Origin of the sequence: Rhizobium sp. LCM 4573 (assembly GCF_001854865.1) — a bacterium.
GTDB lineage: Bacteria > Pseudomonadota > Alphaproteobacteria > Rhizobiales > Rhizobiaceae > Neorhizobium.
In genome coordinates, this window is sequence record NZ_MDDW01000004.1 from 56,267 (window position 1) to 171,609 (window position 115,343).

The 115,343-nt window shown below is 61.1% G+C and carries 107 protein-coding genes, 1 tRNA gene and 2 pseudogenes (1 of these 110 cut by a window edge); 39 read left to right on the forward strand and 71 right to left on the reverse strand.

Translation table 11 applies throughout. The annotated features are described in order from the left end of the window. Together LCM4573_RS09325 and LCM4573_RS09330 are read right to left on the reverse strand one after the other, a co-directional pair. Nucleotides 1-883, reverse strand: partial view of a prephenate/arogenate dehydrogenase family protein gene (locus tag LCM4573_RS09325; protein WP_071006009.1) — the 5' portion only. It extends 47 nt beyond the left edge of the window; only the first 883 of its 930 coding nucleotides appear in the window; its start codon is at nucleotides 881-883; its stop codon lies off the left edge, out of view. Beyond that, nucleotides 880-1,989: a histidinol-phosphate transaminase gene (locus tag LCM4573_RS09330; protein ID WP_071006010.1), complete on the reverse strand. Its 1,110-nt coding sequence runs from the start codon at nucleotides 1,987-1,989 to the stop codon at nucleotides 880-882. The genes LCM4573_RS09325 and LCM4573_RS09330 overlap by 4 nt, the downstream gene beginning before the upstream one ends. 156 nt (nucleotides 1,990-2,145) lie before the next feature. Here LCM4573_RS09330 and LCM4573_RS09335 point away from each other — a divergent pair, with 156 nt between their 5' ends. After that, entirely contained in the window at nucleotides 2,146-2,574 is a 429-nt protein-coding gene (locus LCM4573_RS09335; RefSeq protein ID WP_071006011.1) for a nuclear transport factor 2 family protein, read from the forward strand. Here LCM4573_RS09335 and LCM4573_RS09340 read toward each other — a convergent pair whose 3' ends face one another. Further along, on the reverse strand, nucleotides 2,575-3,363 hold the full coding sequence (locus LCM4573_RS09340) for a class I SAM-dependent methyltransferase (protein ID WP_407071722.1): 789 nt from the start codon (nucleotides 3,361-3,363) through the stop codon (nucleotides 2,575-2,577). A gap of 55 nt (nucleotides 3,364-3,418) precedes the next feature. Here LCM4573_RS09340 and gloB point away from each other — a divergent pair, with 55 nt between their 5' ends. Beyond that, nucleotides 3,419-4,189 (forward strand): hydroxyacylglutathione hydrolase, encoded by a 771-nt coding sequence (gene gloB / locus LCM4573_RS09345; RefSeq protein ID WP_071006013.1) that lies wholly within the window; start codon nucleotides 3,419-3,421, stop codon nucleotides 4,187-4,189. A gap of 26 nt (nucleotides 4,190-4,215) precedes the next feature. Further along, nucleotides 4,216-4,656, forward strand: coding sequence for a cupin domain-containing protein (locus LCM4573_RS09350; RefSeq protein ID WP_071006014.1), 441 nt, complete (start codon nucleotides 4,216-4,218; stop codon nucleotides 4,654-4,656). Here LCM4573_RS09350 and LCM4573_RS09355 read toward each other — a convergent pair. The 3 genes from LCM4573_RS09355 to LCM4573_RS09365 are packed head-to-tail and all read right to left on the reverse strand — an operon-like array spanning nucleotide 4,645 to nucleotide 7,025. Continuing rightward, nucleotides 4,645-5,304 carry a lysoplasmalogenase family protein gene (locus tag LCM4573_RS09355; protein ID WP_157895498.1) on the reverse strand — a complete coding sequence of 220 codons (660 nt, stop codon included), beginning with the start codon at nucleotides 5,302-5,304 and terminating at the stop codon, nucleotides 4,645-4,647. The genes LCM4573_RS09350 and LCM4573_RS09355 overlap by 12 nt on opposite strands. A 34-nt stretch (nucleotides 5,305-5,338) precedes the next feature. Continuing rightward, nucleotides 5,339-6,226: a DMT family transporter gene (locus LCM4573_RS09360; protein WP_071006016.1), complete on the reverse strand. Its 888-nt coding sequence runs from the start codon at nucleotides 6,224-6,226 to the stop codon at nucleotides 5,339-5,341. 28 nt (nucleotides 6,227-6,254) lie between these two features. Beyond that, the gene (locus LCM4573_RS09365) at nucleotides 6,255-7,025 is read right to left on the reverse strand and encodes a DUF3108 domain-containing protein (RefSeq protein ID WP_071006017.1); all 771 of its coding nucleotides are present in this window, start codon (nucleotides 7,023-7,025) and stop codon (nucleotides 6,255-6,257) included. 251 nt (nucleotides 7,026-7,276) lie between these two features. On the opposite strand from LCM4573_RS09365, the gene rpmB reads away from it, so the two are divergent. Then, nucleotides 7,277-7,567, forward strand: coding sequence for a 50S ribosomal protein L28 (gene rpmB, locus LCM4573_RS09370; RefSeq protein WP_071006018.1), 291 nt, complete (start codon nucleotides 7,277-7,279; stop codon nucleotides 7,565-7,567). A 112-nt stretch (nucleotides 7,568-7,679) separates the two neighbouring features. Then, nucleotides 7,680-8,315: a queuosine precursor transporter gene (locus LCM4573_RS09375; RefSeq protein ID WP_071006019.1), complete on the forward strand. Its 636-nt coding sequence runs from the start codon at nucleotides 7,680-7,682 to the stop codon at nucleotides 8,313-8,315. A 20-nt stretch (nucleotides 8,316-8,335) separates the two neighbouring features. Here the strand turns inward: LCM4573_RS09375 and LCM4573_RS09380 are convergent, their stop codons facing one another. The 4 genes from LCM4573_RS09380 to LCM4573_RS09395 form a co-directional block, all read right to left on the reverse strand. Further along, entirely contained in the window at nucleotides 8,336-9,346 is a 1,011-nt protein-coding gene (locus LCM4573_RS09380) for an esterase-like activity of phytase family protein (RefSeq protein ID WP_071006020.1), read from the reverse strand. Further along, nucleotides 9,346-11,241 (reverse strand): cobaltochelatase subunit CobT, encoded by a 1,896-nt coding sequence (gene cobT, locus LCM4573_RS09385; RefSeq protein ID WP_071006021.1) that lies wholly within the window; start codon nucleotides 11,239-11,241, stop codon nucleotides 9,346-9,348. The genes LCM4573_RS09380 and cobT overlap by 1 nt, the downstream gene beginning before the upstream one ends. Nucleotides 11,242-11,258: 17 nt before the next feature. Beyond that, entirely contained in the window at nucleotides 11,259-12,251 is a 993-nt protein-coding gene (gene cobS / locus LCM4573_RS09390) for a cobaltochelatase subunit CobS (RefSeq protein WP_071006273.1), read from the reverse strand. Nucleotides 12,252-12,313: 62 nt separating this feature from the next. After that, entirely contained in the window at nucleotides 12,314-12,943 is a 630-nt protein-coding gene (locus tag LCM4573_RS09395) for a J domain-containing protein (protein ID WP_071006022.1), read from the reverse strand. Between the two features lie 103 nt (nucleotides 12,944-13,046). On the opposite strand from LCM4573_RS09395, the gene LCM4573_RS09400 reads away from it, so the two are divergent. Then, nucleotides 13,047-13,328, forward strand: coding sequence for a BolA family transcriptional regulator (locus LCM4573_RS09400; protein ID WP_071006023.1), 282 nt, complete (start codon nucleotides 13,047-13,049; stop codon nucleotides 13,326-13,328). Nucleotides 13,329-13,400: 72 nt separating this feature from the next. Here the strand turns inward: LCM4573_RS09400 and LCM4573_RS09405 are convergent. The 3 genes and pseudogenes from LCM4573_RS09405 to LCM4573_RS09415 all read right to left on the reverse strand — a co-directional run. Further along, nucleotides 13,401-14,276, reverse strand: a pseudogene (locus LCM4573_RS09405) (HlyC/CorC family transporter); the annotation flags it as partial. A gap of 11 nt (nucleotides 14,277-14,287) precedes the next feature. Continuing rightward, complete coding sequence (gene aroB, locus LCM4573_RS09410) at nucleotides 14,288-15,418, reverse strand: 3-dehydroquinate synthase (RefSeq protein WP_071006025.1); 1,131 nt, start codon at nucleotides 15,416-15,418, stop codon at nucleotides 14,288-14,290. Then, the gene (locus LCM4573_RS09415) at nucleotides 15,415-16,005 is read right to left on the reverse strand and encodes a shikimate kinase (protein WP_071006026.1); all 591 of its coding nucleotides are present in this window, start codon (nucleotides 16,003-16,005) and stop codon (nucleotides 15,415-15,417) included. Before LCM4573_RS09415 ends, aroB begins: the two co-directional genes overlap by 4 nt. A 167-nt stretch (nucleotides 16,006-16,172) precedes the next feature. Here LCM4573_RS09415 and LCM4573_RS28260 point away from each other — a divergent pair, with 167 nt between their 5' ends. The 5 genes from LCM4573_RS28260 to LCM4573_RS09435 all read left to right on the forward strand — a co-directional run bounded on the left by LCM4573_RS28260 (nucleotide 16,173) and on the right by LCM4573_RS09435 (nucleotide 19,989). Further along, nucleotides 16,173-16,328, forward strand: coding sequence for a hypothetical protein (locus LCM4573_RS28260; RefSeq protein ID WP_170986323.1), 156 nt, complete (start codon nucleotides 16,173-16,175; stop codon nucleotides 16,326-16,328). A gap of 7 nt (nucleotides 16,329-16,335) precedes the next feature. Next, nucleotides 16,336-17,280 (forward strand): site-specific tyrosine recombinase XerD, encoded by a 945-nt coding sequence (gene xerD / locus LCM4573_RS09420; protein ID WP_071006027.1) that lies wholly within the window; start codon nucleotides 16,336-16,338, stop codon nucleotides 17,278-17,280. 64 nt (nucleotides 17,281-17,344) lie between these two features. Next, nucleotides 17,345-18,298 (forward strand): acetyl-CoA carboxylase carboxyltransferase subunit alpha, encoded by a 954-nt coding sequence (locus LCM4573_RS09425; RefSeq protein WP_071006028.1) that lies wholly within the window; start codon nucleotides 17,345-17,347, stop codon nucleotides 18,296-18,298. 171 nt (nucleotides 18,299-18,469) lie between these two features. Continuing rightward, entirely contained in the window at nucleotides 18,470-19,759 is a 1,290-nt protein-coding gene (locus LCM4573_RS09430) for a murein L,D-transpeptidase family protein (RefSeq protein ID WP_071006274.1), read from the forward strand. Then, the gene (locus LCM4573_RS09435; RefSeq protein WP_071006029.1) at nucleotides 19,756-19,989 is read left to right on the forward strand and encodes a sulfurtransferase TusA family protein; all 234 of its coding nucleotides are present in this window, start codon (nucleotides 19,756-19,758) and stop codon (nucleotides 19,987-19,989) included. The genes LCM4573_RS09430 and LCM4573_RS09435 overlap by 4 nt, the downstream gene beginning before the upstream one ends. A 6-nt stretch (nucleotides 19,990-19,995) precedes the next feature. Here the strand turns inward: LCM4573_RS09435 and LCM4573_RS09440 are convergent, their stop codons facing one another. After that, nucleotides 19,996-21,168, reverse strand: a complete 1,173-nt coding sequence (locus LCM4573_RS09440) for a GTP-binding protein (RefSeq protein WP_071006030.1) — start codon at nucleotides 21,166-21,168, stop codon at nucleotides 19,996-19,998. A gap of 14 nt (nucleotides 21,169-21,182) precedes the next feature. Beyond that, nucleotides 21,183-22,280: a D-alanyl-D-alanine carboxypeptidase family protein gene (locus LCM4573_RS09445; RefSeq protein WP_407071723.1), complete on the reverse strand. Its 1,098-nt coding sequence runs from the start codon at nucleotides 22,278-22,280 to the stop codon at nucleotides 21,183-21,185. 155 nt (nucleotides 22,281-22,435) lie between these two features. Between LCM4573_RS09445 and LCM4573_RS09450 the strand changes: the two genes are divergently transcribed. Then, on the forward strand, nucleotides 22,436-23,596 hold the full coding sequence (locus LCM4573_RS09450; protein WP_071006031.1) for a M20 aminoacylase family protein: 1,161 nt from the start codon (nucleotides 22,436-22,438) through the stop codon (nucleotides 23,594-23,596). Nucleotides 23,597-23,661: 65 nt separating this feature from the next. Then, nucleotides 23,662-23,738 (forward strand) — tRNA-Arg (locus LCM4573_RS09455). Between the two features lie 8 nt (nucleotides 23,739-23,746). On the opposite strand, the gene LCM4573_RS09460 is transcribed toward LCM4573_RS09455, so the two are convergent. Beyond that, on the reverse strand, nucleotides 23,747-24,310 hold the full coding sequence (locus LCM4573_RS09460) for a putative glycolipid-binding domain-containing protein (RefSeq protein WP_071006032.1): 564 nt from the start codon (nucleotides 24,308-24,310) through the stop codon (nucleotides 23,747-23,749). Between the two features lie 356 nt (nucleotides 24,311-24,666). On the opposite strand from LCM4573_RS09460, the gene LCM4573_RS09465 reads away from it, so the two are divergent. Then, nucleotides 24,667-25,557: a cell wall hydrolase gene (locus tag LCM4573_RS09465; RefSeq protein ID WP_083347381.1), complete on the forward strand. Its 891-nt coding sequence runs from the start codon at nucleotides 24,667-24,669 to the stop codon at nucleotides 25,555-25,557. 26 nt (nucleotides 25,558-25,583) lie between these two features. Here LCM4573_RS09465 and LCM4573_RS09470 read toward each other — a convergent pair whose 3' ends face one another. After that, complete coding sequence (locus tag LCM4573_RS09470) at nucleotides 25,584-26,801, reverse strand: FAD-dependent oxidoreductase (protein WP_071006033.1); 1,218 nt, start codon at nucleotides 26,799-26,801, stop codon at nucleotides 25,584-25,586. A 132-nt stretch (nucleotides 26,802-26,933) separates the two neighbouring features. On the opposite strand from LCM4573_RS09470, the gene dxr reads away from it, so the two are divergent. Next, a complete protein-coding gene (gene dxr / locus LCM4573_RS09475; RefSeq protein ID WP_071006034.1) occupies nucleotides 26,934-28,118 on the forward strand; it encodes a 1-deoxy-D-xylulose-5-phosphate reductoisomerase in 1,185 nt (394 codons plus the stop codon). 34 nt (nucleotides 28,119-28,152) lie between these two features. Here the strand turns inward: dxr and hemA are convergent, their stop codons facing one another. From hemA to LCM4573_RS09495, 4 genes are all read right to left on the reverse strand, one after another. Beyond that, nucleotides 28,153-29,367, reverse strand: a complete 1,215-nt coding sequence (hemA, locus tag LCM4573_RS09480; RefSeq protein ID WP_071006035.1) for a 5-aminolevulinate synthase — start codon at nucleotides 29,365-29,367, stop codon at nucleotides 28,153-28,155. A 223-nt stretch (nucleotides 29,368-29,590) separates the two neighbouring features. Further along, the gene (locus LCM4573_RS09485) at nucleotides 29,591-30,388 is read right to left on the reverse strand and encodes a xanthine dehydrogenase family protein subunit M (protein WP_071006036.1); all 798 of its coding nucleotides are present in this window, start codon (nucleotides 30,386-30,388) and stop codon (nucleotides 29,591-29,593) included. 11 nt (nucleotides 30,389-30,399) lie between these two features. Continuing rightward, nucleotides 30,400-32,748, reverse strand: coding sequence for a xanthine dehydrogenase family protein molybdopterin-binding subunit (locus tag LCM4573_RS09490; RefSeq protein WP_071006037.1), 2,349 nt, complete (start codon nucleotides 32,746-32,748; stop codon nucleotides 30,400-30,402). Nucleotides 32,749-32,869: 121 nt separating this feature from the next. Then, nucleotides 32,870-33,364: a (2Fe-2S)-binding protein gene (locus tag LCM4573_RS09495; protein ID WP_071006038.1), complete on the reverse strand. Its 495-nt coding sequence runs from the start codon at nucleotides 33,362-33,364 to the stop codon at nucleotides 32,870-32,872. 333 nt (nucleotides 33,365-33,697) lie between these two features. Here LCM4573_RS09495 and LCM4573_RS09500 point away from each other — a divergent pair, with 333 nt between their 5' ends. From LCM4573_RS09500 to LCM4573_RS09525, 6 genes and pseudogenes are all read left to right on the forward strand, one after another. After that, the gene (locus LCM4573_RS09500; RefSeq protein WP_046796317.1) at nucleotides 33,698-33,961 is read left to right on the forward strand and encodes a YMGG-like glycine zipper-containing protein; all 264 of its coding nucleotides are present in this window, start codon (nucleotides 33,698-33,700) and stop codon (nucleotides 33,959-33,961) included. Nucleotides 33,962-34,138: 177 nt separating this feature from the next. After that, nucleotides 34,139-36,064 (forward strand): autotransporter assembly complex family protein, encoded by a 1,926-nt coding sequence (locus tag LCM4573_RS09505; RefSeq protein ID WP_071006039.1) that lies wholly within the window; start codon nucleotides 34,139-34,141, stop codon nucleotides 36,062-36,064. Nucleotides 36,065-36,103: 39 nt separating this feature from the next. After that, the gene (locus LCM4573_RS09510) at nucleotides 36,104-40,597 is read left to right on the forward strand and encodes a translocation/assembly module TamB domain-containing protein (RefSeq protein WP_083347394.1); all 4,494 of its coding nucleotides are present in this window, start codon (nucleotides 36,104-36,106) and stop codon (nucleotides 40,595-40,597) included. Nucleotides 40,598-40,618: 21 nt separating this feature from the next. After that, nucleotides 40,619-41,548: an arginase gene (gene rocF, locus LCM4573_RS09515; RefSeq protein ID WP_071006041.1), complete on the forward strand. Its 930-nt coding sequence runs from the start codon at nucleotides 40,619-40,621 to the stop codon at nucleotides 41,546-41,548. A gap of 187 nt (nucleotides 41,549-41,735) precedes the next feature. Beyond that, nucleotides 41,736-42,212: a chemotaxis protein CheW gene (locus LCM4573_RS09520; protein ID WP_071006042.1), complete on the forward strand. Its 477-nt coding sequence runs from the start codon at nucleotides 41,736-41,738 to the stop codon at nucleotides 42,210-42,212. A gap of 239 nt (nucleotides 42,213-42,451) precedes the next feature. After that, nucleotides 42,452-44,089, forward strand: a pseudogene (locus tag LCM4573_RS09525) (methyl-accepting chemotaxis protein); the annotation flags it as partial. A 122-nt stretch (nucleotides 44,090-44,211) separates the two neighbouring features. On the opposite strand, the gene LCM4573_RS09530 reads toward LCM4573_RS09525, so the two are convergent. The 16 genes from LCM4573_RS09530 to LCM4573_RS09605 form a co-directional block, all read right to left on the reverse strand. Then, nucleotides 44,212-45,873 carry an OFA family MFS transporter gene (locus tag LCM4573_RS09530; RefSeq protein WP_071006043.1) on the reverse strand — a complete coding sequence of 554 codons (1,662 nt, stop codon included), beginning with the start codon at nucleotides 45,871-45,873 and terminating at the stop codon, nucleotides 44,212-44,214. Between the two features lie 123 nt (nucleotides 45,874-45,996). After that, nucleotides 45,997-46,293: a formate dehydrogenase subunit delta gene (locus tag LCM4573_RS09535; RefSeq protein WP_116285409.1), complete on the reverse strand. Its 297-nt coding sequence runs from the start codon at nucleotides 46,291-46,293 to the stop codon at nucleotides 45,997-45,999. Beyond that, nucleotides 46,283-47,107, reverse strand: coding sequence for a formate dehydrogenase accessory sulfurtransferase FdhD (gene fdhD / locus LCM4573_RS09540; protein WP_071006044.1), 825 nt, complete (start codon nucleotides 47,105-47,107; stop codon nucleotides 46,283-46,285). Before fdhD ends, LCM4573_RS09535 begins: the two co-directional genes overlap by 11 nt. Beyond that, nucleotides 47,104-49,983, reverse strand: coding sequence for a formate dehydrogenase subunit alpha (gene fdhF, locus LCM4573_RS09545; protein WP_071006045.1), 2,880 nt, complete (start codon nucleotides 49,981-49,983; stop codon nucleotides 47,104-47,106). Before fdhF ends, fdhD begins: the two co-directional genes overlap by 4 nt. A gap of 4 nt (nucleotides 49,984-49,987) precedes the next feature. Continuing rightward, nucleotides 49,988-51,556, reverse strand: a complete 1,569-nt coding sequence (locus tag LCM4573_RS09550) for an NADH-quinone oxidoreductase subunit NuoF (RefSeq protein WP_071006046.1) — start codon at nucleotides 51,554-51,556, stop codon at nucleotides 49,988-49,990. Beyond that, nucleotides 51,553-52,032 carry a formate dehydrogenase subunit gamma gene (locus LCM4573_RS09555; protein WP_071006047.1) on the reverse strand — a complete coding sequence of 160 codons (480 nt, stop codon included), beginning with the start codon at nucleotides 52,030-52,032 and terminating at the stop codon, nucleotides 51,553-51,555. The genes LCM4573_RS09550 and LCM4573_RS09555 overlap by 4 nt, the downstream gene beginning before the upstream one ends. 170 nt (nucleotides 52,033-52,202) lie before the next feature. Continuing rightward, nucleotides 52,203-53,096, reverse strand: coding sequence for a LysR family transcriptional regulator (locus LCM4573_RS09560; RefSeq protein ID WP_071006048.1), 894 nt, complete (start codon nucleotides 53,094-53,096; stop codon nucleotides 52,203-52,205). Between the two features lie 166 nt (nucleotides 53,097-53,262). After that, nucleotides 53,263-53,670 (reverse strand): F0F1 ATP synthase subunit epsilon, encoded by a 408-nt coding sequence (locus LCM4573_RS09565; RefSeq protein WP_071006049.1) that lies wholly within the window; start codon nucleotides 53,668-53,670, stop codon nucleotides 53,263-53,265. Nucleotides 53,671-53,738: 68 nt separating this feature from the next. Continuing rightward, on the reverse strand, nucleotides 53,739-55,181 hold the full coding sequence (gene atpD / locus LCM4573_RS09570) for a F0F1 ATP synthase subunit beta (RefSeq protein WP_071006050.1): 1,443 nt from the start codon (nucleotides 55,179-55,181) through the stop codon (nucleotides 53,739-53,741). Between the two features lie 23 nt (nucleotides 55,182-55,204). After that, nucleotides 55,205-56,083 (reverse strand): F0F1 ATP synthase subunit gamma, encoded by an 879-nt coding sequence (locus tag LCM4573_RS09575; protein WP_071006051.1) that lies wholly within the window; start codon nucleotides 56,081-56,083, stop codon nucleotides 55,205-55,207. 42 nt (nucleotides 56,084-56,125) lie between these two features. Then, on the reverse strand, nucleotides 56,126-57,655 hold the full coding sequence (atpA, locus tag LCM4573_RS09580; RefSeq protein WP_071006052.1) for a F0F1 ATP synthase subunit alpha: 1,530 nt from the start codon (nucleotides 57,653-57,655) through the stop codon (nucleotides 56,126-56,128). Further along, nucleotides 57,655-58,221, reverse strand: coding sequence for a F0F1 ATP synthase subunit delta (locus tag LCM4573_RS09585; protein WP_116285411.1), 567 nt, complete (start codon nucleotides 58,219-58,221; stop codon nucleotides 57,655-57,657). Before LCM4573_RS09585 ends, atpA begins: the two co-directional genes overlap by 1 nt. Nucleotides 58,222-58,482: 261 nt before the next feature. Then, entirely contained in the window at nucleotides 58,483-58,866 is a 384-nt protein-coding gene (locus tag LCM4573_RS09590; protein ID WP_071006054.1) for a DUF4345 family protein, read from the reverse strand. 65 nt (nucleotides 58,867-58,931) lie between these two features. Beyond that, nucleotides 58,932-61,154 carry a primosomal protein N' gene (locus tag LCM4573_RS09595; RefSeq protein WP_071006055.1) on the reverse strand — a complete coding sequence of 741 codons (2,223 nt, stop codon included), beginning with the start codon at nucleotides 61,152-61,154 and terminating at the stop codon, nucleotides 58,932-58,934. A 57-nt stretch (nucleotides 61,155-61,211) separates the two neighbouring features. Further along, a complete protein-coding gene (locus tag LCM4573_RS09600) occupies nucleotides 61,212-62,345 on the reverse strand; it encodes an AAA family ATPase (protein WP_071006056.1) in 1,134 nt (377 codons plus the stop codon). Nucleotides 62,346-62,387: 42 nt separating this feature from the next. Continuing rightward, the gene (locus tag LCM4573_RS09605; protein WP_071006057.1) at nucleotides 62,388-63,299 is read right to left on the reverse strand and encodes a GNAT family N-acetyltransferase; all 912 of its coding nucleotides are present in this window, start codon (nucleotides 63,297-63,299) and stop codon (nucleotides 62,388-62,390) included. A 141-nt stretch (nucleotides 63,300-63,440) separates the two neighbouring features. On the opposite strand from LCM4573_RS09605, the gene LCM4573_RS09610 reads away from it, so the two are divergent. Both LCM4573_RS09610 and LCM4573_RS09615 read left to right on the forward strand, forming a co-directional pair. Continuing rightward, nucleotides 63,441-64,376 carry a tyrosine recombinase XerC gene (locus LCM4573_RS09610; RefSeq protein WP_071006058.1) on the forward strand — a complete coding sequence of 312 codons (936 nt, stop codon included), beginning with the start codon at nucleotides 63,441-63,443 and terminating at the stop codon, nucleotides 64,374-64,376. A 79-nt stretch (nucleotides 64,377-64,455) separates the two neighbouring features. After that, nucleotides 64,456-65,538, forward strand: a complete 1,083-nt coding sequence (locus LCM4573_RS09615; RefSeq protein WP_071006059.1) for a TraB/GumN family protein — start codon at nucleotides 64,456-64,458, stop codon at nucleotides 65,536-65,538. An 82-nt stretch (nucleotides 65,539-65,620) separates the two neighbouring features. Here LCM4573_RS09615 and lpdA read toward each other — a convergent pair whose 3' ends face one another. The 13 genes from lpdA to sdhC form a co-directional block, all read right to left on the reverse strand. Further along, on the reverse strand, nucleotides 65,621-67,027 hold the full coding sequence (lpdA, locus tag LCM4573_RS09620) for a dihydrolipoyl dehydrogenase (RefSeq protein ID WP_071006060.1): 1,407 nt from the start codon (nucleotides 67,025-67,027) through the stop codon (nucleotides 65,621-65,623). Nucleotides 67,028-67,060: 33 nt separating this feature from the next. Next, on the reverse strand, nucleotides 67,061-67,474 hold the full coding sequence (locus tag LCM4573_RS09625; RefSeq protein ID WP_071006061.1) for an MAPEG family protein: 414 nt from the start codon (nucleotides 67,472-67,474) through the stop codon (nucleotides 67,061-67,063). Between the two features lie 15 nt (nucleotides 67,475-67,489). Next, a complete protein-coding gene (gene odhB, locus LCM4573_RS09630; RefSeq protein WP_071006062.1) occupies nucleotides 67,490-68,740 on the reverse strand; it encodes a 2-oxoglutarate dehydrogenase complex dihydrolipoyllysine-residue succinyltransferase in 1,251 nt (416 codons plus the stop codon). A 60-nt stretch (nucleotides 68,741-68,800) separates the two neighbouring features. Next, nucleotides 68,801-71,797, reverse strand: a complete 2,997-nt coding sequence (locus tag LCM4573_RS09635) for a 2-oxoglutarate dehydrogenase E1 component (RefSeq protein WP_071006063.1) — start codon at nucleotides 71,795-71,797, stop codon at nucleotides 68,801-68,803. A 182-nt stretch (nucleotides 71,798-71,979) separates the two neighbouring features. Then, nucleotides 71,980-72,885, reverse strand: coding sequence for a succinate--CoA ligase subunit alpha (gene sucD / locus LCM4573_RS09640; RefSeq protein ID WP_071006064.1), 906 nt, complete (start codon nucleotides 72,883-72,885; stop codon nucleotides 71,980-71,982). A gap of 19 nt (nucleotides 72,886-72,904) precedes the next feature. After that, a complete protein-coding gene (gene sucC, locus LCM4573_RS09645) occupies nucleotides 72,905-74,098 on the reverse strand; it encodes an ADP-forming succinate--CoA ligase subunit beta (RefSeq protein ID WP_071006065.1) in 1,194 nt (397 codons plus the stop codon). 21 nt (nucleotides 74,099-74,119) lie between these two features. After that, a complete protein-coding gene (mdh, locus tag LCM4573_RS09650; RefSeq protein WP_046796291.1) occupies nucleotides 74,120-75,082 on the reverse strand; it encodes a malate dehydrogenase in 963 nt (320 codons plus the stop codon). Between the two features lie 177 nt (nucleotides 75,083-75,259). Beyond that, a complete protein-coding gene (zapE, locus tag LCM4573_RS09655; RefSeq protein ID WP_071006066.1) occupies nucleotides 75,260-76,423 on the reverse strand; it encodes a cell division protein ZapE in 1,164 nt (387 codons plus the stop codon). A 22-nt stretch (nucleotides 76,424-76,445) separates the two neighbouring features. Next, nucleotides 76,446-76,976, reverse strand: a complete 531-nt coding sequence (locus LCM4573_RS09660; protein WP_071006067.1) for a protease inhibitor Inh/omp19 family protein — start codon at nucleotides 76,974-76,976, stop codon at nucleotides 76,446-76,448. A gap of 215 nt (nucleotides 76,977-77,191) precedes the next feature. Further along, nucleotides 77,192-77,971 (reverse strand): succinate dehydrogenase iron-sulfur subunit, encoded by a 780-nt coding sequence (locus LCM4573_RS09665; RefSeq protein WP_046796288.1) that lies wholly within the window; start codon nucleotides 77,969-77,971, stop codon nucleotides 77,192-77,194. 17 nt (nucleotides 77,972-77,988) lie between these two features. Further along, entirely contained in the window at nucleotides 77,989-79,830 is a 1,842-nt protein-coding gene (sdhA, locus tag LCM4573_RS09670; protein WP_071006068.1) for a succinate dehydrogenase flavoprotein subunit, read from the reverse strand. A gap of 7 nt (nucleotides 79,831-79,837) precedes the next feature. Beyond that, on the reverse strand, nucleotides 79,838-80,218 hold the full coding sequence (gene sdhD / locus LCM4573_RS09675; RefSeq protein ID WP_071006069.1) for a succinate dehydrogenase, hydrophobic membrane anchor protein: 381 nt from the start codon (nucleotides 80,216-80,218) through the stop codon (nucleotides 79,838-79,840). Between the two features lie 12 nt (nucleotides 80,219-80,230). Beyond that, entirely contained in the window at nucleotides 80,231-80,623 is a 393-nt protein-coding gene (sdhC, locus tag LCM4573_RS09680) for a succinate dehydrogenase, cytochrome b556 subunit (protein ID WP_071006070.1), read from the reverse strand. 298 nt (nucleotides 80,624-80,921) lie between these two features. Between sdhC and LCM4573_RS09685 the strand changes: the two genes are divergently transcribed. Continuing rightward, the gene (locus LCM4573_RS09685) at nucleotides 80,922-81,293 is read left to right on the forward strand and encodes a hypothetical protein (protein ID WP_071006071.1); all 372 of its coding nucleotides are present in this window, start codon (nucleotides 80,922-80,924) and stop codon (nucleotides 81,291-81,293) included. A 3-nt stretch (nucleotides 81,294-81,296) separates the two neighbouring features. Here LCM4573_RS09685 and LCM4573_RS09690 read toward each other — a convergent pair whose 3' ends face one another. From LCM4573_RS09690 to tsaD, 5 genes are read right to left on the reverse strand one after another with little or no spacing between them, the layout of a single operon-like run. Next, complete coding sequence (locus LCM4573_RS09690; RefSeq protein WP_071006072.1) at nucleotides 81,297-81,941, reverse strand: methyltransferase; 645 nt, start codon at nucleotides 81,939-81,941, stop codon at nucleotides 81,297-81,299. A 7-nt stretch (nucleotides 81,942-81,948) separates the two neighbouring features. Then, on the reverse strand, nucleotides 81,949-82,389 hold the full coding sequence (locus LCM4573_RS09695) for an EVE domain-containing protein (protein ID WP_071006073.1): 441 nt from the start codon (nucleotides 82,387-82,389) through the stop codon (nucleotides 81,949-81,951). A gap of 6 nt (nucleotides 82,390-82,395) precedes the next feature. Continuing rightward, the gene (locus tag LCM4573_RS09700) at nucleotides 82,396-82,689 is read right to left on the reverse strand and encodes a YciI-like protein (RefSeq protein WP_071006074.1); all 294 of its coding nucleotides are present in this window, start codon (nucleotides 82,687-82,689) and stop codon (nucleotides 82,396-82,398) included. A gap of 21 nt (nucleotides 82,690-82,710) precedes the next feature. Then, nucleotides 82,711-83,700 carry an NAD(P)H-dependent glycerol-3-phosphate dehydrogenase gene (locus LCM4573_RS09705; RefSeq protein ID WP_071006075.1) on the reverse strand — a complete coding sequence of 330 codons (990 nt, stop codon included), beginning with the start codon at nucleotides 83,698-83,700 and terminating at the stop codon, nucleotides 82,711-82,713. Continuing rightward, nucleotides 83,697-84,794: a tRNA (adenosine(37)-N6)-threonylcarbamoyltransferase complex transferase subunit TsaD gene (gene tsaD / locus LCM4573_RS09710; RefSeq protein WP_071006076.1), complete on the reverse strand. Its 1,098-nt coding sequence runs from the start codon at nucleotides 84,792-84,794 to the stop codon at nucleotides 83,697-83,699. Before tsaD ends, LCM4573_RS09705 begins: the two co-directional genes overlap by 4 nt. A gap of 69 nt (nucleotides 84,795-84,863) precedes the next feature. Between tsaD and hemC the strand changes: the two genes are divergently transcribed. The 6 genes from hemC to LCM4573_RS09740 all read left to right on the forward strand — a co-directional run bounded on the left by hemC (nucleotide 84,864) and on the right by LCM4573_RS09740 (nucleotide 90,773). Further along, nucleotides 84,864-85,793: a hydroxymethylbilane synthase gene (gene hemC / locus LCM4573_RS09715; RefSeq protein ID WP_071006077.1), complete on the forward strand. Its 930-nt coding sequence runs from the start codon at nucleotides 84,864-84,866 to the stop codon at nucleotides 85,791-85,793. Between the two features lie 3 nt (nucleotides 85,794-85,796). Continuing rightward, nucleotides 85,797-86,510, forward strand: a complete 714-nt coding sequence (locus LCM4573_RS09720) for a uroporphyrinogen-III synthase (protein ID WP_071006078.1) — start codon at nucleotides 85,797-85,799, stop codon at nucleotides 86,508-86,510. Nucleotides 86,511-86,599: 89 nt separating this feature from the next. Beyond that, nucleotides 86,600-87,868 (forward strand): COG4223 family protein, encoded by a 1,269-nt coding sequence (locus LCM4573_RS09725; RefSeq protein WP_071006079.1) that lies wholly within the window; start codon nucleotides 86,600-86,602, stop codon nucleotides 87,866-87,868. A gap of 11 nt (nucleotides 87,869-87,879) precedes the next feature. Continuing rightward, on the forward strand, nucleotides 87,880-89,490 hold the full coding sequence (locus LCM4573_RS09730) for a heme biosynthesis protein HemY (protein WP_071006080.1): 1,611 nt from the start codon (nucleotides 87,880-87,882) through the stop codon (nucleotides 89,488-89,490). Nucleotides 89,491-89,509: 19 nt separating this feature from the next. After that, the gene (locus LCM4573_RS09735; RefSeq protein ID WP_071006081.1) at nucleotides 89,510-89,989 is read left to right on the forward strand and encodes a TerB family tellurite resistance protein; all 480 of its coding nucleotides are present in this window, start codon (nucleotides 89,510-89,512) and stop codon (nucleotides 89,987-89,989) included. A gap of 10 nt (nucleotides 89,990-89,999) precedes the next feature. Further along, on the forward strand, nucleotides 90,000-90,773 hold the full coding sequence (locus LCM4573_RS09740; protein ID WP_071006082.1) for a glutamine amidotransferase: 774 nt from the start codon (nucleotides 90,000-90,002) through the stop codon (nucleotides 90,771-90,773). On the opposite strand, the gene LCM4573_RS09745 is transcribed toward LCM4573_RS09740, so the two are convergent. Continuing rightward, nucleotides 90,761-92,020, reverse strand: coding sequence for an MFS transporter (locus LCM4573_RS09745; protein WP_071006083.1), 1,260 nt, complete (start codon nucleotides 92,018-92,020; stop codon nucleotides 90,761-90,763). The two genes, LCM4573_RS09740 and LCM4573_RS09745, sit on opposite strands and share 13 nt — an antisense overlap. Nucleotides 92,021-92,155: 135 nt before the next feature. Here LCM4573_RS09745 and LCM4573_RS09750 point away from each other — a divergent pair, with 135 nt between their 5' ends. Further along, nucleotides 92,156-92,446: a YggT family protein gene (locus LCM4573_RS09750; protein WP_071006084.1), complete on the forward strand. Its 291-nt coding sequence runs from the start codon at nucleotides 92,156-92,158 to the stop codon at nucleotides 92,444-92,446. Continuing rightward, the gene (locus LCM4573_RS09755) at nucleotides 92,443-92,757 is read left to right on the forward strand and encodes a DUF167 domain-containing protein (protein ID WP_071006085.1); all 315 of its coding nucleotides are present in this window, start codon (nucleotides 92,443-92,445) and stop codon (nucleotides 92,755-92,757) included. Before LCM4573_RS09750 ends, LCM4573_RS09755 begins: the two co-directional genes overlap by 4 nt. A gap of 2 nt (nucleotides 92,758-92,759) precedes the next feature. Here the strand turns inward: LCM4573_RS09755 and ppa are convergent, their stop codons facing one another. The 4 genes from ppa to LCM4573_RS09775 all read right to left on the reverse strand — a co-directional run bounded on the left by ppa (nucleotide 92,760) and on the right by LCM4573_RS09775 (nucleotide 98,191). Further along, nucleotides 92,760-93,296, reverse strand: coding sequence for an inorganic diphosphatase (gene ppa, locus LCM4573_RS09760; protein WP_071006086.1), 537 nt, complete (start codon nucleotides 93,294-93,296; stop codon nucleotides 92,760-92,762). Nucleotides 93,297-93,440: 144 nt separating this feature from the next. Further along, nucleotides 93,441-93,947, reverse strand: coding sequence for a GNAT family N-acetyltransferase (locus tag LCM4573_RS09765; protein ID WP_071006087.1), 507 nt, complete (start codon nucleotides 93,945-93,947; stop codon nucleotides 93,441-93,443). Nucleotides 93,948-94,146: 199 nt separating this feature from the next. Further along, nucleotides 94,147-95,970 carry a translational GTPase TypA gene (gene typA / locus LCM4573_RS09770; RefSeq protein WP_071006088.1) on the reverse strand — a complete coding sequence of 608 codons (1,824 nt, stop codon included), beginning with the start codon at nucleotides 95,968-95,970 and terminating at the stop codon, nucleotides 94,147-94,149. 136 nt (nucleotides 95,971-96,106) lie between these two features. After that, nucleotides 96,107-98,191 (reverse strand): M3 family metallopeptidase, encoded by a 2,085-nt coding sequence (locus LCM4573_RS09775; protein ID WP_071006089.1) that lies wholly within the window; start codon nucleotides 98,189-98,191, stop codon nucleotides 96,107-96,109. A 224-nt stretch (nucleotides 98,192-98,415) separates the two neighbouring features. Between LCM4573_RS09775 and LCM4573_RS09780 the strand changes: the two genes are divergently transcribed. Continuing rightward, nucleotides 98,416-98,895 (forward strand): MarR family winged helix-turn-helix transcriptional regulator, encoded by a 480-nt coding sequence (locus LCM4573_RS09780; protein ID WP_071006090.1) that lies wholly within the window; start codon nucleotides 98,416-98,418, stop codon nucleotides 98,893-98,895. 22 nt (nucleotides 98,896-98,917) lie between these two features. Further along, nucleotides 98,918-100,090: a multidrug effflux MFS transporter gene (locus tag LCM4573_RS09785; protein WP_071006091.1), complete on the forward strand. Its 1,173-nt coding sequence runs from the start codon at nucleotides 98,918-98,920 to the stop codon at nucleotides 100,088-100,090. Between the two features lie 50 nt (nucleotides 100,091-100,140). Here the strand turns inward: LCM4573_RS09785 and LCM4573_RS09790 are convergent, their stop codons facing one another. After that, nucleotides 100,141-101,364: an argininosuccinate synthase gene (locus tag LCM4573_RS09790; RefSeq protein ID WP_071006092.1), complete on the reverse strand. Its 1,224-nt coding sequence runs from the start codon at nucleotides 101,362-101,364 to the stop codon at nucleotides 100,141-100,143. Between the two features lie 193 nt (nucleotides 101,365-101,557). On the opposite strand from LCM4573_RS09790, the gene LCM4573_RS09795 reads away from it, so the two are divergent. Together LCM4573_RS09795 and LCM4573_RS09800 are read left to right on the forward strand one after the other, a co-directional pair. Continuing rightward, nucleotides 101,558-102,418, forward strand: a complete 861-nt coding sequence (locus LCM4573_RS09795) for an SDR family NAD(P)-dependent oxidoreductase (RefSeq protein WP_071006093.1) — start codon at nucleotides 101,558-101,560, stop codon at nucleotides 102,416-102,418. 62 nt (nucleotides 102,419-102,480) lie between these two features. Further along, nucleotides 102,481-103,122, forward strand: a complete 642-nt coding sequence (locus tag LCM4573_RS09800; RefSeq protein ID WP_071006094.1) for a LysE family translocator — start codon at nucleotides 102,481-102,483, stop codon at nucleotides 103,120-103,122. Nucleotides 103,123-103,127: 5 nt separating this feature from the next. Here LCM4573_RS09800 and LCM4573_RS09805 read toward each other — a convergent pair whose 3' ends face one another. The 9 genes from LCM4573_RS09805 to LCM4573_RS09845 form a co-directional block, all read right to left on the reverse strand. Then, nucleotides 103,128-103,922: an ABC transporter ATP-binding protein gene (locus LCM4573_RS09805; protein WP_071006095.1), complete on the reverse strand. Its 795-nt coding sequence runs from the start codon at nucleotides 103,920-103,922 to the stop codon at nucleotides 103,128-103,130. Beyond that, entirely contained in the window at nucleotides 103,919-104,800 is an 882-nt protein-coding gene (locus LCM4573_RS09810) for an ABC transporter permease (protein WP_071006096.1), read from the reverse strand. Before LCM4573_RS09810 ends, LCM4573_RS09805 begins: the two co-directional genes overlap by 4 nt. 129 nt (nucleotides 104,801-104,929) lie before the next feature. Beyond that, complete coding sequence (locus tag LCM4573_RS09815; RefSeq protein ID WP_071006097.1) at nucleotides 104,930-105,883, reverse strand: ABC transporter substrate-binding protein; 954 nt, start codon at nucleotides 105,881-105,883, stop codon at nucleotides 104,930-104,932. A 99-nt stretch (nucleotides 105,884-105,982) separates the two neighbouring features. Next, the gene (gene rlmN, locus LCM4573_RS09820; RefSeq protein ID WP_071006098.1) at nucleotides 105,983-107,224 is read right to left on the reverse strand and encodes a 23S rRNA (adenine(2503)-C(2))-methyltransferase RlmN; all 1,242 of its coding nucleotides are present in this window, start codon (nucleotides 107,222-107,224) and stop codon (nucleotides 105,983-105,985) included. Nucleotides 107,225-107,472: 248 nt separating this feature from the next. Further along, entirely contained in the window at nucleotides 107,473-107,976 is a 504-nt protein-coding gene (locus tag LCM4573_RS09825; protein WP_071006099.1) for an invasion associated locus B family protein, read from the reverse strand. Nucleotides 107,977-108,313: 337 nt separating this feature from the next. After that, a complete protein-coding gene (locus LCM4573_RS09830; protein ID WP_071006277.1) occupies nucleotides 108,314-108,709 on the reverse strand; it encodes a YkvA family protein in 396 nt (131 codons plus the stop codon). 67 nt (nucleotides 108,710-108,776) lie between these two features. Then, nucleotides 108,777-109,079, reverse strand: a complete 303-nt coding sequence (locus LCM4573_RS09835) for a 4a-hydroxytetrahydrobiopterin dehydratase (RefSeq protein ID WP_071006100.1) — start codon at nucleotides 109,077-109,079, stop codon at nucleotides 108,777-108,779. A 28-nt stretch (nucleotides 109,080-109,107) separates the two neighbouring features. Further along, nucleotides 109,108-109,701: an RNA 2',3'-cyclic phosphodiesterase gene (gene thpR, locus LCM4573_RS09840; RefSeq protein WP_071006101.1), complete on the reverse strand. Its 594-nt coding sequence runs from the start codon at nucleotides 109,699-109,701 to the stop codon at nucleotides 109,108-109,110. Between the two features lie 65 nt (nucleotides 109,702-109,766). Beyond that, on the reverse strand, nucleotides 109,767-110,417 hold the full coding sequence (locus LCM4573_RS09845) for an arylesterase (RefSeq protein ID WP_071006102.1): 651 nt from the start codon (nucleotides 110,415-110,417) through the stop codon (nucleotides 109,767-109,769). Nucleotides 110,418-110,500: 83 nt separating this feature from the next. Here LCM4573_RS09845 and LCM4573_RS09850 point away from each other — a divergent pair, with 83 nt between their 5' ends. From LCM4573_RS09850 to LCM4573_RS09860, 3 genes are all read left to right on the forward strand, one after another. Next, entirely contained in the window at nucleotides 110,501-111,211 is a 711-nt protein-coding gene (locus LCM4573_RS09850; RefSeq protein WP_071006103.1) for an ABC transporter ATP-binding protein, read from the forward strand. Beyond that, on the forward strand, nucleotides 111,208-113,751 hold the full coding sequence (locus LCM4573_RS09855) for an ABC transporter permease (protein WP_071006104.1): 2,544 nt from the start codon (nucleotides 111,208-111,210) through the stop codon (nucleotides 113,749-113,751). The genes LCM4573_RS09850 and LCM4573_RS09855 overlap by 4 nt, the downstream gene beginning before the upstream one ends. 230 nt (nucleotides 113,752-113,981) lie before the next feature. After that, nucleotides 113,982-114,728, forward strand: coding sequence for a Bax inhibitor-1/YccA family protein (locus LCM4573_RS09860; RefSeq protein ID WP_071006105.1), 747 nt, complete (start codon nucleotides 113,982-113,984; stop codon nucleotides 114,726-114,728). Nucleotides 114,729-114,779: 51 nt separating this feature from the next. Here the strand turns inward: LCM4573_RS09860 and LCM4573_RS09865 are convergent, their stop codons facing one another. After that, entirely contained in the window at nucleotides 114,780-115,169 is a 390-nt protein-coding gene (locus LCM4573_RS09865; protein ID WP_071006106.1) for a DUF2794 domain-containing protein, read from the reverse strand. Between the last annotated feature and the right edge of the window lie 174 nt (nucleotides 115,170-115,343).

Below are 115,343 nucleotides of genomic sequence, written 5' to 3' on the forward strand. Positions count from 1 at the left end.
CATCCTGGCCCGCCTGGACGATCGACCGACGGATCGCGCGGGTGCGGGTGAAGAGTTCAAACAGCTTGTCGCCCTCCCCCCAACGGATCGCCCGCTGCAGATAGGCGAGATCCTCCGAGAAGCGCGCCAGCATTTCCAGGATCGCATCCTTGTTGTGCAGGCAGACATCGCGCCACATAGTGGGATCGGATGCCGCAAGACGAGTGAAATCGCGGAAGCCGGAAGCGGAATATTTGATGACTTCCGATTCCGTCACCGTCTCCAGATCGTCGGCGGTGCCGACGATATTGTAGGCGATGATATGCGGCAGGTGCGAGACGATCGCCAGCACCTTGTCGTGATGCTCGGCATCCATCTCGTCGATCCGGGAACCGAGTGCGATCCAGAAATCTTTCAACCGCTGGAGAGCGTTCGCATCCGTGCCCGGCAAAGGCGTGAAGATGCACCAGCGATCGCGGAAAAGCCCCGCAAACCCCGCATCGGGGCCGGATTTTTCCGTTCCCGCCAGCGGATGGCCGGGGATGAAATGCACACCCTTCGGCATATGCGGCGCCATCTGCGCGATGACCGAAGCCTTTGTGGAGCCGACGTCGGTGACGATGGCGCCGGCCTTGAGCGCCGGAGCGATCTGCCTGGCAACGTCCTCGGAAGCGCCGACCGGCACCGAAACGATGACGAGGTCGGCATCCTTCACCGCGTCCTCGGCGGATGCGACGTAATGCGTGCCGAGCTTGAGTTCTTCCGCGCGCTTTAGGGTCTCGGCGCTGCGCGTGGAGATAACCACCTCGCGGGCCAGTCCCAGTTCCTTCACGTCGCGGGCGATGGAAGAGCCGATAAGGCCGATGCCGATCAGCGCGATCCGCTGGAAGTGCGGTTCACTCATGCCGTTTTTCCCATGAATTCACCGAGCGCCTCGATGACGCCGCGATTGGCCTCTTCCGGACCGACCGACATGCGCAGCGAATTGGCGAAACCGTAGCCCTTTACGGCGCGCAGGATATAGCCGCGGCTAGTGAGGAAGGCATCAGCATCCGCCGCACGCTTTCCCTCGACATCCGGGAAGTGGATCAGCACGAAATTGGTGACCGACGGCGTGACCTTCAGGCCGATCGCCTCGAAGGCTTGCGTGAGTTTGCCGATCCAGAGATTGTTGTACTCCACCGCCTTCTCGATGAAGGCCTGGTCCCGTATTCCGGCGGCGCCGGCGGCTATCGCAGGCGCGTTCATGTTGAAGGGCCCGCGCACGCGGTTCAGCGCGTCCAGTATGCCGGCGGGGCCGTACATCCAGCCGATGCGGAGCGCGGCAAGTCCATAGACCTTCGAAAAGGTGCGGGTCATGACGACGTTGCGGTTACCGGAAACGAGCTCGAGACCGGCTTCGTAATCATTGCGGCGGACATATTCCGCATAGGCCGCATCCAGCACGAGGATGACGTGCTTCGGCAGTCCGGCATGCAGGCGACGGATTTCCGAGACCGGCACATAGGTGCCCGTCGGGTTACCCGGATTGGCGATGAAGACCATCTTGGTCCTGGGCGTGACCGCGGCGAGGATCGCATCGACATCGACCGTGCAATCCTTCTCCTTCACCGTGACCGGAGTGGCGCCGGCGGYCATGATCTGGATCTTGTAGACGAGAAAGCCGTRTTCGGTGATGATTGCCTCGTCGCCGGCACCGAGATAGWCATGGCACAGCAGTCCAAGCAGTTCGTCGGAACCGTTGCCGCACATGATGTTGGCCGGATTGAGCCCATGAACGGCGCCGATCGCCTCGCGCAGCTCCTTCGCCTGCCCGTCCGGATAAAGCTCCAGGTGCTCGGCCGCATGCTTGAATGCCTCGATAGCCTTGGGGCTCGGGCCGAGCGGCGTTTCATTGGAGGAGAGCTTGAAGACGCGCGCCACGCCCGGCGCATGATCCTTGCCCGGGACATAAGCGGCAATATCCAGGACACCCGGACGCGGAGCGGGCTCATTCAACACGATGCTCATCGATCGACCTTTTGAATACCAGGACGGCAATTGATCCTGTGGCATTAAAGCCGAAAGAACCCTTTGTCGAGGGCGGTGCGTTTGTGGATGCGATCAGTTTGTTTGATGCGTAATGGTCGGAGCGCTAAGCTGTTCGAAACATCAAGGGAGCGAACCATGAGCAAGGGTGACTACGACGACGTCAGGGCATTGCTGGAAAGCTGGGCACAGGCGCTGCGCACGAAAAATRCCGATGCGATCATCCAATGCCAGTCAGCGACGATCAGGCAATTCACCCTTGCTCCTCCCCTGGAGGAAAGCGGAAACGATAGGGCCGGCCTGCAGGCTTGGCTGGATACCTGGGAAGGCGATCTCGACTTCGAGATCAGGAATACAGACCTGCGTGTTGGCGGCGACATCGGTTGGTGCAGCGCCTTGATGAGACTCGGCGGCCAGAAAATCGGCCAGGGGAAGCTGGGCTCCTGGTTTCGCCTGACCGTGACCTTTGCCCGCGAAAATGGCCGCTGGCTGATTGTCCATACGCATGAGTCGGTACCCTTTGCCATGGACGGTCCGCCGCTCGGGATCTTCGACCTAGAACCGTAATCAGCGGCTTCGGGTAGTCGGCACGCCCTGCGGCGCCAGCACCGGCACGAAGACCCGGCGCGAGGCGCGGGAGGCGACAGGCAGGCCTTGATAGAGCCGCTTCTGAGCCTCGAGCACGATCACACCGGAAAAGACGGGCCAGAACCTCCGCCCCATCCGCTCGAAACCATGCCGGAGCTTCAGCACAGTGCGGAGCTTCGATGGAGGGAAGAACAGCGCCTCGGCGCTGGCGCCCGGCGTGAAGTTCGCTTCCCTGAGCAGCGATGTGAGCTGCCCGCGCGAATAGGGTCGGCCGGAACCGAAGGGCGTGTGCTCCATGCGGGCCCATACCCCACGGCGGTTCGGCACGACGATGACCAGCCGCCCGCCGGGCGCCAGCACCCGCCAGACCTCTTTCAGCGTCTCACGAGGATTTTCGGCAAATTCCAGCGAATGCACCATCAGCACGCGGTCGATAGACGAGTCCGGCAGCGGCAACTCCTCGTCGAAGACGAGGGCCGTAGAAGAAAGCTCGCCGACGGGCCAGTTCACCGCACCCTGGCCTGCCGGCATGAAGGCGAAGCTGCGCTCCGTATCCGCACGGAACCGGTCGAGATAGGGGACCGCATAGCCGAGCCCCACCAGCCGCTCCTCCGGCAACCTGGCCCAGAGGGAGGAAAGCGCCATCACGATCGACTGCTCGGCAAAACGTCCGAGCGGCGAGTGGTAGAATTCACGGAGATCGACGATATCGGTGTGCATGGACGGGGTCTCTGTCTTCAATGCTATCAGAGAGTGGTTGGACTTCAAAGCGCAACCCCCTACATTGTTTCCAAACACATTTTCGGAAAATACGGGGCCTCTGATGAAACCTTTGGAAATCGAAGTCTTTTCATGTCGAAGCGATAACTATGGCGTCCTGGTGCATGACCCGGAAAGCGGGCTGACCGCCTCCATCGACGCTCCCGAGGAGAAACCCATTGTGGAGGCCGCGAACCGACGCGGCTGGAAGATCACTCATATCTTCACCACCCATCACCACACGGATCATGTCGAGGCCAATCTGGCGCTGAAGGAAAGGTTCCATCTCGAAATTATCGGCCCGTTCAACGAGGCGGTCGCCATCCCCGGCCTGGACAAGACCATGGCCGACGGAGACGAGTTCCAATTCGGCGAGCATCTCGTGAGGGTCATCGAGACGCCTGGCCATACCGCCGGCCATATCTGCTACCATTTTCCCGACGACAAGCTCCTGTTTGCCGCCGATACGCTCTTTGCACTCGGCTGCGGACGGCTGTTCGAGCGCCCCGCCGCCGACATGTGGCATTCGCTGCAGAAACTCGCCGTGCTGCCCGATGAAACCGCCATTTATTTCGGCCATGAATACACGCTTTCCAATGCCAGGTTCGCGCTCACCATCGATCCGGGCAACGAACGCCTGAAGGTGCGGGCGGCAGAGATCGAGGCTCAGCGCGCCGAAGGAAAATTCACCATCCCGACCATGATGGGGCTGGAGAAGGAAACCAATCCCTTCCTGCGGGCAAACGACCCTGCCATTCGCCGCAACCTTGTGATGGAATCGAAGACCAATGAGGAGGTCTTCGCCGAGATCCGCAAGCGCAAGGATAATTTCTAGGCCGTCTGCCAATATCGGGAAACACCATGTCTCTTTCGAATTCGAAGGCCGAGGAGATCATCCGCACACTCGGCTTGCAGCCCCATCCGGAAGGCGGCTGGTACGTGCAGACGTTTCGCGACGGGAACGGTACCGACCGAGGCCTCTCGACCGCCATCTATTATCTGCTGCAGGCCGGCGAGCGATCTCACTGGCATCGCGTCCGGGACGCGGCGGAGGTCTGGCACTTCTATGCGGGCGATCCGTTGCTCCTGCGCATCTCCGGAGACGGGCGGAATATCGAAACGGTGACGCTCGGTATCGACCTGACGAAGGGCGAGCGCCCGCAGGCGATCGTTCCGGCGGATGCCTGGCAATCGGCGGAACCGGCAGGCAGTTTCACGCTGGTCGGCTGCACGGTGGCGCCCGGCTTCGAATTCTCAAGCTTCGAAATGGCCCCGCCCGGTTGGGAGCCGTCAGCTGGCTAGGAAAGGAAGTCCGGCGATCGAGAGCGTCAGGATCAGCTGTGCGGCGTAATAGCTGCCCCAGATGAATGGCCGCAGCTTTCTCGCAGCAGGTGATTTCGGGCCGGCAAGGAAGGTCTGGATCGCCAATGCCAGATCCGACACGGTAAAAAGCGCCGCTCCCGCAAAGAGCGGGATCCCGCCCACCGCAAGCGCCGAGAGCGCCATGGCGATGATCGCCAGCGCGTAGGCCGCGACCGGCGGAGCAAGCGTGCCTGCCGGCTTCCACAGCACGAAGAGCATCATGGAAGACGCAATGACGAGCGTCCAGGCGGCCGCATAGCGCCAGGCCTCGGTAACGATGAGTTCGGGTTCGAGCGCCGGCCAAAAAAGCCCGACATAGGCGAGATGGGCCAGAAGAAAGGCTGCAAGGCCACGGATGAAGGCAGGCTTGCCATCATAGGCGAGAAAAGCGTCTCCAATGGCGCCGAGCAGCAGCGCGACGGTCAGCAGCGGCGGCGCGCCGGAAAGTGCCGCATAGCCAGCGAGCAGGAGAACAGGAAGCGTCTTGAATACTGCGCGGTAAAGGCTCGCCGGCCTTTCCAGCCAACGGAAATAGCCGAGCGCGAACGCAATCGAGGCGGCAAGCACCGCCAAAGCCAGAAAATCCACGATGTCCCCCCAACACATCCACCCCCGGATGCGCCTACTCCGCCAAGACCGTCTCCGCCCGCTTCGCCCGCAGCATGTCCCGCGCCGCCAGTACCGCGCCGCCGGTAATCAGCAGGCACGCGACCAGGATGCGCCAATCTGCGTCCGCAAACCCCGAAGCAACGAGGATGAGCGTCGAGAGAAGCGGTGCCGCATAGCTTGCCGCGCCGATGATCTGGATATCTCCGTTCTTCACGCCGTAGTCCCAGGCATAGAAGGCCGCTCCGACCGGCAGGAGGCCGAGCCCGACGACCGCCAGCCACTCACCGCCATTCTGCGGCCAGACGGTTGTTTCCAGCGCCAGATGGCAGACGAGCGAGAGAGCCGAGGTCGCCAGGCAAAAACCGGTGACAACATCCGTCGAAACACGCTCGAACCGGCGCGTCAGCAGAGAATAGCCTGACCAGGTAAAGGCGCAGAGGAAAGCTGCACCATATCCGACGGCATAGGCATCATCGAGGGACAGGCCGTTTCGCGAGACGATCGTCACCGTCCCGGCAAGGCCCGCCAGCGCACCGGCGACGTGATACCAGCGCAGCCTCTCGCCCGGCAGCAGCGCCGAGCCGACGACGATGAAGAGCGGCCAGAGATAGGCGATGAGCCCGGCTTCGACGGCCGGCGCGTTCCTGAGCGCGGTGAAATAGAGAAAATGATAGCCGAACAATCCGCCGATGCCGGTGAGCCAGACCTTCGGCGACTGGCGAAGGAAGGCGATACGCTGCGGCTTCAGGATGAAGAGGATGATGCCGGGCAGGCTGCCGATTGCGAAAGTAACGGCCGAAAGCTGGAACGGCGGCATCTTGCCGGAGGCAGCCGTCATCAATGCCAGCAGCGACCACATGAGGATCGCCGTGAAGCCGATCAGGGTTCCCCGGATTTTCAATTCTGCCCCCTCGAGATCGCGAAAGACGTCAGTTCCCGTATCTGACGGCCGTCACGTAAACCTGCCCCATCCTCGTCGGAATACGGGCGTATACGGGAGCATATACATTCACTGGCTGGGCCTTGGCAAACCAGACTTCCATCGACGTCTTGCGCAGAAACTCGATATCGCTCCGGCCTTGCCTGTAACCGGACTTCGGCACGTAGCGGATATCGCAGACGATGGCCTCTCCCTTGAAGCCCTTGGTGGAGAACTGCCTGGTTCCCTTCGGCGTGAGGACGAGATCCATGCGGGATTCGCCGTCATAGATGGGCAGCCGGCTCGGGCAGACTTTCGCATCCGCCGGGAAGACGAGGCCGCTGAGAGGATCGAGCACCGCCTGCAGGTCCCTTTCCGTCACCGGAACCCAATTCTCCGGACGCCTCGCCTCGGGCTTCACCGTCGTCTCCGTGACATTGCCGTTGCGGTAGGTAACATCGTAGATGCGGGTGCGCTTGCCGTTGCGATAGACGAGATTGTAACGCTGCGCCTCCAGCCGGTCTCCGCGCTTTCTGCCGCTCACGGTCGTCTGCGCCGAGATCCTCGTGATGATGTCAACGAGGCCGGACGATCTGAAAGTGCCGGAAATCTTGTAGTCGCTGCTGCCGAATTCGCTGGCGAAGGAAGCCTTCGCGATCGGCAGGACACCAAGCGAGATATCGTATTCGCTCACATGGCGGATTTCGGCCGTGCCGGCTGAAACGGGCGCGAGAGCCACGGCCGCGACGAGGGCAAGAACGGAACGAACGCGAAGAACCATGATGCCACCTGCCTGACTTCAAGCGGAGGAACCGCCCTTTGCAATCATATAGAGCCTGCACTATGGCAAGAAAATAGCGGCTTATCCGGGGATGAAGGGAAGGCTCGCCAGACCCGAAGGCGGATTTTGGCTTGACGCGGGGGACCTCACTGACTATAGGGAGCCCAACTTTCCAATCAGGACCAATTGGATCGGCGCACCGGGCATTGTCCGGAAGTACCATTCGATTGAATAAGAACAAAGGTGTATCCATGTCCCGTGTGTGCGAACTGACCGGCAAGGGCGTTCAGACCGGCAACAATGTAAGCCACGCCAACAACAAGACCCGCCGCCGGTTCCTGCCGAACCTGTGCCAGGTTACGCTGATTTCCGACGTTCTCGGCCAGCGCTACCGCCTGCGCGTATCCGCCCATGCCCTGCGCTCGGTGGAGCATCGCGGCGGTCTCGACGCTTTCCTGCTGAAGTCCGATGAAAACGAACTGTCGATGCGCGCTCGCCTGCTGCGCCGCCAGATCGTCAAGAAGACTGCGGAAGCCGCCTGAGCTTCACGTCTCACATCCGGCTCTTGAAGAAGGCTTGAACGGATATCCGGGCAAGCCTTTTCTCTTGAGGCTTCATAGAACTCCAACTGGTGGCATCTCCCAGGATAAAAAAATGCGATACACCCGCTATACCGCGATCTACGCAGCACTGATGACGGCCGTCGTCGTCGCCTCGAACTTCCTGGTGCAGTTCCCGCTTTCGGGCTCGTTCTTCGGCATCCAGCTCGGCGACCTCCTGACCTGGGGTGCCTTCACCTATCCGGTCGCCTTTCTCGTCACCGATCTCACCAATCGTCAGTTCGGCCCGGCCATTGCCCGCCGCGTCGTGTTCGTTGGTTTCGTGGCCGGTGTGATTCTGTCTTTCTGGACGGCCATGCCGCGTATCGCGGTCGCCTCGGGAACTGCATTCCTGATCGGCCAGCTTCTCGACATCTCGGTTTTCAACAGGCTGCGCCGRCAGACCTGGTGGCACGCGCCGCTCGCCGGCTCCGTCCTCGGCTCGATCACGGACACGGCGCTGTTCTTCTCGCTCGCCTTCGCATCTTTCTTCGCTTTCATCGGCCCGAACGACACTTTCGCGATCGAATGGGCGCCAGTCCTCGGCGTATTCGCCACGGAAGCACCGCGCTGGATTTCCTGGGCGCTGGGCGACCTCGGCGTAAAGATCCTGGCGGGTGTCGTGCTGCTGATGCCCTATGGCGCGCTGATGAGCGTGCTGAAACCTATGCCGCCGACTAAGACGGCCTGATCTTTCCGCCTGCTGGCCGATCAGTCCGTCAGGCGGAATTCCAGTATCAGATTGCGCTGCAGGAAGGACGTATTGTCGTCCGAGACAAGGACGATGCGCGTCGATCCGTCCGGGCCTTCGATGATATCGAGCCCTTCCATATTGTCGATCGTGTAACCCATATCCGCCTGGAGAAGTACCTCGCCGTCCACCAGCGCGCCGGGGCGGATGCTGTCGCCCTTGATCCTGCGCAGCCGCATGCCGACGCCGCTCGTAAAGGTGAAGCTTCGTTCCAAGAGGAGAAGGTCTCCATTCGGCAGGAATGCGCCGTCCGTCACGTCGAAGGGATCGTGCCTCGCCACCTTGAATATGCCCTTGAGCGGGCCTTCGAGGACGGCCGCAAACAGGTTGCCGTCGGTATCGATGCTTCTCTCCGCGATCGTCACCACGGCCCCCGCAAGCGGGCCCTCGACGGGTGCCACGACCACAGTTTCCAGCCCGCCATTGCCCCTGAGCTCCTCCCGAGGGATGACGAAATCCATTGATTTGGATGGCCTAGAGGCCTGAAAGCCTGGATCGGGATAGACGTCGATCCGGTGACGGCCCTCGTAGCTGACGATCGCCTCGTCTTGCCGAAGAGCAAGCCCTTCTGCATCCATTTCGGATTTGGAGATCTTCCTGTAGCCTCGCGCGTCGATCATCGGGGTCGCGCGAACCTCGCTGAGACCGGCAAGCCTGCCATCGGCATTTCTGACGATCGAACCGGTAATCCAATCGCCATTGTCCGAGACGGCGACAAAGGAGTGCCCATCCGCACGAAACCGTATGCCGGAGATACCGCCGACCCTCGAGTCGGATGAGCGGAAATCGATACCGCCCAGGAATTCGAGCTTGCCGAACTCCCGCTGGTCGGAACCTGATTTGAAGGCTGTGACAGGCGTCGCCGTGACAGGCGAAAACTCCATCGCGGGAGCCAAGGGCGACGCCGCGCCGCAGAACAACAGCGCGGCGTAGAGCGCAAACCGCAAGGGAACGGCCTTGGATGCGGCCATTATCCTGCCCGGCGCGCGCGGCCCCGCCCGGCGGCGTTTTCCTCGAACAGCGCGGCCAGTTGCTCGGTCATGGCGCCGGCAAGCTCATCCGCATCGACGATCGTAACCGCCTTGCGATAGTAGCGGGTCACGTCATGACCGATGCCGATCGCCAGCAACTCCACCGGAGACCGCGTCTCGATCTGCTCGATCACCGCGCGCAGGTGCCGCTCCAGATAGTTGCCGGGATTGACCGACAATGTCGAGTCATCCACCGGCGCGCCATCCGAGATCATCATGAGGATCTTGCGCTGCTCCCGCCGATGAATGAGACGCTGATGCGCCCACATCAATGCCTCGCCGTCGATATTTTCCTTGAGCAGCCCTTCGCGCATCATCAGGCCGAGATTGCGCCGCGAGCGCCGCCAGGGCGCATCGGCCGACTTGTAGACAATGTGCCGCAGATCGTTGAGACGACCGGGAGTTCCCGGCTTGCCGCCGGCAAGCCACTTCTCGCGCGATTGCCCGCCCTTCCACGCCTTGGTGGTGAAGCCGAGGATTTCGACCTTGACGCCGCAACGCTCAAGCGTGCGGGCAAGAATATCGGCGCAGGTGGCCGCGACCGTGATCGGCCGTCCGCGCATCGAGCCCGAATTGTCGATGACGAGCGAAACCACGGTGTCGCGGAACTGCGTATCGCGCTCCTTCTTGAAGGAGAGCGGTTGCATCGGATCGATGATGAGGCGGGAAAGCCGGGCCGGGTCGAGATAGCCTTCTTCCAGATCGAAATCCCAGGAGCGGTTCTGTTGCGCCATCAGGCGGCGCTGCAGGCGGTTCGCAAGCCGTCCCACCGCGCCTTGCAGGTGGGCGAGTTGCTTGTCGAGGAAGGCCCGCAGCCGGTCGAGTTCCGTCTCGTCGCAAAGCTCCTCGGCGAGAACCTCCTCGTCGAATTCCTGGGTAAAGATCTTGTAATCGACCTTCTCGTTGAAATCGTCGAAAGGGCTGTTCGGGCGGCGGGTCTCACCAGGCGTTTCGGAATGATCGGCATCGTCGTCCGACATGTCGTCGTCCGACATTTCGGCGCCATCCATCTCACCTTCATCGAGTTCCTCGTCGGCGGCTTCGCTCTGCTCGGCCGGCGCGGCGTCGGAACCCGCTTCCTCCTCGACTTCCTCGTTCTCGGTCTCTCCGCTGCGAGGCTGGTCCTCCTCGCTCGGGTTTTCCATCTCCTCGGGCTCGGTATCCTCGCCGTCGAGGTCCTCGGCCATCTGCATCGAGGAAAGCATGTGCCGGACCAGACGGGCGAACGCCTGCTGGTCGTCGATGACGTTCTTCAGGTTATCGAGATCGCCGGCCGCCTTTTCCTCGATGAAGGGCCGCCACAGATCGAGCACCTTGCCCGCACTTTCGGGTGGCCTGACGCCGGTCAGCTTCTCGCGCACCAGCATGGCGACAGCCTCGCCGATCGGCGCATCCTCCTGACGCTCGATGCCGGAGAAATTCGCCTTGGCATATTTCTCCGTATGCATGGAGTTGAGGTTGGCGGCAACGCCGGCCATCCGGTTGGCGCCGATCGATTCCACGCGCGCCTGCTCCACCGCGTCAAAGATGACGCGGGCGTCTGTTCCCTGAGGCGAAAGGCTCGCATGCAGGTTGGTATCGTGGCAGGCGAGACGCAGCGCCATCGAGTCGCCGAGGCCACGCGTTACCGCGAGCTCATGAGCCGTCGGCTTCTTGGAGATTTCCGGCAGGCGGATGCGCTCGCCCGCAAGCCCTGGACGCTCGTTGGCGAAGGTGACCTCCACCTCGCTGCTGCCGGCAATCGACCGAACACAGCCGGTTATCGCCTGACGCAGCGGCTCGGTATCGACCGGCCCGCCGGCCCTAGTTCTCGAATTGTCTCCGCGGCCTGCCATTTGCGATGCCGTATTCCTTATGCGCTCAGTACGATACTGGCGGCGCTTTCCTTCAGTTCGACACCGAAGGCGCGCTGGTACTGTTCGGCAACCAGCGTGCGCTCCAGTTCGTCGCACTTGTTGAGGAAGGTGATGCGGAAGGCAAAGGCGACATCACCGAAGATCTCCGCGTTCTCTGCCCAGGTGATCACGGTACGCGGGCTCATGACGGTCGAGAGATCGCCGTTGATGAAGGCCGAACGGGTCAGATCGGCAACGCGCACCATCTTGGAGACGGTTTCGCGGCCTTCCGCCGTCGCGCCGAAGCTCTTTACCTTGGCGGCGACGATATCGACTTCCTTCTCGTGCGGCAGATAGTTCAGCGTGGTCACGATCGACCAGCGGTCCATCTGTGCTTGGTTGATCTGCTGCGTGCCGTGATAAAGGCCGGTCGTATCGCCGAGGCCCACAGTGTTGGCGGTCGCGAAAAGCCGGAAAGCCGGATGCGGACGGATGACACGGCTCTGATCAAGAAGCGTCAGGCGGCCGGAGGATTCCAGCACCCGCTGGATGACGAACATGACGTCAGGGCGGCCGGCGTCGTACTCGTCGAATACGAGCGCGACATTGTGCTGGTAAGCCCAGGGCAGGATGCCGTCCTTGAACTCGGTGACCTGCTTGCCGTCCTTCAGAACGATCGCGTCCTTGCCGACGAGATCGATACGGCTGACATGGCTGTCGAGGTTGACGCGCACGCAGGGCCAGTTGAGCCGCGCGGCGACCTGCTCGATATGCGTGGATTTGYCGGTGCCGTGGAAGCCCGACACCATGACGCGACGGTTATGAGCAAAGCCCGCCAGGATCGCCAGCGTGGTATCACGGTCGAAAAGGTAATCGGGATCGAGATCCGGCACATAGGGATCGCCGTTGCTGTAGGCCGGTACCCTGAGGTCGGTATCGATGCCGAAGACTTCCCGTACTGAAACGGTGGTGTCGGGAAGGTTGGAAATATCAAGATCAATCTTACTCATCATCTCTCCAAGGCGCGGGACCGCCGCCCGGCCGCAAATCCATTCCGCTTTCATTCTATCGCTTAGCAGAAACCGGCTTGCTTCAACAACTGATATGCTTGGATCACCGCGCGAAAACGTTCCTCCGATCCGCGATCCCCGCCATTGGCATCAGGGTGGTGCTTCTTGACCAGTTCCTTGTAGCGGCTCTTGATTTCGGCCGATGTCGCGGTCGCGGCAAGCTCCATCGTATCGAAAGCCTTCGCCTCCAGCGTCTTCAGCTTGCGGCCTTGCGTCTGGAAGCGCCCGCCGCCACCGGCCCGCGCCTGCGAAACGAAGCCGAACGGATCCTTGTAGCGCTGCTGGGTATAGGCAGATCCGGAGCGTGCCGTGGAATGGAGCGGCGCATCCTTGGCGGCCTTGTTGACGCCGACGGTCCAGGTGGGCCGATGACCGGTGATCGCTTCCTTCTGGTAGCGGGCGATCTCGTTATCGGAAAGGCCTGAAAAGTAATTGTAGCCCTTGTTGTATTCCTTGACATGCTCGAAGCAGAACAGGAAGAACTGGCCTTCCGCATTGCGGCCGACGGGCGCACGATGGGCACCGGGCTTGTCGCAGCCATCCCACTGGCATGTGGGGGCCTGGGCCGCAGTTTCCTGCTCCCTTTTCCGGCGGGTCCGGATGCGGTCGAAATATTTGGRGTCGAGCTTCATAAGGCCCTCATTATGGGTTGCCGGCATGGGCACGACAAGAATTGACAAAGCGCTTTCTTACTGGTTTTTGGGTTGCCCCTTTCGCGACGCAACGGAGACCGAAATGTCCGTCAAAGCACGCATCGAAGCCCGGCTGGCCGAAGAACTCGAACCCGAGCGCCTGATCGTCATCGACGAGAGCAGCCAGCATGCCGGCCATCAGCCGAGCATGACGGGAGACGGCGAGACGCATATGCGGGTGCGCGTCGTTTCGAAGAAGTTCGAAGGCCTGAGCCGCCTTGAACGGCACCGGACGGTGAATGCGCTCCTGAAGGAAGAATTCGACGCCGGCCTTCATGCGCTCGCGGTCGAGGCGGCGGCACCCGGCGAAGCGACGCGGTGGTAGCACCAGGACATATATGGGATTTCTTCCTCGGCAGCCAAGCCTTGCGCGTGCTGCCGAGGAAGAAAAAAGCGGCTATTCCCCAGGCAGCGAAACCTCTTCGGCCGGCCGGATGCGCAATCGGGTGATGCGGTTCTTCTCCCGCTTCATGACGATGAAGCGCTTGCCGTAGAAGGTGAAGGCCTGACGCTCTTCCGGGATCAGTTTCGATTCGTGGATGACGAGGCCGGCGATCGTGGTTGCCTCTTCGTCCGGCAATGACCAGTCGAGAGCGCGGTTGAGGTCGCGGATCGGCACAGAGCCATCGACCACGATCGATCCATCTGCCTCCTGGCGAACGCCCTGAATATCGATATCGTGTTCGTCGGCGATGTCGCCCACGATCTCCTCCAGGATATCCTCCAGCGTGAGGATGCCCTGCACCTCGCCATACTCGTCGACCACGACGGCGAAATGCACCTTGCGCCGGAGGAAGGCGTTGAGCTGATCCTTCAGGCTGGTGCTGTCGGGCACGAACCAGGGCTTCTGTGCCAGCTTCACGATGTCCAATGTCTGAGGCTCGATGCCGGGCTCCGCAAGCGCGCGCAGAAGGTCCTTGGCATGGATCACGCCGATGATGTTTTCGGTCGAGTTCCGCCAGAGCGGCATGCGCGTATAGGGGCTTTCCAGGATGGTGCGGACCGCCACTTCGGGCGGATCGTCGGCATTGACCGCCCGCATGGCGGTGCGGTGACGCATGACGTCGGAGACTTCCAACTCCTCCAGATCGAAAAGGCCGCTCAAGCGGTCGCGGTCGGCGGACTTGTCGAAATTGCCTTCCCGATGAATGAGGTCGAGCGCCTCGTGCAGATCGTCATGGCTTGAATGCACCAGGGTTTCCGCGGAAAGGCGAGTGCCCGACGAACGCAGGAGACCGCGGATCAGCGCGTTGACGAAGCGCGAAAGGAAACCTCCTGCAGATGTCATTTCGGCCGCTTTTCCTCCAGGAAACTCATGACTTCGGAAGCAGGAACGTCGTCGGCGACGAAGGACTGCCCGATGCCGCGAGTGAGAATGAAGGTGAGCTTGCCGCCCTTGACCTTCTTGTCCTGTGCGATCGCGTCGAGCAGCTTTTCCGTCGGCGGCAGCTTGCCGGGAATGTCGCTCATCGAGGTCGGCAGGCCGACCGCTTTCAGGTGAGCCGCAACCCTCCCAGCATCGTCCGGGCTTGCAAGGTTCAGCCGCGCGGAGAACTGGTGAGCGAGCACCATGCCGATCGCGACCCCTTCCCCATGGACCAGACGGCGGCTGTCATATTCGGTCGCCGCTTCCAGCGCATGGCCGAAGGTATGGCCGAGATTGAGGAGCGCGCGTCTTCCGGTCTCCCGCTCATCCTCCACCACCACATCCGCCTTGGCTTGGCAGCTTACCGCGATCGCCTCGATCCGCTCCGGCCCGCCGGCAAAGACCTGACCCCAGTTCTTCTCGAGCCAGGCGAAGAAATCCGGCTTGTCGATCAGCCCGTATTTCGCCACTTCAGCATAGCCGGCGCGGAATTCGCGCTCGGAAAGGCTGTCGAGCGCGGCCGTATCGGCAAGCACGAGATCGGGCTGATGGAAGACGCCGAGCAGGTTCTTGCCGTGGCGGCTATTGATGCCGGTCTTGCCGCCGACGGAGGAATCGACCTGCGCCAGGAGCGAGGTGGGAATCTGCACGAAGCGGACGCCGCGGCGCACGATGCCGGCCGCAAAACCGGCGAGATCGCCGATCACGCCGCCGCCGAGCGCGATCACCGCATCGTTGCGCTCTATGCGGGCCGACAGCACCATGTCGGTCACGGTTGCCAGATGCTCCAGGCTCTTCGTCTTCTCGCCTGCCGGCAGGGTCAGCGAAACCGCCTCGATACCATCCGTCTGAAGGCTATCCATCAGGGCTTCGAGATAAAGCGGCGCCACATGCTCATCGGTGACGATGGCCGCGCGGCGGCCTTTCAGCCGCGCGGTGATTTCTCCGCCGGCCCGCGAAATCAGCCCAGGGCCGATGAGGATATCATAGGCGCGCTCGCCAAGCGGCACATGCACCAGACGTTCCGGATACCGGGAGGAAATGTTCATCGTCTCTCACCTTCGCCGGCAAGACCCACGACAGCCGCCAGCACATTCTTGACCATCACGTCCTTGCGGACGTCTTCCGACTCGACCGTGAGATCCGCCTGCGCGTAGATCGGATAGCGCTGGATCATCAGGTTCTCGAGCGTCTGCTTCGGGTTATCGGTCTTCAGCAGCGGCCGATGGTCGCGCCTGCTCACCCGATCCCAGAGAATATCGAGATCGGCCTTCAGCCAGATCGAGACGCCGCCGAGCTTGATCTGCCGCCGGGTATTCTCGTTGATGAAGGCGCCCCCACCGGTGGAGACGACCCGCGGTCCGCCCTTCAGCAGCCGTCCGATCACCCGGGTCTCCAGCGCCCTGAATTCCTGCTCCCCATAGGCGGCGAACAGCTCGCTGATCGTCATGCGCGAGACGCGCTCGATTTCGGCATCCGTATCGATGAAGGGTATCGAAAGCGCCTGGGCGACGAGCCTGCCGATCACCGATTTGCCGGCACCCATGAGACCGACGAAGACGAGGTTGCGCTTGCCGAGCGCGGCGCGCGCCTGTTCGCTCAGGTTTTGGGCGACGGATGTTGCAGCTTCGTTCATTGTCCGGTGTCCGTTTCAAAAAACGGTATCGACAAATGCACCGGCAGCGTCAAGCCATCGTGGGCTAAACGGCAGGTTCGGTGAGCTTCTTGCGCACCGGCGAGGCTTTCCGCATATAGTCGGCGGTCGACGATCCGGAAACGCTGAAAAAAGCCCTAGGACGCAGTATGCCCACTCTCTTTCGCTTCCTGTTCGTGCTCGCGGCGATTGCCGGTTTGATCTATGGAAGCATGCAGGCGCTGGTGATGCTCGTCGAGCCGCGCGAGCGGGACGTGACCGTGCGGGTGCCCTCGGAGCGGCTGAACCCGCCGGCAAAGGAGTGAGTGGCTCATGGCCGATCTTTCCCGCGCCCATATCGAAGCTTTTCTGGAAATGATGAGCGCCGAGCGCGGCGCGGCGGGCAATACGCTCGTCTCCTATGAGCGCGACCTGGAGGACATGCATTCCTTTCTCGTCAGTCGCAAGGCCACACCGCTCAATGCGGAAAGTGCCGATCTCACCGCCTATCTCGCTCATCTGGGAAGACAGGGCTTTGCCGCGTCATCGCAGGCGCGGCGGCTTTCGGCTATGCGGCAATTCTACAAGTTCCTCTATGCAGAGGGGCTGCGTGGGGACGATCCGACGGCCATTCTCGATGCACCGAAGAAAGGCAAGGCGCTGCCGAAAATCATGAGCGAAGCCGATGTGACCCGCCTTCTCGAACAGGCGGCACGGGAAGCGGCCGAGCCGGGACCGGATCAGCTTTCGCATCTCAGGATGCTCGCCCTCCTCGAATTGCTGTATGCCACGGGAATGCGTGTCAGCGAGCTGGTTTCCCTTCCCGCGAAAGTGYTCGATCAGGAAAGCCGCTTCCTGATGATCCGGGGCAAGGGCAATAAGGACAGGCTGGTGCCGCTTTCCCGCTCTGCAATCGAGGCGATGCGGAACTACGGCGCAGCGAGGGAGAGGACCTCGGAACATATCGCCGACAGCCCATGGCTCTTTCCTTCGACGGGCAAGGAAGGCTATCTGCCGCGGCAGGTCTTTGCCCGAGACCTGAAGGGACTTGCCGCACGAGCTGGACTTAGAGCCGCCGCAATCTCCCCGCATGTGATGCGCCATGCATTCGCAAGTCATCTTCTGCGCCATGGAGCGGACCTTCGCGTGGTTCAGGAACTGCTCGGACATTCGGACATTTCCACAACCCAAATCTACACGCATGTGCAGGAAGAAAGGCTCCATGAGCTGGTGCAAACGCACCACCCTCTTGCAAAACAGGCCAAAAACCGGGATTAGAGGCCGCAAACAAAGAATGGGAACACCGCGTCCCTGAGATAATAAAGATCGGAAGCCGGATCTCATGCAGACTTATCTTGATTTCGAAAAGCCAATTTCTGACCTCGAAGGCAAGATCCACGAGTTGAAGAAACTCGCGGCCGAGGACGAAAGCATCGACACTTCCGACGAGATCAACCGGCTCGAAACGCGCGTTCGCGAGGCGACGAAGGAAATCTACGCCAAGCTCGGCGCGTGGGAGAAGACGCAGGTCGCGCGCCATCCGCAGCGTCCGCACTTCGTCCACTATGCCGCACAGCTCTTCACCGATTTCACGCCGCTTGCCGGCGACCGGAATTTTGGCGAGGACGCCGCGATCCAGGCGGGTCTCGCGCGCTTCAACGGCACCGCAGTCGCCGTGATCGGGCAGGAAAAAGGCCATGACACCAAATCGCGGCTGAAGCACAATTTCGGCAGCCCGCGCCCGGAAGGATACCGCAAGGCAATCCGCATCATGGAAATGGCCGACCGTTTCGGTCTGCCCATCATCTCGCTGATCGACACCGCCGGCGCCTATCCCGGCGTCGGAGCGGAAGAGCGCGGACAGGCGGAAGCGATTGCCCGTTCGACCGAGACCTGCCTTTCCGTGCGGGTCCCGATGGTGTCCGTCGTGATCGGCGAAGGCGGCTCGGGCGGAGCGATTGCGATCGCCACCGGCAACCGGGTCTACATGCTCGAGCATGCGATCTATTCCGTCATTTCGCCGGAAGGCGCCGCTTCCATTCTCTGGCGCGATTCGACCCGCGCCCGCGAGGCCGCCACCAACATGAAGATCACCTCCGATGATCTGAAGGCACTCGGCGTCATCGACGACATCATTCCCGAACCGCTCGGCGGAGCGCATCGCGATCCGCAGACCGTGATCGCCGCCACCGGCAAGGTAATTGCCTCCGCGTTGCAGGATCTTTCGAAGCTTTCAGGAGACCAGGTGCGCGCCGCGCGGCGRCAGAAATTCCTCGATATCGGCCGGAATCTCTGATTCGGACAGCCACGCCTGAAAATAGCCAATTTTGGCCACATTGCTGATAAGAGTGAGTCGCGGTCGCGATTTGCTGGACAGACGGGGACCAGCGGTTAAGAAGATATAAAGATTACCGCTTTATTATCGAGTTTCGTGCCGACCTATTCGCAGTCCAACTGGTTTGTACCGATGCGCTTGAAAAATATCGCTTTCATCCTGCTCATGGCCACAACTCTTGCGGGCTGCAACGACACCTTGGATTCGGTCGATATCTCCACCGTCAAGAACAAGGTCGAGCACCCTCTGCCTGCCCGCCGGGTTGCGGAAATGCAGAAGAAGAACATGCCGCGCACCTCGCCGATCATGATCCGCATCTTCAAGGAAGAGGGCGTTCTCGAGGTCTGGAAGGCGAAGACCGATAACCGGTTCGACGTGATCGCAAGCTACCAGATCTGCGCCTGGTCCGGCAAGCTGGGCCCCAAGGTGAAGGAAGGCGACCGCCAGGCGCCAGAGGGCTTCTACAACCTCACGCCCGCGCATCTCAACCCGAATTCGAAATACTATCTCGCCATCAATACCGGCTTTCCGAACCGCTTCGATCAGGCGATGGGTCGCACCGGCTCGAACCTGATGATTCATGGCGCGTGTTCTTCATCCGGCTGCTATTCGATGACGGACGAGCAGGTTCTGGAAATCTATGCCTTCGCGCGGGACGCCTTCAAGGGCGGCCAGACTTCCGTGCAGTTGCAGGCCTTCCCCTTCCGCATGACGGCGGACAACATGGCTCGTCATCGCAACAGCGAACACTACGATTTCTGGAAGATGCTGAAGGTCGGCTACGATAACTTCGAAGTCACCAAGCGCCCGCCGGAGGTGAATGTCTGCGACAAGAAATATGTCTTCAACCAGCAGATGGACGCCAGCGGCAAGCTGGGATCCGCTCAAGCCTGCCCGCCCATGTCGACGCCGCCGGCTCTCGCCATGGCCCTCGCTTCTTATGAAAAGACCTATGAAGTCGCCTATGAAAAGGCGGTGAAGAAGCTTGACGGCATGGTCTGGTACGAACCGAGTGAAGCCGAGCGCAAGGCAATCGTCGCCGACAAGCGGAAGGGCCGAGATCTCGCCTATGCGCCGACCGGCACCTCGCTTGCCGCCGGCAAGCTGATGAAGGAAGAAGAGTTCGCCGCCCTGATGCAGAAGCGCACGGCAACTCCGAACAAGTCCGCTCAAACCGCCGTCGCCGCCGTATCCTCGCGCCCCAGCACCGCCGCCGAACGCATGAAGCAGGACCGCCTGCCCCAGGCAGCGGGCGACCAGGCGCCGGCACAGGTTCCGGCTCCCGCCGAAACGCAGGTGGCAAACACCGAAGGAACGGCAACCACGGTGCCGATCCCGGCGCAAAACCCGCTCGCCTATGCCGCGCCGCAGATTCCGGACGACAAGAAGAAGCCTTTCTGGAAGTTCTGGGCCAAGGAATGACCTTTCCCGCTGACAGCCTCTATGATCTCAGAGGCTTGAAGTGCCCGCTGCCGGTGCTGAAAACCCGCAAACGGCTGACGGCTCTGCCAAGCGGAACGGAGATCGCAATCGAAACCAGCGATCCCATGGCAGTGATCGACATTCCGCACTTCTGCCGGCAGGAAGGGCACGAGCTTTTGCATTCTGAAAAGACCGAAACCGGCCACCTTTTCCTGATCCGAAAAGGCTGATCTCAGTCACATCTTCATGCCCGGCACGGCGAGCGGATTATCCTCCAGCGCCGCCCGGTCGGGGCGGTCCACCTGCGGCTGACCGGTGAAGGCAGCAAAGAGGTCCGCAACGAAGCTTTCCGGCAGGTCCTGCGTGATGAGCACCATGCGCGTGCGCCGGTCGGAACCCTCCGGCCACTTCGGCAGGCGCTGCGGCGGATGAAAAATGCTCTGGACCCCATGCAGGATGAGCGGCCGCTCCGGATTGTCGGCRAGCGCCACCACCGCCTTCATGCGCAGCAGCTTCTCTCCATGGGCCGAGCGCAGGAGATCCACGAACATTTCCAACGCCATAGGATCGATCGGTTCGTCGTGGACGATCGAGAAGGAGCGGATGTTCTCGCCGTGACGATTGATGTCATGATGATGGTGAGCGTGGTGATGATGGTGATGGCCGTGAGCATGCTCATGATGGTGGTCATGGTGATGCCCCTCATCATGATGATGATGCTCGTGATCGTACGCGATCTCGTCGCGCAGCCAGCGATCGACATCCGCGATTTTCGTGGCCGGATCATAAAGGCCGTTCTCGAGGATCATGGCGGTTCCCGCCTCCGCGCTGTCGCCATCCACCATTGGTGCGCGGGGATTGAGCACGGCAAGGCGCGATTTCAGGGCGGCAACCTCCGCGGCCTCCGCCATCGACTGCTTCGAGATTATCAGCCGGTCGGCGACTGCGGCCTGCTTCACGGCTTCCTGATGCCGGTCGAGTGTGGCAAGTCCGTTGACCGCATCGACGAGGGTGATGACGCCGTCCAGCTCGAAATTCTGCGCGATGACAGGATTACCCATGACCGACTGCATGACAGGCGCGGGATCGGCAAGACCGGTCGTTTCGATCACCACGCGGCGGACCGGTTTCAGCCGGCCGGTCTGGATGYCGTCCATAAGCCCTGCGAGCGTTTCCACCAGTTCGCCGCGCACCGTGCAGCAAAGGCATCCGTTCGAAAGCTCCACCAGCGTATCGCCTGAGGTTTCGACCAGGAAGTTATCGATGCCGACCTCGCCGAACTCATTGATGATGACGGCGGTGTCGCTCGTTTCCGGATCCCTGAGAATGCGGTTGAGCAGGGTCGACTTCCCCGCGCCGAGAAACCCGGTGAGAATGGAGACCGGAATGCGGGCGCGCGGATGTGACATGGGGATTTTCCCGTTCAGAACGTGGGACGCGGCAAGGGGATCGGCACGTTGGCGATCTCTTCCCCGCCCTTGCTGGCTGCAACAGCCTCGGAACCCGGAATGAGGCCGGCGAAACTATAGACCGGCGGGCGGGTCATTTCCTTGATATAGGGCGAATGCACGACCATGCGACCGGCATCGTCCCGCCCTTCACTGCGAACCTTGGCAGCTTCACGATTGCAGATCTGGTCGCTGAGGTCGTTGACCGTGGCGGTATCGCCATAGGAAGCGAGCGAGGCAAGCGGCACGCCACGATTTGGCGGGATCGTCAGCCCCTTCTGGAGCAGATTGGCGGAATCGTCAGCGCGGCCGGCAAGGCTGTCGGAGCCGAGCACGACCGAAATAACCGTGCGCCCGTTGCGAGTGGCCGAAGAAACCTGGTTGAAGCCGGCTGCGCAGATGAAGCCGGTCTTCATTCCGTCCGCGCCCTCGAAACGGCCGATCAGCATGTTGAAATTGGGATAGTTCTTCTTGCCGGTATTGATGCCTTCGAGCGAGAAATAGCCCGCGAATTCCGGGAATTCGCGCTTCAACTGCAGCGCCAGGATGGCAAGGTCGCGCGCCGTCGTATACTGCCCCTGCCCCGGCAATCCGTGCGGATTGATGAAATGCGTGGACGTCATGCCGAGACGCTGCGCTTCAGAATTCATCATCGCCACGAACTGGTCGAGCGAGCCGCCCACGGTTTCGCCGATGGCGACCGCGACGTCATTCGCCGACTTGACGAGCAGGATCTTCAACGCGCTGTCCATCGTGAGTCTGGAGCCGGGCTTGAAGTACATCTTGCTCGGCGGCTGGTCGGCCGCCTTCTTGCTCATCACCACTTCGCTATCGAGCGAAAGCCGGCCGCTCTTCAGCGCCTTGAAGGTTACATAAGCCGTCATCAGCTTGGTGAGCGAAGCTGGGTACCATTTCCGGAAGGCATCCTCGTGCTCAAGAACACGGCCTGTCCTGACATCGATCACGATCTTCGGATTGGCGGCTGCATGGCCGGCGGAGCCAAGGAGTGCCAGAGCCGTCAGGGCTGAAATCAGCCGGGTGGCGGACGGCAGGCGGTGCTTCGATAGAGGCAAGATAGTTCCTCGTTGTTCTTCAATTAACGAGTAGGGCGGATAGTTGGCCTATGTGGCCAAGCAATGGCAAAGAAGATTGATTGCGTCAATCGTGAGGGGCAGTATCGTCTGGGGAGGACGAGTCATAACCGCGTGAGCGAAAACAAGGGAACACTATGCCGATTTTGAACCGGGCCGCCGAATTGCAGGACGAAGTCAGCGGCTGGCGACGATATCTTCATGAAAACCCTGAAATTCTTTACGACGTCGAAAATACTGCAGCCTTCGTGGCCGCCAAACTGAAGGAATTCGGTGTCGACGAAATCGTGACGGGCATCGGCCGCACCGGCGTCGTGGGGATCATCCGCGGACAGGGGGCCGGCCGCACCATCGGCCTGCGTGCCGATATGGATGCCCTGCCGCTCACCGAGATAACCGGCAAGCCCTGGGCTTCCAAAACGGCCGGCAGGATGCATGCCTGCGGCCATGACGGGCACACGGCCATGCTCCTGGGCGCGGCCAGATATCTTTCCGAAACACGCAGGTTCAACGGCGCCATCGCCCTGATCTTCCAGCCCGCCGAAGAAGGCGGCGCCGGCGCGCTGGCGATGATCGAGGACGGCATGATGGAACGCTTCGGTATCGAGGAAGTCTACGGCATGCACAACATGCCCGGAATCCCGCTCGGCCGCTTCGCGATCCGCAAGGGCGGCATCATGGCAGCCCCCGATCGTTTCACGATCACCGTCAAGGGACGCGGCGGCCATGCCGCTCAGCCGCACCGGACGATCGACCCTATCTTCATCGGATCACAGATCGTCGGCAGCCTTCAAGCGATCGCCGCCCGCAATGCCGATCCGCTGCGCTCCGTCGTCATTTCGGTCACGCGATTCGACGCCGGTACCACCCACAATATCATTCCGGACGAGGCGATGCTCGGAGGCACGGTGCGCACGCTCAGCGAAGAAATCCGTGACCTTGCCGAAAGCCGCATCCGTCAGATCGTCGCAGGCATCGCTGATGCGCACGGTGCTGAGGCAGCAATCGCGTATGAGCGGAACGTTCCGGTAACCGTCAACCATGACCGGGAAGCCCTGCATGCCGCGGGCGCCGCGAAAGATGTAGCGGGAGACGCAAATGTCGATACGGATGTCGACCCGAGCATGGCAGGCGAAGATTTCGCCTATATGCTGAAAGCCCGACCCGGCGCCTTCATCTTCATCGGCAATGGCGATAGCGCGCCTCTTCACAATCCCGGCTACGACTTCAACGACGAAGCGATCGCGTTTGGCATTTCCTATTGGGTGAGGCTGGCCGAACAGCGGCTGAGCGAGTGATCCCGGCATCCGCCGAGGAAAAGACTTGGCTTCGGCAGATGCCTTTTGTATGGATGTGCGGCAGTGGTCCCGTAGCTCAGCAGGATAGAGCATCAGATTCCTAATCTGGGGGTCGCGCGTTCGAATCGCGCCGGGATCACCATAAAGCTCTCAGGCAGATGCCGGCACCCGCTCGAAGAGATGTTCGTATCGCACTATCAACCCCTCTTCATCGACCACAAGATCCGCCTCGAAACCCGCAGACAGCCCCAGGTCGACATAGCGGAGTTTCTTGGGACCTTTCCGGTCGTAGCGCTGCCTTGAACGCGCGACGGTCAGCGTCGGCCCATCGATGAAGGCGACGTCGAGTGTGAAGCTCTCGCTTCCGGCCTTCGCCATTTCACGGATCGGTAAAGTGTTGCAGAACGGGGTAATCGACAGATCCGGCTCTGCAGCGCCTTCGAGATCGGCGCGCAGCTCGCCGTCTACCTTCCAGCCGGATTCAGCGCGCTCCAGCTTCAGCGATCCTCGGCCCGCCATGTTCCAGCGCTCCACGACAACGGACTGCGCGCGCCAATCGGAGCCGAGTCTCCAATGGTGATCGATGCGGAACCCACCGGATTCCAAGCAGATGACGGTCGATGTGACCTTTACTCCCTCGGGCTCCACAAGAAGCTCCAAACGCTCCAGGCCCTCGGTATCCGTGCGACGCCAGAAAATGACCGATGTGCGCATGATGGCTCCCTGAGCTCAACCAGGATGCAAGCTGTCTTTATATCCCACCGAACGGTGGTTGCATCGACCAAAGACCTCGCATTGGCATTCGTGCGGGGTGGATAGTCTCCGGCCACCTCTTCGTCCGATCAGAATACCTGTGAATCATTGAGCCGCAAGGCCTCTCAATGCTTGCCAGTGACACCCCTTCAACTGACTCGCCTCTTCCGCTTTTTTGCCATTTTAGAAACGATTTTCCGCCGCAATTCAGACCGCCCGCCGATTCACGGGATGCAGGGTTGATCTAAGTTCCACGGTAGAGTAATTATTTCCCCGCCGAAGTGATTTGTGAAATTTTTATCGCGGGGACGAGACTCATGACGGCGATTCGCTGCGCCCGGATTCGCGGGCTGACCTTGTTGGCTGGCCTGCTGCTTCTTGCAGGCTGCACGTCATCTCAGACCACATCTTCCATCAAGTCAGGGGCTGCAAAAACCGTAGCCGTCCAGACGGGCGACGGTTCCAAGCGACAGGTTTACCACTATACCGCCGCCGACCGCGAATGCCTGAAAAGGGCAATGTATTTCGAATCCGAGCGGTCGAGCAAAAACGGCTTCATGGCCGTCGGCAGCGTGGTGATGAACAGGTTGACCTCCGGCGCCTATCCCGGCACGATTTGCGGCGTTGTTTCCCAGGAAAAACAGTTTGCCCCCGGGGTAATGACGCGCAAGATGGAAGAGGACACGGCTCCCGAACTTGAGGACGCGGCAAATGCGATCCTGCGAGGCGAACGCCACCCGCAGGTGAAGAACGCCATGTTCTTCCATCAGAACGGGCTGAAGTTCCCCTATCGGAACATGCACTATGTAACTGTCGCGGGCGGCAATGCCTTCTACGAAAAACGGGACCGTGACGGCGATCTGCAAACCCCCGCCCCGAAACAGTCCGGCGAATATGTTCTGAGCTTTGCTCAGCCGGGATCGACCAATGAGGGCCTGACAAAGATAACCGATATGGCGCAGGCGCCCGCGCCGCAACCAACGGCAGCCTCCGTCACAGCGGCGGCGATCACACCGACGACCGCCGCGGTGGCCGCATCGGCGCCTTCCTCTCAGGCAGAAACGACGGAGATTTTGGCTTCGGAGGATGAACTGCTGCTGCCTGCCATCGTTCCCGTCCCGATCCGCCGGCCGGAGACCTCGGCGCAGATGGCTGCGGTGAGCCACGGCGACTGGTCTTCTCATACCCAGGGCAATGTCGTGCAGTAGAGGCATTCTCTACGGAGAGGGAACACCTAGCGCGTTCTGACATGCTCCATGCGAAAGCCTAGACCAATAAGACGGCCGGCAAGATGCGCAAGGATCGGCCAGCGGGCAATACCGCGGACGAAGGCTGGCGGCCCCTGGCGCTTCCGTTCATCCGCCTGATCGGTACGGCGGCTGCTCCGCATCATCAACTGCAGCTTCTGCGTGGCTTTGGTGGGAAAGTCGCGGCGCTTCTCGACGGCGGCAAGGTCCGCATCGGAAAGCCGCCTTTCGCGAAGCGGCCGCGACAGGATGTTGGCGGCCGCGACTGCATCCTGAATTGCGAGATTCACCCCGACGCCGCCGATCGGCGACATGGCATGCGCGGCATCGCCTATGCAGATAAGGCCCGGCCGCCACCATTGCTTCAACCGATCAATGCGCACCGTCAGAAGGCTCGTATCGTCGAAGCTACGGATTTCCTGCACACGATCCGCCGGCAAAGGCGAAACCTCTATCACCATCTGCCGAAACGCTTCGATCCCCTTCTGGCGAATTTCGGCGAAGGTGCTTCGACGGATGACATAACCGCATTGCCAGTAATCGCCGCGATCGATCAGCACGAAACCCTGGCGCGGACCGGCATGGCCCATCACCTCCTGCGGATCACCTGGCTGTTTCGACAGGCGCATCCAGACGACTTCGCTCGGAGTTCCGAAACTTTCAACCTTCAGCCCGGCCTTCTCGCGCACGATCGAATTGCGGCCATCGGCGCCGACGACCAGCTTTGAGCGGATGGAAAGCGGTCCATCAGGGGACTCTAGGACAAGGCCGACGACTCTCCCTTCTTCCTCCAGGAGCCCATCCACCCTCGCCTGCATCAGCAGCCGGAAATTCGGATAGAGCTTCGCCTGCCCGGCAAGGAAGCTCAGGAAATCCCATTGCGGCATGAAGGCGATGAAGCGGTTGCGGACCGGAAGCCGGGAGAAATCGGCGATCGTCACAGTTCGGCCACCCATTTCGGCCGAGAGTTTCGGCGCGCGCGTATGCGGCAGCTTCAGGAATTCCTCGATCAGTCCAAGTTCGCGCATCACCTCCAGAGTTGAAGGGTGGATCGTATCGCCACGAAAATCCCTCAGGAAGTCACCATGCTTTTCCACGACCACGACATCCACGCCGGCACGCGCCAGCAATAGACCGAGCATCAGCCCAGCCGGCCCGGCTCCCGCGATGGCGCAAGTAGCGCTGATTTCAGTTTTTTTGCTCATGATTCTATTTGGCTTCGATCCCGATCGCCGATCAAGCAGCACATGGTCGCAGCCGAATCGAATTCAAGGCTGCTCTTGTGAGCCGCCGCTTTCGCTTGTAGACCAGCGGCAGTTTCATGAACGAGGAATTTCATGGCCGCTGGCAAACGTCGTATCAGCATTCTCGGCTCCACGGGCTCGATCGGCGTCAACACTCTCGACGTCGTCAACCAGCTCGGTGGACGTGATGTCTACGACGTTGTCGCGATCACCGGCAGCAGCAACATCACGCTATTGGCCGAGCAGGCACGCAGCTCAGGCGCCCGGCTGGCAGTGACGGCGGACGAAAGCCGCTATGCCGAATTGAAGGAGGCGCTTGCCGGCAGCGGAACGGAGGTTGCGGCAGGGCGCGAAGCACTAATCGAGGCAGCCTCCATGGAGGCCGATTGGGTGATGGCCGCGATCGTCGGCACGGCCGGCCTTGCGCCAACGCTCGCCGCGGCAAGCCGCGGCACGGATATCGCACTCGCCAACAAGGAATGCCTCGTCTCGGCCGGCGAACTCTTCGTGAAGGCAGTGGCCGAGGGCGGCGGACGGCTGATCCCGGTGGACAGCGAACATAGCGCAATCTTCCAATCGCTCGAGGACGACCAGCACCATGCGGTGGAGCGCATCGTCCTGACCGCCTCTGGCGGCCCGTTCCGTACCTGGACGCGGGAGCAGATGGCAGGCGTGACAGCCGACATCGCCCGCGCGCACCCCAACTGGTCGATGGGATTGAAGATTTCGATCGGCAGCGCCTCCATGTTCAACAAGGCGCTGGAGATGATCGAGGCGAAACATCTCTTCGATCTCCGTCCCGAGCAGATCGAGGTGATTGTCCATCCTCAATCGATCATCCATTCCATGGTCGGCTACACGGACGGTTCGGTGCTGGCCCAGCTCGGCTGTCCCGACATGCGTACTGCGATCGGCTATGCGCTGACCTATCCGAACCGGCCAAGGCTTGACGTGGAGCGGCTTGATTTCGCCAAGCTCGCCCGGCTGGACTTCGAGGCGCCCGACGAGGTCCGCTTCCCGGCGCTCCGACTTGCACGGACGGCGCTCGAACGCGGCGGGGTACAGGGTGCCGTTATGAACGCAGCCGAGGAAACTGCGTTCCACGCCTTCTGTGCGGGGCGTATCGGCTTTCTCTCGATGGCGGATGTCGTCGAACGGGTGATGGAAGACATGGTGCAGCTCGACGCCGCCTCCACCATGGATAAGGTCTTTGCCGCCGATGCCGAAGCGCGCCGGCGAGCTGCCGAAGTGATCACCAACATGGAAATGGCCGCATAGGCGGCCATTGTTTTTCTTCCAGATTTCAGAGCAATCACGCCACGTGGCGTGCCAACGCACAGCGCGACCAGAGCTGATGCAACGAGCCGACGAGATGTTGGAGATCGGCATCCGAATGCAGCGGGGTCGGCGTGATGCGCAGGCGCTCCGTCTTGCGCGGCACGGTCGGATAGTTGATCGGCTGGACATAGATGTCGCAGGTATCGAGCAGGATATCCGAGATCCACTTGCACTTCGCAGCATCGCCGACCATGACCGGAACGATATGGCTCGGATTGTTCATGTGCGGAATGCCGCGCTGGTCGAGCATGGCGCGCAGCTTGCGCACTCGGTCCTGATGGCGGACACGCTCGAAGGGGCTTGCCTTCAGATGCTGGATCGAGGCGACCGCGCCCGCAGCAAGCGCYGGCGGCAGCGCCGTGGTGAAGATGAAACCGGAAGCGAAGGAGCGAATGAAATCACAGAGCGCGGTCGAGGCGGCGATATAGCCGCCCATGACGCCGAATGCCTTGCCGAGCGTGCCTTCGATGACCGTCAAGCGATCCATCAGGCCTTCGCGCTCGGCGATGCCGCCGCCACGCGGCCCGTACATGCCAACCGCATGGACTTCGTCCAGATAGGTCATCGCGCCATATTTGTCGGCGAGATCGCAGATCTCCTTGATAGGCGCGATATCGCCATCCATGGAATAGACGGATTCGAAAGCGATCAGCTTCGGTGCGCTGGGATCGGCGGCTGCGAGCTTGGCTTCGAGATCAGCGAGATCGTTGTGCTTCCAGATCACCCGCTCGCACTTGGCGTAGCGGATGCCTTCGATCATCGAAGCGTGGTTCAGCGCGTCGGAGAAGATGATCAGGCCGGGGATCTTGGCGCCAAGCGTGCCGAGCGTCGCCCAGTTTGAAATGTAGCCGGAGGTGAAGACGAGCGCGGCCTCCTTACCGTGCAGATCGGCAAGCTCACGCTCGAGCAGAACATGGTGGTGGGTGGTGCCAGAGATATTCCGGGTGCCTCCCGCACCCGCGCCACAGTGATCTATGGCTTCCTTCATGGCAGCGATCACGGCCGGATGCTGGCCCATGCCGAGATAGTCGTTGGAACACCAGACAGTCACTTCCTTCGGACCATCGGGGGTGTGACGCGTGGCGCGCGGAAAATTGCCGCGATGCCGCTCAAGGTCGGCGAACACCCGATAACGGCCTTCCTGATGAAGTCCGTCCAGCTCGCTCTTGAAAAACGCCTCGAAATCCATGTCACACTCCAGAACCTGCTTGGTTTTGGTTTGTAGGCCGCTTCTCGTCAACCCCGCGAGAAGAGAATAAAAGCCGCCTGCGGCATTTGGCCCGACTTTTTTGAATTATTCCAATGAATAGCTACCGAAATTCTGAAACTGATTATTTGATTTGCGTCAAGCCCGCGCAAAAAAGGCGGCCCTGAAGCCGCCCTGTTCAGAAGGATTGCAGCGTAACGTGGGCTCATCCCGCAGCGGCCACAGCTCGCTTTGCCATCACCTTCACTAGGTTGGCCCGGTATTCGGCATCGGCGTGCAGGTCGGACAACATGCCGGCGGAATCGACAACTACCTTTGTCAGAGCGTCCCCGGACCAGGACGATGCAAGCGCATCTTCCATACCGCGGTGACGAAAAACGCCGTCGGCGCCGGCTCCGGTCACCGCAGCGCGCACCCCATCCGCACCGCGAGAGACGAAAACGCCGGCCAGGGCGAACCGCGAGGCCGGGTTGTCGAACTTGGCGTATCCCGCCTTCTCGGGCGCCTCGAAGGTCACCGCCGTGACGATTTCACCCTCTTCCAATGCCGTCTCGAAGAGACCAACAAAGAAGTCGTCCGCCGGGATCGAACGGCGATCGGTAACGACGGTCGCACCAAGACCAAGGACCGCTGCCGGATAATCCGCCGCAGGATCGTTGTTGGCGATGGATCCCCCGATCGTGCCCATGTGCCGCACATGGGGATCACCGATCCGGTCGGCGAGGTAGCATATTGCCGGACAGACCGCGCGAAGCGCAGCGCTCCCCGCGACATCCGAATGCGGGGTTGCCGCACCGATCCTCACTTTACGGCCCTCGACCGCAATCCCCTTGAGATCGGGAATATGACGAAGATCGACGAGGTCGCTCGGGGCGGCCAGCCGCTGCTTCATGGTGGCGATCAGCGTCATGCCGCCGGCAAGATATTTTCCCTCGGGCCGGGAGGAGAGAAGATTGACGGCTTCCTGCACGGAGGAAGCACGATGATAATCGGTTGCGTACATGATCTCCCTCCTCAATGAGCCGTCTGCAGCGCGTGCCAGACCTTCATCGGCGTCGCAGGCATGGCGAGCCGATCATGGCCGATCGCATCGGTTATCGCATTGATCAGCGCCGGCGGAGAGCCGATCGCCCCCGCCTCCCCGCAGCCCTTGACGCCGAGCGGATTGTTGGGACACGGCGTGTTTTGATGCGAGAGCTTGAACGAGGGCAGGTCGTCGGCGCGCGGCATGGTGTAATCCATGTAGCTTGCCGTCAGAAGCTGGCCGGTCTCAGGATCGTAGTGCACGCCTTCCAGCAGCGCCTGACCGATGCCTTGCGCAAGGCCGCCATGCACCTGGCCCTCGACGATCATGGGATTGATGATGTTCCCGAAATCGTCGGCCGCGACGAACTGAACGATATCGGTTTTGCCGGTCTCCGGGTCCACCTCGACCTCTGCGATGTAGCAGCCAGCCGGAAAGGTGAAGTTGGAGGGATCGTAAAAGGCGCTCTCCTTCAGGCCGGGCTCCATGCCGGACGGCAGGTTGTGAGCGGTATAGGCGGCAAGCGCGACCTGAGGCCAGGGCAGGGTCTTGTCCGTGCCGGCAACCTTCAGTTCGCCGTTTTCGACGACGATATCGCTCTCGTCCGCCTCCATCAGATGGGCGGCAATCTTCTTCGCCTTGGCCTCGACCTTGTCGAGCGCCTTGACGACCGCCGACATGCCAACCGCGCCGGATCGGGAGCCATAGGTACCCATTCCCATCTGCACCTTGTCGGTATCGCCGTGCACGATATTGACGCTGTCGATCGGAATACCGAGACGATCGGCAACGACTTGGGCGAACGTGGTTTCGTGCCCTTGGCCATGACTGTGCGAGCCGGTGAAGACCTCAATGGTGCCCACGGCGTTCACCCGCACTTCCGCCGACTCCCAAAGACCGACACCGGCGCCGAGCGAGCCGACCGCCGAGGAGGGAGCAAGGCCGCAGGCTTCGATATAGCAGCTCATGCCAATGCCGCGTTTTCTGCCACGCGCCTCCGATTGCGCCCGCCGTTCGGCAAACCCGCTCCAATCGGCGGCTTGCATTGCGGCATTCAGCGAGGCTTCGTAATCGCCCGCGTCATAATTCATGATGACCGGCGTCTGGTGCGGGAAGGACCGGATGAAATTCTTTCGCCGGAGTTCCGCTGGCGAGATGCCGAGTTCCCGCGCGGCGATTTCCATCGTCCGCTCCAGCAGGTAGGTCGCCTCCGGACGCCCCGCACCGCGATAGGCGTCGACCGGCGCGGTATTGGTGTAAACGGTGCGGACGTTCGCGTGGATCGCCGGAATGTCGTATTGGCCCGAGAGCAGCGTGGCATAGAGATAAGTCGGCACGCAGGACGAGAACAACGACATGTAAGCGCCGAGATTGGCGATCGTATCCACCTTGAGTCCGATGATGCAGTGATCGGCATCGAAGGCCATCTTCACCTTAGAGACATGATCGCGCCCGTGCGCATCCGTGAGGAAGGCCTCCGTGCGGTCGCTCGTCCACTTGACCGGCACGCCGGTCTTCCTGGAAGCCCAGAGACAGACGATCTCTTCCGGATAGATGAAAATCTTGGAGCCGAACCCGCCTCCCACATCCGGCGCGATGACACGCAGCTTGTTTTCCGGCGCGACATTATAGAAGGCGCTCATGACGAGGCGGGCCACATGCGGATTCTGGCTCGTGGTGTAGCAGGTATAATGGTCTTCAGCCGCATCGTAGATGCCAAGCGTCGCCCGCGGCTCCATCGCGTTCGGGGACAGGCGGTTGTTGGCGATCTCGACCTCGGTCACATGAGCGGCCGACGCGATCGCCCGATCGGTTGCTTCGGGATCGCCCAGCTGCCAATCGAAGATCAGGTTTCCGGGCGCTTCCGGATGGATCTGCGGGGCGCCCGGCTCCATCGTTGCAAGCACCTCCGTAACAGCCGGCAATTCCTCGTAGTCCACTTCGACGGCCTCGGCCGCATCCCGCGCCTCGCCTGCGGAATCGGCAACCACGATCGCAACGGCATCGCCGACATACCGCACCGTATCGCCCGCCAGCGGACGCCAGGCTCCCATCTTCATCGGGGAACCGTCCTTGGAATGGATCATCCAGCCGCAGATCAGATTGCCGATGCCATCCGCCTGGAGCTGCTTGCCGTCCAGCACGTCGATGACGCCGGGCATGGCCTTGGCGGYGGAAGCGTCGATGCCCCTGATTTTCGCATGCGCATGCGGGCTTCGCACGAAGCAGGCATATTTCATGCCCGGAACGACCATATCGTCCGTATAGCGGCCTTTGCCGGTCAGAAAACGCTTATCTTCCTTGCGGGCAACGCGGGCACCGATTCCTTCAACACCCATTTTCGATCTCCTCCAGAAATGAGCGAATAGTGAGTAGGAATTAGTCGGTAGTGAGCAGTTCAGAAGCTGGGATACGAAGCCCGCCTGAGGCACCAATTGCTAACGACTGCTCACTACTCGCTTATTCAGCCGCCTGCCTCTTGCCGGCGCCAGCCAWTTCGGCATCGGCGGCAAGAACGGCTTTGACTATGTTGTGATAGCCGGTGCATCGACAGATATTGCCTTCCAGCCCGGCGCGAACGGTTTCTTCGTCGAGACTTCCGCCATGATGGTTGATCATGTCGACAGCAGTCATCACCATGCCCGGCGTGCAGAAACCGCACTGGAGGCCGTGATGCTCCTTGAAAGCCGCTTGCACGGGGTGCAGCTCGCCTTGCGGTGCCAGGCCTTCTATGGTCGTGACGGTCGAGCCCGAGGCCTGGACCGCTAGGATGGAACAGCTCTTTACCGAACGTCCGTCCATATGGATGACACAGGCACCGCATTGTGTCGTATCGCAGCCGACATGCGTGCCCGTCAGGCCGAGCTTCTCGCGAATGAAATGCACGAGCAGCATGCGGTCTTCGCATTCGCTGCTCACCTTCCGGCCATTCACCGTAAGCGTCACTTTCGCCATCTTATTCCTCCCAGTGCCTCCTCAAGCACTCGGGTATCATTTGCTTTTTTGCCGAGGGGATCAACAGCTAGTTTCCAGCGAAAGCGCTTTTACGGGAGCGATGACGCACCCGTGAATGCATGCCAGCCTAGGAAAGAGAAGCAGAAATCCCGTCCTGAACCGGCTCGCGCCGAGCCGGAACCTGGCCCGAAATCTGATTGTCGATTGGTTCTAGACTTCCACATTTCAGCGGTTATTGTTCCCGCCCGTTAGGTAGCCTGCAAAAGTAGCGATCAGGGCGAGATCGCGGGCTTGGGTCGGACACCGACATTAGTCTCAATCCTGGAGGATTTCATGAAGAAAGCCCTGGTGCTTCTTTTGGCCAGCTTGACGCTCGCAAGCTGCACGCAGACCGAAAAGGGAGCCGGCATCGGTGCCGCTTCCGGCGCCGTGATCGGCGGATTGGTCAGCGGTAACGTACGAGGTGCCGCCGTAGGTGCTGCGATCGGCGGGGTTTCCGGCGCGCTCATCGGCTCTGTTTCCGAACAGCCCGGCCAGTGCTACTACCGCGACCGGTATGGCCGCCGCTATATCGACGATTGCCCGCGTCGCTATTGACACATCCATCGGCCAACACACCGAGGATTGTGGCCCCGGAGCACGCTCCGGGGCTTTTTCGTCGCAAAAACAAGAAGGACAACCGGAAAGGGGTACCCCGTTTACTCATTTGCGGTTAGATACGTAGCCCTGACGAGGGCCGTAAGGCCCGGAGGGGTCAATGTTAGTAAGTTGAGTATGCGAAACGAAGACGCCGGGCGGAAAAACGAGAGGACGTTTCGCGGAGCAGGTAGTATTGCGCTTGCCCTCGCTCTCCTGTCTTGGCCCGGGCTCGCCGAAAACGCCTACGCCTTGAAGATTTTCGGGATCACGCTTTTCGGCGAGGATGAAGAGACCATCGAGGTCATCAATCCCGTACGATACGATGCTACCCTTTCGGCAGGCGATGCGGACAAGGACCTAACGAAACGGCTGGAAAACGCTGCCTCTCTCGTGGCCGATGAGGAAAAACCGGTTTCCGGCGACCTCGGCATCGTCATCAAGGCCCGCGAGGACCGGGACAGGCTCGTAGCGGTGCTTTACGAGGAGGCGCGCTACGGCGGCACAGTCCACATTTCAATTGCCGGCACCGATATCGACCAACTGCCTCCAAACCCGACTTTCGATCATTCGGGACCGGTGCCGGTCACGGTCGCCGTCAATCCCGGTCCGGTTTTCCGTCTTGGCACGGTGCGTCTCGAAGGCGATGCCGCAGGACGCGATCCTTCCGCCTACGATCTCGTTCCCGGCGGAGAGGCCGGCTCGCTGCTGATCATCAAGGCGGGAGAAAAAATGCTTGCCGACCTCAAGGAGGAGGGCCGGYCGCTTGCGCAGCTGACGGAACGGCAAGTGACGGCGGACCACGCGACCAACACCGTGGACGTCGTGATGGGCGCGATTTCCGGACCGGTTGCGCCTTTCGGGCAGGTTGCCGTCAAGGGAGCACGCACTGTCGACGCAAACTTCATCAGCCGCTATTCACGGCTCGACAAGGGCGGACGCTATTCGCCCGAACAGTTGAAAAAGGCCTCCGAGCGACTGCGGGAACTTGGTGTTTTCTCGAGCATCAACATCCGCGAGGCAAATGCGCTGGCGCCCGACGGTTCACTGCCTCTGACCATTGAAGTCTCGGAAGGCAAGCATCGCTATTTCGGTTTCGGGGCGGAATATTCCTCGATCGACGGCACGGGCGTCCAGGGCTATTGGGGACACCGAAATCTGTTCGGCCAGGCAGAGTCGCTCAGGATAGAAGGCAAAGTCTCGGGGCTCGGAACCGATACCGACCTCGACGGTCTCAATTATTCGGCGGGCATCATCTTCACTAAGCCGGGCGCCTTCGTGCCCGAAGCGACCTTCGAATCGCGACTCGAGGCGAAAAGCGAGAACCCCGACGACATCTATAAAGCCCAGTCCGTGACGGCATCCGCCGGCTTCGCCTATGAGCTCAATGAGACGGACAAGCTGACAGCGGGCGGCGAAATTGCCTGGATCCGAGCGGACGATGCTTTCGGAGAAAATGAATACCTGACATTTAGCGTGCCGGTGGGTTTCGAGCGAGACAAGCGCGACAATAAGCTGGAGCCGACGGAGGGTTATTATGCGACCCTTGCCGCCAAGCCGAGCTATGAAGCCTTTGAAGGTAATTTCTTCTCATCATTCGAAGGGTCGCTCTCCGGCTATCTCGGCCTCGGCGAGGAAAACAGGACAGTGCTCGCGGCAAAGATCGCCGGGGGGGTTCTCGCGGGCGGTGGCGATCTCGCGAACATTCCGGTGACACGGCGTTTCTTCGCCGGCGGYGGCGGCTCGGTGCGCGGCTACGGCTATCGGGAAATCTCGCCTTACAATGATGAGGACGAGGCGCTTGGCGGCCGCTCCTATACGCTTGCCTCTTTCGAAGTACGGATGAAGCTGACCGATTCGATCGGCATCGTACCGTTTATTGACGTCGGAACCGTTTCCACCGAAATAGTGCCTGATTTCTCTGATATACGCGCGGGCGCCGGGATCGGCATACGGTACGCCACGCCTTTCGGCCCGTTGCGATTGGACGTCGCTGTCCCGTTGAAGCGCTATGACGGCGGCAGTCAATACGGTATCTATGCAGGTATAGGCCAGGCATTCTAAGAGGGGCTTGCGAGCCGGCTGAAAGGTATGATCTCGGGCATGATGCTGATGTTTCGCCTGCTGAAATGGATTGGTGCGCTCGCGCTTGGCGCGGCCGCGATCCTGCTCGTCATGGCGATAGGCATCGCTCTTTTCGTCGCATTCACCCCGGTGGGCGGCCGCATCGCGGCAGACCGCATCGCTGCGATCGTGTCGACCCCGGATCRCATCGTCACGTTTTCACCGCCGCAAGGCCTGTTGACAGGCGACCTGCGCATCGGCGCCCTGACGCTTTCCGACGAAGCGGGAACCTATGCCGAAATCGACGGCATCACAGTCGATTGGTCTCCAGCCGCTCTCGTCAGCGGTGTCTTCCGGGCAGAGCGGATTTCGGCCGAAAACATCAATTTCCTCCGCGCGCCGGTTTCTACACCGCCCACACAGCCGCGACCCGCCTCGCAATCCGGCTTCTCGCTTCCAGTCGGAATTGAGGTGAAAGAAATCGATCTGCCGGACATCAATCTTTCCCCGGCGCTCTCGGGTCGCGATTTCTCCCTCGCTCTTCGAGGCTCAGTCAATGCCGCCGGGCCGAACATCGCGCTCGATCTCGAAGCGACCCGCAAGGACGAGCCCAATGCCAAGGCGCTCGCCGATGTCCTCTATGCTCCGGCCGAAAATCGGCTCACGCTGAAAGCTTCGATATCGGAGCCGCAAGGCGGCCTGCTTGCCCGCATTCTCCGCCTGCCGGGCGCTCCGGCGGTCGATCTGGCACTCGATGGCGCAGGTCCGCTTTCCAACTGGGCCGGCAAGCTCGACGGCAGCGTCGGGGGCGCTCCGGTCATCGCCGTCAATGGCACGCATGTGCTCGAAGAAGGTGACGCCCATCGTGTAGAGGTGACGGGTGGCGGCCAACTTGCGACCCTACTTCCCCCCGCCTTCCGGCCGCTCTTCGACGGCACGACGGACATCGACATTTCCGCTAGATACGGCAAATCGGGCCGCGTCGACATAGAGCGCGGGAACCTCACGTCGGGCGCGGTGCGCATTACCGCCAAGGGCGCCTGGGATCCGACTGGCGACAATAGCCTGACTGCGAGCCTTGCCGGAACCAACGGCCCGGTAGATGTCGTCTGGCCGATCGATGGACAGGAGAGCCGCTTCTCCTTCGAGACGATCAACTTCACCCTGAACGGTGCTGCGACCGCAGCCCGCTTCAACGCGACCGCAGCCCTCAGCGCCGCAGAAGTGCCTCAGGGTCGTTTCGAGCAAATCCGCCTCCAGGCGGAGAGCGAGGATTTGAACCTGGTCGAGCGTAGCGGCAGCATAAGAAGCCGGCTCACTCTCGGGCAAACGCATTTCGAGAATGCGGAGATCGACCGGGTGATCCGTGCGCCGGTAACTCTGGATGCGCCGATCCGCCTTGCACCACCAGCGGTCGGTCTCGATGCGGCAACTTTTGAAAGCGCCGGTCTCAGCGGCACCGTCAGCGGCGCCTACGATCTTTCCAAGCAAGGCGTGACCGGCAACTTCCGCGTTTTCGCCGATCCTTCCGTGCTTCCGCCGGCGCTGTCGCCGAAGTTTGAAGGCAAGGTCGCGGCCGAAGGATATGTCGATGCGATCTCCGGCGGCCGCGTGAGCCTCGAGAACATCGTTCTCAAATCGAACGCGGTCGAAGCGCACGGGAATGTTCTCATCGAAAAGGAGGCCATATCCGGCCGGCTCGCCGGCCGTGTGCCGGAACTCAAGCGCTGGCTTGCCGACGCCGAGGGAGCGGCGGGCTTCGACATCTCCGCCGAGGRACCGCTGAACGCTCCGGCAATCAAGGCGGTCATCAACTCCGCCGAAGCGCGCCTTGYAGGCCGGCTGTTGGAAGACCTGAGCCTCACGGTGAATGGAACCGCCAATCCATCCGCTCCGATGGGGCACGTCGCGGCGACTGGATCGCTGGACGGCCAGCCGATCCGCGTGAATGCCGATGTGACCTCCGCCAACGGCCAGACTTCCGCTCCCGATATCAGCGCCGAGATCGGCCCCAACCGGCTGACCGGCTCTCTGAACTTCTCGCCGGACATGCTGCCCGAGGGCACGATCTCCTTCGAGTTTCCGGATGTCTCACTTCTGGCCGCCCTTGCGGCGCAGCAGGCGCAGGGCGATCTGAAAGGCACGGTGACACTGAGCAATGCCGACGGACGGGCCGGCGCCGTCATCCGCGCTAACGGCTCGGGGCTTACGCGCGGCAATCTCGCGATTGCAGGCCCCGCGATCGATCTCACGGTACCCGATATCAAGGCGCTTGCCGCGGAAGGTACGATCCGGGCGGCCCGCATCGGAAGCGGCGCCTTCGGTGTGACGGATGTCGATCTCGGACTTACCCACGGCGAGGGCACCACTACCTTCAATCTCACCGCAGGTTATGACAACGCTCCCTTGACCGCTGCCGGCAATCTCCGCACGGGCGAGGAGATGATAATCTCCCTCGACAGTTTCTCCGCCGCTCCACGCAACATACCGGTCCGGCTTGCCAATCCCACACGAATCGCCGTCGTGGACGGCAATGCGCGGCTTTCCGATCTCACCATCGCGACGGGCAATGGYAGCGTCACGGTGAACGGCACCGCCGGATCGACGCTCACGCTCAACGCGCGCATCGCCGCTCTGCCGGCCAATCTGATCAACACCTTCGTCCCGGCCCTCAACGCCGCCGGAACGATTTCCGGTACGGTCGACGCTACCGGCCCCGCCACGTCACCTTCGATACGCTACGATCTTGAATGGAGCGACGCGCAGTTCCGCCAAACGCGGGATGCTGGCGTCGCGCCGTTTCAACTCAAGGCCAGCGGCAAGTTCGAGAATGGGACGGTAGCGCTCGATACCACCCGCCTCTCCGGCGCTGATGGTCTCGATCTTTCCGCCACCGGACGGGTGATCCTCAATCAGAACGGCGCTCCCGCACTCGACGTCAATGCCGACGCGCGATCCATTCCGGCGAGCCTCGTCAATGCTTTCGTACCGGACCTCGGCGCCCGAGGCACGATCAGCGGCAAGGTGACCGCGACCGGAACGCCGAACGCCCCGGCGATCCGCTATGACCTGACCTGGGCGAATGCCGGCGTGCGGCAGACGGTGGATGCGGGACTTTCCGCACTGCAGGTGACGGCCGGCGGAACCTTCGGCAACGGCAGGGTGACGCTCGATACCCGCCTCACCGGCCAGGGCGGCCTCTCCCTTTCCGGCGGCGGCTCCGTCTCGCTATCGGGAGAAAAAGCGCTCGACCTGAACTTCGACGGTCAGCTTCCCTTCTCCATTCTCTCGGGCCAATTGGCAGCCCAGGGATTCGTGCTGGAAGGAAACACCAATCTCGACCTCGCAATTCGCGGCACGGCCACCGCTCCCGCAATCACCGGGACGGCAACCGCTTCCGGCGCGCGGCTCATCGACGTGCGGCGCAATCTCGCGATCAACAATCTCGCCGCAAACGTCACCTTCGACGACAATCGGGCCACGATTTCGAACCTCGGCGGTGCCCTTTCAACTGGTGGCCGCGTCACCGTGGACGGCACGGTCGGCATCACGCCCGGCTCAGGCTTTCCCGCCGACCTCCGGATCAACCTGGCACAGGCGACTTATGCCGACGGCACGCTTGTCGCCGCGACCGCGGACGGGACGTTGACGCTGACCGGCCCGCTCGTGTCAGGTCCGGCGCTTGGCGGCCGGCTGACATTGACAAAAGCCGCAATTACCGTGCCGGCCAAGCTGCCGACTTCGCTGACCGAGATCGACATACGCCACCGCAACGCTCCGGCCGACGTGCTGCGCCAGATGGAGGAATTGCGTCCGAAGGAAGCACAGGGCAATTCCCGGCCGATCGCCCTCGATCTCATCATCAGCGCGCCGAACGGCATCTTCGTGCGGGGCCGGGGCATCGATGCCGAGCTCGGCGGCGAGCTCACCGTGCGCGGCACGGCCGTGGCACCGGAGGTTTCCGGCGGTTTCGAGATGCGCCGTGGGCGCATCGTCATTCTCACGAAACGTCTGGATTTCACCGAAGGCGACATCACGTTCGGCGGCGGGCTGATCCCCGTACTCAACATGGAAGCCAGCACGACATCCGCCCAGACGACGATCACGGTCAACGTGACGGGCATTGCCAACGACCCGCAGATATCCTTTTCCTCTTCTCCTGCCCTTCCGCAGGATGAGGTTTTGGCGCGGTTGATCTTCGGCCAGTCCATGTCGCGCCTCTCGCCGGTACAAATCGCCCAGCTTGCCGATGCAGTCAGCCAATTGGCCGGCGGCGGCTCCAACTCGCTGCTGGAAACACTGCGAAGCAATCTTGGCGTCGACGATATCGACATCAACACCGACGATACCGGCCAGACGACCGTCTCCGTCGGCCGCTACATCAACAACCGCACCTACCTTCAGGTCGAGCAGGGCGGCAGCGCCGGGGCAAGGGCTACCATCAATCTCGACGTCGGCCGCGGCGTCAAGCTGAAAGCCGGAGCGGGCACCGAAGGGGGCACCGCCGGCATATTCTACGAACGCGAATACTGACCGCGACTTCAGGGAAAATCGATGGCATCCAGAGAGATCACACTGATCGGCGTACCGCTTGAGGAAGGCTCGGGGCGGGGCGGCTGCGCCATGGGTCCGGCCGCATTCCGGCTGGCGGGCATTGCCAAGACATTGGCCGGGTTAGGCTATACCATTACCGACAATGGCGATTTGCGCCCCTCCCCCGCCGCCGACCTGGATGACCGGCCGAGCGCGAAAAACCTGCCGATCGTCGGCGCCTTCACCCGGCAGCTTGCCGAACAGACCTACAAGAGCGCCGCCGCTGGCGCCGTCCCGGTCATCCTCGGCGGCGATCACAGTCTTTCCATGGGCAGCGTGTCCGGCATGGCACGCTACGCGTCCGAAGCTGGCCGGCCGCTCTTCGTGCTCTGGCTCGACGCCCATGCCGATTTCAACTCGCCGGAGACGTCGCCTTCCGGAAATATCCACGGCATGCCGGTGGCCTATTTTACCGGCCAGGCGGAATTCGCGCCGATCCTCGATTCGAAACGGCCCTTCGTGGACCCGAAAAACGTCTTCCAAGTCGGAATCCGTTCGGTCGACGAGGAGGAGCGGGCGCTGATCGCCAAACACGGCGTCAATGTCTTCGACATGCGTGCCATCGACGAGCATGGGATGGCAGCGATCATGAGGCAGGTCATTGCCGCCGTCGAAAAAGTAAACGGCTTGCTCCATGTCAGTCTGGATGTGGACTTTCTCGACCCCGATATCGCGCCCGGTGTCGGCACCACAGTGCCGGGCGGCGCGACCTTCCGTGAAGCGCATCTCATCATGGAAATGCTGCACGACAGCGGCCTCGTGCGCTCGCTCGATCTCGTGGAACTTAATCCGTTCCTGGACGATCGCGGCAAGAGCGCCCGTATCATGGTGGAACTCACCGCAAGCCTGTTCGGCAAACGCGTGCTCGACCGCCCGACCCGCCCCGCTTGAGCCTCACGGCGGCCGAGGCCTGAATATTGCACAATGCCTTTGCCCATTCAGCTTTGTGCAACACTCTTCCCATAGGATCACCCAAGCGCGACCAAGGCCCGAGCGGCATATGGCACGCGGGCTTTACGGCAACGGTCGCGCCGACGCGGTGCTCCCGTCCAGCCTTGGATCATTGGGAGAAACATCGATGGCGACCGCCAGTTCCACAAATTACGGCAACGAAATGCTGGAGATCATCGCTTTCCGGCTTCACGATCAGGAATTCTGCGTAAAGACGACAACGATCCGGGAAATCCGCGGCTGGGCGCCTTCCACGCCGATCCCGCACGCGCCCGCCGATGTAATCGGCGTCATGAATCTGCGCGGCTCGGTCATTCCGATCATCGATCTCGCCTATAAGCTTGGAATGCAGAGCACCGTTGCCAACGAGCGCAGCGCCATCGTGGTGGCGGAGGTCCACAACATGGTGATCGGCATGCTGGTGGATCGCGTTTCAGATATCCTGACGATCCCTTCCAGCCAGGTTCAGCCAGTTCCGGAAGTTTCCGCTTCTTTCGACAAATCATTCTGCGAAGGCGTCATCGCCAGCGAAGCCGGCATGATCTGCTTCCTGAATCTCGCCAAGATGTTCAAGGGCAACGAAGCCGAAGATCTCGCCGCATAATTCCGAAATCCCCTTCGCATCGATCCGAAAGCCGCTGGGCATTGTCCGGCGGCTTTCTTCTTTCATGTAAGCGAAAACTTACATGCGTGGCCAGTATCTGCAATTTTCATAAATTACCTATTAATTTATACATGCTCCAATGGGCCCACAGGCATGAAACCTGAAGTTGAGTATCATCTAAAAAATTTGGAAAATGGGCTGAGGACGGCGTGACACCCGTCCTGTCAGAGGGGTCAAACATGTTGGGTTTAGGCAAGTCGGCGGAAGCGCGCCGTGTGGTGGATGCCATATCGCGATCGCAGGCCATGATCGAATTCGATCTTACGGGAAACATTCTCTACGCGAACGAAAACTTCTGTCGTGTCATGGGTTATGGCCTGGCGGAAATCAAGGACAAGCATCACCGCATCTTCTGCGATCCCGACTATGCCGCATCGGCCGAGTACCGGGATTTCTGGGCCAATCTCGCCGCCGGAAAATTCGACGCGGGAGAGTACAGGCGTATCACCAAATCGGGCGGTGATGTCTGGATTCAGGCGTCCTACAATCCGGTCTTCCGCTCCGGCAAACCTTACAAAGTCGTCAAGTTCGCGGCCGACATCACCGCAGCCAAGCTCAAGGCTACCGACGATGCGGGCAAGCTTGCGGCACTGGACCAGTCGCAGGCGATCATCGAATTCACGCCGGAGGGCGAGATCCTGATTGCCAATGAGAATTTCTGTCGTGGGCTCGGTTACGAGCTTCCCGAGATCAAGGGCCGTCATCACCGTATGTTCTGCGATCCGGCCTATGCGGCTTCCCCGGAATACGCCGCCTTCTGGCGCAAGCTCGCGGCGGGGGAGTTTATAGCCGATGAATTCATGCGCTATGGAAAGGGTGGCCGGGAGATATGGATTCAGGCCGCCTACAATCCGATCCGTGACATGAACGGACGGGTGAGCAAGGTTGTGAAATTTGCCACCGACGTCACCCCGCGCATGAGTGCCATCGACGAACTTGGAAAAGGCTTGCAGGATCTCGCGGAAGGAAAGCTTGCCCAGAAGCTCGTCCGGCCCTTTGTACCAAGCATGGAAAAGACCCGGCATGACTTCAATGCGGTCGCAGCAAAGCTTCGCGATGCCATGCAGACGGTTGCAGAGAACGCCTCGGCGATTGCCGCCGCATCAGGCGAGATCCGCGATGCTTCCGACGAGCTTGCACGACGAACCGAGCAGCAGGCGGCATCGCTCGAAGAAACCGCTGCCGCCCTTGACGAGATCACGACGACGGTGGCCGACGCCAGCCGTCGCGCGGATGAGGCTGGGCGGCTGGTGACCCRCACCAAGGAGAATGCCGAGCAATCGGGCCTTGTGGTTCGGGATGCGATCACCGCCATGGACCAGATCGCCCAATCCTCCCGTGAGATCACCAATATCATATCGGTGATCGACGAGATCGCCTTCCAGACCAACCTTCTGGCGCTGAATGCCGGAGTGGAGGCTGCCCGGGCCGGAGAGGCCGGCAAGGGCTTTGCGGTCGTGGCCCAGGAAGTGCGCGAACTTGCCCAGCGTTCCGCCAGCGCCGCGAAGGAGATCAAGACGCTCATCAACACGTCGAGCCAACTCGTTTCCAACGGTGTCGATCTGGTTGGCCAAACGGGAACGGCGCTTCGCGAGATCGTCGGCCAGGTTGCCGAAATCCATGGCAATGTCGCAGCGATCGTCGAAGCCTCGCGGGAGCAATCGACCGGGCTGAAGGAAATCAATCACGCGGTCAACCTGATGGATCAGGCGACCCAGCAGAACGCCGCCATGGTGGAAGAGACCACGGCCGCCAGCCACTCGCTTGCGGGTGAAGCCGAAAGCCTGCGGAAGCTTCTCGCTCAGTTCGATATCGGCGACCTGCGCAGGGAAGAAAGCACTCGCGCCGTGCATGCGGCCGAAGCACGCGCCGCCTGAGCTGCGGCATCGATATGAATGCAAAAAGGCGGCCGAGGGCCGCCTTTTTTCTTTGCATGAGACTAGCCGAACAGGGCGAAGCTGCTCTTCAACGTCACCCAAATGCCCCAGAGAAGCGGAATGCCGACGAGAGCCCAGGCGAGTGCCGCCTTGGCGTCGAGCCCGCCCTTGCCGATACCGAACGAACCGGTCGGTCCGGCATCGGCCGCGGCGGTCCTGGCCTGCAGAGCGGCAACCTCCTCATCCGGCATGAACCATTTCTCCGAGAGTGGCCGCACCAGCGCATTGGCGATGAGGCCGAGCGCCAGCATGCCGGCGAGGATGTACATGGTGCCGGTATAAAGCGCCGGACCGGGTGCCACGCCCGCCGCGATCTGTGCTTCGCGGATGTAGTTCACGACCACCGGGCCGACGATGCCGGCTGTTGCCCATGCCGTCAGCAGACGGCCATGGATGGCACCGACGAACTGCGTGCCGAAGATATCCGCAAGATAAGCGGGAATGGTCGCGAAGCCGCCGCCATACATGGACAGGATGATGCCGAAGGCGAGCACGAAGAGCGCCTTGCTGCCCATGTCGGYAAGTGTCGGAGCCGCCGCATAGAGCACGATGCCGATAATGAAGAAGGCATAATAGGTATTCTTGCGGCCGATCTTGTCGGAAAGCGACGCCCAGAAGAAGCGTCCTCCGATGTTGAACAGCGAGAGAAGGCCAGTGAAGCCCGCAGCGATGGCGGCGATCTGCGCCTTCTGTCCGGCATCGAGCTGCGAGAAGGAAAGATCCGGAAGGCCGATCAGCGAGCCCGCGAAGATTTCCTGCAGCATCGGCGAGGCCATGCCGATAACCCCAATGCCGGCCGAGACGTTCAGGCACAGCACCGCCCAAATCAGCCAGAATTGCGGGGTCTTGTGCGCGTCGCGAAGGTGGACGTGCTTATGGGTGATCATGGCCTTGCCATTATTGGCTGGAGGTGTCCAGCCATCAGGACGCCAACCCGCCGGCGGGATGCGATAACCGAAGGCGCCACCCATCATGAAGGAGAAGTAGATGACCGCCATGACGATGAAAGTCTGCCAGACACCGACGGAAATATCGGTCTTGAAATAGTTCATAAGAATATTGGCAAGCGGGGCGCCGATCATCGCACCTCCCCCGAAGCCCATGATGGCCATGCCGGTCGCCATGCCGCGGCGGTCTGGGAACCATTTTATGAGCGTCGAGACCGGCGAGATATAGCCGAGCCCGAGGCCTACGCCGCCGATGACCCCCGCGCCAAGCCACATCAGCCAGAGTTGATGYGTCATCACCCCAAGAGCCGCGACCAGAATGCCGCCGCACCAGCAGCAGGCGGAGACGAAGCCGGCCTTGCGCGGACCGACCCGCTCCAGCCAGCCGCCCCAGATTGCCGCGGAACATCCAAGCAACACGAAGAAGAGCGTATATATCCAACCGAGGTCGGCAACACGCCAGTTACATGTCGTTGTGAAGAGAGCGGAAAGCAGGTTCAGGCTGCTACAAGATGGATCAGCTGTTCCGGGGATCGCCCGCGAGAGCGGCAGCCAGAAGACGCTGAAGCCGTAAGCCATCCCGATGCAAAGATGGATGGCGAGTGCCGCCGGCGGTACGAGCCAGCGGTTGAAGCCAGGTTTTGCGACAATACGTTCCCTATCGAGGAGCCCGACATTGCCTGTCAGGCCCTCGTCCGTTGTTCCTGCAAATGCCATTAACGATACCCTCCTCTGGAATGTCGTGACTGAAGATCGTCACCCGTCCGGGCTTGTCCCCGACCGGCGGGTGCATTCACGCAGCGCTTTCCGGCATGTTCGGCCGGGAAAGCGGTTCATTCGCTACCGGCCCCCTGCCGCTAGATCATTCCCGGCAGCGCCTTGCCGGGCATCACTTACAGAACCGACCTTGTCCTCCGGCCTGCGGATCAACACGGAGGCCTCGATCACCAGCGGCAGCAGGCCCTCGCCGCCCCGGTCGAGATGCTCGAAGAACTGCCGCCGCATGCGCGGCTCCCAGAACTTGTTGATATGCGTGGCAACTCCCTCCGCCCGAACCTCTTCCGGCTGAGACATGAAGAAGGTGGCGATCTGGTTCGCCATGCGGATCAGCTTGTCGTGGATCTGGTCATGCGACATCGGCTACTGCTCCGGTACTGACGCGATCGCCGCGCGTGAAAATCTCGAAATCCTCGCCACGGGTTAGCGCGATCAGCGTCATGCCCGCAGCTTCCGCCGTGCGGATAGCCAGCGCCGTGGGTGCGGAAATGGCGATCAAAATTGACGATCCCAGGATCGCGGCCTTCTGCACCATTTCCACGGAAATGCGGCTGGTCACGACGACCGCGCCACCTGCCCCATCAAGCCCCTTGCGGAGGACCGCACCCGCGAGCTTGTCGAGCGCATTGTGCCGGCCGACATCCTCGCGAACCGCCCGGAGCCCCTCGCCGGGCACGAAAAAACCCGCACCATGAACCGCACGGGTCTGCGCATTCAGCGCCTGTGCGCCTCCAAGCGCCGCGGCGGCCTCGGCTATATCCTGTGCCGAAAGCTTCAYGCTGCCCGCCGAGACATCCGGCACCGGCCGCACGGCCTGCTCGATCGATTCGATACCACAAAGACCGCAACCGACCGGTCCGGCCATATGCCGCCTGCGAGCACGAAGCGCCTCCTCTCTCTCCTGAGCAAGAGTAACCTGCACGTCGAGACCCTGACCTTCCTCGATCACGGCGATCGCCTCGATCTCCGCCGCCGACGCAATGATGCCTTCCGTCAGGCTGAAGCCCACCGCGAAGTCCTCGATATCCGCTGGCGTAGCCATCATCACAGCGTGGGTAGAGCCATCATAGGTGAAAGCTATCGGCATTTCCTCCGGCACGAGGCGCGAGTCTGCACGGACGACGCCATTGCGGCGGGCTATTTCGGGAACCTTTGCAGTGGTCGCCACGCTCACTCCGCAGCCTCCAGCTTACCGGCGATACGGCGCGAACGACGAGACAGCTCATCGTAATCCTGCTGCCATTCGGTCGGGCCGTTGGAAGGCGAGACCTGCACCGCCGTCACCTTGTATTCCGGACAATTGGTCGCCCAGTCGGAGAAGTCCGTGGTAATGACGTTCGCCTGCGTATCGGGATGATGGAAGGTGGTATAGACCACGCCCGGCGCCACACGATCGGTTATCAGCGCACGCAGCGTCGTATCGCCCGAGCGGCTGGCGAGYTTGATCCAGTCACCGTCCTTGATGCCGCGTTGCTCCGCGTCATGYGGGTGAATTTCCAGCCGGTCCTCCGCATGCCAGGCGACGTTTTCCGTGCGCCGGGTCTGAGCGCCGACATTGTACTGGCTGAGAATCCGGCCGGTGGTAAGCAGCAGCGGGAAGCGGGGACCGGTCTTCTCATCCGTCGGCACATATTCGGTGYGGATGAACTTGCCCTTGCCACGGACGAAGCCGTTGACATGCATGATCGGAGAGCCTTCCGGAAACTTCTCGTTGCAGGGCCACTGAACGGAGCCCATCTTTTCGAGATAATCGTAGGAAACGAGCGCGAAGCTCGGCGTCGTTGCGGCGATCTCGTCCATGATTTCGGACGGATGAGTGTAATTCCAGTCAAGCCCCATCGCCTGCGCCAGCTTCTGGGTGACTTCCCAATCCGCATAGCCGTTCTTCGGGCTCATGACCTTGCGGACGCGGTTGATGCGGCGTTCGGCATTGGTGAACGTACCGTTCTTTTCCAGGAAAGTGGAACCCGGCAGGAAGACGTGGGCGTAGTTGGCGGTCTCGTTGAGGAAGAGGTCATGAACGACGACGCATTCCATTGCGGCCAGGCCGGCGGAAACATGCTTGGTATCCGGGTCGGACTGGAGGATGTCCTCGCCCTGGATATAGATGCCCTTGAACGTGCCTTCGACGGCGGCGTCCAGCATGTTGGGAATGCGCAGGCCGGGCTCGTTATTGAGCGTGACGCCCCAGAGCTTCTCGAAGGTCTCGCGCGTGGCATCGTCCGAGATATGGCGATAGCCCGGCAACTCATGCGGGAAGGAGCCCATATCGCAGGAGCCCTGCACATTGTTCTGGCCACGCAGCGGGTTCACGCCGACACCCGGCCGGCCGATATTGCCGGTTACCATGGCGAGGTTCGCAATCGCCATGACCGTCGTCGAGCCCTGGCTGTGCTCGGTCACGCCGAGACCGTAATAGATCGCGCCATTGCCGCCGGTGGCGTAGAGACGGGCAGCGCCGCGAAGGAGATCAGCAGGAACGCCGGTAAATTTTTCGGTCGCTTCCGGGCTGTGCTGCGCTTCGGAAACGAAGGCCGCCCAATCCTCGAATTCCGACCAGTCGCAACGCTCACGGATGAATTTCTCGTCGAACAGGCCTTCCGTCACAATGACATGCGCAAGCGCCGTCAGCACGGCGACGTTGGTGCCGGGCTGCAGAGGAAGATGATAGGCTGCCTCCACATGCGGCGTCTTGACGAGATCAATGCGGCGGGGATCGATGACGATCAGCTTGGCACCCTGGCGAAGCCGCTTCTTCAGCCTCGAGCCGAAGACAGGATGCCCGTCTGTCGGGTTGGCGCCGATGACGATGACGACATCGCTGTGTTCTACGGAATCGAAATTCTGCGTGCCGGCCGACGTGCCGAAGGCCTGGCCGAGACCGTAACCGGTCGGCGAATGGCAGACCCGGGCGCAGGTATCGACATTGTTATTGCCGAAGCCGGCGCGGATCAGCTTCTGGACGAGGAAGGTTTCCTCATTCGTGCAGCGCGAGGAGGTGATGCCGCCGATGGAATCCCGCCCGTACTGATATTGAATGCGCCGAAACTCGGATGCCACATGCGCATAGGCTTCTTCCCAGGTGACTTCGCGCCAGGGATCGGTGATCTTTTCGCGGATCATCGGATTGAGGATGCGGTCCTTGTGGGTCGCATAGCCATAGGCGAAGCGGCCCTTGACGCAGGAATGGCCGCGGTTCGCCTGGCCGTCCTTGTAAGGCACCATGCGCACCAGCTCCTCGCCGCGCATTTCCGCCTTGAAGGAGCAGCCGACGCCGCAATAGGCGCAGGTGGTGACCGCCGAATGTTCCGGCTGACCGATGTCGATGACCGACTTTTCCGTCAGCGTCGCCGTCGGGCAGGCTTGCACGCAGGCGCCGCAGGAAACGCATTCGGAATCCAAGAAATGCTCGTGCATGCCAGGCGAGACGCGTGAGCCGAAGCCCCGGCCCTCGATCGTCAGCGCGAACGTGCCCTGCACTTCCTCGCAGGCGCGTACGCAGCGGGAGCAGACGATGCACTTGGACGGATCATAGGTGAAATAGGGGTTCGATTCGTCCTTCGGCATCCACTTGGCGTTGATCTCGCCATTGTTGCGAGCCTTGACGTGATTATCGCCCTCATAGCCGTAGCGAACGTCGCGAAGCCCCACGGCGCCGGCCATGTCCTGCAGCTCGCAGTCGCCATTGGCCGCGCAGGTGAGACAGTCGAGCGGGTGGTCGGAGATATAGAGCTCCATCACGCCCTTGCGTATGTCCTTCAGCCGGCTGGTCTGGGTGTGCACGACCATGCCAGGCATGACCGGCGTGGTGCAGGAGGACGGCGTGCCGTTGCGGCCCTCGATCTCCACAAGACAGAGGCGGCAGGAACCGAACGCATCGACCATATCCGTTGCGCAGAGCTTCGGCACCTTGATGCCGGCCTCCATCGAAGCCCGCATGATGGACGTGCCTTCCGGCACGGTGATCTCGCGCCCGTCGATGGTCAGCGTCACCTGGGCTTCGGATTGGGAAGCGGGCGTGCCATAGTCGATTTCTTGGATCAAGGACATGATGTTACTCCGCCGCTTCGATCAGAGGGGTGCCAAGGGGCGTAGGCGCGAAATCCTCCGGGAAATGCGTCATCGCGCTCATCACCGGATAGGGCGTAAAGCCGCCAAGCGCGCAAAGTGAGCCGAACTTCATCGTGTTGCAGAGGTCGGCCAGAAGCTCGCGATTCTTCTCCGGCTCGATGCCCCTGGCGATCTTGTCGGCCGTTTCRACGCCACGGGTCGATCCGATACGGCAGGGCGTGCACTTGCCGCAGCTTTCGATGGCGCAGAACTCCATGGCGAAACGAGCCTGCTTCAGCATGTCCACGGCATCGTCGAAGACGGTGATCCCGGCGTGACCGATCAAGCCATCCTTCGCCGCAAAGGCTTCGTAGTCAAACGGTGTATCGAACAAGGCGCGCGGGAAATAGGCTCCGAGCGGCCCGCCCACTTGCACCGCCTTCACCGGCCGTCCCGTGGCCGTGCCGCCGCCAATCCTGTCGACGATCTCGCCAAGCGACAGGCCGAAGGCCGTCTCGAAAAGCCCGCCATGTTTRACGTTGCCCGCAATCTGGATCGGGATCGTGCCGCGCGAACGGCCCATGCCGAAATCGCGATAGAAGGCCGCCCCTTTCTCCATGATGACGGGCACGGAGGCGAGCGAAATGACATTGTTGACCACCGTCGGCCGGCCGAGAAAGCCTTTGAGCGCCGGCAGCGGCGGTTTGGCGCGTACGATGCCGCGCTTGCCCTCGAGCGAATTGAGGAGCGAAGTCTCCTCGCCGCAGACATAGGCGCCGGCGCCGGAACGAATCTCGATGTCGAAAGCGTGTCCGGAACCCATGACGGAGGAGCCGAGAATACCAGCCTCGCGGGCGAGCCTCGCCGCTTCGGTCATCGTCGCGATCGCATGCGGATATTCCGAACGGGTATAGACGTAGCCCTTGGTGGCGCCGGTCGCGATGCCTGCGATAATCATGCCTTCGATCAGCACGAAGGGATCGCCTTCCATGATCATCCGGTCGGCAAAGGTGGCGCTATCGCCCTCGTCGGCATTGCAGACGATGTATTTCTGYGGCCCCGCCGCATCCATTACCGTCTTCCACTTGATGCCAGTGGGAAAGCCTGCACCGCCACGTCCGCGAAGCCCGCTTTCGGTGACCTGGCCGACGATACTCGCGGGAGCCATCGCAATGGCTTTCGCAAGGCCCGCAAAACCGCTGTGTTTCCGATAGTCCTCGATCGACAGCGGATCGGTGATCCCGCAACGCGCAAAGGTCAGGCGTGTCTGCTGACGAAGGAATTCAATCTCCTCCGTCAGCCCGAGACAGAGTGGATGAGGTGCACCGTTCAGCAGGCCGGCATCGAAGAGACCCGCCACATCGCCGGTCCTCACGGGACCATAGGCGATACGTCCGCGATCGATTTCGACCTCGACCAGCGGCTCCAGCCAGAACATGCCGCGCGAACCGTTGCGCACGATCCTGGCATCGAGGCCACGCGCATCAATCTCCTGGGCGATCGCTTTCGCCACTTTCTCAGCACCGAGCGCAAGCGCTGCAGCGTCACGCGGAACGAATATCGTCACCGTCATCGGCGTGCCTCCGCAACGATCTCGGAAAGACAGTGCTCGTCGACGCGGCCGTAGACTTCATCATCGAGCATGGCTGCGGGCGCGCAGGCGCACAAGCCAAGACAGAAGACCGGCTCCAGCGTCACCGCCCCGTCACGCGTCGTTTCATGGAAGTCGATGCCGAGAAGCTGCTTCACACGCTCTGCAATCCGGTCGCCGCCCATCGACTGGCAAGCCTCAGCGCGACAGAGTTTCAGCACATGCCGGCCAGCCGGGTGGTCGCGGAAATCGTGATAAAAGGTAACGACGCCATGCACTTCAGCGCGCGACAGGTTGAGTTCGCTCGCGATGATCGGCTTTACCTCGTCCGGCACATAACCGAACTCCGCCTGGATCGCATGCAGGATCGGCAGCATCGGGCCTTCAAGATGCTTCAGATCCTTGATGATCTGAAGCGACCGCTCGGCAAGATCACCGGCGGAAACGCGCATATTCATATTTCATTGCCTCCCGGCTGGCCCCAGGACCGGCACGGAAGCGCACCACCTGGGAACAGGTCGTCGGCGAAGCTGTCCGATAATCTTACTTCGCCTACAGTGACGGAATGTCACAACAGGGAGAAGCGAGGGTCAATAAAGGAGATCGGTTACGCGATAGAAAAAAGCTATCAAGCCATGGCGGCCGGCGTGAGGCTGCGCGCCTGATGAAGCAAGGCAGAGACCAGAGGCGTAAACGGTTCGCGATGTGTCGCCACGAGACCGACGATATGGCTTGCCTCCGGCTCGACGATCGGAATGGTGCGTATTTGCTTCGAAAACCCGAAGGAGCGAGCGACATTGCGCGGCATAATGCTGGCCCAGCGGCCGGTACCCACGTGCGAAAGCAGCACCACCATCGAATTGGATTCGAGCATCGGCTTCACCGTCACACCCGCCTCGGCGAGATGCAGATTGATAATCCGACGGTTCTGCATGTCGGGCGTCAATAGACAAAGCCTAAGATCGGCCATTTCCTTCCAGGTGACCTGCTCGCGGTCGGCATATTGCGTGCCCTCCGCCGTCACCAGATTATAGCGCTCGGCATAAAGAGGCACGCTGGTGACTCGGCCGAGCGGTTCGTTRTCCAGATAGGTAATGCCCGCGTCGATCTCGAAATTGTCGAGCTGGGAGAGCACCTGCAGCGAGTTGCGGGATACGACCGAGAAGGTCACATCGGGATGCTTTTCCTGGAAAGGCTCTGTGAGCCGGGGAATCATCGCCAGCGCGGTAGGAATGGAGGCAAGACGGATATGGCCCGCAAGACCTTTCCGAGCAGCGCGCATCTCCTCCCGCATGGTGCGGGCATCGCCCACAATTCGCCGCGCCCATTCGAGCACCCGCTGTCCCTCGGGGGTAAGGCCCTGGAAGCGCGAGCCGCGAACCACAAGCTGGACGCCGAGCTGATCCTCGAGCTGCCTTATGGCCGCCGAAAGCGACGGTTGCGTTATACCGCACTCTTCCGCCGCACGGCCGAAATGGCCTTCGCGGGCCAATGCAATGAAGAATTCCAGCTTGTCGATCATCGGCGCTCACTCCCATGCAAGGGCTAGCGCGTTCCGACCCTTGATACAACTGCGCCTCTTAGCCCAACCATTTCCGCCGGTCGGCAAATGGCCAGCGCGCAACGCAGCGATAAAAGGAAAAAGGCGGCTTTGAAGCCGCCTTGATGATTTCCCATTTTTGTCCAGATCAGGCCGGCAGGATCGCGCCGTGCAGATCGGTCAACTGCGACAGATACTCCTCAAGCTTCGTCTTGTGCTCGTGGCTGGTCGCGGCATTGACATCGGCCTTGGTCGCGTCGATGCGCTTCTGAAGCGTCTCGCGGTTGATCTCGCTCATCGGCACGGCCGCCTCGGCAAGGAGCGTGCAGCCGCTCGGCAGGATATCGGCAAAACCACCGAACACCACGTATTGGTTCGTCTGCCCCGAAGCCAGCTTCACCGTGACGACGCCCGGCTTGACCGTGGTCATCGTGGGCGCATGATTGGCCAGAACCGTCATCTCGCCAAGCGTTGCCGGAATGACGACTTCCGTCGCCTTCTCCGAGACAAGCAGGCGCTCCGGCGAAACCAGTTCAAAGTTGAAAGCGTCGGCCATAGCGGTTCACTTCTTCACGTGTTGCATGCAGAGGCGCGTCGCAGCGCGACGCGCCCGCTCTGTACTGCTTAGGCAGCCTCTGCCAGCTTCTTGGCCTTTTCGATGGCTTCTTCGATCGAGCCAACCATGTAGAAGGCAGCTTCCGGCAGGTGGTCGTACTCGCCGTTGACCAGGCCCTTGAAGCCCTTGATCGTGTCTTCGAGAGCGACAAGCTTGCCCGGCGAACCGGTGAAGACTTCGGCGACGAAGAACGGCTGCGACAGGAAGCGCTCGATCTTGCGGGCGCGGGCGACCGTCATCTTGTCCTCTTCGGACAGTTCATCCATGCCGAGGATGGCGATGATGTCCTGAAGCGACTTGTAACGCTGCAGCGTCGTCTGGACCTTGCGGGCGACTTCGTAGTGCTCTTCGCCGACGACCATCGGGTCGAGCATGCGCGAAGTGGAGTCGAGCGGATCGACGGCCGGGTAGATACCCTTTTCGGCGATCGAACGCGACAGAACCGTCGTTGCATCCAAGTGGGCGAACGAGGTTGCCGGTGCCGGGTCGGTCAAGTCGTCGGCCGGAACATAGATGGCCTGAACCGAGGTGATCGAGCCCTTGGTCGTGGTGGTGATGCGTTCCTGCATCGCACCCATGTCGGTCGCGAGCGTCGGCTGATAGCCCACGGCCGAAGGAATACGGCCGAGCAGAGCCGACACTTCCGAACCGGCCTGGGTAAAGCGGAAGATGTTATCGACGAAGAACAGAACGTCCTGGCCCTTGTCGCGGAAGTCTTCAGCGATGGTCAGACCGGTCAGGGCGACGCGGGCGCGGGCGCCAGGCGGCTCGTTCATCTGGCCGTAAACCAGCGCGGCCTTGGAGCCTTCGCCGCCACCATGCTTGTTGACGCCCGATTCGATCATCTCGTGGTAAAGGTCGTTGCCCTCACGGGTACGCTCACCAACGCCCGCGAACACGGAGTAACCGCCGTGCGCCTTCGCAACGTTGTTGATGAGTTCCATGATGAGAACGGTCTTGCCGACGCCGGCACCGCCGAAGAGGCCGATCTTGCCGCCCTTTGCGTAAGGAGCGAGCAGGTCGACAACCTTGATGCCGGTGACGAGAATCTGCGCTTCCGTGGACTGCTCGACATAGGCCGGAGCATCCTGGTGGATGGCGCGGAGGGTCTTGGTCGAGAGCGGGCCGGCTTCATCCACAGGCTCGCCGATGACATTCATGATACGGCCGAGCGTCTGATCGCCGACCGGAACGGAGATCGGAGCACCGGTGTTCTTGACCGGCTGACCGCGAACGAGACCTTCGGTGGAGTCCATCGCGATAGTGCGAACGGAGTTTTCACCGAGATGCTGCGCGACTTCGAGAACGAGGCGATTGCCGTTGTTGTCGGTTTCGAGCGCGTTCAGGATCGGCGGCAGATCGCCTTCGAATGCGACGTCAACGACAGCGCCGATGACCTGCGTCACCTTGCCGACGGACGCGGCCTTATTCAGGGTAGCTGCTTTAGCCATGTTTCTTACCCTCTTTCTCTGGCTCAGAGCGCTTCCGCGCCCGAAATAATTTCAATGAGTTCCTTGGTGATCTGAGCCTGACGCTGGCGGTTGTAGGAAAGCGTCAGCTTGTTGATCATCTCACCGGCGTTGCGCGTGGCGTTGTCCATCGCGCTCATCTGTGCGCCATAGAAGGAAGCGTTGTTTTCCAGGATCGCCCGGAAGATCTGCACAGCCACGTTCTTGGGCAGCAGGTCCTCGAGTATCTCCTGTTCGCCGGGCTCGTACTCATAGAGCGCGGCGGATGCATCCGCCGCTTCCGAGACTTCGAACTTGGCGGGAATGATTTGGCTAGCCGTCGCAACCTGCGAGATCACCGACTGGAAGCGCGCATAGAACAGCGTCGCCACGTCGAATTCGCCTTCGTTGAACAATGCGAGGACCTTGTGGGCCACTTCGTCTGCCTGAGCGAAACCGAGCTGCTTCACTTCGCGGAAGGTCACGTAGTCGATGATGTTCTCGCGGAAGCTCCGGCGCAGAACGTCGTTGCCCTTACGACCGACGGTCAGGATCTTGACGGTCTTGCCTTCGGCGAGCAGCTTCAGGGCATGCTCGCGGGCCAGACGGATGATGGAGGAGTTGAATCCTCCCGCCAGCCCGCGTTCGCCGGTAGCCACCACCAGAAGGTGGACCTGATCGCGGCCCGTCCCTGCCAGAAGACGCGGAGCCTCCGCGTTTCCGGCATTTGCGGCACTCAAGTCCGCCAGCACCTTGTTCATGCGCTCCGCGTAAGGACGGGCAGCTTCGGCCGCCTCCTGCGCACGGCGCAGCTTCGCCGCGGCGACCATTTTCATCGCCTTGGTGATCTTCTGCGTCGCCTTGACGGAGGCGATCCTGTTTTTCAGATCCTTAAGTGAAGGCATCCGTTATCGGTCCCCTGGGGGTTAGTTAGGCTTGATCCGTTCTCAGGCGAAAGACTTGGCGTAGCTGTCGAGCGCCGCCTTCAGCTTTGCCTTCGTATCGTCGGAAATCTGCTTGTCGGTGCGGATCGCATCGAGAACAGCCTTACCTTCGGAACGGAGGTAGGAGAGCAGACCCTGCTCGAACTTGCCGACCTGGTTGACAGCGATCTTATCGAGATAGCCGTTCACGCCGGCGAAGATCACCGCAACCTGCTCTTCCGTCTTGAGCGGAGAGAACTGCGGCTGCTTCAGGAGTTCGGTCAGACGCGCACCGCGGTTCAGCAAGCGCTGCGTTGCGGCATCGAGATCCGAACCGAACTGGGCGAAGGCGGYCATTTCGCGATACTGGGCGAGTTCACCCTTGATCGAACCGGCAACCTGCTTCATCGCCTTGATCTGCGCGGCAGAACCGACGCGGGAAACCGACAGACCGACGTTCACGGCCGGACGGATGCCCTGGTAGAATAGGTCGGTTTCAAGAAAGATCTGGCCGTCGGTGATCGAGATCACGTTGGTCGGAATGAACGCGGAAACGTCGTTGCCCTGGGTCTCGATGACCGGCAGAGCGGTGAGCGAGCCGGCACCCTTTTCGTCGCTGAGCTTTGCAGCACGCTCGAGCAGACGGGAGTGCAGATAGAAAACGTCGCCCGGATAGGCTTCGCGGCCCGGCGGGCGGCGCAGAAGCAGGGACATCTGGCGGTAGGCGACGGCCTGCTTGGAAAGATCGTCGTAACCGATCAGGGCATGCTGACCGTTGTCACGGAAGTACTCACCCATCGCGCAGCCGGCAAACGGAGCGAGATACTGCATCGGAGCCGGATCGGAAGCCGTCGCGGCAACGATGATCGAGTACTGCAGCGCGCCACGCTCTTCGAGAACCTTGACGAACTGAGCAACCGTCGAACGCTTCTGGCCGATGGCGACATACACGCAGAACAGCTTGTCGTTCTCGGGGCCATTGTCGTGGATGGCCTTCTGGTTCAGGATCGTGTCGAGAATGATCGCGGTCTTGCCGGTCTGGCGGTCGCCGATGACGAGCTCGCGCTGGCCGCGGCCAACCGGGATGAGAGCGTCAATAGCCTTGAGACCAGTCGACATCGGCTCATGCACCGACTTGCGCGGAATGATGCCGGGCGCCTTGACGTCGACGCGGGCACGGCGGGTCGCATTGATCGGACCCTTGCCGTCGATCGGGTTGCCGAGCGCGTCGACAACGCGGCCGAGCAGTTCCGGACCGACCGGAACGTCGACGATCGCGCCGGTGCGCTTGACGGTATCGCCTTCCTTGATGTCGCGGTCGGAACCGAAGATAACCACACCGACGTTGTCGGTTTCGAGGTTCAGCGCCATGCCGCGGATGCCGCCCGGGAACTCGACCATCTCACCGGCCTGAACATTGTCCAGACCATAGACGCGGGCAATGCCGTCGCCGACGGAAAGAACCTGTCCAACTTCGGAAACTTCAGCCTCCTGGCCGAAATTCTTGATTTGATCCTTCAGAATTGCGGAAATTTCCGCGGCGCGGATATCCATCAGCCAACCTCTTTCAGTGCAAGCTTAAGGGTGGAAAGTTTGGTGCGAAGGGAGGTATCGATCTGGCGAGAACCGACCTTGACGATCAGGCCGCCGAGGAGCGACGGATCGACCGTGACGGCGATCGCCACATCCTTGCCAGTGACGCCCTTCAGCGCCGACTTGAGTTCTTTTTCCTGCGCCACGGTCAGCGCATGGGCCGAAGTGACTTCGGCGGTGACTTCACCGCGATGCTCGGCGGCGATCACGCGATAGGCGCGGATCATGCCAGGCAGCGCAAACAGGCGGCGATTGCCGGCAACGACCTTCAGAAAATTGGCGACGAGCCCCTTCACGCCGGCCTTTTCGGCGACGGCGACCACAGCCTTCTGCTGATCTTCAGCGGAAAATACCGGACTTGCGACCAAGCGCCGCAGGTCTTCACTTTCGTCCATCAGCGCCTGAAAACGATCGAGATCGGCTCCGACCGCATCGATCGATCCGGTTTCGAGAGCGAGTTCGAAAAGCGACGAAGCATAACGCTCCGCCACACCGGAAATAAGCTGGGACGTGTCAGCCACGGGCACAGTTTCCCTGAATTGCCATCCAAGCGCCAAACCTCCCGGGAGAGATCCGGCAAGGCCTTGAAATCGTTTGATTATTCCCCAGAACCTGCAGGGCGCCGGCCCTACCCTTTCTGACTTTCGCGGTCCGTCTAGCATAGGATGTAGGGACTCGCAACACGCGTGATAACGGAAAAAGCCTGCCGCGCAAGGGCTCAATCGATTTTTATGGCGCAAGCAGCGGAATATCGGCGGCTTTTCGATTGGGCCGGCCAAATGCACGTCTTACAGATAGCCGAAGACATAGGCGAGCGGACCGACGGAGAGAACAACCTCAAGTAGGAAAATCAGAATATTCCGTGGCGTGAATGCCCGATCCAGAATGCAGGCCAACAGGCGTCCGATTGCCGCGAAAGCAAGTGCAATTCCAAGCGCCATATAGAGCCAGTCCTGCGCCAGCAGGATCGGCAGGAGGCCGAGGCCCAGATACTGGGCGCCGATCGAGCGGACGGAGGCATAGCCTTCCGGCCGGATGCCCCCGATGTGAAAGGCGGAAAGACGAAGCACGGTAGCCGGAAAGACCAGCACGAAAAGGCCGATGATCGCCGTTGCCGCTGCCCCGGTAAACGCGAGCTGTTCCCCTAGCTCGGTGGGAAAATAGATTTCCATGCCGCCCTCAAATCAATCGATTCGCGGTGTTTTTATCGCATACCGCAGCAAGCCGCAAAAACCGGTCAGAGAAAGCTTTGCGGATCGATGTCGACCTGGATCTGCACCGAGCCCCTCTGTTTGGGGCCGTTTGCCAACATGGTCCGCAGGAATGCCTGCATGTCGGAATTCCGCCGGCCATGCACCAGCAGCCGGAAGCGATGCCGGCCACGCACCAGCGCAAGCGGCGCCTCGGCGGGGCCGAGCACGGAAATCCCGGAGACATGCGGGGCGGCTGCCCGCAAGCCGCGGGCATGGCCTTCCGCATCCGCTCTGGTATCGGCCGAAACGATAAGCGAAGCGAGACGTCCGAAGGGCGGCAGGATCGCCTTTTCCCGCTCGGCGATCTCCCGCTCGTAGAAGGCTCCGGCATCCCCCGAGACGATCGCCTGCATCACCGGATGCTGCGGCTGGAAGGTCTGCAGCAGGCCGTGGCTTTTCAGGCCGGTTCGCCCAGCACGCCCCGTCACCTGCGAAAGAAGCTGGAAGGTTCGCTCGGCTGCGCGCGGATCGCCATTGGCAAGCCCGAGGTCCGCATCGACGATGCCCACCAGCGTCATCAGCGGGAAATTGTGGCCCTTGGCGACGAGCTGTGTGCCGATGACGATGTCCGCATCGCCCCTGGCGATCGCCTCCAGTTCCAGACGCATGCGCTTGACGCCACCGAGGAGATCGGAGGACATCACGATCGTCCGCGCATCGGGGAAATGCTTTTCCACCTCCTCGGCAATCCGCTCCACGCCCGGTCCGCAGGCGACCAGATGATCGAGCGTGCCGCATTCCGGGCAGGCTTCGGGAGTCGGTTCGGCATAGCCGCACTGGTGGCATTGGATCTGGTTTTTGAAACGATGCTCGACCAGCCAACTCGAGCATTGTGGACATTGGAAGCGATGACCGCAGACGCGGCAGAGCGTCAGGGGCGCATAGCCGCGGCGATTGAGAAAGAGTAGGGCCTGTTCGCCGCGTTCGATGGTCTTGCTGATCGCCCGGAGCAGCACCGGCGAGAGAAACCCTCCCCTTTCCGGCGGATGCCGGCGCATGTCCACGACATGAAGATCCGGCAGCGCGGCATCGCCGAAGCGGGTCGGTAGATGAACCGTATTATAGCGCCCCGAAAGACCGTTCACCTGGCTTTCGACGGAGGGCGTGGCGGAAACCAGCACAATCGGGAACTCACCGATCCGGGCACGCACGACCGCCATGTCGCGGGCATTATAAAAGACGCGATCTTCCTGCTTGTAGGCCGGATCATGCTCTTCATCGACAATGATGAGACCAAGCTCTTCGAAGGGGAGGAAGAGCGCCGATCGGGCGCCTGCCACCACGCGCACCTCGCCCGTCACAATGCCGCGCCACACCTTTTCGCGCATCCGGGGGGAAAGATCGGAATGCCATTCGCCGGGCTTGGCGCCAAACCGATCCTGGAAGCGCTCGAGGAAACTCGAAGTAAGCGCGATCTCCGGCAAGAGGATCAGCACCTGTTTTCCGCGCTTCAGCGTCTCGGCAATCGCTTCGAAATAGACCTCCGTCTTGCCCGATCCCGTAACCCCGTCGATGAGCGAGGCCGAAAAGCCGCCCTGGCGGACCGCCTGAACGATATCCGTTGCGGCTTCCTTCTGTGGTCCCTGGATGCGCGGCTCCACATAATCCGGGTCCGGCTTGGCGACCACCGGCGGAGGGGGCAGGAAGATCGTTTCGAAAATGCCCTGAGCTATCAGACCGTCGATCACGCTCAAGGAAACGCCGGCCGCATGCGCAAGCCCGCTGCGGGTCCAAGGCACGTCTTCATCGCCGGCAAGCTGGAGGACCTTCAAGCGGGCGGGTGTCATCCGCTCCGGCTCTGCGCCGAGATAGCGCAGCCCCTCCACCATTGGCTCGGGATCGAGAGCCGCCGGCGCCCGGATCGCCATGCGTGCCACCAGACCCGGAGGCGAAAGCGTATAGGATGCCACCCATTCGATGAAACTGCGCATCTCCTTCGAAAGCGGAGGRCAATCGAAGACCAGCGTGATCGGCCTGAGCTTCTTCGGGTCGAGCGTCTCGTCGTTCTCGCCGTCCCAGACGACGCCGATTAATTGCCGAGGACCGACCGGCACCTGCACGACCGATCCCGGTTCCACATGAGCGCCTTCCGGCACGGCATAGCTATAGGGGCCCGGCACCGGCAGCGGCACCAGGACAGGCACCACGCGGCTTACCGCGGGCGCTTCGAACAGCGTGCCGAAGAGATCGGAAGAATCCTTGTCCATCAGCCGGGACCATGCCCCGATGAGAAATAAAAGAAAACCATAAAGAGCGCGTAGCGGCTATTCCGTCTCGTTATCCATCGCACCGGTGAGCCGCATCCCGTCGATCCACGTCGCACCGTCCCGGCGGATCACCCGGCGAGGGCGTGTGCCGCATCGAGCTTCAGCCGATTCTGCAAGCTGCTCCGAATGGGTAACGACCCAAACCTGGCTGCTGTGCGCCGCGCCGGCGACCATATCTGCCAGCGGCGGCAGCATGTCCGGATGCAGGCTTGCCTCCGGCTCGTTGAGCGCAATCAGCGGCGGCTGGCGGTAGGACATCAACGCTGCCGCCAAACCGAGAAAACGGATTTGCCCATCGGAAAGCTCGCGCGGCTGGAAAACCCGCTTGGGAAAATCGGGAAAGATAAGCCCGAAATCCGCATACACGCCAGGAGGCGGCACCGAAAGCCTTGCTCCGTTGAAAGCCGAAGCGATGGCTCGGTCGAGCTCGACAGTATCCTCGCGAATATGGGTAAGGGTCGCCAGCACGGCCGCGAGATTGCTGCCATCCTCATCCAGAAGCGGCGAGGTCACCGCAAGGCACGGCTGCCTGAGCGGCGAATCCCGGTCGGTGCGGAAGCCGTGATAGAACCTCCAGCCATCGATCGCACGGCGAAAAGTACCGATYTCCGGATAATGTCCGGCATCGCCCAGAAGCGCGATCGCGGTTTCGGAAGCCAGTGCCCGCTCCGGATATTCCTCCATACGCCCGCGTTCACCGCGGACCATGATGCCTGGCCCTGCCCTCTTCATCATCGTCACGGGCCGGGAGCCGGTCTCGATCGAAAGCTCCTCCATCTTGATCTGCGGCTCGAAGGCGAAGCCGGCCGCTGCCGGCGGGCGCAGCCCGGCCTCGACACGATAGCGGAAGATTATCGCCCGCTCCTCATCGATGAGCTCGACTTCGAATTTGATGCGAAAATTCTTCTCCTCACGACGCGGACCAGACCAGAGGGCCGACGACATGCCGCCTTCGGCGGCGATCTCATGGGCCAGATTTCCGCGCACGGCGGCCTGCACGAGCTGCAGTGCCCGGTAGAGATTGGATTTACCGACGCCGTTCTCGCCGATGAAAAGGTTGACGCCGGCGATATCCATGCGGATCGCGCGGAGCGAGCGGTAATTGGCGGCGGACATGGAGCGAAGCTGCATGTCCCTACTTCTACATGATCGCTGACAAAGCCGAAATGCGCATCAATCCCGAGGCGGGCCGGCAAAACGGGAATTGCCGTCCGCGGCGAGTTCGAAGATCGTGTGATACTCGAGCGCCCTGGTCACTTCGGTAACATCGCCGTCCAGCTGATCCGGCTGAATCATCTGTCCGACAGTGAAATCGAAGCGGTTGCCCTTCTTGTTCAGGAGTTCGTAAAAGACAGTCATGTCGCGCAACTCGGTGGACCACTTGGCGAACCAATAGAAGAGGCCGGAATTGCGCGCCCGCATGTGCACCGGCAGTATCGGCAAATTGTACTTGCGGGCAAGCCCGACGGCCGAGGTTTTCCACGGCCGCTCGTTGAGCTTTCCGTCCGCCCAATAGGCGATGCGGCCGGACGGAAAGAGCACCATCACCTTGCCGTTTTCCACGGTCTTGTTGGTGAGCAGCAGCGTCTCGCGCGTCTTCAGCTTGCTCTTGAATTCCTCGCGCCATTCGACGGGAATTATCATCTCGGCAAACCGCGGATTGACGCGCACGGCATCGCGATTGGCGAAGACCATCATGTCGGGTCGCCGTGTCTTCAAAACGTCGAACACCGCCACACCATCCGCGATGCCGGTCGGATGATTGCTGACAAGAATGAAACCACCGGTTTCGGGTATCCGTTCGGCGTTCTCCACCTTAACATCGAGTTTCAGGAGGTTGCTCATGTACTCGAAGGACTGAAAGCCCGGCAGATTCGCAATGTCATTGGCGAATTCGATCGCCCTGCCATAACGCAGCAATGTATAAAGGAAGGGGCGCATCACCGGCCAGAGCGGATGCTTGACGATTCGTTCGCCTCTTTCGGCGATTAGGGTATCGACAATGTGGCCGGGTCTACCGTGGGAAACCAGGGCAATCGCTTCTGCGAACTGCCCGAACGTGGTCATGGAATCACGGCGCGCCATGCAAACTCCCGTAAACAGGCCCCACCCTATATCTCAGTCGTCTGTGATCTAACAATGACATACTTGCCTGCCGTTTTAGGAATTCGTAACCCCGTCGACAGCAATCTGGGGCACTGCCTCCGTGAATCAACAGGTGCCGGATTGAACGAACTCTTGATCATCGCCGCGCCGGATCTTGTCGAAAAGCGCCGCGAATGGCTGGAAAGCCTGGCTCAGGAACGCCGGCTGTCCGGCCATACGCTCGACGCTTATGAACGCGATACGCGGCAATTCCTCACATTCCTCACCAGCCATCTCGGCGGCCCGCCGAAGCTCGGCGATATCCGCACCCTGCGACCGGCCGACCTACGAGCCTTTCTCGCCATGCGGCGGCGCGAAGGCGCCGGCGCCCGCTCGCTCGGTCGACATCTGGCGGGCTTGCGATCCTTTCTCCGCCATCTCGAGCGCAAGGGTCTCGTGAACGCCGCAGCGGCCGGCGCAGTTCGTGCGCCGAAACAGCCGAAATCTCTGCCGAAGCCGCTCACCGACCGCCAGGCACTGGGCCTGATGGCGGCAGATGCACCCCTGCATGAGGAGCCCTGGATTGCAGCCCGAGACACGGCCGTGATGGCGCTGCTTTACGGCTGCGGCTTGCGTATCTCTGAAGCGCTGGGGCTCCTCCCTGCTGATTTCGCACCGGGCGCCACCTCGCTGCGCATCACCGGCAAGGGCAACAAGACCCGCATCGTGCCGCTGCTGCCGATCGTGCTCGATGCGGTGGAAGCCTACAAGAAGCTCAGCCCTTACATGCTGGCATCGGACGAGCCTCTGTTTCGCGGGGCGCGCGGTGGAAAACTCCAGCCGGCGATCATTCAGCGGGAAATGCAGAAGCTGCGCTCCGCTTTCAGCCTGCCGGAGACCGCGACACCGCATGCGCTCCGCCACTCCTTTGCGACCCATCTGCTGGCAGGTGGCGGGGATCTGCGCACCATCCAGGAGCTCTTGGGCCACGCAAGCCTTTCGACGACGCAGGTCTATACGGGCGTAGACACCGCCCGCCTGCTGGAGGTGTATGATCGCGCCCACCCACGCGCGTGAACGATTTCTTAACCACCCACGTTAAGCGGATATGGAGCCGGCATCGTTATCATGCCGGTGACGATACCGGACGGATGCCATGACGATTCCCGCCCTTGCCTTCAATGTCGATGTGCTTTTCCGGCGCGCGCAGAATGCCATGCTCTGGCTGCTTGCCGCCCTGCACATCCTGCTGCTTGCTTCCCTCTTTCTCGTTCTCGGCTCGCTGTCTGAAGCGGATGCGGCAACGCCTGCCTGCGGAGGTGAAAACCTGCTTGCCGACTTGAAGGCCGAAAAGCCGGGACTTTACGAGGAAATTCTTTCAGAAGGCAGCAGAGTGCCGAATGGGAAGGGGCTCTTCTGGAAGGTGGAAAAGACCGGAATTGCACCATCCTATCTGCTCGGCACCATGCATGTCTCCGATCCGCGCGTGTTGAAGATGCCGCCCGGCGCCGCTGAAGCCCAGGCCGAGGCCAGCACCATCGTCATCGAATCCGACGAAATTCTGGACGAGAAGAAGGCCACAGCCGCTCTGCTCTCCAAGCCCGAACTTACCATGTTCACGGACGGCAGTTCGATCGAGAAGCTTTTGCCCAGGGAGGACGTGGCGCTTCTCGAAGAGGGTCTCAAACAACGCGGGATCCCGCTTGCCGCCGTTTCCCGAATGAAGCCCTGGATGCTGATGGCTTTCGTTTCTCTGCCGCCCTGCGAGCTTGCGCGCAAGGCTCAGAACGCCGCTTTTCTCGACAAGAAGATCGCAACGGATGCGATTGCCGCCGGCAAACAGGTGAAAGGGTTGGAAACCCTTGCCGAACAGCTCTCCACCATGGCCGCGATCCCGATGGACCTTCACCTGAAATCGCTTGTCGAGACGATCAAGCTCGGGTCGCGCATGGAAGACGTATTCGAGACCATGACCGAACTTTATCTTTCCGAGGATATCGGCCTGACTATGCCTCTCCTGAAGGCCGTGGCTCCGGACGGGACCGATGATCAATCAGGCTACGGCGAGTTCGAGGAACTTGTCGTCGTCAAACGCAACCAGCTCATGGCGGAACGCGCTGCACCCATTCTGACCGAAGGCGGCGCCTTCATCGCGGTCGGCGCACTGCATCTGCCCGGCGAACAGGGGCTGGTCGAGCTGCTGCGCGAGCAGGGCTTCAAGGTAACGCGGGTAGAGTGACTTCCGTATCAGAGCGCCACAATGAAAAGGGCAGGATCGTCTCCTGCCCTTTTGATTGGATGTTGGTCCGAAACCGATACGCTTACATATGGATCGGTTTGAAGAAGGTGGAGAGCGCCGCTTCCTTGACAGCTTCCGACATGGTCGGATGCGCATGGCAGGTGCGGCCGAGATCTTCCGAGGAACCGCCGAATTCCATCAGTACCGCGATCTCGTGGATCATTTCGCCGGCGCCGAAGCCCACGATATGGCCGCCGAGGACCCGGTCTGTCTCCTTGTCGGCGAGGATCTTCACGAAACCATCGGTCACGAGCATCGCGCGGGCGCGGCCGTTCGCCGTGAACGGGAACTTGCCGACCTTGTAGGCAACGCCGGCGGCCTTCAGCTCTTCCTCGGTCTTGCCGACGGAGGCGACTTCCGGCTGCGTATAGACGACACCCGGAATGACATCGTAGTTCACATGGCCACGCTGGCCCGCAAGGATTTCAGCAAGCGCGACGCCTTCGTCTTCCGCCTTATGAGCGAGCATCGGTCCGCGCACCACGTCGCCGATCGCATAGATGCCATCGACATTGGTCTTGAAGTGATCGTCGATTTCCACGCGGCCGCGATTGTCGACCTTCACACCGGCTTCTTCAAGTCCGAGGCCAGCCGTATAGGGCTTGCGGCCGGTGGCGATCAGCACGACATCGGCCTCGATGGATTGCGCGTCACCGCCCTTGACCGGCTCGTAGGTGACCTTGGCGCCCTTGGCTGACTTTTCGACACCCGTAACCTTTGCTTCGGTACGGATGTCCATGCCCTGCTTGGCCATCATGCGCTGGAACTGCTTGGCGGCTTCGCCGTCCATGCCGCCGAGCAGCTTATCGAGATATTCTACGACGGTCACCTTGGCGCCGAGGCGCTGCCAGACCGACCCCAGTTCCATGCCGATGACGCCGCCGCCGACGACAACGAGATGTTCCGGCACCTTCTCGAGCGCAATGGCACCCGTGGAGGAAACGATGACCTTCTCGTCGATCTCGACATTGACGCCAGGAATACCAGCGACATCCGAACCCGTGGCGATCACGATGTTCTTGGTTTCGATCTCCTGGCTCTTGCCGTCTTCGCCGGTCACGGAAACCTTGCCGGCAGAGACGATCCTACCGGTGCCGATGAAACCATCGATCTTGTTCTTCTTGAAGAGGAAGCCGACGCCGTCGACATTCGCCTTCACGGTCGCATCCTTGTGCGCCATCATCTTGCCGAGGTTGAGCTTGGGTGCAGCAACCTCGACGCCGAGGGCATCCATGCCATGCCCGGCATGGTGGAACATTTCCGAAGCGTGCAGCAGGGCCTTGGAGGGAATGCAGCCGACGTTCAAGCAGGTCCCGCCATAGGTGGAACGCTTCTCCACCACCGCGACCTTGAGACCGAGCTGGRCAGCCTTGATGGCGCAGACATAACCGCCGGGGCCGCTACCGATTACGACGAGATCATAAGCCATTACAGAGTCCTTTTTATTGAACCGCCAATGCCATCAGGCAAACAAAACAAACATCATCATGAGCAGGCCGACGATGCCGATGAGCCACACGAGGGAGCGAATATAGGGTATTCCAGCGAGATAAAGCGGGATGTAGACGATCCGGGCCACCAGCCAGACCGTGGCGCCGATAAGGCCCATTCCCGACATATCGCCGGTGAAGGTCAGCGCCAGTAACAGGCCGACGAAGACAGGATAGGTTTCCCGGTAGTTTCCGGAGGCACGGGCAGCGCGGCCAGCCAGAACACCTTTCGGCTCCCTGCCCTCGTCTCTCGGCCCCGCATTCCAGGCGACGCCGAGTTCCATGGTCGCCAGCATTCCTTGCAGCCCGATATGGAAAAGCAGCAGGAAAACGCTCAAGGCAAGCAGTATCAAAAGATACATTGCGTCTGCCGAAGCGGGTTCCATGCTGCTCTCCCTTTATTAGAGGTCGAGGACCAGACGCTCCGGATCTTCCAGGCTTTCCTTGACCCGCACGAGGAAGGTGACAGCTTCCTTGCCGTCAACGATACGGTGATCGTAGGAAAGCGCCAGATACATCATCGGACGGATGACCACCTGACCGCCGATCGCCATCGGGCGTTCCTGGATCTTGTGCATGCCGAGGATGCCGGACTGCGGCGCGTTCAGGATCGGCGATGACATCAGCGAGCCGTAGACGCCGCCATTCGAGATGGTGAAGGTGCCGCCCTGCATGTCGGCCATCGAAAGCTGGCCATCACGCGCAGCCTTGCCGAGGCGGCCGATTTCCTTCTCGATCTCGGCGATCGACATCTGGTCGGCATCACGAACGACCGGAACCACCAGGCCCTTGTCGGTGCCGACGGCGACGCCGACATGGCAGTAGTTCTTATAGATGATATCCGTGCCGTCGATCTCGGCGTTGACCGCCGGGAGTTCCTTCAGCGCATGGGTAACGGCCTTGGTGAAGAAGCCCATGAAGCCGAGCTTCACACCATGCTTCTTCTCGAAGACATCCTTGTACTTGGTGCGCAGGTCCATGACCGCCTTCATGTCCACCTCGTTATAGGTGGTCAGCATGGCGGCGGTGTTCTGCGCATCCTTCAGGCGGCGCGCGATGGTCTGGCGCAGGCGCGTCATCTTCACGCGCTCTTCGCGCGCGGCGTCTTCCGTGGTCGACGGGCTGCGCGCTRCCTTCGGAGCTTCAGCCGCTGCAGYCGGGGCGGAAATGCCCTTGGCGACGGCGGCGATCACGTCACCCTTCAGAACCTGACCGCGCTTGCCGGAACCATCCACCTGTTCGGCGGACAGGTTGTTCTCCGCGAGCATCTTCGCGGCAGCCGGTGCCGGCGGCATCGAGGAAGCGCCGGCAGGTGCAGCAGCCGGAGCCGGCTCCGCAGCCTTGGCGGGAGCGGTCTCCGCAGCCTTTGCAGGCTCCGCGGGCTTGGCCGGAGCAGCCGCACCAGCACCCGCCCCACCTTCGGYGATCTGGCCGAGAAGGGCATCAAGACCGACGGTCTCACCGTTCTGTGCGACGATTTCGGTCAGCACGCCAGAAGCAGGTGYCGGAACTTCGACGGTGACCTTGTCGGTTTCGAGCTCGACCAGCGGCTCATCGGCCTTGACCGTGTCGCCCACCTTCTTGAACCAGGTGCCGACGGTCGCCTCGCTCACGGACTCGCCAAGTGTTGGGACGCGGATTTCAGTGGCCATGATCTGTTTCCGTTTTCTCAGATATCGTTCGTGTCGATGATTGGGAGTGGAGACTGAAAATCAGCCTCCGAGCGCGTCTTCGAGGAATGCTTCGAGCTGTGCCAGATGCTTGGACATCAGGCCGGTGGCCGGCGAGGCGGCAGCCGGACGGCCGGTATAACGGACCCGCTGATATTTTGCATCGATATGGGCGAGCACCCATTCCAGGTAAGGGTCGATGAAGGCCCAGGCGCCCATGTTCTTCGGCTCTTCCTGGCACCAGACCATCTCCGCGTTCCGGAAACGGGAGAGCTCGTTGATGAGCGCCTTGGCCGGGAACGGATAGAGCTGTTCGATGCGCAGCAGGTAGATGTCGTCGATGCCGCGCTTCTCACGCTCTTCCAGAAGGTCGTAATAGACCTTGCCCGTGCAGAGCACGACACGCCGGATCTTCGAGTCCTTCTGCAGCTTGATCGGACCGTCCTTGATGACCTCCGCATCGTCCCAGAGCAGACGGTGGAAGGAGGACTCGCCCGCCATTTCGGCAAGCGTGGAGGTAGCCCGCTTGTGACGCAGGAGAGACTTCGGCGTCATAAGGATAAGCGGCTTGCGGAAGTCACGCTTCACCTGCCGGCGCAGGATATGGAAGTAGTTGGCAGGTGTCGTGCAATTGGCGACTTGCATGTTGTCTTCGGCGCACATCTGCAGCCAGCGCTCCAGACGTGCCGAAGAGTGCTCCGGCCCCTGACCTTCATAGCCATGTGGCAGCAGGCAAACGAGACCGGACATTCTGAGCCACTTGCGTTCGCCAGAGGAGATGAACTGATCGAAGACGACCTGTGCGCCGTTCGCAAAGTCGCCGAACTGGGCTTCCCAGAGCGTTAGGGCATTCGGACGGGCCAAAGAGTAGCCGTATTCGAAGCCGAGGACGGCCTCTTCCGAAAGCATCGAATTGATGACTTCGTAGCGTGCCTGGCTCGGCGACAAGTTGGCGAGCGGAATATAGCGTTCCTCCGTTTCCTGATCGTAGAGAACGGAATGGCGCTGCGAGAAGGTGCCGCGCTCGCAATCCTGACCGGAAAGACGGATCTTGGTGCCCTCAACTGCAAGCGAGCCGAAGGCCAGTGCCTCGGCCATTGCCCAATCGATGCCCTCGCCCGTTTCGACCATCTGAGCACGATTTTCCATGAAGCGCTTGATGGTACGATGAGCATTGAAGCCTTCCGGAATGGTGGAAAGCTTGCGGCCAATTTCCTTGAGCTGCTTCATCGGCACTGCCGTCTTGCCACGGCGCTGCTCGTCGGCATTGTCGGCGGAACGCAGCCCCGACCACTGTCCATCCAGCCAATCGGCCTTGTTCGGCTTATAGCTCTGGCCGGCTTCGAACTCCGTTTCCAGATGCGCGCGCCAGTCGGCCTTCATCTTCTCGAATTCGCCTTCGGTGACGAGGCCTTCGGCGATAAGACGATCGGCATAGAGCTGCGTCACCGTCTTGTGGCCGCGGATGACCTTATACATCTTCGGCTGCGTGAACGCCGGCTCATCGCCCTCGTTATGGCCGAAGCGGCGGTAGCAGAACATGTCGATGACAACCGGCTTGTGGAACTTCATCCGGAACTCGGTTGCCACCTTGGCGGCAAAGACCACAGCTTCCGGGTCGTCGCCATTGACGTGGAAGATCGGAGCCTCGATCATTTTCGCGACGTCGGACGGATAGGGTGACGAACGCGAGAAGGCCGGATTGGTAGTGAAGCCGATCTGGTTGTTGATGATGAAGTGCATGGTGCCGGCGACGCGGTGTCCGCGCAGACCGGAAAGGCCGAGAATTTCGGCAACCACGCCCTGGCCGGCAAACGCAGCATCGCCGTGCAGCAGCAGCGGCAGCACCTTAGCGCGTTCCTTGAGCGGAATGACGTCGCCTTCCCAAGCCTTGGCCAGCATGTCCTGCTTGGCGCGGGCCTTGCCCATGACGACCGGGTTGACGATCTCGAGATGCGACGGGTTCGCTGTCAGCGACAGATGGACCTTATTGCCGTCGAACTCACGGTCGGAGGAAGCACCCAGATGGTACTTCACGTCGCCCGAGCCCTCGACCTCGTCGGGCTTGAACGAACCGCCCTTGAACTCGTGGAAGACCGCGCGGTGCGGCTTGCCCATGACGTTGGTCAGCACGTTCAGGCGGCCGCGATGTGCCATGCCCAGCACGACCTCTTCGAGACCGTCTTGGCCGCCGCGCTTGATGATTTGCTCAAGCGCCGGGATCAGCGATTCACCGCCATCGAGGCCGAAGCGCTTGGTGCCCTTGAACTTGACGTCGAGGAATTGCTCGTAGCCTTCCGCCTCGATGAGCTTTGACAGGATGGCTTTCTTGCCTTCCGCGGTGAAGGCAACACCCTTGTCCGGACCTTCGATCCGCTCTTGAATCCACTGCTTCTCCTCGGGGTTGGAGATGTGCATGAATTCAACGCCGACGGTCGAGCAATAGGTGCGCTCGAGGATATCGATCATCTCGCGGAGGGTCGCGTATTCGAGGCCAAGAACGTTGTCGATAAAGATCTTGCGGTCATAGTCGGCTTCGGTGAACCCGTAAGCCGTCGGCGACAGTTCGTTATAGTCCTCGACCGGAGCGGCAAGCCCGAGAGGATCGAGCTTGGCATGCAGATGGCCGCGCATGCGATAGGCGCGGATCATCATGATGGCACGCACGCTGTCGCGCGTCGCCTGCAGCACTTCCGCTTCGCTGACAGGTTTGCCGGTCGTGGCAGCCGCGGCTTCGGCCTTCGCCTTCACCTTGCCTTCAATCGCCTTTTCGACCACCGGCCAATTGCCATCGAGCGCCGAGACGAGTTCGCCATTGGCCGCGATCGGCCAGTTCTTGCGCTGCCAGGAAGCCCCGGTCGCCGCTTTCTTCACATCTTCGGGGTTATCGGCCAGCGCCTTGAAGAAGGACTGCCATTCCGGGCCTACCGAATTCGCGTTTTCCTCGTAGCGGGCATAGAGCTGCTCGATATAGGATGCGTTCGCACCGTCGAGAAAAGAGGTGATGAGGAACTGCTCGTTGGCTTCTTGCCGTGCCATGATGCTTTGCGGACGCCGCGTCCGCCTCCTGACGTAATGAGGCCGAAGAAGAGCGTCGGCYACCGCTTTCATTTGCCTTGCGACATGGCCGATACCCGGCCCGTCGCGCGTCGCTTGACGCTGAACACGGGCAGGCAAACCATGTTCCAGTTCGCCTGCCCGAAGCTTGTAACTATGTGGCGTCAGCCCTTGAGGACTTCAACCAGGGTCTTGCCAAGGCGAGCCGGCGACGGCGACACCTTGATGCCGGCCGCTTCCATGGCAGCGATCTTCGATTCCGCGTCACCCTTGCCGCCGGAAACGACGGCGCCGGCATGGCCCATGGTACGACCCTTCGGTGCCGTGCGGCCTGCAATGAAACCGGCCATCGGCTTCTTGCGGCCCTTCTTGGCTTCGTCGATCAGGAACTGCGCCGCGTCTTCTTCAGCCGAGCCGCCGATTTCGCCGATCATGATGATCGAGGTGGTTTCGTCATCAGCCAGGAACATTTCCAAGACATCGATGAACTCGGTGCCCTTGACCGGGTCGCCGCCGATGCCGACGGCCGTAGTCTGGCCGAGACCTTCGTTGGAGGTCTGGAACACGGCTTCGTAGGTCAGCGTGCCCGAACGCGAAACGATGCCGACAGAACCCTTGCGGAAGATCGAGCCCGGCATAATGCCGATCTTGCACTCTTCCGGCGTCAGGATGCCCGGGCAGTTCGGGCCGAGCAGGCGGGATTTGGACTTGTCGAGCCTGGCCTTCACGCGCACCATGTCCATCACCGGAATACCTTCCGTGATGCAGGTGATGAAGGGGATCTCGGCGTCGATCGCCTCGATGATCGCGTCAGCGGCGCCTGCCGGCGGAACGTAGATCACGGTGGCATCGGCGCCGGTCTTTTCCTTGGCTTCGGCAACCGAAGCGAAGATCGGCAGAACAGTGCCGTCAACACCCGACGACCAAGTTTCACCGCCCTTCTTGGGGTGAATACCGCCGACCATCTTGGTGCCGTAGTAGGCGAGCGCCTGTTCGGTGTGGAAGGTGCCGGTCTTGCCGGTCAGGCCCTGAACGAGAACCTTCGTGTCTTTGTTGACGAGAATAGACATTCTTTCCGGTCCTTCCAGATTAGGCTTTGATCGCCGCGACGATCTTCTTCGCCGCATCGTCAAGATCGTCGGCCGCAGTGATCGCGAGGCCAGACTCGTTCAGGATCTTCTTGCCGAGCTCGACATTGGTGCCTTCGAGGCGAACGACGAGCGGAACCTTCAGGCCGACTTCCTGAACAGCGGCGACAACGCCTTCGGCGATGACGTCGCAGCGCATGATGCCGCCGAAGATGTTGACGAGAATGCCTTCGACCTTCGGATCGGCAGTGATGATCTTGAAGGCCGCAGCGACCTTTTCCTTACCGGCGCCGCCACCGACGTCGCAGAAGTTTGCCGGCTCCTTGCCGTAGAGCTTGATGATATCCATCGTCGCCATGGCGAGGCCGGCACCATTGACCATGCAGCCGATATTGCCGTCGAGTGCGACATAAGCGAGATCCCACTTGGAGGCCTCGATTTCCTTGGCGTCTTCTTCGGTCTCGTCGCGCAGGCCCTTGACGTCCTCATGGCGGAACAGCGCATTGCCATCAAACGACATCTTCGCGTCGAGAACGCGCAGGTGGCCGTTTTCCATGACGATCAGCGGGTTCACTTCGAGAAGAGCCATGTCCTTCTCGTTGAAGGCCTTGTAGAGCGCCGGGAAGAGCGCCTCGGCGTCTTCGGCGGCAGCGCCCGTAAGCTCGAGAGCCTTGGAGATCTTGGCGACGTCGTCAGCCGTGACGCCGGCTTCCGGATCGATGGCGATCGTGTGGATCTTTTCGGGCGTGTCGTGAGCGACAGCCTCGATGTCCATGCCGCCTTCGGTCGAAACGACGAACGCGACGCGACCGACGGAGCGGTCGACCAGCAGCGAGCAGTAGAGCTCGCGGGCGATATCAGCACCGTCTTCGATGTAGAGGCGGTTGACCTGCTTGCCGGCTTCGCCGGTCTGCGCGGTCACAAGCGTGTTGCCGAGCATTTCCTTGGCGTGAGCGACGACCTCATCGATCGACTTGGCGAGACGAACGCCGCCCTTGGCTTCCGGGCCGAGCTCCTTGAACTTGCCCTTGCCGCGACCGCCGGCATGGATCTGGCTCTTGACCACGTAGAGCGGGCCCGGGAGCTTCCTGGCGGCAGCTTCCGCCTCTTCGACCTTCAGAATGGCCACGCCTTCGGCGACCGGCGCACCGTAGCCCTTCAGAAGAGCCTTGGCCTGATATTCATGGATGTTCATGGGGCTTGATCCCTTTTTGAATTACTTGAGCGAAGGCGCGATATTGATGCAGGCTTCGCAAAGACCAGCAACGGCGCCAACCGATTTCTGGAAGGCGGCCTCTTCGTCCTTGTTGAATTCGACTTCCACGATGCGCTCGACGCCGCCAGCACCGAGAACCACCGGAACGCCGACATACATGTCCTTGACGCCATACTGACCGGTCAGGTGAGCAGCGACCGGCAGGACGCGCTTCTTGTCCTTGAGATAGGATTCAGCCATCTCGATCGCCGAGGCGGCAGGCGCGTAATAGGCCGAACCAGTCTTGAGCAGACCGACGATTTCGGCGCCGCCGTCACGGGTGCGCTGAATGATTTCTTCGAGGCGCTCCTTGGTGGTCCAGCCCATCTTCACGAGGTCGGTCAGCGGAACGCCGGCAACGGTAGAGTAGCGGGCAAGCGGCACCATCGTATCGCCATGGCCACCGAGAACGAAGGCCGTCACGTCCTGGACGGATACGTTGAACTCTTCGGCGATGAAGAGGCGGAAACGGGCGCTATCCAGCACGCCGGCCATGCCGACGACCATGTTCTTCGGCAGACCGGAGAACTTCTGCAGCGCCCAGACCATGGCGTCCAGCGGGTTGGTGATGCAGATGACGAAGGCGTTCGGAGCATACTTCTTGATGCCCGCGCCCACCTGCTCCATGACCTTGAGGTTGATGCCGAGCAGATCGTCGCGGCTCATGCCCGGCTTGCGGGCGACACCTGCCGTGACGATGCAGACATCGGCGCCTTCGATCGCGGAGTAATCGCTCGCGCCGGAAAGCTTGGCGTTAAAGCCTTCGACGGGGCCGGACTGAGCAATGTCGAGGCCCTTACCCTGGGGAATACCGTCGGCGATATCGAAGAGGACGACGTCGCCCAATTCCTTGAGACTGGCAAGATGTGCCAGCGTACCACCGATCATGCCAGAACCAATAAGTGCGATCTTCTTGCGCGCCATCGAAAAGCTTCCTTTCGAGATCCAAGTCCATTGCAGAGCACGGCGATGCCCGCCAATGTGGCTCACGGCATACCGGCATCTTCCAGAATTGGCAATCGATTATTTTCGGGCGATATTTTTCAATCGGTTAGATCATAAAATTCTTACGTAAACGTAAGAATTTTTGACATGAAACCGTCAAACTCCCTGCCGCTTTTCACGGTGGAGCTCAAGATAGTCCGGACTGCGCATCTCGAAGAGGCGCGAAACGGTACGGTCGAATTCGAAGCCCTCCGTGCCGCGCCGTTCAGTCAGCAGGTCTTCCGGCGGAGTAGCCGCCGAAGCGTAAAGTCGGACGGTATGGTCGTAAAGCGCATCCACCAGAATGATGAATCGCTTCGTCTCGTTGCGCTTCTCCGGGCCGAGCTGCGGAATATGCTCGACGAAGACGGCGTCGTACCGGTCGGCGATCGCCAGATAGTCGGAAGCGCCGAGCGGCTTTTCACAGAGATCGGCGAAGGTGAAGCGCGCCGCGCGACCGGCTTCCAGCGGCACATGGATCGCCCTGCCTTTCATGGGAATTTCCGCCGGCTGCGCCCGCTTTCCTTCCGTGACCTGATGCCAGGCCGCTTCGATGGCGGCATCGGCACGACCGTCGAGCGGCGTGACGTAGACCGGAAGGCTCGCAAGCTTCTGCATTCGGTAATCCGTCGGGGAATCGAGCGTCACCACATCCACATGCTTGCGCAGGATATCGATGAAAGGCAGAAAAAGGCCGCGGTTGAGCCCATCTCTGTAAAGGTCTTCCGGGGCGACATTGGACGTCGCCACCAGCACGCAACCCAGATCGAAAAGCTCCTTGAAGAGCCGCGCCAGGATCATCGCATCGGTGATGTCCGTCACCGTGAACTCATCAAAGCAGAGAAGTTCGGCTTCGGCAAAGATCGAGGCCGCAACTGGCGGCACCGGATCGGCCTCCTGTGTTTCTCCACTCTTGAGCTTCGTGCGGTGGGCGTGGATGCGGCCGTGAACATCCGCCATGAATTCGTGGAAGTGCGCGCGGCGCTTCCGGTCCACCGGCGCCTTCTTGAAGAACATGTCCATGAGCATGGTTTTGCCGCGGCCGACGCTGCCATGCACATAGAGCCCGCGAATGGCGCCGGGCTTTCCAGAGCCCTTGGCGAAGAGCCAGCCGAGAGCGCTTTTCTTCTTCTTCGGGCGTGAATCGCGAAGGTTATGCAATACGCGGTCCAGCCTGGCAGCCACCTCCAATTGCRCCGAATCCGCCGCGAGCGCTCCAGACGATGTCAGCGCCTTGAGCTCCTCGCCAACGCTCTGCGTATACTCAGGGATGGGTTCCAAACCGGCAGGACCTCGGAGAACCTTATCGGCTCAGGCTGATCGGCTGCCCGGAATTGGTGGTGCCGTCGAAGCGATTGTCGGCGCTTTTGTAGACACGGCCGAGGACATTGCCGGCCCGATCCTTGAACTGCACCGTCTTGCCGGCGACTTCCCAGGAGCCCATGGCGGTAAGTTCGCCGGCGCATCCGCGCGTGCCGCCGCGGGAGCCGCTGCCAAGATTGGTGAGCGTCAGGAACATATCGCAGTTCGAGCCCGCATTCGCGACGCGCCAGCTGCCGACCATGGATTCCTTCGTCACGTCGAGCGCGCTCGCCGGCGGCGTTCCGGTCTGAGCGGCAGCGGCCATTTCCGGGGAAGCTGTAGGCGCGGATGGGAATTGCGATGGATTTCCTGCTCCGGGAGCCGGAAGGGAATTGGACTGAACCGACGGAACCGGCTGCGCCTGGAGAGGCGGCGGAGACGGCAGATTGCTGGAAGGGTTAAAGGAGGTCCTTTGGCAACCGGCCAGCGATAGCGCAATGACAAGACCCGTCGCCACATATCTGAACTGCATCACATACTCCCGCGTTTCAGTTGGTACCCGCCGCGAATGCCCCTGAATTGAGACCGAATTATCGTAAACCGCTTTGGTTAATCAAGTCGTACCGGAAAATTCGCCACCATTGCGTCATTCCGGCATCTGCTCCGGTTTCGTACAGCGCTCAAAAAACTCGCCGCCACCGTGAGGGCAGCGACGAGCATCATGTTTATGAACGATGCGCGCGACCGTTATACGCGGCGCTCGACCATCATCTTCTTGATTTCAGCGATCGCCTTGGCCGGGTTCAGGCCCTTGGGGCAAGCCTGTGCGCAGTTCATGATCGTGTGGCAGCGATAAAGGCGGAAGGGGTCCTCGAGATTGTCGAGACGCTCGCCCTTGGCTTCGTCGCGGCTGTCGATCAGCCAGCGATAGGCCTGCAGCAGAACGGCCGGACCGAGATATCGGTCGCCATTCCACCAGTAGCTCGGACAGGAGGTCGAGCAGCAGGCGCAGAGAATGCATTCGTAGAGGCCATCGAGTTTCAGGCGATCCTCATGGCTCTGCTTCCATTCCTTTGCCGGCGGCGGCGACACCGTCTTCAGCCACGGCTCGATCGAGCGGTGCTGGGCGTAGAAGTTCGTCAGGTCCGGCACGAGGTCTTTGACGACCGGCATATGCGGCAGCGGATAGACCTTCACCGCGCCCTTCACGTCGTCCATGCCCTTCGTGCAGGCCAGCGTATTGGTACCGTCGATGTTCATGGCGCAGGAGCCGCAAATGCCTTCACGACAGGAGCGGCGCAGCGTCAGCGTCGGGTCGATCTTGTTCTTGATGTAGAGCAGACCGTCGAGGATCATCGGACCGCAATCATCGACATCGATATAATAGGTGTCGATGCGCGGGTTCTGGCCGTCATCCGGATTCCAGCGATAGACGCGGTACTCCCGGACATTTTTGGCACCTTCCGGCTTCGGCCAGACCTTGCCTTCGGTCATCTGAGAGTTCTTGGGGAGAGCGAGTTCAACCATGTTGCAGTTCCCTCAGATCAGTACACGCGAGCCTTCGGCTCGATCTTGTGCGGATCGATGCCGTCTGCGATGAGCTCGGTATGGACCGGGCGATAGTCGAGCTTCACGTCGCCCGCCTCGCTCACCCATGCGAGCGTATGCTTGCGCCAGTTGACGTCGTCGCGTCCGCCGAATGGACCTTCCGTAAAGTCCTCGCGAGCGTGGCTGCCACGGCTTTCCTTGCGGGCTTCCGCGCCGTAGACCGTGGTGATGGCGTTCGCCATCAGGTTTTCGAGTTCGAGCGTCTCGACAAGATCCGAGTTCCAGATCATCGAGCGGTCGGTAACCTTGACGTCCTTCATCTCGCTCCAGATTTCGGAAAGACGACGGCAGCCGGATTCCAGCGATTCCTGGGTGCGGAACACGGCCGCGTCTTCCTGCATGGCGCGCTGCATCTTGTCGCGCAGCACCGCTGTCGGGGTGCCGCCCTTGGCATTTCTCAAACCGTCGAAACGGTCCATGATCTTGTCGCAGGCCGAAATGTCGAGCGCCGGGATCGGCGCGGCACGGTCGATCACCTGCCCGGCGCGGATCGCGGCGGCGCGGCCGAAGACCACGAGATCGATCAGCGAATTGGAGCCAAGGCGGTTCGCTCCGTGAACCGAAGCGCAGCCCGCCTCGCCCACGGCCATCAGGCCGGGCGCGATGCGTTCCGGATTGGCGCTGTCGGCATTCAGCACCTCGCCCCAATAATTGGTGGGGATGCCGCCCATGTTGTAGTGGACGGTCGGCAGGACCGGGATCGGCTCGCGGGTCACGTCGACGCCCGCGAAGATCTTGGCGCTCTCGGAAATACCCGGCAGGCGCTCATGCAGAACGGCCGGATCGAGATGGTCGAGATGCAGGAAGATATGGTCCTTGTTCTTGCCGACGCCTCGGCCTTCGCGAATTTCCAGGGTCATGCAGCGGGAAACGACGTCGCGCGAGGCAAGGTCCTTCGCGGACGGGGCATAGCGCTCCATGAAGCGCTCGCCTTCGGAGTTGACGAGATAGCCGCCTTCGCCACGTGCGCCTTCCGTGATGAGACAGCCCGAACCATAGATGCCGGTCGGGTGGAACTGCACGAACTCCATGTCCTGGAGCGGCAGGCCGGCGCGTGCGATCATGCCGCCGCCGTCGCCGGTGCAGGTATGGGCAGAGGTCGCCGAGAAATAGGCGCGGCCGTAGCCGCCGGTCGCCAGCACCACCATCTTGGCGGCAAAGCGATGGATCGTGCCGTCGTCCAGGCACCATGCGACAACGCCGGTGCAGCGGCCGTCATCGGACATAATCAGATCGAGCGCGAAATATTCGATGAAGAATTCCGCATTGTTGCGCAGCGACTGGCCATAGAGCGTGTGTAGGATGGCGTGGCCGGTACGGTCGGCGGCCGCGCAGGTGCGCTGCACCGGCGGGCCGGCGCCGAAGTTCTGCATATGGCCGCCGAACGGACGCTGGTAGATCTTGCCTTCCTCATTTCGGGAAAACGGCACACCGTAGTGCTCGAGTTCATAGACGGCCTTCGGCGCTTCCATGACCATGTACTGCATGGCATCCACGTCGCCGAGCCAGTCTGACCCCTTGACGGTGTCGTAAAGGTGCCATTGCCAGCTGTCCGGCGTCATGTTCTGCAGCGAGGCGGCGATACCGCCCTGCGCCGCGACCGTGTGGGAGCGGGTCGGGAAGACCTTGGTGATGCAGGCGGTCTTGAAACCCTGCTCAGCCATGCCGAGCGTGGCGCGGAGGCCGGCGCCGCCGGCACCGACGACGATCACGTCATAGGAATGATCGACATAGGTATAGGCCTTGCCGTTCTGGGCGATGGGAGAAATCGATGYCATGACCGGATTATCCTGCGAATGYGATTTTCAGGACGGCGAAAAGACAGAGCCCGCCGACAAGAAGGGAAAAGAAGGCGTTGAGGACGAGGGCCGCAAGCTTCATGCCTTCCGAGTGAACGTAATCCTGAATGATCTCTTCCATGCCGAGGCGCATGTGCACGATGCTGGCGATGATGGTCAGCGCATTGATCGTCGCAACGAAGGGATTAGCGAGCGCGCCGACCACGTCCGCATAGGGCTTGCCGACGTGCATGATCAAGAAAACGATATAGAAGAGGATGAGAGGAACGAGGGCGACCGAGGTCGTCCGGACTTTCCAGAAATGATCGGTGCCGCTCTTGGCAGAACCCAGCCCGCGAACCTTTCCGAGAGGAGTACGCATATCCATGAACGATTCTCCTCAGCGGACCAGAAGCACGATCGCCCAGACCAGGATGGTCAGTGCGATGGAGGCCACGAGATTGGCCTTGGCGAGCTTGGTCGAGAACTCTTTCTCGAAGCCGTAGCCGAGATCCCACATGATGTGGCGCAGTCCGCCGAGCAGGTGATGGATGATCGCCCAGGTGTAGCCGAACAGGACAATCTGGCCGACGATCGTGCCGAACAGCCAATTGACCTGATTGAAATATTCCTCGCCGGAAGCGGCTGCGATCAGCCAGACGGCGACCAGGATCGTGCCGAAGTAGAGTGCACCGCCAGTAATACGGTGAACGATCGACATCGCCATGGTGGGAATGAACTTATAGATTTGAAGATGCGGCGACAGGGGCCGGTTGTTTGTCACATTCGCCATCAGAACCTCGCGGCGTCGTATGCGGTATCGAGGGGCAGAGCGCCCGGCAATGCACCGTGCCGAAGAAATGTGCATTGCATCATCGGCGTGGTTTAATCCCCGAAATCCTCAACGACAAGCACTATTCAAACGGATTTCAAATTTAATCGATTGTGTTTTTTCTGCGGGAGGCAAGCCTCAATCTTCGACGTCGGCATTAACCATATCCGCCAAAGGTTAACGCATCGAGATGGATTTCCGGACCTTTTCGACGGCACTTCGTGTTAACCTTTCGTTAGCTTTGCGCCCGGAGGCCGGCATGACGCCGAATCAGATCACATGCACGCTGCTTGCGGCGATACTTCTTGCCCTGCCCGCATCCTCGGCTCTTGCCGGCGATTACAACAGCAGCCATCGCCACGGCGGCTATCATGCGAAGTGGCGGCCTTCGATCGGCTATACCAATCCGGTTTCGCGCATGCGCGGCGTCGGAACTTTCAGCAGCTCGTCCTGGGCATTCAATCTCGACCGCGTTGCGGGTTCGATCCGCGAATACCGGATTTCCGGCCCGGAACTGGCTCCCATGGCGAAGGTGATCGATGTCGAGAGCGAGCCGCCCGGCGGTCTCTTCAATCCGAAGAACGCCTGCTCCTATGAGATGGGCGTATGCGTGATCCGCGGGGACCGCTGACGATCATATAAATCGCCAGACGGTGGTTTTCTTGTTTTCGCTGTCTTCCAATGCGCGGGTGACCGGCACTTCATAGACGGCGCATGCCTCCAATCGATCCCTGGGGCAATAGCTGCGGCCAGGATCACCGATCAACACCAGCTTTCCCTCCGCCGCCAGCCGGCTAAACCAGGGCACGAGGCCGGCCGCGAAATCGCGATCATAGAAGACGTCGCCCGCGAGGATCACATCGGCATCGATTTCATTTCCAACGAGGTCGTGATAGGTAAAGTCGATTTCCACGCCATTCTCGGCGATGTTGAGTTTCACGGCGCTTTCCGCCCACGGATCGATATCAGCGGCGAGGACATGGGCAGCGCCCGCCATTTTCGCCGCGATCGCCACCAATCCCGATCCCGTGGCAAAATCCAGCACATGGCTGCCGGCAACGGCCTCCGGATGATCGAGAATATAGCGGGCGAGCCCCTGCCCGCCAGCCCAGGCGAAGGCCCAAAAGGGTGGCGGCAGGCCGATCTGCTCGATCTCCTCCTCCGTTTTCAACCACAGCTCATGTGCCTCGGTTGCCAGATGCAGCCGGATTTCCGGCACATGCGGCGGCGCCATGAGGTCCGTATTGGCGAGGATGAAGCTGCGGGGATCGGTCTTCACCGGCCGGTCAGTCCGGCGAGCGTGGCGGGTTGTCGAGACCGCCGAGCCTGCAGATCTCTAAATATTCTTCCTCCGTCACCGGCTGCACGGAAAGCCGCATGGAAGTGACGAGCGACATCTTCTCAAACTTCGGGTTCGCCTTGWTGTCCTTCAGCGTGACCGGCTTGGGCAGATCGCAGACGGCGCGGATATCGACACAATCCCATCTGGGATCGTCCTTGGCCGTTGAATCGGGATGGCTCAGAGCACAGACCTCTACGATGCCAACGATCTCCAACCCTTCGTTGGAATGATAGAAGAAGCCTTTATCWCCGAGCTTCATGGCACGCATGTTGTTGCGCGCCTGGTAATTGCGCACTCCGGTCCATTCCTCACCCTGCGCGCCCTTGGCCTTCTGCTGCTCCCAGGACCAGGTGGAAGGTTCGGATTTATAAAGCCAATATGCCATGGAAGCTCACTCCGCCGGCTTGTTGAAGACCCAGTTATAGGGCTTCACCTCGACCTTCTCGAAGAGCCCGGCGAGATAATAGGGATCGGCTTCGGCAAGCGCGCGGGCGGCAGCCATGTCTTCCGCCTCGACGATCACCAGGCTGCCATTCGGCTTGCCCTCGTCGTCGAGAAATGGGCCGGCCATTTTCAACGTGCCTTTGTCATTGAGCTTGTTCAGGTGCTCCAGATGTGCGGGGCGGGTTTCCATCCGCACATTCAGATGGCCGGGCTTGTCAGTGCATAGGAAGGCAAACAGCATCACTTTCTCCTGGAAATTCTTCTATTCGGTGGTGATCGGCCGGGTCATCAACTGTTCCGTCGCGGTGCGGATATCAAGCCTGCCGTCGATGATGGCCGCCACCGCATCGGTAACCGGAAGTTCGACCGAGAACGTTTGCCCGAGCCGCGCCGCTACCGGCGCCGCGAAGGCGCCCTCCACCAATGGACCACCGGCGGTGATCGCAGGCTCGCCCTTGCCGAGCGCAATACCGAAACGCAGGTTGCGGGATTGGTGGCTGGTTCCTGTCAGCACGAGATCGCCAAGCCCGGAAAGCCCACGCACGGTATCGGCCTTGCCGCCCATCGCCGTCACCAGCCTCGACATTTCGGCAAGCCCGCGGGAAATCAGCGCCGCGCGGGCGGAATCGCCAAGGCCTGCCCCTTCGACTATGCCGCAGGCAATCGCCAGGACATTCTTGAGCGCGCCGCCGAGCTGGACGCCGATTCGATCCGTTGCCGCATAAAGCCGGAAAGTCCGGCTCGAGAGCGCAAGCGCCAGCCGTTCCGCGAGTGCATAATCCTCGGCAGCGATCGACATGGCCGTCGGCAGGCCACGGGCGATATCCGCTGCAAAGCCGGGACCGGAGAGCACCGTAACGGGGTGGTTCGGCAGTTCGCTTTCCAGCACTTCGGTCAGAAGCCTACCGGAGGCGCGATCGATCCCCTTGGCGCAGGTGACGACCACGGCGTCCTTGCCGAGATAGGGGCCATAATGCTTGCCGGCGTCCGCATGCGCTTGGGAGGGCATGGCGAAGAGCACGATGCTCGCATCCTCGATCGCATCCGGCTCGGCGGAAAATTCCAGCGAATCGGGCAAAGGCACACCCGGCAGAGCCGCATCATGCACGCGATCCTCTCGCAGATCGCTCATCAGCGCGGGGTCCCGCCCTACGAGCGTGACGGAAAATCGGCCCTCGAGGGCGATCACGGCAGCAAGCGCCGTCCCGAAGGCACCCGCGCCGACTACAACGATCTTTTCCGCCGCGCTCACGCTTTTGCACCCCTCTTGCCCGACCCCAATAGAGTTTTCGCGTGACTGTCGAGCGGCCAGCGCGATCGCGGCTGAACATCAAGCGCATCAGCGGGAAAATCCTGCGCCAGCCTTTCCAGGCCGGCCCAGGCGATCATCGCCGCATTATCGGTGCAGAGCCTCATCGGCGGGGCAATAAAGCGAAACCCATGCTCCAGGCAGAGCGCCTGCAGCGTTCGCCGGATTTCCTGGTTGGCCGCAACGCCGCCGGCAACCACCAGCGCCGGCTCGACATCGAGGTTGGAGAACTCCGTCTTGAAGCGGGCAAGGCCACGACCGATGCGATCTTTCAGCGTGCGAGAAATCGCTTTCTGAAACGACGCGCAGATATCGGCCACGTCCTGTTCGGACAGAGGAGCGATTTCGGTCGCCGCTTGCCGGACGGCCGTCTTCAGCCCGGAAAAGGAGAAGTCGAGCCTGGCTTCGCCGACCAGCGGCCGAGGCAGGGAGAACCGGTCGGGATTACCCACCTGCGCAGCCGTCTCCACCGCCGGCCCACCCGGATAAGGAAGCCCGAGCAGCTTGGCCGTCTTGTCGAAAGCCTCACCCAGGGCGTCGTCGATCGTGGTGCCCCAGCGCTCGTAGTCTCCGATGCCGCGCACCAGCACGAGCTGGGTATGGCCGCCGGAAACGAGCAGCATGAGATAGGGAAAGGAGAGCCCGTCCGTGAGGCGGGCCGTCAACGCATGGCCCTCGAGATGATTTATCGCCAGCAATGGCTTGCCGGCGGCGCGGGCGAGTGCCTTGGCCGTCATCAATCCGACGATCAGGCCGCCGATCAGGCCGGGCCCGGAGGTCGCGGCCACCGCATCGATCTCGTCGAGCGATACCTGGGCTCTCTTCAGCGCCTCTTCTACCAACCCGTCCAAGGCCTCGACATGCGCGCGGGCGGCAATTTCCGGTACCACGCCGCCATAGGCGCTGTGTTCCTCGAGCTGCGAGAGCACTACATCGGAAAGGATCTCGCCGCGACCATCGGGATGGCGCGCAACGACCGCCGCAGCGGTCTCGTCGCAGCTTGTTTCGATGCCGAGGATGCGAAGAAAGGTCGCCATAGGCCCTCGTTGATTGCGATACCGGCCAAACCGGTCTACGAAAGCTCCGGTAACAATGGAATGAAACGGATGCAAACAAAACCTTTCCGGATCGGCACGCGCGGCAGCCCTCTGGCGCTCGCCCAGGCTTCCGAAACCCGTGCGCGGCTGATGGCGGCGCATGGTATGCCGGAGGAAATGTTCGAGATTGTGGTGCTGTCGACGGCTGGTGATCGCATCACCGACCGGTCGCTGGCCGAAATCGGCGGCAAAGGTCTCTTCACGCAAGAGCTTGAAGAGCAACTCCTTTCCGGCGATCTCGATTTTGCCGTGCATTCGTCGAAGGATATGCCGACGAAACTGCCGGACGGTTTGCAGCTCTCGGCTTATCTTCCGCGCGAGGATTTTCGCGACGCCTTCATCGGCCGTACCGCACCCACGCTGACCGCCCTGCCCGACGGCGCCACCGTCGGCTCCTCTTCTCTTCGCCGCCAGGCCCTGATCCGGCGCATCCGGCCTGATATCACCGTCATCACCTTCCGGGGTCTGGTTGATACCCGCCTCCGCAAGCTGCATGAAGGACAGGTGGATGGCACGCTTCTCGCTTTCGCGGGCCTCAAGCGGCTGAAGAAAGAAGAGGTCGTTACGGAACTGCTCGACCCCGAGGATTTCCCTCCGGCGCCGGCGCAGGGCGCCATCTGCGTGGAAAGCCGGATAGACGACACCCGTATCAATGCGTTTCTCGAAGCGATCAACGACAAGCCTACCTATGATGCTGTCTCCTGCGAGCGCGCCTTCCTGGCGACGCTCGATGGCTCCTGTCGCACGCCGATCGCGGGTTATGCGGTCTGCGAAGACCATCAAATGAAATTTTCCGGCCTCATTCTGACTCCGGATGGCCGTCAAGAGCATGCGATAACCGTCGAAGGCTCGCGCGCCGAGGCCGAAAAGCTCGGCCGGCGGGCCGGTGAAGCCGTGCGTGCGGCTGCCGGCACCAGCTTCTTCGACAGCTGGACCTAAGGCATGCGGGTCGTCGTCACCCGCCCCCTTGCCTCGGCTGGACGCACGGCCGAACGGCTTGCCTCCATGGGCCACGAGCCGGTGCTCTTTCCGCTGACCGAAGCGCGGCACCATCCGGCAGTCGCGATGGAAGCGCTGGAGCGGCCGCATTTCGCCATCGCCATCACCAGTGCCGAGGCCATTCGCTGCATGCGGGAACTTGGTCCTGAACTGGCTCCCCGTCGCGACGAAATTCTCTTCGCAGTCGGAGAAGCCACTGCCGATGCGGCCCGTGAGGCGGGTTTCCGTTCCATCCAAATCGGGCCGGGAACCGGCGCGGAACTGGCCGCGCATATCGCGGACACCGATAGCGCGCGCCGGGCGACATCGCCGCTGCTCTACCTCGCCGGAAAACCGCGTTCGCCTGCATTTGAGGAAGGGCTTCGCCATCACAGCATACCTTTCGTGACGACGGAATGTTATGAAATGATAACAGTAGAACCGAAGGATGACCGCCTGCTTCTCGAGCCTCCCGCCGATGCCGTGCTCCTCTACTCGAGGGAAAATGCAAACCTCTTCTTCGGCCTGGACGTCGTGCGGCAAAATGCCCGCGAATTTGCAGGCATGGTCTTCTGCTGTATGAGCGAAAACGTGGCCGAAGCCGTTCCGCAAGCTTTCCGCAACGATCTTCGTATTGCAAGAAGACCGGAGGAGCCGAGCCTTCTCGCCCTTCTTTAGTCGAGGTGAGGAGCAAAATCCCGTGCGGCCCTTCCCTTCGCCGGGCCCGCCGACTAGTTTGCAAAGAGCAAATGCAGAATGAGGTCCCCATGGTTTCGGAAAAGCCGACCCGCCGTTCCAGAAAGGCCAATGAGCCGGTCACGATAGACCTTTCGGCCGAGGAAACGAGCGCGGTCGCGGAGCCGATACGCAGCAACGACACCGACGAGCCGGTCACACCAGCGGAAAACGAAAGCCTTCAGGATATCGAATCCATAGGTGCCGCCACCAAGAGCGAGGACCTGAAGGAGGACGGCGTGGAAGCCTCGTCCGAACCATCCTCCACCGAAGAGACCATCAAGGAAGACGAGGCAGAGGAGGCGGACACGAGGGCCGGTTTCACTGCCCCACCCCAGCCGGGACCCGCCTTAGAGGCGCGACCACGCCAGAGCCCCGCGACCTCCACCCTGATCGCCTCCGGCATATTCGGCGGCATTGTGGCGCTCGCGCTTGCCGGCAGCATGAAATATGCAGGATATCTTCCCGGCGCGACGCCTGCGCCTCCCCCGGCACCGGTCACCGATACCAGCGCACTCTCCTCGCAGATTGCGAGCCTGCAGGAGGARATCGCGACGCTGAGGGAGCGACCGGTGGCGGATACTGCCGGGCTTCAGGCACGTGTCGAAGCTCTCGAAACCGCTTCCGGCACTACACCTGCCCCAGCCGACACCGAAGCGCTTGCCGCGCTGAAGAGTGACGTCGACCTCCTGCGCTCCGCCGTGGAATCCACCGCTGGAAACGACGCGGAGCTCGAGCGACGGCTGGTCGAGACCGAGGCCAAGCTGAACCGGCCCGGAGCGGAAGAGCAGGTGGCGCGCGCCATTTCCGTATCTGCCTTGAAGTCTGCCATCGACCGCGGCGGATCCTTCTCTACCGAGTTGGAAACCTTTGCCGACCTTGCTCCGGATGATCCCGCAATAGCCGAGTTGCGGAAATTCTCAGCCATCGGCGTTCCGTCCCGCGCGGAACTGCTACGGGGCTTTCCGACAGTAGCCAATGCGATCCTCGATTCCGTCAACCAGCCCGACCCTAACCAGGGCCTAGCGAGCCGCCTGATGGCAAGCGCGTTGTCTGCGGTAAAGGTGCGCCGTGTGGGTGATGTCGAGGGTGACACGCCGGAGGCGATCGTCGCCCGCATCGAGAACAATCTCCGCAGCGATAACCTGGAGGCTGCAGCTGCGGAATGGGAGAAACTGCCCGAATCTGCCAAGGCCGCATCACAGCAGTTCAAGCAGAGCCTCGATGGCCGCATCCAGGTGGAAAAGCTGGTGAGTGATATGCTGACCCGCATCGTGAGCGGCACGAGCAGGCAGGGCTGAGGGCGTAGACGATGGTCAGACTGATTGCTTTCCTCCTTCTCGTCCTCGCGCTTGGCTGGGGTTTTTCGTGGCTCGCCGACCGGCCGGGCATGATTTCCATCACCTGGCAGAATCATTTGATCGAGACGAGCGTGATGATCGCCGCGACTTTCGTCGTTGCGCTGGTCGCCGTCGCGATGATCATCTGGTGGCTCCTGCAGGGTGTCTGGAATTCGCCCCATTCGGTGCGCCGCTATTTCCGCGCCCGCAAGCGCGATCGCGGTTATCAGGCCCTCTCCACCGGCCTCATTGCCGCCGGAGCCGGAAACGCAATCCTCGCGCGCAAGATGAGCGCCCGCACCAAGGGAATGCTGAGCGCCGACCAGGAGCCGCTGATCCACCTTCTGGAAGCCCAGGCAGCCCTCATCGAGGGCAAGCACGACGAGGCGCGGCAAAAATTCGAACAAATGGTCGAGGACCCCGAAACTCGAGAGCTGGGACTGAGAGGCCTCTACATGGAGGCCCGCCGGCTGGGCGCCAACGATGCAGCTCGCCAATACGCGGAAAAGGCGGCTGAGAATGCTCCTTATCTGCCCTGGGCGGCCCAAGCTACGCTCGAGTACCGCTGTCAGTCCGGCCATTGGGACGACGCCATCCGCCTTCTCGACCAGCAGCGCGTCGCTAATGTCGTCGACAAGGCTCAAGCCGATCGCTGGAAGGCGGTTCTTTTGACGGCCAAGGCCGAGGACCGGCTGGAAGGCGATCCTAAGGGGGCTCGCGACGACGCTCTCGCCGCCCTGAAGCTTGCCAAGGATCTGGTGCCTGCGGCGGTAATTGCGGCAAAGGCCCATTTGCGCGAAGACAATGTCCGGCGCGCCGCCTCCCTTCTGGAAAGCGCGTGGAAACTCACCCCCCATCCGGAGATCGCCGGCACCTATGTCCGCGCACGAAGCGGCGATAGCGCCGTGGATCGCTTGAAACGGGCCGAAAAGCTCGAGGCGATGCGCCCGAACAATGCGGAATCGCTTTTAGCAGTCGCTCAGGCCGCACTCGATGCGCAACAGTTCAGGAAGGCGCGCACCAAGGCGGAAGCCGCTATCCGCATGGATCCGCGCGAATCCGCCTACCTGCTGCTTGCGGATATCGAGGAAGCCGAAACCGGCGATCASGGCCGCGTGCGGCACTGGATGGCTCAAGCGCTCCGGGCTGCACGTGACCCGGCCTGGGTGGCTGACGGCATGGTTTCGGAGAAGTGGCTGCCGATCTCGCCGGTAACCGGCAGGCTCGATGCCTTTGAATGGAAGGTCCCCTTCGGCCAGATCGAAGGACCGGTAGAGGAAGGCACGCTTTCGGTGGACGATGCGATCGCCCCCCTTCCGCCGGTTTCGGAAATCGCTCCGGCACCGCGGCGGGAGGAACCACGGAAAGCGCCTGCGACCATAGAGGTTTCCGTCTCGAAGGCCGAAAAGGAGGCGGCACCTGTTGCAGCAAGGTCACCAGCACGCAGCAATATGACGCCTCAAGAGGAAAAAACGTCGGAAACAGAGGAAGAGGTGGTTCCATTTTTCGGGCGACCACCGGATGATCCCGGCGTCAAGGATCCCGACGCCGCCCAACCTGCGACGAGGCTCCGGCTTTTCTAAAGGAGAGGGCCAAGCATAGATGTTGGATCGCATCCAGGCCTTCCTCCATACGCTCACCGCATCGCACCATACCGACGAATTCGCGCCCGACGATCCGCGCGTGGCTTTCGTCGCGCTCTGTTTCCAGGTGATGGAGGCGGACGGCAATGTATCGAAGCAAGAGCAGAAGAAATTCCGCGACCTCATTCGTCAACGCTACAATCTGGGCGAGGAGCGACTGAAGGCCTTGATCGAGATCGGCCGCGACGAAAGCCGTGAAGCGGTTGACTATTATCGATTCACCTCCGATCTTAAGCGGCATCTCGTCAACGAAGAAGATCGCATCGAACTGCTCGGCATTCTCTGGGATATCGTCTATGCCGATGGAGACAGGAACGAGATCGAAGATCACGTGATCTGGCGGATAGCCGATCTTCTCGGTGTCTCGGCACGCGATCGAGTCTTGCAGCGTCAAGAGGCAGCGGCGCGTGTTTCGGGAGGAGACCAGGGAGGAAACTGAGGACCGTAACATGCTGATTCTTCCCTCCCGCCGTACCAGGAAGCAGCCGATATTGATCGTGCTCCATCAGGAGCGCTCCTCTCCTGGCCGCGTCGGCCAGATGCTCGTTGAAAAGGGCTATCCTCTCGATATCCGCCGACCCGCCCTCGGTGACCCTCTCCTTGATACTCTGGCCGAACATTCCGGTGCCGTGATCTTCGGTGGCCCCATGAGCGCCAACGACCCAGACCCCTTCGTCAAGACGGAAATCGATTGGATCGGCGTGCCCCTCAAGGAAAACCGAGCCTTTCTGGGGATTTGCCTGGGCGCGCAGATGATGGTGCGGCACCTGGGGGGCAAGGTCGCTGCCGACAAGGAGGGGCTCACTGAAATCGGCTGGTATCCCTTGCGCGCAACCGAACACGGCCGGCTTCTGATGCACTGGCCGAAGATGGTCTATCACTTCCACCGAGAAGGTTTCAGCCTGCCGAGCGGAGCTCATCTTCTGGCAGAGGGCGATGCCTATCCGAATCAAGCGATCCGCTACGGCGACAACGCTTGGGGCCTGCAATTCCATGCAGAACTCACCCGGGCAATGATGCAGCGATGGGTGGTTCGTGGCGAACATCGCTTCRTCATGCCGAATGCCCAACAGGGTCGGGAGCATCTGGAAGGGCGCATGATCTTCGACCAGCCTCTGCGCGAATGGCTGTGGCAGTTCCTGGACTTGGTTTTCGAACGGCAGTTCGCAATGGAAAAAGCACTAGCAGAGGTGGAACCCAAGCGGAGCCTTCAGGCGGGCTGAGCGGCCGTACTTTCGCGATCCGGAGCTTCCAGACTGTCGATGTTCCGGAGCTTCGGAAAAGCAAGCGCCCAGGTGACGGCAACCGCAAGCGTGCCAATGCCGCCGATCACCACCGCCGGCACCGCGCCGAAGACGGATGCCATCGTGCCCGCTCGGAACTCTCCAAGCTCGTTTGAAGCGCCGACGAACACCATGTTCACCGCATTGACGCGACCGCGAACTTCGTCTGGCGTCCAGAGTACGATCAGCGTCTCGCGAACATAGACGGAAATCATGTCGGAGGCGCCCATCAGCATCAGCGCCGCAATGGATATCCATGCCGTTTCGGAGAGGCCGAAGATCACCGTCCCTATGCCGAACAGAGCGACGCCGATGAACATCGCGATACCGGCATGATGGCGGACAGGATGAAAGGCGAGCCAGACCGCAACGACGATCGCGCCGATGCCGGGTGCCGCCCGCAACAGGCCGAGGCCCCAGGGACCGAGCGCCAGCACATCGCGCGCGAAGATCGGCATCAGCGCGACCGCGCCCCCGAGCAGCACGGCGAAAAGATCGAGCGAAATGGCGCCCAGCACCACTTTTTCTTTGGAAATGAACCGGAAACCGGCGAGAATCTCTTCCCAACTCACCGCCTTCGAGGGGCTCCGCTGCGCGGGCTTGGGGATCATCAGCACCAGAACCGCAGCCAGGATCAGCAGCGCAAGCGCGACGGAATAGGCAACGACAGCGCTTGCGCCATATAGCAAGCCTCCCATGACCGGCCCCAGGATGGCCGCAGTCTGCCAGGAAGAGGAATTCCAGGCGATCGCGTTTGCGAGATCCTTTTCCGGAACCAGATTTGGCGCAAGCGACTGCACCGCCGGCCCCATGAAAGCACGCTCGACACCGAAGACGAGCAGAATGCCGAAGACCGGCAGGGGCGCAAAGGCGCCGGCAAGTGTCAACCCCAGAAGCGCTGCCGAACAACCTGCACCGATGACCAGGCAGATGGCTACGATAGCCCGGCGATTGAACCGGTCGGCGACCGAACCGGTGACAAGGATGAGGAGCAGGGAGGGCAAAAACTGGAAGAGGCCGATCAGTCCGAGATAAAGCGCACTGCCGGTCACGTCATACATTTGCCAGCCGACGGCGACGCTCACGATCTGGATCGCGAAGGCAGCGAGAAACCGCGACGCGAAAAAACGCGCGTAGGATGCATGCCGAAAGGCAGCAAAGCGATCACCGGTACTGGGAATGGACATGGGCGACTTCCAGGAGGGGCAGAAGCGGCAAGTCCCGGAAAGCCTGGGACTTGTTTCGCCTGCTGTGCATATGCGGCACTTGCCCGTTAGTTCGCCAATGTCTACATGTCTGTCAACAACGAATTGGAGACTTGGATGTACGCGCTGTTTCAGACCATAGATTTGGCCTTGAACCTCTACACGTGGGTGCTGATCGCCAGCGCCATCTTCTCCTGGCTCTATGCCTTCAACGTCATCAACTCGCGAAACCAGTTCGTCGATGCGATCGGCCGTTTTCTCTACAACATCACCGAACCGGCCCTGCGGCCGATCCGCCGCATCCTTCCCGATCTCGGCGGCATCGACATCTCGCCCGTCATCGTCCTGCTGATCATCTTCTTCCTGCGCTCGCTGATGTKGACGACCATCTACCCGATGGTCGCGTGAGCCGGCCCTACAGCAGGCAATCGGATCACGTTCGCCTTTCAATTCGTCTCACGCCGAATGCCCGGCGCGACGGTTTCGACGAAATTGAAATCGGAGCCGACGGCGAGGCTTACCTGAAAGCCCGCGTCACGGAGGTTCCGGAGGGCGGCAAGGCCAACAAGGCCCTCATCGTCCTGCTTGCGGGCAAGCTGAAACGACCGAAATCGTCGATTTCCATTCTCTCCGGAGAAACGGCGCGCAAAAAAATCCTCCGGATCGATGGCGACCCGGAGGAAATTATGGAAAGGCTCGAAGCCGCCTTGCGGGGCTGAACTTACTTCTTCTCGGCCTGATAGCGCTCGATCGCTTCGACGATCAGCTTCTTGGCGACATCGACATCCTGCCAGCCACCGATCTTCACCCATTTGCCGGGCTCCAGATCCTTGTAGTGCTCGAAGAAGTGCTCGATCTGCTTCAGCGTGATTTCCGGCAGGTCGGTGTAGTTCTTGACCTTGTCGTAGCGCTGAGTGAGCTTCGGGACCGGCACGGCGATGATCTTCTCGTCCTTGCCGCCATCGTCTTCCATGACCATGACGCCGATCGGACGGACATTGATAACGCAGCCTGGCACCAGGGGACGTGTATTGCAGATCAAGACGTCGATCGGATCGCCATCCTCGGAGAGCGTGTGGGGTACGAAACCGTAATTGCCCGGATAGGTCATCGGCGTGTAGAGGAAGCGATCGACGACCAGCGCCCCGGCTTCCTTGTCCATCTCGTACTTGATCGGATGGCCGCCTACCGGCACCTCGACAATGACGTTGACATCTTCCGGCGGATTTTTGCCAACAGAAATCGCATCAATACGCATTCTTTTCCCCGATGAGGTTAACTGTCCGGGGCTTCGATACTGGGAATCATGCTGCAAGGCAACAAGCCTTTGGACACAGGATGTATCCGGAAGTAACATAACCCGGCGACGGCGCCTTGCCCGACGAGGTTTGGCACAATGATACTACGGCCAGACGAAGCCGATCTTCCTGAGCTGCGTACCGCCGAAATCTTCCATGCCTTCTGCGATGTCGATCCCGCCATACCGGCGGAAGAAACGGATCGCATGATCGCTGTCTTCCAAGCACCAGACGACGAGCCCTTCGCAGCCGAGCGATTTAAGCAGCCTGCGGCTTTCGCCGAACAGGCGGCGCCCGAGCCCGACACCCTGGAATTCGGGCCGAAGATAGATCTCGTAGACCTCACCGTCATGCGGAAGGGCGCGAGCCCGGTTCAGCCCGATCGTCGCATAGCCGGCCACCGTGCCTGCGACGTCCAGCACCAGGAGGGTTGCGGGGCCACGCGTCGCCTTTCGCCACCAGCTCTCGCCGCGCCGCTCGAGCATTTGGGTGAGCGGCTTGTGCGGGATAAGGCCGGCATAGGCTTGCGTCCAGGCAGCGCGATGCACCTCCGAAATGGCTCGGGCATCTTGCGGTTCAGCCCGCCGGACATCGATCGACAACGTTTTCATAACGCTATTGTGGTCCCGCTGCGGTCGATCCGCCATTCCCGCCTGGGGAAGCCGACGGATTGCCCACAGACTTCTCATGTGAACGATGCGGAAAGGTTAACGCCTTTTTAACCCTGGCAGCAAGTCTGCGTCGAATGAAGACACAAATAAAAAACCCCGGCGTTCATGCCGGGGTTTCCAAGGGTAACAGAGGATGTTTTCAGCCCAGCGCGACGCGGGATTTTTCGAATCGCTTGCGATCGTTGGCATCGAGATAAATCTTGCGCAGACGGATCGACTTCGGCGTCACTTCCACGAGCTCGTCGTCCTGGATCCAGGAGAGAGCCCGCTCGAGCGTCATCTTGATCGGCGGAGTGAGCTTCACGGCTTCATCCTTGCCGGCGGCGCGGATGTTGGTGAGCTTCTTGCCTTTCAGTACGTTGACTTCGAGGTCGTTGTCGCGGCTGTGGATGCCGATGATCATGCCCATATAGACCTTCTCGCCGGCGTCGATGATCATCGGACCGCGATCTTCCAGGTTGAACAGGGCATAGGCAACCGCTTCGCCGGCCTCGTTGGCGAGCAGCACGCCGTTGACGCGTCCGCCGATCTCGCCCTTGTACGGCTGATAGCTGTGGAACAGGCGGTTCATGATCGCGGTGCCACGCGTATCGGTCAAAAGCTCCGACTGATAGCCGATGAGACCTCGGGTCGGCGCGTAGAACACCAGGCGCACGCGGTTGCCACCAGACGGGCGAAGCTCGACCATCTCGGCCTTCCGCTCGGACATCTTCTGCACGACGACGCCGGAATGCTCCTCATCCACGTCGATCAACACTTCTTCAACAGGCTCGAGAAGCTGGCCATTCTCGTCCTTGTGCATGACGACGCGCGGACGCGAGACGGCAAGCTCGAAGCCCTCGCGGCGCATGTTTTCGATCAGCACGGCAAGCTGAAGTTCACCGCGGCCGGAAACGAAGAAGCTGTCCTTGTCGGCGCTTTCCTCGATCTTGAGAGCAACATTGCCTTCCGCTTCCTTGAAGAGGCGGTCACGGATGACACGGCTGGTGACCTTGTCGCCTTCGGTGCCGGCAAGCGGGCTGTCATTGACGATGAAGGACATGGTCACGGTCGGCGGATCGATCGGCTGCGCCTTCATGGCTTCCGTCACAGATGGATCGCAGAACGTGTCAGCGACAGTGCCCTTGGACAGACCGGCGATGGCAACGATATCGCCCGCATGGGCTTCGTCGATAGGCTGACGCTCGATGCCGCGGAAGGCAAGGATCTTCGAGATACGGCCCTGTTCGATCAGCTTGCCGTCCTGGCCGAGAACCTTGACGGCTTGGTTCGGCTTGATGGAGCCGGATGCGATGCGACCAGTAATGATGCGGCCGAGGAAGTTGTTGGCTTCGAGGATCGTGCCGATCATCCGGAACGGACCTTCCTCGACCTTCGGCTCGGGAACGTGCTTGACGACGAGGTCGAGCAACGGAGCGAGGCCTTCTTCCTGCGGCCCGTTCGGATCGGTGTTCATCCATCCGGAACGGCCGGAACCGTAGAGGATCGGAAAGTCGAGCTGTTCGTCTGTCGCGTCGAGCGCGGCGAAGAGATCGAAGACTTCGTTGACGACTTCATCGATGCGGGCGTCCGGACGGTCGACCTTGTTGATCGCCACGATCGGGCGAAGACCGACCTTGAGTGCCTTGCCGACCACGAACTTGGTCTGCGGCATCGGTCCCTCGGCGGCATCGACCAGAACGATCGCGCCGTCCACCATGGAGAGGATGCGCTCGACTTCGCCGCCGAAGTCCGCGTGTCCGGGCGTGTCGACGATGTTGATGCGCGTGTCTTTCCACTCGATCGAAGTCGCCTTGGCGAGAATGGTGATGCCGCGTTCTTTTTCGATGTCGTTGGAGTCCATCACGCGCTCGGCCACGCGCTGGTTGTCGCGGAAGGCGCCGGACTGTTTCAGAAGTTCGTCGACGAGGGTCGTTTTCCCATGGTCAACGTGCGCGATGATCGCGATGTTGCGAAGTGCCATATTGGATATCTCTGAGGCTGAGGCGCACTAAACGGGAGGACGCGCCATATTTCGTTGGCGCGCTCATACCCGTTTTTTTGCATTTGCGAAAGGGGTCTAGCCAACCGCTCTCGGCAAGACTGCCCTGCAGCGCCGATCAGGCATCGCTGCCGGCGAGTTCCTCGACCATGGCAAGTCCCTTTTTCCTGAGCATGGCCTGGGGATCGGGAAGCTTGCCGCGGAAGGCCCTGTAGGTTTCCTCCGGATCGATCGACGCGCCGACGGAATAGATATTGTTCTTCAGCTTGCGCGCCATCACCGGATCGAAGACATTGCCGGCTTCCTCGAAGGCAGCGAAAGCATCCGCGTCGAGCACTTCCGACCACATGTAGGAATAGTAGCCCGCCGAATAGCCGTCGCCCGAAAAGACATGCTGAAAATGTGGCGTGGCATGCCGCATGACGATTGAAGTCGGCATGCCGATCTCGCCAAGAACTTCCCTTTGCACCGCCATCGGGTCTTCGACCGCATCTCGCGTGTGGAAAGCCATGTCCACCGATGCGGACGAAGTGAACTCCACCGTCGCGAASCCGGCACCGAATGTGCGGGCAGCCAGTACCTTGTCGAGAAGAGCCTTCGGCATGGGTTCGCCCGTCTGGTGATGAACGGCATATTTCTCGAGGATTTCCGGCACGGTCAGCCAGTGCTCGTAAAGTTGCGAGGGCAGCTCGACGAAGTCGCGAGCGACCGCCGTACCCGAGACGGAAGGATAGGTGACATCGGAAAGCATACCATGCAGCGCATGGCCGAATTCATGGAAAAGCGTACGTGCGTCGTCGAGGGAGAGCAATGCCGGCTTGCCTTCGGCGGGCTTGGCAAAGTTGCAGACATTGTAGACGATCGGCAATTCACCCTCGACGCCATTCTTCAGCGGCAGCTTGTGCTGCGACTGGAATGAACTCATCCAGGCTCCGGAACGCTTGGAGGGCCGAGCGAAATAATCGCCGAGGAAAAGCGCCTTGAGCGCTCCGCCCTTTTCCCGGATTTCGAAAACGCGGACATCCGGGTGATAGGCGGCGACACCTTCGATCTCTACGGCCTCGATACCGAACAGGCGTTCGGCGACATCGAAGCAGGCTTCGATGATCTTTTCGAGCTGGAGATAGGGCTTCAATTCGGATTCGGAAAAATCGAAGGTCCGCTCGCGCAGTTTTTCGGCATAGTAACGCCAGTCCCAAGGCATGACTTCATGGTTCTTCCCTTCTTCGGCGATCAATCCTGCGAGGCTCGCTTCTTCTTCCAACGCCTTGGCTCGCGCTTTCCTCCAGACCTGGCGCAGCAGCTTATCGACCGCCTCCGGCGTTTTCGCCATGGTGTCGTCGAGCTTGTAATCCGCGAAGTTCTTGTAGCCGAGAAGTCCCGCCTTTTCCGCGCGCAGCGCCAGCATTTCGCGCACGATGCGGATATTATCCCTCTCTCCGCCGTTTTCACCCCGCGCAACCCAGGCCTTGAAAGCCTGCTCGCGCAGGTCCCGCCGCGTCGAAAAAGTGAGGAAAGGCTCGATGATCGAGCGCGACAATGTTACGGCATATGCGCCTTCCCTGCCGCGTTCGCGGGCAGCAGAAGCCATGGCGTCGCGCAGAAAGGATGGCAAGCCATCGAGTTCGCCTTCCTCCGAAAGCATCAGCGACCAGTCCTTTTCGTCACCGAGCACGTTCTGTCCGAAGCGCGCGCCAAATCCGGCCAGCTTCTCGTTGATATCGGCCAGCCGCTTCTGATCTGGCTTGGCAAGCTTGGCACCGGCACGYACGAATCCCTTCCAATGGCGCTCCAGCACTCGCTTTTCCTCGACGGTAAGGCCGAGTTCTTCCCGCTTTTCCCAAAGAGAATCCATGCGGGCGAAAAGAGCGGCATTCATGCCGATCTTGGAATAGTGCCGCGACATCTTCGGTGCGATCTCGCGCTCCAGTGTCTGAATCCTGTCATTGGTATGAGCGCCGGCCTTGTTCCAGAACAACGCCGAAACCCGCGAAAGCTCATCGCCCGCTATTTCCAGCGCCACGACCGTATTGGCAAAGCTCGGCTCGTCCGGATTGTTGGCGATCTGCTCGATCTCGGCTTCGTGGGCCGCAAGCGCCGCATCGAAAGCGGGCGCGAAATCCTCATCCCTCACCTGGTCGAATTGCGGCAGGCCGTGATGGCCGTTCCAGTTCACGAGCGCGGGATTGGGGAAATTTGCCATCGGAACATCCTTTGAAATGACAGGTCACCTTCATATAGGCGCAGAAGGAATGTTATTACCGGTCGATTTATGCTTTCGGCAAGAAAGCACATGTCGACGAGGTTTTGTCCCTCCCTGAAAGCTTTCGCAAACACATTTGCGTTGTCAACGCGATCTGCGGCCGCTTTTCGTTGGCGCTTGCCCGGAAAGATAGTAAGCGTGCCTTACGAATTTTGTGAGGAACGATGGGCACCCGTCCCGATATCTATATGCTCGGCTTTCTGATCAGCGACAGCGCCCGCTTGRTGCGGGTCGCCTTCGAGCGGCGTATCAACGAAGCCGGACTCGGCATCACGCCGGGCGAAGCCAGGGCCCTTCTCACGATCGCCGCGGCCGGCGGCAGCCGCCAGCTCGATATAGCGGCGCGCATGGGTGTCGAGCCGATGACGCTCTGCAGCTATCTCGACAAATTTCAGGCTCTGGGGCTGATAGAACGTCAGCAATGCTCCGCGGATCGGCGGGCAAAAAGGATCACCCTCACCGAAAGCTCCGGCGACCTGATCGAGCGCGTGCGCAACGAATTGCGTGCCGTACTGGCCGAGGCGACCGAGGGCATGAGCGAGGAAGACCGGCTTATGCTCGACGATACGCTGAAAGTCTTCAACGCCAACCTTCAGATGGCCAATAGCTCTCCTTCCACCGCCGCGGCAGATGAAAGCCGATAGCTGCGCACCCATGCCCGCCGTTATGAGCGAGCGCCGCACCACCTTGCTCGGCGCGCTGCTGACGGCGGTAGGGCCTATCTCCATGGCTATCTATACGCCGGCCATGCCGGAACTCGTTCGGGCCTTCGGCACGACGGAAGCGGCCATCAAGCTGAGCCTCTCGCTTTATTTCGGCGGATTTGCGCTTGCTCAGCTTCTCGCTGGCCCTGTCTCCGATGCCTATGGCCGCCGGGTGGCGACGATCGCCTTCCTCTCGATTTATCTGGCTGGGTCGGTCATGGCGGCTTTCGCGCCGGAGGTGGAGTGGATACTGGCCGCCCGTCTTGTGCAGGGCATCGGCGCCTCGGTAGGCCTTACGGTTTCCAGGGCGGTTGTACGCGACCTTTTCGTCGGCCCCCAGGCAGCCCGCATCATGAACATGATCGGCATCATCCTGGCGATCGGCCCCGCCATCGGTCCGACGATCGGCGGGCTGGCGGCATCGACCTTCGGCTGGCAATCGGTATTCCTGCTGATGATCCTGTTCGGACTCATCGCCCTGACGAGCTGCATGCTGTTCCTGCGCGAAACCGTGGTGCCGGACAGAGATCGGTTGAGACCGCTGAAGCTCTTTTCTGCCTATGCCGGGTTGATCGTCGACTTGCRCTTCCTCCTGCCCTCCCTCGTGCTGGGAGGGACGATCGGCGCGCTTTACGCACAAGGCACCATGCTGCCCTTCGTACTGATCGACGTGGTCGRCCTCAGCCCGACGCAATTCGGCCTCGGCATGCTGATGCAGACCGGCGCCTATCTGAGCGGCTCCGTCATCTTGCGGCTGATCTCCAAACATCTGACGGGCCCGCATGCGGTGGTGATCGGRCTTTGCTTCAGCGGCGCGGGCGGTACGCTGATGCTTCTCTCGGTCCTCCTCCTGCCGCCCTCGTTTCTCTCGATCATGGTGCCGGTCGCGGTCGCCACCTTCGGCATCGCGTTCCTGACACCTCATATCATTACCATCGGCCTTGCGCCTTTCCCGCATATGGCGGGGTCCGCAGCTGCTTTGATGGGATTCATCCAGATGGGCGGAGGCTTCGTCGGCGGAGTGGCCGCCTCCGCGCTCGGCGAACCGCTGAGCGCGATCGGCATCATCATTCCCTGCATGCAATATCTCGCGGCCGGCAGCTATTTCGTCTACCGATTGACCGGCCGGCAATGAAAAGCCCGCCTCCTGAAGGAGACGGGCCGCAGGATCGCTTTTCGGTTCGCTTACCGGCCGAGATTGCGCTTTGCGAGCGTGCGCAGTCTGAGCGCGTTGAGTTTGATGAAGCCTGCCGCATCCTTCTGATCGTAGGCCCCCTGATCGTCCTCGAAGGTGACCAGCTTGTCGGAGTAGAGGGACTTCTCGCTTTCGCGGCCGATAACCATGACATTGCCCTTGTAGAGCTTCAGCGTCACCTCGCCTTCCACATGCTCCTGGCTCTTGTCGATAAGGGCCTGCAGCATTTCGCGTTCCGGCGAGAACCAGAAGCCGTAATAGATGAGCTCGGCATAACGCGGCATCAGCTCGTCCTTCAGGTGCGCGGCACCCCGGTCGAGCGTGATGGATTCGATCGCGCGATGCGCGGTAAGCAGAATGGTGCCGCCAGGGGTCTCATAGACACCGCGCGACTTCATGCCCACGAAACGGTTCTCCACCAAGTCGAGGCGGCCGATGCCATTGTCCCGGCCATAATTGTTGAGCGTCGCCAGCAGCGTTGCCGGAGACATGGCTACACCATTGATGGAAACCGCGTCGCCCTTCTGGAAACCGATCTTGATGACGGTCGCCTTGTCCGGAGCGGCTTCCGGAGAAATCGTGCGCATATGCACATATTCCGGAGCTTCCTGAGCCGGGTCTTCGAGAACCTTGCCCTCGGATGAGGAGTGCAGCAGGTTGGCATCGACCGAGAACGGCGCTTCGCCCTTCTTGTCCTTGGCGACGGGGATCTGGTGCTGTTCGGCAAAATTCAGGAGATCCGTGCGGCTTTTGAAGGACCAGTCGCGCCAAGGGGCGATGATCTTGATGTCCGGGTTCAGTGCATAAGCCGAAAGCTCGAAGCGAACCTGGTCGTTGCCCTTGCCGGTCGCACCGTGGGCGATTGCGTCGGCACCGGTCTTTTTGGCGATTTCGATGAGGTGCTTGGAGATGAGCGGTCGGGCGATCGACGTACCCAGCAGGTAGACGCCTTCGTAGACAGCATTGGCGCGGAACATCGGAAAGACGAAATCGCGCACGAACTCCTCGCGCACATCCTCGATAAAGATTTCCTTGATGCCCAGCATCTCGGCTTTCTTGCGGGCGGGCTCCAGCTCCTCGCCYTGACCGAGATCGGCCGTGAAGGTCACGACTTCGGCGCCGAGTTCGGTCTGCAGCCATTTCAGGATGATCGAGGTATCGAGACCGCCGGAATAGGCGAGAACGACCTTCTTAACGTCTTTCGGGAGTGCCATGTGATTTCAAGTCCGTCTACGGTGAGGCGGCCCGGTCAAGCCGCAGTTTTCAGGGGATCGCGGCACTTTTAGCGAGTTTATCGATAGGTGCAAGGGAAAGCGGCTGCTGTAACACCCCTGCCATGTTGACGGGCTCTATTCAGGAAACCATATCGCAACCTACCGCACCGCAATATCAAACGGGAGATCGCAGATGCCTGTCACTCATCCTGCTCTGAAGAAAGACAATGTCGCGGTCGTTACCGGTGCCGCCTCCGGCATCGGGCTTGCCGCGGCCAAGGAATTCGCTCGCCTCGGCCTTTCGGTAGTGCTTGCCGATCTCGAGGGCGATCGTCTTGCCGAAGCATGCCGCGAGGTCGCTGCATTTGCCGAGGACGGCGAGGCGGATGTCGCCGCCATCGGCACGGATGTTTCGAAGCCGGGCGAGATCGAGGCGCTGGAAAGGGCGGTCCTGCAGCGTTTCGGACGCGTCCACGTGCTGATGAACAATGCCGGCATCCAGCCGGGCAGCAGCCTCTTCGGGCCGCAGGCAAACTGGGACAATGTCTTCGCGGTCAACCTGCTCGGCGTCATTCACGGCACACGCATCTTCGGGCCGGGCATGATCGCCCATGGCGAGCCGTCGCTCATCATCAATACCGGCTCAAAGCAAGGCATCACCACACCGCCGGGCGATCCGGCCTATAACGTCGCCAAGGCCGGCGTGAAAGCTTTCACGGAAGCGCTGCAGCACGAATTGCGAAACACGCCCGGTTGCAAGGTGACAGCACATCTCCTCATCCCCGGCTTCGTCTATACCGGTTTGACGGCACATGGCCGCCCCGAAAAACCGGACGGCGCCTGGACACCCGAGCAGACTATCGAGTTCATGACGGCAGGTCTCGAACGGGGCGATTTCTATATCCTTTGCCCAGACAACGAGGTCGACCGCGCGACCGATGAACGCCGCATTCTCTGGGCGGCCGGCGACATAGCGGAGAACAGGCCGCCTTTGTCCCGCTGGCATCCCGAGTTTGCCGAAGCGGCGAGAACGTTCATCGCCAGACGTGGATGATTGGCATTCGATGAAAAGCCGGATATTGAAGATGCAGGCTTATCGGCTTTCGTGAGAGTGCCATGGATTTCCTGCCCAGTCTTTCTACCCTCCTCGCCTTTACGGCGGCAAGCCTGCTGCTGGCCCTGACACCCGGCCCGGACATGACGCTCTCGATCAGCCGGGCGCTGGGACAAGGGCGGCGGGCGGCGCTTTTCGTGGTGCTCGGCACCAGCCTCGGCGTGGTCTGCCACACGCTTCTGGTGGCCTTTGGCATTTCCGCCCTGATCACCGCCTCGCCGACGGCCTTCTTCATTCTCAAGACGGGTGGGGCCGCTTACCTGCTCTGGCTCGCCATCCAGGCGATCCGCTTCGGCTCCAGTTTTTCGGTCAAGAAGGTGGAGCAATCCAAAAGCAGCGCGCTCGCCAATATCTCCACCGGCTTCTGGGTAAACATCCTGAACCCGAAGGTCATTATCTTCTTCATGACCTTCCTTCCACAATTCGTGACGGCACATGATCCGGCCGTCACGCAGAAGCTCATTTTCTTCGGCATCTTTTTCATCGTGCTCGGCATGCCCGTGAACGTGCTCGCGGCGCTCGCCGCCGACCGGCTGTCGAATTGGCTGCAGTCAAATCCGAAGGTGCTACGCGGCATCGATTATACCTTTGCTGGGGTCTTTTCCGTCTTCGCCGCGAAGATCTTCCTCACCCAGGCGCGCTGATCGGTTCAACCGATCAGCAGCTCGTCGTCGTCGAGGGTCTGGCCACGCATCTTGCGGAACATTTCAATCAGATCTTCGACCTGAAGGTTCTTGCGATTGTCTCCGGCCACGTCGAGCACGATCTCCCCGCCATGAAGCATGACTGTGCGGTGGCCGTAGTCCAGTGCTTGGCGCATGGAGTGGGTGACCATCAGCGTCGTCAGCTTGCGCTCGGAAACGATCTTTCGGGTAAGATTCATGATGAATTCCGCCATCCCCGGATCGAGCGCGGCAGTATGCTCATCGAGAAGCAGCACTTCGGAACCCGCAAGCGTTGCCATCACGAGCGAGACCGCTTGGCGCTGGCCGCCGGAAAGCAGATCCATCCGGTCGCTCATGCGGTTCTCGAGGCCGAGATTAAGGTCCGCGACCCGTTCACGGAAAAGTTCGCGGCGTTTCGGGCCGAGTGCTGCGGCAAGGCCGCGCTTCTCGCCACGCCGTGCGGCAAGGGCGAGATTTTCCTCGATGGAGAGCGATCCGCAGCTTCCCGCCAGCGGATCCTGGAAGACGCGGGCGACGAGACCCGCGCGCGCCGCGGTTGCCTTGCGCGTGACATCACTGTTGCCGATCGTCACCTGCCCTTCCGTCGCGATGACATCGCCGGCAAGCACGCCGAGCAGCGTCGATTTCCCGGCCCCGTTGGAGCCTATCACGGTAACGAAGGAGCCTTCTTCGATCGTCAGGCTGACGCCGTTCAACGCCTGCTTCTGCAGCGGCGTGCCGCGTCCGAAGATAACCTTGATGTCCTTGAGCGAGATCACGATGCGGTCCCTCCGCGACGAAGGCGAGGCAGAACGAGCGCCACTGTGACGAGCAGGGCCGTCACGAAATTGAGATCCGAAGCCTGGAGGCCGAGCACGTCGCTCGAGAGCGCGAGCTGTATGGCGATGCGATAGAGGATGGAGCCCAGCACGCAGCCGATGAGAGCGATCAATATGCCCCGGGTGCCGAGCAGCGTTTCTCCGATGATGACGGCAGCCAGCCCGACGACGATCGTGCCCACGCCGGAAGTCACGTCCGCAAAGCCGTTGGTCTGAGCGAAAAGCGCGCCTCCGAGGGCCACGAGTGCATTCGAGACCGCCATGCCCAGATAGATTTGCCGGCTCGTATCGATGCCCTGGGCGCGGGCCATCCGGGGGTTCGCGCCTGTCGCGCGCATCGAGAGCCCCATGTCGCTTTCAAGGAAGCGCCAAACCAATACGATGGCGACGATGACGAGTATGCCCACGAAAAGCGGCCGAACGTAGAAGTCCCTGAGACCCAGGCCGAAGAAGGGGCTCAACATCGTGTCGGCATTGATCAATGCAACATTCGGTTTTCCCATCACGCGCAGGTTCACCGAGAACAGGGCGATCATCGTGAGGATCGAAGCGAGCAGGTTGAGGATGCGGAAGCGGACGTTGAGAAGCGCCGTCACCATTCCCGCGGCCGCACCCGCGACCATCGACACCGCAGCAGCCAGCCAGGGATTGACGCCTGCGATGATGAGAACCGCGGTTACTGCCGCGCCGAGCGGGAAGGACCCGTCGACGGTAAGGTCGGGAAAATCCAATACCCGGAAAGCAAGGAAAACGCCGATGGCGACGAAGGCATAGACCAGCCCCAGCTCGACGGCTCCCCAGAAAGCGATCTGACTCACCTTGTCAGCCCCTTGTCTCTTTTCTTTGCGCCCCCGCCACTTCTTTGGCGACGACGAATGGTTTCAAATAACACGAAACCGCTCCCATCCAAGATGGGAGCGGCCGTGCCTGACTATTTCGGACGTTCTTTACTCGATCACGCGGCTCGCGCGGCTGAGAACGCCTTCCGGCAGCGTGACGCCCATTTTCGCGGCGGCAGCTTTGTTTACGACCAGATCGCTGCCCGAAGCGATCTTCACCGGGATATCGCCAGGGTTTTCGCCCTTGAGAATGCGCACGACCACTTCGCCGGTCTGCTTGCCGACATCGTAGTAGTTGAAGCCGAGCGCCGCCAGCGAACCGCGGGATACGGAGTCCGTATCGGCGGTGAAGAGCGGAAGCTTGCCTTCCTCGGCAACGGCAACGGCGCCCTCCAGAGCGGAGATGATCGTGTTGTCGGTCGGGACGTAGATCGCGTCCGCGCGGCCGACGAGGGCGCGGGCGGCGCCCTGCACCTCGGCCGACTTGGTGGCCGCGGATTCGATGATCGTCAGACCCGCTTTTTCGGCTTCCGCCTTCAGCACGGCAAGAAGCGCAACCGAATTGGCCTCACCCGAATTGTAGAGGTAGCCTACGGTTTTTACGTCCGGCAGGATCTCCTTGATCAGCGCCAGGTGCTCGCCGACGGGAGACATGTCCGAAAGACCGGTGACATTGCCGCCGGGCTTTTCCATGTCCTTGACGAGCTGCGCTGCCAGCGGATCGGAAACCGCCGTGAAGACCACCGGAATATCGCGCGTGGAGGAAACGACCGCCTGCGCGGAAGGCGTGGAGATCGGCACGATCACGCTCGGATCTTCGCCGACGAACTGGCGGGCGATCTGAGCGGCCGTCGCGGGATTGCCTTGCGCCGATTCATAGATGAACTTGAGGTTCTCTCCGTCCTTGTAGCCAGCGGCGGCAARCGCATCGCGAACGCCGTCGCGCGCCGCATCGAGAGCAGGATGCTCCACGATCGCCGTCACGGCGACCGTAACATTTTCCGCCCGGACAGGCAGAGAGAGCGCCAGAGTGGCGGCAAAGGCGAGCAGAACCGAGCGCATGTTTTCCTCCGTTTATGATCTCGGCGTTTGTAGGGAAAGGACAAGCCAAAATCAATTGGTGGAAACCGGGGACGAAGATTAATCCTGCTTATTCTTGCCCTATTCTTCATCCTCGCCGTGGCCGGCGATCATCATGGCTTCGAAAGCCAGTCGCTCGGTCTTGCGCATCCGCTCCGATTCCGACTTGAGCTGTCCGCAGGCCGCAAGAATATCGCGGCCGCGCGGAGTGCGGATCGGCGAGGCGTAGCCGGCCTGGTTGATGAAGTCCGCGAACTTCGCGATCTGCGCCCATTCCGAACACTGGTAGTTCGTGCCGGGCCAGGGATTAAACGGAATGAGATTGATCTTGGCCGGAATCCCCTTGAGGAGCTGCACCAGCGCCTTGGCGTCTTCGAGACTGTCGTTGACGTCTTTCAGCATCACGTATTCGAAGGTGATGCGCCGCGCATTCGAGAGCCCCGGATAATTGCGGCAGGCTTCGATCAGCTCCTTCAGAGGATACTTCTTGTTGATCGGCACCAGCATGTCGCGAAGCTCGTCGCGCACCGCATGCAGCGAGATCGCCAACATCACGCCGATCTCCTCGCCGGTACGGTAGATTTCCGGCACGACGCCTGAGGTCGACAGGGTAACGCGGCGCTTCGAGAGTGAAAGCCCGTCGCCGTCCGTCGCGATCAGCAGCGCCGTCTTGACGCTTTCGAAATTGTAGAGCGGTTCGCCCATACCCATCATGACGATATTGGTGATCTTGCGTTCACCGGTCGGCACGAAGGCGCCCGGCGGCGTGTCGGTGCCGGGGAAATCACCGAGCCGGTCGCGGGCGAGCAGCAGCTGAGCGAGGATTTCTTCCGCCGTCAGATTGCGCACAAGGCGCTGCGTGCCCGTATGACAGAAGGAACAAGTGAGCGAACAGCCGACCTGGCTCGAGATGCAAAGCGTACCGCGGCCTTCTTCCGGGATGTAGACGGTCTCGACTTCGACCGGACGGCCGGCACCGCGCGGCGGAAAACGCAAGAGCCATTTGCGGGTGCCGTCATTGGAAACCTGTTCCTCGACGATTTCCGGACGCGCGATGGTGAAATGCGCTTTCAGCATTTCGCGCATGTCCTTGGCGACATTGGTCATCGCGTCGAAATCGGACACACCGCGGATATAGAGCCAATGCCAGAGCTGGCTGACGCGCATGCGCACCTGCTTTTCCGGCACGCCCTTTTCCTTCAATGCTTGCGCCATGTCGTCGCGCGTCAGCCCGATCAGGGACGGCTTGCCGGACATCAGATCAGGCCGCGGCACGAGCGGCTTCTTGAGGGGACTGGCGATAGCAGCCTCGGTTGCGGACATCTGTCTCTGTTCCCTGTTCGAATGCACATGACCTTTCCCGCACCAGCGAACGGGGAACAAGGGCATGTCTGTGCGTGAAACCTGTTTCAGTCGATCGCGCATGGGCGCCGGACTGTCGTTGCGAGGCGCTTTATCATCAAATCGCCTGCGCGTCACTACTTGCGTGTGACGGGAAGCAACGCCCCTTCAAACGCWCAAGGGCCGGTCGAAAGACCAGCCCTTTGCAATCCGCCGGTAGCGAACGGAATTTATCTGCAGCTCTCGACCTGCTTCAGCGCAGCCGAGATCCCCGACAACGAATAGGAATAGGAAGTCTTGGTGCCACGGGCCGACGTGGCGCTCACCGTCATCGAACTGCCGGACCGCATGGCGGCAACCAGTGCCGGCTCCTCGGCGGCATTCTCCACCCAGGCGGCCTTATCCTTGGTGAACATCACGAAGCTCTTGCCGTCGACAGTCACGTTGACCTTGGAATTGGCCTGCAGCGTATAGCCCATCATCGCTTGCGGCTCGTAGGAGATATTCTGACCCGGACGCTGCGAAACGATGAAGAAGATATCACCGTGGTCCACGGTAGCCGGCTCCTTGGCGGTCGGAACCGAAAGAACATAGCAGACCGTGGCATTACCGGATTTGTAGGAATATGCGCCCCAAGCCTTGAACTGCTGGATGCGTGTCGGCGATTGAGCCGATGCAATGCCGGCGCTCGCCAGCGTGAGGGCCAATACGGTTGCAATAATTCTTACAGACATGATCTCCTGCCGGTTTTCTTATCGTTTCCAAGGGCCCGACCGGGCAAGCTTGTCAGGCATGGTCGTGATACGGTTTAATTTGACTTAATTCTGGTTACCAAACCGTCAACACTGCCTTGAAAATTGGATTTTTGTCTTATTCCCAGCCAGTCTGCACGCAATCGTTACCAGTCACGAGGCATCGAAAAACGTAAGGACCACCGAGAGTTCCATCCCATAGGGCGACCACTGACATAAGGATTGGGGCAAGAATTTGTCTTCATTCCCACCCCTTCGATGACATTAGATTGTTCAACTATTGATTGGAATAGGCCACGTCGGGCCATGGTGTAACCAACTATTTCGAGGGGTCGGCCCGAAGCTCCGGGTCGTCCGCGAGCGCTTGATCCGCAGCTTCATAGTGCCGGTCGGCAATGTGACCCTGGATCATCCTGAAAGCGGTGGCCAGCACCGCAACGTCATCGGTGAAGCCGGCAAGCACGAAGAAGTCGGGAATGAAATCCAAAGGCAGGACGAAATAGGCGAGAGCGGCAAGCAGCACGCCACGCACGCGCGCCGGCGTCCTTGGATCGATCGCGCAATAATAGGCTGCCACCAGATCGCGGCTGAATGGGACATAACGGACTGCGCGCTTCAGCGTGGGCCAGAACTTGGCCCTCACCTGCTCCTCGCGGCGCTCCCGCGTATCCTCGTCGCCGGGCAGGAGGATTTCGCCAATCTTCACGTCATCCATCATGTCGATCTCCGGAAAACGCCGCAGCAAGCCGCGCCAGCCCTATATGGGTGGCCGGAGGGCGAGTTCAATCGCGACGGGCAGCGAGCTTGTCCATGAGCCGGGCAAGCTTGAAATCCAGTTCCGTCAGCCCCTTGGCATCATGGGTGCTGAGCGTGACGTCCACGCGGGAGTAGACGTTGAACCATTCCGGATGGTGGTCGAGTTTTTCCGCCGCAAGCGCGCATTCGGCCATGAAGCCGAATGCCTCGGAAAAATTGCGGAACTTGAAACTCCTGGAGATCGCATCACCCTCGGAGCGCAGATCCCACCCATCAAGGGTGTCGAGTTCGCCTGCAATCGCTATGATGTCGAGCTTTTCACGTGCCATTGGCATGCCCTCCGGAGCAGGGTCTACTCTAATAGAATCCCTTGGCGGGGATCAGATCCGCGACCGAACTGGAGGAGCCGAAGCCGACCTCCTGCAGCGGGAACACCTCTTCCGTGAGGTATGGCCCGCCTCCCACCGACTCCTTCGAGGACATCAGCACGAAACGCGGAACGGTAAAGGGCGCGGTCTGGAAATTGCCGCGCCCTGAAAGATAGTGAACCACGTCGTCGAGGCGGCAGTTTTTCAAGCGTGCCAGCGTCACATGCGGGGTGAATTTGCGCGGATCGGGCGGCAGGCCGATCCTTTGACACATTCGTTCGATTTCCGCCTGCAAAGCATGGATTTCCGCCGAGGGCGCGACACCTGCCCAGACGGAATGCGGCTTCTTGGAGCCGAACGAACCGATACCGGTGAGCGTCAACTGAAATTCGGGCCGATCGATCCGATCCAGCCGATCGACGATTTCATCGGCGGTACGTCCATCGACGTCTCCGATGAAGCGAAGTGTTATGTGATAGTTCTCCACGTCGATCCACCGGGCTCCAGGTAGACCACCGCGCAACAAAGAGAGACTGAGGGCCAGATTGCGCGGAATTTCGAGGGCGGTGAAAAGTCTCGGCATGGGGACCTCCTCGAATCTCTTGCAGATATCAACAGCGAATCACGCAACGGGGTTCCACGCAAGCGCTAATTTCCCCCTCGCCCGATGTCCCCCAGGAAGCTTTCCACGGCAGGCAGCGACTTTTCCACCATTGTCGCCACACCCCTTGCGTTCGGATGCATGCCGTCCTCGAGCTGCATGCCTTCCATCGTGGTCACGCCATCCAGGAAGAACGGATAGAGCGGAACGCCATGTTTTTCCGAAAGCCGCTGGTAGATGGGATTGAACCTTTCGGCATAATCGCCGCCCATGTTCGGCGGCGCCAGCATGCCGGCAAGCAGCACCGCAATGCCGCGCTCCTTGAGCCTCGTCAGGATCGCATCCAGGTTCTTTTCGGTTTCCTCCGGCGAGATACCTCGCAGCGCGTCATTGGCGCCAAGTTCGAGGATCACACCGTCGGTCCCATCGGGTACCGACCAATCGACCCGAGAGAGCCCGCCCGCCGTCGTATCACCAGAAACACCCGCATTGGCGACGACCAGGTTATGGCCTTTCGCCTTCAGCGCCGTTTCGAGCTGCGCCGTGTAGGACTCGCCGGGGGCGAGCTGATAGCCCGCCATCAGGCTGTCTCCCAAGCCAACGAGTTGGACCGGACGGTCCTGTGCCGCAACCGACAGCGGAGTAAGCACAAGGGCGGACATGACGATGAAGTGAAGGAGACTTGCTTTAAAACTCATGATCCGTTCCTTAAATTGGGCGCTACCGCGCTACGGCATTCGATTTCACGATCCTGGTTTGAGCTCAATATAGGAAGCCGACTTTGACAAAAACCATCATCGAGCTGAAGAAAGCCGATCTGACGCTCGGCAGCGCTGCCGCCTCAGTGCATGTCCTGAAGGGAATCGATATTTCCATTCGTGCCGGAGAGGCCGTCGGCATCGTCGGGCCCTCCGGCTCCGGAAAATCCACTCTGTTGATGGTGCTTGCCGGGTTGGAACGGCTCGATAGCGGAGAGATATTCATCAAGGACACCGCGCTCCACAGCCTGTCGGAGGATACGCTTRCCGATTTCCGTGGCCGCAATATCGGCATCGTCTTCCAATCCTTCCACCTGATCGCCAACATGACGGCGCTCGAGAATGTCGCCGTGCCCCTCGAGCTCGCCAATGTGAAGGACCCCTTCGATATAGCCCGCCGCGAGTTAACCGCAGTGGGCCTCGGGGAAAGGCTCGGCCATTACCCCGGTCAGCTTTCCGGCGGCGAGCAACAGCGTGTCGCGATCGCCCGCGCGCTCGCACCCTCGCCCGCGGTTCTGATTGCCGATGAGCCGACCGGCAATCTCGACACGGAAACAGGCCGGCAGATCGCCGATCTTCTGTTTGCCAAGCAGGCCGAGCGCGGCATGACCATGCTGCTCGTCACCCACGACAATTCGCTTGCCGCGCGCTGCTCGCGGCAGATCCGCGTTCGTTCCGGCGAGATCGTCGGAGATACGGCCGAGGTCGCACCCATCCAGGCGGTTTCGGCATGAGATCGGCCTTTCCCCGTCTCGCGATCGCCTTCCAGCTTGCATGGCGCGAGATGCGTGGTGGCCTCGCCGGCTTCTACATCTTTCTCGCCTGCATCGCGCTCGGCACCGGCGCGATCGCTGCGGTCAATTCCGTTTCGCGCGCCATTACCGGCGCGATCGCCTCTCAGGGGCAGGAAATCCTTGCCGGCGACATCCGCTTCGAGCTCAATAATCGCGAAGCGACGGCGGAAGAACGCGCTTTCCTCGACAGCCTCGGCACGGTTTCGCTCTCCACCAATCTCCGTTCCATGGCCCGCAAGCCGGATGGTTCGGAACAGGCCCTCGTCGAAGTGAAGGCAGTGGACGACGCCTATCCGCTCTACGGCACCTTCACCGCAAGCCCGCAAGCCCCGCTACCGGATTTGCTGGCTGAGAACGGAGGAGATTTCAGCGCGCTTGCCGCACCGCTTCTGCTTGAGCGATTGGGGCTTTCGGTGGGCGACGAATTGCTGCTCGGCAATGCCCGCCTGCGGATAGCCGGGACAGTCGTAACGGAGCCGGACGCGCTTTCCGACGGTTTTGGATTCGCGCCACGCCTGCTGGTCAGCCGCGCCGCCCTGGTCGCCTCCGGCCTGATCCAGACGGGCAGCCTTGTCGAACACGCCTACAAGGTGCGGCTCGACAATCCCGCGATCCGTGGCACCATCCAGGACCGCGCCAACCGGGAATTTCCGAGCGCCGGCTGGTCGATCCGTCTCAGTGATCGCGCCGCGCCGTCACTTGCGGAGAATGTCGACCGCTTTTCGCAATTCCTGACACTGGTTGGCCTCACCGCGCTCATCGTCGGCGGCGTTGGTGTGGCAAACGCCGTGCGCGCTTTCCTCGATGCCAAGCGTACCACGATCGCCACCTTCAAATGCCTCGGTGCACCGGCCTTTGTCGTTACACTGATCTATCTCACCCAAATCCTGCTGCTGGCGTTAATAGGGATCGTCATCGGGCTGGCGATCGGCGCGGCCTCCCCCTTCATTGCGCTGCGATTCCTGGAAGGTGTGCTGCCCGTGCCGCGGGAATTGGTGTTCTATCCCTCTGCACTCGGGCTTGCTGCTGTCTTCGGTCTGCTCATTACCTTCGCTTTTACGATCCTGCCGCTCGGCCATGCGCGCGAAGTGCCGGCGACGGCGCTTTTCAGAGAACAGAGTTTCGACGCCGCGCGATGGCCCTCATGGCCTTACGTGCTGGCGGCCGGCGCGGCGCACGCCTCGCTCGCCGGACTTGCTATAGCCGCGGCGGAGGAACGCTTCGTTGCCGCGGTCTTCCTCGCCTCGGTCGCCGGAGCCTTCGTCCTGCTGCGCCTCGTGGCGGCGGGGATAGCAACGCTCGCCCGCCGCAGCCCAAGGGTCAACTCACCGGCACTGAGGTTGGCGATCGGCAATATTCACCGTCCCGGGGCCCTGACCCCTTCTGTGGTGCTGTCGCTCGGTCTCGGTCTTGCCCTCCTGGTGACGCTGGCGCTGATCGACGGTAATCTGCGCCGCGAGCTCACTGGAAACATGACAGAACGCGCGCCGAACTTCTTCTTCGTCGACATACAGAATGCGGAGCGCGAAGGCTTTCTGAACATCCTGAAACAGCAATCCCCCGAGGGCGAAGTGACCCAGGTGCCGATGCTACGCGGGCGCATCCTCGCCTTCAACGGTGAGGACGTGACGGCCATGAACGTGCCGGCGGCCGGCCGCTGGGTGCTGYGCGGCGATCGCGGCATAACATATGAAGAAAAGCTGCCCACGAATTCGATCCTTACGCAGGGTGAATGGTGGCCGGCCGACTATTCCGGCGAGCCGCTCGTCTCCTTCTCGGCGGAGGAGGCCACCGAACTCGGCCTCAAGCTCGGCGATACGGTCACCGTCAACGTGCTCGGCCGCAACATCACCGCGCGGATTGCCAATTTCCGGCAGGTCGAGTGGGAATCGCTGTCGATCAATTTCGTGATGGTCTTCTCCCCCAACACGTTCCGCGGCGCGCCGCATGCCTGGCTCGCGACATTGAGCGATCCGTCGGCCACCGCCCAGCAGGAAGCCGCGATCCTGCGCGCCGTCACCAATGCCTACCCGACCATCACCAGCGTCCGCGTGAAGGATGCCATCGATATCGTCGATCAGCTCGTCGGCCAGCTCGCCACCGCCATTCGCGCCGCGGCGGCGGTCGCGCTCATCGCTTCGGTACTGGTTCTTGCGGGCGCGCTTGCCGCCGGCAATCGTGCCCGCACCCACGATGCCGTCGTGCTGAAAACGCTCGGCGGAACCCGGAGCATGTTGATGCGGGCCTTCAGCTACGAGTATATGATACTCGGGACGGCGACGGCGGTCTTTGGGCTGTTCGCCGGCAGTGTTTCCGCGTGGTTCGTGGTGAACCGCATCATGAACCTGCCATCGACCTTCCTGCCGGATGTGGCAGTGCTCACACTCGCCGTTTCGCTGGTGCTGACCGTCGGCATCGGCCTCATCGGAACCTGGCGAATCCTCGGACAGAAGGCCGCTCCGGTCCTGCGGGAGCTTTAACTCTCCCAAGGGTTGCAAATTGCGTTAACTCTCGGATCAAAATCCTGTCAGAATGCCTCATAGGTTGCTTAATTCGCGCTGTGGCCTGCGGTTTCGCGGACTACACCCCTTGTATGAAACGCGGTCTCGCATCATATTTGATGACAGGCTTGCTGGAGCTCCGCAGCGGCGCCTGGGTCAACGAAGGGGGCCCGACACCGTGAACAATTCCGGAGCTTAAAGAGGAAACAATGGCTGACTTCAATAACTATCAAAACCGAATGGCGCGAAGCGGCGTCCAGACGGGTGCGATGATCGACGAGGGCCTCCGCGCCTATATGCTGAAGGTTTACAACCTGATGGCGGCGGGGCTGGCGATCACCGGCGTGGCGGCCTTCCTGACATGGCAGATGGCGGTTGCCGACGGCCAGCTTACGGCTTTCGGCCAGCTCCTCTATACCAGCCCGCTGAAATGGGTGGTCATGCTGGCTCCGCTGGCAATGGTCTTCTTTCTCAGCTTCCGCATCAACACGATGAGTGTCGCGGCTGCGCAAACGACCTTCTGGGTCTATGCCGCGCTGATGGGCCTCTCGCTGTCGTCGATCTTCCTGGTCTTCACCGGCCAAAGCATCGTGCAGACCTTCTTCGTCACGGCCGCCTCGTTCGGCGCCCTGTCGCTCTATGGTTACACGACGAAGAAGGACCTGTCCGGTATGGGCTCGTTCCTAATCATGGGCCTGTTCGGCCTGATCATCGCTTCGCTGGTGAATATCTTCCTGCAGTCCTCGGCGATGGGCTTTGCCATCTCCGCGATCGGCGTGCTGATCTTTGCCGGTCTCACCGCCTATGACACGCAGAAGATCAAGGAAATGTACTACGACGCCGACGACGCCGCGGTAATGGGCCGCAAGGCCATCATGGGCGCGCTGACGCTCTACCTCGACTTCGTCAACCTGTTCACGTTCCTGCTGCAGTTCCTCGGCAATCGCGAAGAATAACGGCATAGGACATGAATACGAAGAAGGCGGCTTTCGAGCCGCCTTTTTTGTTCAATCGATCAGTTTCAGAGCCTTGTCGAAGACCTTCAGAACTTGCGGCAGCTCATGGCCTCGCTTGAGGATCATTCCATGGGTGTTGAGGACGCTGAAGGCGCCTTGCCTGTTGGCGAACTTCGGATTCTTCTCTATCCGATAGAGAGGCATTTCACCCGATCGCTTGAAGATCGAGAAGACCGCCCGGTCTTTCAGATGGTCGATGGCATAGTCCTTCCATTCGCCCTCGCCGACCATGCGTCCGTATATTTTCAGGATTGCGTCCAGCTCCCGCCGGTGGAAGGTGACCGGGGCGGGGTCACGGCTCTGCCGATATTCGCTGAGATCGACGACGACGGCTGCGTCACGGGGACTCTGGCTCCCCGGCAAATCCGGCTGATCGGTCATCAAGGCTCCCAAGTCATCAGATGTCAGAGAGATGACAGTGTGCCCGAGAGGATTGAAAATGCAACCCTGCTCCTCGAAACCTTCGCATGTGCCACATTGGTCCAGAGACGGCGTTTTTATTCTTGCCCCATTTCGAACAAAACAGCGCCCGATTCAAAAGCGAGATTGACTGCG

Excerpts from the sequence above, each read along its gene's own strand:
- gloB (WP_071006013.1), top strand. The coding sequence starts at position 3,419 with ATGAAACCTTTGGAAATCGAAGTCTTTTCATGTCGAAGCGATAACTAT.
- LCM4573_RS09350 (WP_071006014.1), top strand. The coding sequence starts at position 4,216 with ATGTCTCTTTCGAATTCGAAGGCCGAGGAGATCATCCGCACACTCGGC.
- LCM4573_RS09365 (WP_071006017.1), bottom strand. The coding sequence starts at position 7,025 with ATGGTTCTTCGCGTTCGTTCCGTTCTTGCCCTCGTCGCGGCCGTGGCT.
- rpmB (WP_071006018.1), top strand. The coding sequence starts at position 7,277 with ATGTCCCGTGTGTGCGAACTGACCGGCAAGGGCGTTCAGACCGGCAAC.
- LCM4573_RS09380 (WP_071006020.1), bottom strand. The coding sequence starts at position 9,346 with ATGGCCGCATCCAAGGCCGTTCCCTTGCGGTTTGCGCTCTACGCCGCG.
- cobT (WP_071006021.1), bottom strand. The coding sequence starts at position 11,241 with ATGGCAGGCCGCGGAGACAATTCGAGAACTAGGGCCGGCGGGCCGGTC.
- LCM4573_RS09400 (WP_071006023.1), top strand. The coding sequence starts at position 13,047 with ATGTCCGTCAAAGCACGCATCGAAGCCCGGCTGGCCGAAGAACTCGAA.
- aroB (WP_071006025.1), bottom strand. The coding sequence starts at position 15,418 with ATGAACATTTCCTCCCGGTATCCGGAACGTCTGGTGCATGTGCCGCTT.
- LCM4573_RS09415 (WP_071006026.1), bottom strand. The coding sequence starts at position 16,005 with ATGAACGAAGCTGCAACATCCGTCGCCCAAAACCTGAGCGAACAGGCG.
- LCM4573_RS28260 (WP_170986323.1), top strand. The coding sequence starts at position 16,173 with ATGCCCACTCTCTTTCGCTTCCTGTTCGTGCTCGCGGCGATTGCCGGT.
- LCM4573_RS09430 (WP_071006274.1), top strand. The coding sequence starts at position 18,470 with ATGCGCTTGAAAAATATCGCTTTCATCCTGCTCATGGCCACAACTCTT.
- LCM4573_RS09435 (WP_071006029.1), top strand. The coding sequence starts at position 19,756 with ATGACCTTTCCCGCTGACAGCCTCTATGATCTCAGAGGCTTGAAGTGC.
- LCM4573_RS09450 (WP_071006031.1), top strand. The coding sequence starts at position 22,436 with ATGCCGATTTTGAACCGGGCCGCCGAATTGCAGGACGAAGTCAGCGGC.
- LCM4573_RS09460 (WP_071006032.1), bottom strand. The coding sequence starts at position 24,310 with ATGCGCACATCGGTCATTTTCTGGCGTCGCACGGATACCGAGGGCCTG.
- LCM4573_RS09465 (WP_083347381.1), top strand. The coding sequence starts at position 24,667 with ATGACGGCGATTCGCTGCGCCCGGATTCGCGGGCTGACCTTGTTGGCT.
- LCM4573_RS09470 (WP_071006033.1), bottom strand. The coding sequence starts at position 26,801 with ATGAGCAAAAAAACTGAAATCAGCGCTACTTGCGCCATCGCGGGAGCC.
- dxr (WP_071006034.1), top strand. The coding sequence starts at position 26,934 with ATGGCCGCTGGCAAACGTCGTATCAGCATTCTCGGCTCCACGGGCTCG.
- LCM4573_RS09485 (WP_071006036.1), bottom strand. The coding sequence starts at position 30,388 with ATGTACGCAACCGATTATCATCGTGCTTCCTCCGTGCAGGAAGCCGTC.
- LCM4573_RS09500 (WP_046796317.1), top strand. The coding sequence starts at position 33,698 with ATGAAGAAAGCCCTGGTGCTTCTTTTGGCCAGCTTGACGCTCGCAAGC.
- rocF (WP_071006041.1), top strand. The coding sequence starts at position 40,619 with ATGGCATCCAGAGAGATCACACTGATCGGCGTACCGCTTGAGGAAGGC.
- LCM4573_RS09520 (WP_071006042.1), top strand. The coding sequence starts at position 41,736 with ATGGCGACCGCCAGTTCCACAAATTACGGCAACGAAATGCTGGAGATC.
- LCM4573_RS09535 (WP_116285409.1), bottom strand. The coding sequence starts at position 46,293 with ATGTCGCATGACCAGATCCACGACAAGCTGATCCGCATGGCGAACCAG.
- LCM4573_RS09555 (WP_071006047.1), bottom strand. The coding sequence starts at position 52,032 with ATGAATATGCGCGTTTCCGCCGGTGATCTTGCCGAGCGGTCGCTTCAG.
- LCM4573_RS09565 (WP_071006049.1), bottom strand. The coding sequence starts at position 53,670 with ATGGCCGACGCTTTCAACTTTGAACTGGTTTCGCCGGAGCGCCTGCTT.
- atpD (WP_071006050.1), bottom strand. The coding sequence starts at position 55,181 with ATGGCTAAAGCAGCTACCCTGAATAAGGCCGCGTCCGTCGGCAAGGTG.
- LCM4573_RS09575 (WP_071006051.1), bottom strand. The coding sequence starts at position 56,083 with ATGCCTTCACTTAAGGATCTGAAAAACAGGATCGCCTCCGTCAAGGCG.
- LCM4573_RS09590 (WP_071006054.1), bottom strand. The coding sequence starts at position 58,866 with ATGGAAATCTATTTTCCCACCGAGCTAGGGGAACAGCTCGCGTTTACC.
- LCM4573_RS09605 (WP_071006057.1), bottom strand. The coding sequence starts at position 63,299 with ATGGCGCGCCGTGATTCCATGACCACGTTCGGGCAGTTCGCAGAAGCG.
- LCM4573_RS09615 (WP_071006059.1), top strand. The coding sequence starts at position 64,456 with ATGACGATTCCCGCCCTTGCCTTCAATGTCGATGTGCTTTTCCGGCGC.
- LCM4573_RS09625 (WP_071006061.1), bottom strand. The coding sequence starts at position 67,474 with ATGGAACCCGCTTCGGCAGACGCAATGTATCTTTTGATACTGCTTGCC.
- LCM4573_RS09635 (WP_071006063.1), bottom strand. The coding sequence starts at position 71,797 with ATGGCACGGCAAGAAGCCAACGAGCAGTTCCTCATCACCTCTTTTCTC.
- sucD (WP_071006064.1), bottom strand. The coding sequence starts at position 72,885 with ATGTCTATTCTCGTCAACAAAGACACGAAGGTTCTCGTTCAGGGCCTG.
- sucC (WP_071006065.1), bottom strand. The coding sequence starts at position 74,098 with ATGAACATCCATGAATATCAGGCCAAGGCTCTTCTGAAGGGCTACGGT.
- mdh (WP_046796291.1), bottom strand. The coding sequence starts at position 75,082 with ATGGCGCGCAAGAAGATCGCACTTATTGGTTCTGGCATGATCGGTGGT.
- LCM4573_RS09660 (WP_071006067.1), bottom strand. The coding sequence starts at position 76,976 with ATGCAGTTCAGATATGTGGCGACGGGTCTTGTCATTGCGCTATCGCTG.
- LCM4573_RS09665 (WP_046796288.1), bottom strand. The coding sequence starts at position 77,971 with ATGGTTGAACTCGCTCTCCCCAAGAACTCTCAGATGACCGAAGGCAAG.
- sdhC (WP_071006070.1), bottom strand. The coding sequence starts at position 80,623 with ATGGCGAATGTGACAAACAACCGGCCCCTGTCGCCGCATCTTCAAATC.
- LCM4573_RS09685 (WP_071006071.1), top strand. The coding sequence starts at position 80,922 with ATGACGCCGAATCAGATCACATGCACGCTGCTTGCGGCGATACTTCTT.
- LCM4573_RS09700 (WP_071006074.1), bottom strand. The coding sequence starts at position 82,689 with ATGCTGTTTGCCTTCCTATGCACTGACAAGCCCGGCCATCTGAATGTG.
- tsaD (WP_071006076.1), bottom strand. The coding sequence starts at position 84,794 with ATGGCGACCTTTCTTCGCATCCTCGGCATCGAAACAAGCTGCGACGAG.
- hemC (WP_071006077.1), top strand. The coding sequence starts at position 84,864 with ATGCAAACAAAACCTTTCCGGATCGGCACGCGCGGCAGCCCTCTGGCG.
- LCM4573_RS09720 (WP_071006078.1), top strand. The coding sequence starts at position 85,797 with ATGCGGGTCGTCGTCACCCGCCCCCTTGCCTCGGCTGGACGCACGGCC.
- LCM4573_RS09735 (WP_071006081.1), top strand. The coding sequence starts at position 89,510 with ATGTTGGATCGCATCCAGGCCTTCCTCCATACGCTCACCGCATCGCAC.
- LCM4573_RS09745 (WP_071006083.1), bottom strand. The coding sequence starts at position 92,020 with ATGTCCATTCCCAGTACCGGTGATCGCTTTGCTGCCTTTCGGCATGCA.
- ppa (WP_071006086.1), bottom strand. The coding sequence starts at position 93,296 with ATGCGTATTGATGCGATTTCTGTTGGCAAAAATCCGCCGGAAGATGTC.
- LCM4573_RS09765 (WP_071006087.1), bottom strand. The coding sequence starts at position 93,947 with ATGAAAACGTTGTCGATCGATGTCCGGCGGGCTGAACCGCAAGATGCC.
- typA (WP_071006088.1), bottom strand. The coding sequence starts at position 95,970 with ATGGCACTTCGCAACATCGCGATCATCGCGCACGTTGACCATGGGAAA.
- LCM4573_RS09795 (WP_071006093.1), top strand. The coding sequence starts at position 101,558 with ATGCCTGTCACTCATCCTGCTCTGAAGAAAGACAATGTCGCGGTCGTT.
- LCM4573_RS09800 (WP_071006094.1), top strand. The coding sequence starts at position 102,481 with ATGGATTTCCTGCCCAGTCTTTCTACCCTCCTCGCCTTTACGGCGGCA.
- rlmN (WP_071006098.1), bottom strand. The coding sequence starts at position 107,224 with ATGTCCGCAACCGAGGCTGCTATCGCCAGTCCCCTCAAGAAGCCGCTC.
- LCM4573_RS09825 (WP_071006099.1), bottom strand. The coding sequence starts at position 107,976 with ATGTCTGTAAGAATTATTGCAACCGTATTGGCCCTCACGCTGGCGAGC.
- LCM4573_RS09830 (WP_071006277.1), bottom strand. The coding sequence starts at position 108,709 with ATGGATGACGTGAAGATTGGCGAAATCCTCCTGCCCGGCGACGAGGAT.
- LCM4573_RS09835 (WP_071006100.1), bottom strand. The coding sequence starts at position 109,079 with ATGGCACGTGAAAAGCTCGACATCATAGCGATTGCAGGCGAACTCGAC.
- thpR (WP_071006101.1), bottom strand. The coding sequence starts at position 109,701 with ATGCCGAGACTTTTCACCGCCCTCGAAATTCCGCGCAATCTGGCCCTC.
- LCM4573_RS09845 (WP_071006102.1), bottom strand. The coding sequence starts at position 110,417 with ATGAGTTTTAAAGCAAGTCTCCTTCACTTCATCGTCATGTCCGCCCTT.
- LCM4573_RS09860 (WP_071006105.1), top strand. The coding sequence starts at position 113,982 with ATGGCTGACTTCAATAACTATCAAAACCGAATGGCGCGAAGCGGCGTC.
- LCM4573_RS09865 (WP_071006106.1), bottom strand. The coding sequence starts at position 115,169 with ATGACCGATCAGCCGGATTTGCCGGGGAGCCAGAGTCCCCGTGACGCA.